Source organism: Cohnella sp. SGD-V74, assembly GCF_003001675.1.
Classification (GTDB): Bacteria; Bacillota; Bacilli; order Paenibacillales; family Paenibacillaceae; genus Cohnella.
Window position 1 is genome coordinate 1 of sequence record NZ_PVYW01000011.1, and the last position, 115,343, is coordinate 115,343.

The following is a 115,343-nucleotide window of genomic DNA, read 5'->3' on the forward strand; positions in this document are numbered from 1 at the left end:
CTCTGGCCATAAAATATCCTCCCCCGAATTGATTCTGAGGAGGATTATCTCATGGTTGCTGCAAAGAACGAAGGTGGGTAGGGTTTGACGCTTACCAAAATAAAAAGGAGATGCTGGACGATGTGCAATTCCAAGCAGGAGCAAGCAAAAGCAAGCGCGGCCATGCTGTTGGCACAAGCGGTGCAAGGAAAGTTCGAGGGAGTCAAGCTGGGAGTCGGGGCTGTGTCGGAGCAGGGGTTCTACTACGATTTCGAAGTGCCGGGCGCGTTCGCGGAATCGGATCTGGCCGGCGTCGAGGAGGAGATGCGGAAGCTGGCGGCTGATAGGATTCCGGCGAAGCTGGAATGGATGCCGAGGGCGGAGGCGGCGGAGCTGTTCGAAGCGAAGGGGGAAAGCTGGAAGGCGGAATGGCTGCGGGAGGAAGCGGAACTAGATCCGGTGCCGGTATTCTGGAGGGGGGAGTTTGCCGATGTATACCCGGACGGCTGCGCGCGGGAAGCCGGGATGGACGCGCCGGTGTTCAAGCTGCTTAGCGTGGCGGGAGCTTACTGGAGGGGAGACAGCGGCAATCCGATGCTGCAGCGCGTCTACGGGGCGGCGTTCGCGAGCGAGTCGGAGCTGAAGCAGTATCTCGTCTGGCAGGAGGAGGCTTCGCGGCGCGACCATCGCAAGCTGGGCAAGCAGCTCGAGCTCATTCATTTCTCGGAGGAGGCTCCGGGCATGCCGTTTTACTTGCCGAAGGGGGCGGTCGTGCGGCAGGAACTGGAGAACCTGTCGAGGGAGTTTTTGCGAAAATACGAATACGAGGAAGTCCGTACGCCGCTTATCATGAACAGGCAAATGTGGGAGCAGTCGGGGCATTGGGAGCATTATCGGGACAATATGTATTTCTCGGAGCTGGACGGTCATCAATTCGCCGTTAAGCCGATGAATTGTCCAGGGCACATGCTGATTTACAAGAGCAGGCTGCGTTCGTACCGGGATCTGCCGATTCGGCTGGCCGAATTCGGACAGGTGCATCGGCACGAATACAGCGGAGCGTTGAACGGCTTGTTCCGGGTTCGTACGTTCTGCCAGGATGACGCGCACATTTTCGTCCGTCCGGATCAGATCGAGGCGGAGATCGGGCGGGCGATCGCGATGATTCAGGAGATGTACGGCCTGTTCGGCTTTGAGTACAGCCTGGAACTGTCGACGCGGCCGGACGATTCCATGGGCAGCGACGAGCAGTGGGCTGAAGCCGAAGCGGCGCTGGCCAAGGTGCTGGAGAACAGCGGCCTGCCCTACCGGATCAACCCGGGAGACGGCGCGTTCTACGGTCCGAAAATCGATTTTCACATTAAGGACGCTCTGAATCGCAGCCATCAATGCGCGACGGTTCAACTGGATTTTCAGATGCCGGAGAAATTCGGTCTAGCTTACGTGGATGAGAGGAACGAGAAGCAGGCGCCGATCGTTATTCACCGCGCCGTGTACGGGTCGATCGACCGGTTTATGGGAATTCTGATCGAGCACTATGCTGGCACGTTTCCGGCATGGCTGGCTCCCGTGCAAGCAGTGGTCATTCCGGTGGCGGACAGTCACGGGGCGTATGCGGAGGAAGCGTGCCGCGTGCTGAAGGACGCGGGAATAAGGGCGGAGACGGACTGCCGGAACGAGAAGCTCGGTTATCGCGTCCGCGAGGCGCAGCTCATGAAAATCCCCTATGTCGCGGTCGTCGGAGACGCGGAATGGGCTGCCGGCACGGTTCAGGTCCGCATGTACGGCCGGCAGGGGCAGCAGCAATTCGGTTTGGCGGACTTGGCGGCGGACATGCGCGGCAAAGTCGAGAGAAGGGGAATCTGACGGCGGCTCCCTTCAGGCGCCGGGAGCCGGGCCGGACATGTTCGACGTATCCTTGCCTTCGGTAAGCTTGAGCAGCAGCCGGTACAGATGGCCGCGCTCTTCGTCCGACAAGCTAGCGAGCATGCGATTAGCCGCTTGGGATTGATAGGCAAGCGCATCGTTCAGATGCTCGCGGGCAAGCTCGGTAAGCCGGATCAGCGTCGCTCTGCCGTCGGTCGGATCGGGCGCTCTGAGCAGAAGCCCGTCGCGTTCCAGCGCGTCAACGAAGTCGGTTACCGTTCGCGCTTTAATGTTCAGCCGTTCCGCCAGCTCCTTCATGCGGATGCTTCCCGTTTCGGCTACAGCCTCCATAACCCGCAGCCGCGGGGCCGAGATCGGGTAAGGGATCGAGAGGGAGGCAAGCTCTCCTTCCATTTCTCGCTGCATCGCGTGGGTAGCCCTGACCAGAAGATGAAGGGAGTCTATCGGAGAAGGGACAGCGGGATGCGCGTCGGTACGAGCGTCGGATTGAGTGGACATAGAACCTCCTGCAGCTTCCTTAAGAAGCGTTCATGCCTACAGTATAACCTTAGCCTGCCGCTGCCTACAATTGGCGGCTTGACTCCCGATGAATTACTGTGTATCCTCACTAACTAGAGATATAGTGAGGATACTCACTAATTAACGGGCAGTCAGGGGAGGAAGATGGGAATGAAATCAGACGTTGCGGAAAAAGGAATGTTAACGGAAGAAGCAAGGGCCGAGAAGTTAATGGGGGTACTCGTGGTCGCACTTGTTTTCTCGGTGATGAATGGAACGATGTTTAATGTGGCGCTGCCGGTCATCGCCGAGCGGTTCTCGCTTGTCCCGTCGCAAGTCAGCTGGGTGATGACCTCCTATATGGTCGTCTATGCCGTCGGATCGGTCGTCTACGGCAAGCTGGCGGACAATTATTCGTTGAAGAGCTTGCTGACGTTCGGAATGCTTGTTTTTGCACTTGGGTCGATTGTCGGAATGGCGGCCGATACGTACGCGACAGTCGTTGCCGCGCGCATCCTGCAGGCCGCCGGAGCTGCCGTAATGCCGGCCGCGTCGATGATCGTTCCGGTTCGGTATTTTCCCGTGGAGAAGCGGGGGAGGGCGCTGGGCACGACGGCGGTCGGCTTGGCGCTTGGCAGCGCGCTCGGCCCGGTCGTCGCCGGAGCGATCGCCGGTCTGGGCAGCTGGAGATGGCTGTTCCTGTTCTCGCTCGTGTCGCTGGCGACGCTGCCGCTGTTCCGCAAGTATTTGGGAGACGACAAAGGACGGCCGGGACGGATCGACTGGCTCGGGGGCGGCTTGCTGGGCGCGGCGACGGCTGCGTACTTGCTGGCCATTACGCAAGGCAAGTGGCAGATGATCGTTGCGGGAAGCGTATTGCTGCTATTGTTCATCGTGCGAATCCGCAAAACGGCCGTTCCTTTCGTTCCTCCGGCGCTGTTCGCCAACGGCCGATTCTCGGCTGGCTTGTTCATCGCTTTCCTGGCTGCGGCTCTGAACTTTTCCGTTACGTTTATGGCTCCGCAATTTTTAACGTCATTAAACAACTTGTCTCCGGGCGGCGTGGGAGCGGTATTGTTTCCGGCCGCCATCGCTTCGGCCTTGATGGGGCGGATAGGAGGAAAGCTGGCCGATCGGCGGGGCAACGGGGTTCTGGTCGGGCTTGCGTCGGGACTTCTGCTGCTCGGTTACGGATTGCTCGCGGGCTTCGTAGGCGAAGCGGCGCATTGGATCGCGCTGTTCCTGATCGCCAGCCAGATCGGTCAAACGTTCTTGCAGATCGCGATGTCGGGTACGGTTTCCCGCACGCTCGCCAAGGAGCAGGCGGGGGTTGGCATGGGAATGCTGGCGATGCTGAATTTCATAGCGGGAGCCCTGTCGATGAGCGTAATCGGCAAGGTGCTGGATCGGACGGCGGCGGAAGCGGGAGGAGCGAGTACGTACAGCCACATTTTGATCGCCATGTGCTTGACCGTGATCTTCATCGCCGGGATGTACCGACTGCGGTTCCGTAAAGGATGAAAATGCTCCTTTTGTCGCAACCTGTTAATTAAACGAACATTAACGAAGGAGCGGGGAGCATGAAGGACGCGATCGGCAAAGCGATGTCGCTGGGATTGGGATTGGCCGTAGCAGGCAAGGAGCAGGTGGAAAGGACGATCGAAGAGCTGGTGAAAAAAGGGGAGCTAAGCCGGGCCGAGTCGGGCTCGCTGACGGAGGAGCTCGTGCGCAAGGGGGAAGAGGCGAAGGCGCGAGTGGAGGATCTCGTGCGAACCCGCATTCATGCGCTGCTGGGGGACGGCACACTGGCGACGAAGGAGGACGTCGAACGCCTCGAACGGCGCTTAAGCGAACTGGAAGGACGCCTGAACGAGTTGGAGCGGCGGACGAGCGCGGATTAATGGAAGGCGGGGGCGGCGGATGAATCTGAGACAACGGATTCGAAGGCTGCGGCGCTACCGTTCGATCGCTTCGGCGCTTGCCCGGAACGGGCTGGGCTACGTGGCGCACGACATGGGGCTGACCGATAAGCTGCTGTTTTTCCGCAGCGAGGAGCGAAGGGGCGTCAAGGGCAAAAGCCTCGGCGAGCGCATTCGCTTGCTGCTGGAAGAGCTGGGTCCGACATTCGTGAAGCTCGGTCAGATTGCCAGCTCGCGGCCCGATCTGCTTCCCGCGGACATCGTGCGGGAGCTGGAACGGCTCCAGGATCAGGTGACGGCGTTCCCGTACGAGCAAGCGTCGGCCATTATCGAGCAGGAGCTTGGGGACTCCGTGGACCGACTGTTCTCAAGCTTGTACGAGACGCCGATCGCGGCCGCTTCCATCGGGCAGGTATACCATGCCCGGCTGAAAGACGGCCGGGACGTCGTCGTCAAAGTGCAGCGCCCGAATATTCTGCGGTTGATCGAAACGGATCTTGGCATATTGGCGGATTGGGCCAGGCTTGCGGAGAGCCGGTTGGAGTGGGCGAGGAACTACCGGCTGACCGATGTGGTGGAGGAGTTGGGACGCGCGCTGCGGGACGAGCTGGATTTCGACAAGGAAGCGAGGCATGCCGAGCGGTTCGCGCAGGCGAACCAAGGGGCGAAGAAGATGCGGGTGCCGGCCGTGCATCGGGAATTCAGCTCAAGCCGCGTGCTGACGATGGATTACGTCGAAGGGATCAAGCTGTCCGAGCTTGGCCGCTTGGATCGCGCCGGACTTAACAGGAAGGAGCTGGCGGAGCGTTATGCGCGGATGATTTTCCAGCAGGCGCTGGTCGAAGGCTTTTTTCATGGGGACCCGCATCCGGGCAACGTGCTGGCGCTGCCGGACGGCACGCTGGCCTGGCTCGACTTCGGGATGATGGGCCGCTTGTCGCCGGAGACGAAGAGAAGCTTCGCTTCCTTCGTCATCGCGCTGCGCAACCAGAGCTCCAAAGGCGTGCTGCGCGCCATTTCCCGCATGGGCGCCGTGCCCGACGAGGCGGATCGGGAGCGGCTGCTGTCCGATATCGAAGAGCTGAGGGAGAAGTACTACCAGGTTCCGTTCCATCGGCTTCACCTCGGAGAAGCGGTTCACGATCTGTTTTCCGTGGCGCTGCGGCATCGCATTTCGATTCCCAAGGAGCTGACGCTGCTCGGCAAAACGTTCCTGACGATGGAGGGCGTCGTTACGACGCTTGACCCTTCGTTCAGCATTTTCGACGTCGCCGAGCCGTTCGGGAAAAAGCTGTTCCTGGAGCGGCTGAACCCGCGGAACTGGCTGAGCGGCTGGGCCGAGGACATACCCGACTATCTCGATCTGCTCGGCGAGCTGCCGTCCAATCTGAAGCACGCGTCGCGTCTGCTCCGCCAAGGAAAGCTGCGGATCGAGGTCGCGACGCCGCAGATCGAAGCCATTATGGCCAAGATGGACCGCATCGGGAATCGACTGTCGTTCAGCATCGTGCTGCTGTCGCTTAGCATCGTCATGCTCGGCTTGATCGTCGGCGCGGCGCTGAGCCATTCCAAAACGCTGCTGTGGCGCATTCCGGTCATCGAAATCGGGTTGGGCATCGCGTTTTTTATGCTCATCTGGCTGATTTCCTCAATTTTCCGATCGGGACGCTTTTAATAGTTGATCAGGGACGCGAGTGTGTTAAAATGAGTTCATCCTTGACCTTCAGCGGAGGTAGAAAGATGCAACTCATTGATCCATCGATCGTACAGACGAGGCTTGACCGTCTTAGAGACCAGGAGCTCTACATCCACCTGGAGATGACGAGCGGCGCCTATGCGGCGCATTACGACAGTTCCAAGCATCCGGCGGCGACATTTATTACGAATGCATCCGTCAAATACAGCCAAGGCTCGATATCCGGGGAAGGCCCGTACCGCGTCGGTCTGAAGACGGCCCAAGGTTGGGTATATTCGGAAGGGCTGACCCATTACGAAGAGTCGGAACAGGAACGGCTCATTCTGGCCGGCCATGACAGCCAGGGCAAGCTGGTTGTCGCGCTGCAGCTCGGTCGGGAGCCTTTTTAATTGGACATGGAGAGGAATGAAGCAGATGAATCGCCGTATATTGGTCATATTGCCGCATCCCGACGATGAGGCGTTCGGGTTGTCGGGCGCGCTTGCCAAGCATGTAGATGAAGGAGCGCAGATCACGTACGCCTGTCTGACGCTCGGAGAGATGGGACGGAATATGGGCATTCCGCCGTTCGCCAACCGCGTCACGCTGCCGGCCGTCCGGAAGAAGGAGCTGGAGAAGTCCTGCGAGGCGATCGGCATTCAGGATTTGCGCCTGCTGGGCTTCCATGACAAGACGATCGAATTCGAGGACCAGGAGCAACTGGACGGGAAAATTCAAGCGCTTCTGGACGAGCTCCAGCCGGAGCTGGTTTATACATTCTATCCGGGCTACAGCGTGCATCCCGATCACGACGCTACCGGAGCTGCGGTCGTTCGCACAATCGGGAGGCTTCCCGAGGCGCGCAGGCCGGCCGTTCGCTGTATCGCGTTCGCCAACAATCACGAGCAAGCGATCGGCAAGCCGGACATCGTCGTTGACATAACGCGGTTTCTCGAATCGAAGCTGGCGTCCATTCAGGCTCACCGCTCGCAATTCCAAGCGGCCGAATTGCTGGGCAAGAACCAGCTGAGCGACGAGGAAATCCGGCAGCGGTTCGGTACGGAACGGTTCTGGACTTATCGGTTTGCTTAATTTTAATATGAAGAGTCGGTTAAAAAAGAGGTTGTCCCATAAGCAGAGTTGCTTGAGATGATCGATAGACAAAGAAGGGGTATGTACCTCCTGGAGAATGCCTCATACGCTCCTGAAACCACCTTATCACGGGTTTACCCATTCAGGTTTCAGGAGTGTATAGCATCGGAAGGAGGTACATACCCCTTGCACCTTTATCGTCGATCATTTTTTAGAGCAACTTAAAGTGCTTACGGGACAACCTTTTTTTGGCATAATCGGCGCCGAGAGCGCCCGACAGGCTTCGACTTGCCTGGCGGCAACTTATTTTGACGCGGAAAGCTTAATTGTTCTCCCTCTACTCTTGGGTTCGACTGCAACACTGTTTCTCTAGACCCACACGAAGTTCGTTCGGTATGCTTAATGCGTTGGAGTCAGGAGGGGACCGCGCATGGAAGCTTATCAGGACATTAAGCAGGGAGAGAAAGGCGCTTGGGTAAGCATCTGCGCCTACATCGTTCTATCGGCGTTAAAACTCGCCGTCGGCCACGCATCGGGCTCGGAAGCGCTGCTGGCGGACGGTTTCAATAACGCAACGGATATCGTCGCTTCGATCGCGGTGCTTGTCGGGTTGAAAATATCGCGCAAGCCGCCGGACCGCAACCATCGGTACGGGCATTTCCGGGCGGAGACGGTGGCGGCGCTCGTCGCTTCGTTCATTATGATGGCGGTGGGCGTTCAGGTGTTCGTCCAGGCGATCTCCAAAGTTTCGGCGCCGAATCTGGAATCGCCGGATATGATCTCGGGATGGACGGCGCTGCTGTGCGCGGCGGCCATGTTCTTCGTCTACCGGTACAACGCCAGACTGGCCAAGCGCATTAACAGCCAGGCGCTGATGGCGGCGGCGCAGGACAATCGGTCCGACGCCCTCGTCAGCATAGGCGCGTTCGCCGGAATCGTCGGCTCGCAGTTCGGAATCGCTTGGCTGGACCCGGTGACGGCGCTCATCGTCGCGGCTATCATCTGCCGGACCGCTTGGCACATTTTCAGAGACGCCACACACGCGCTGACCGACGGCTTCGACGAGACCGAGCTGAACAAGCTTCGCAAGACGATCTACGACAGTCCCGGAGTAAAAGGAGTCAAAGATATTAAAGCGCGGGTTCACGGCAACAACGTGCTCGTCGACGTCACCATTAATGTGAACAAATACTTAAACGTGATAGAGAGCCATGCGATAACGGAGAAAATCGAGGAGAGAATGAAGGCCGATCACAATATTTCGCATATTCACATTCATATCGAGCCTTACGAGGCAAGCTAGAGGCTCCCGGCCGGGACAAGGGGATGGCGCGGAACCGGCGGCCCCGATTGCCGATTCCGTCATCTTTCTGTCATTCGGTTGTGACTGTTCGTCTATTGAAGAGAGGATGCGGATTCAATAGGATAACACTGAAAGACTCGACGCGATCCGCTATATCATTTTCGCGGCGATATCGGACAGCGTCAGGATGTAGCCTTTGCCGCGGATGTTCTCGATCGAGAGCGCGGCGTTCGTCTTCCGGCGAATCCGATACAGCAGGGAGTTGAGCTCCTCGGGGCTGGCCGGCGGAAGCTGGTCGTCCTCCGAGCGTTCCGGCCATACATACCGGATGATGTCTTCCTTGGGAACGAACTGGCGCTCTTTGGCCAGCAGCAATTCCAGACATTTGTATTCCTTATCGGAGAAAGCGTAGCTCAGATCGCGAAGATGAAGCTGCCGTCTGACCGGGTCCAGCTCGTAACCGGCGGCCGAGGGAGACAGCTGGGACGCCGGACCGAAATCCAGCGTTTCCTCCCACATGCTCGTAGAGAAGGTCAGAATAACCATCCCTTTGGCGAAGGAGATCGTATCCGACGATTGCAGCGGATGCGGCGAGAACGGAGCAAGCCTGACGCCGTTCACTTCCGTTCCGTGCTTGCTCTCGAAATCGGTAATGGAGTAGCTGCCGCTCTCCCAGCGTATCGCGGCTTGCTTGCGGGATACGTAGGCGTTCTCGAAGCCGATGTCCGGCTCCCAGCCGACGTCCTTGCGGCCGATGATCACGTTCGGCTGAGCGATCTGAAGCGTCGAGCCTTCATCATAGGGGAATCCTCGTATGACTACGAGGCAAGAGTTGGGCTTCATTATCGTTAACCTCATTCCTAATTAAGATAAGTCCGAAGAAGGTTATACCGCGTATAACGAAAAATTATGGGGCAAGCTTCCCCAAATTGCAACAAGCGAGGAGAACAGCATGAAACAAATCGTCGTTAATCCCGGCTCGCCGTTCGGCGGAGCCGTGTCCGTTCCGGGGTCCAAGAACAGCTCGCTCGCCCTGATGGCCGCCGCTTGCTTGTCGGACGAGCCGGTTCTATTAAGAGGAATACCGAAAATTACCGATCTCGACGTCTTCTCCCGGATCGGGGAGGACATCGGATTGATCATTTACCGCGACGAGGACAACGCGGTGCTGATCGACCCGCGCGGCATTCGCAGCACGGTCGTCGATCCGGCGCGCGCCTCCGCGTTCCGCACCGCTTATTATTTCATCGGAGCGCTGCTGGCCAAGCACGGCAAAGTCAGCATGGGCTATCCGGGAGGCGACGACTTCGTCAGCCGTCCGATCGACCAGCACATTAAAGCGCTGATGGCGATGGGGGCCAAGTTCGTCTTCCATACCGACTATTACGAGGTGGAATGCGCCAACCTGCGGGGAGCGGACATCTACTTCGACACGATCTCTTCCGGAGCGACGATCAATGCGATGCTGGCCGCGGCGAGAGCGACGGGCCGAACGACGCTGCGTCAGGCGGCCAGAGATCCGGAAGTCGTCGATACCGCGCAATTGCTGATCAAGATGGGCGCCAAGATCAGGGGAGCGGGCAGCGACACGATTACGATCGAAGGCGTCGGCCACTTGCGCGGCTGCACGTACACGGCCATTCCCGACCGCCTGATCGCGGGCGCGTTCCTCATTGCCGCGGGCGCGACGAACGGCATCGTGACGGTGAACGACGTCATTCCCGAGCATCTCGGCTCCTGTATCGCGAAGCTGCGGGAAATCGGCATGGAAGTGGAGGAGGGGGACCAATCCGTTACGGCCTATGCCGCCGGCAGGCTCAGGCCGACGCGGGTAAGAACGGCCATGTACCCCGGGTTTCCGACCGATCTGCAGCAGCCGCTTACCGCTCTGCTGACGCGGATTCCCGGCACGAGCCTGGTGGCGGACCGGATCTATCCGAAGAGGTACCAGCATGTGCCTCAGCTGAACCGGATGGGAGCGCGCATCGACGTCCGGTCCGGAGTGGCGAGAATCAAGGGAGGGACGCCGCTGCGCGGCACGCTTGTGCACGCTTCCGACGTTCGCGCGGGCATCTGCCTGCTTGTCGCCGCGCTGACGGCGGAGGGAACGACTTCGATCGCGGGCGTTCGCCATATCGAGCGCGGGTACGAGAATATCGCCGCTTCGTTCCGGGCGCTCGGAGCGGACGTGACGATGCGGGACACTGCGGAAGATGCGGACGCTTTCGGTTTGTATACGAGCCTGGGGTCGTAAACGAACTTGTACTTGAGCGTGGACTCCAAGAACGGACTGACTTAAGTCCGGGAAATTTCCCGTCCTTCAGTTGAGGGACGCGCGCCGCCAAGAGGATTATACTGAAAATGCGTAAATCCTTTGGACGGAGGCGGCATAGGTGCGGAAACGGAGCAGAGTTCGGCTTAAAGTCGCGGCGGTCGCGGTTGCGGTCGCATTGGCGGGAGCGGCGGTCTACATGGCGGGCGGGAAGACGGAGACGGTACTCAAGGAAGTGCCGGAGCTTGCGCCCGGCGAGGAGGCGGACTACCGGGCATCGGTGACGTGGCCGTTGTCCGAAGCGGATCAGTCGGGAGCGGGGGCGGCTTCCGGCGTTGCCGTCGATTCGCAGGGGTATCTCTATTATTTGCACCGGGCGGGCTATGCTTTCAATAACGACGAGATTATCCCCGAGCCGACCATCGTCAAGCTGGACCCGGCGTCCGGAGAAGTGCTGGCCGAGTTCGGAGCGGGCGTGTTCCAATCGCCGCACGGCCTGACGGTCGCCGCGGACGGCAGCGTCTGGGTGACGGACGTTCAGCTTAACGAAGTGATCAAGCTGAGCGCGGAGGGGGAAGTGCTGCGGAGGTATGGGAAGCAGTACCCATTCTATATGGAGACGATGCTGCGCCTGCGCAACGTCTTGCCGCGGCTGCCGGTTCCGCAGCCGGAGGCGATGTTCGCTCGTCCGACGGACGTCGTCGTGACGGAGCAGGGAGAGTTTATCGTGGCGGACGGCTATCGGAACAAGCGGGTGGCCAAGTTCACGGCGGACGGAGAGCTGGTCTGGCAGCTTAACGCGGACGGAAGCGGAGACGGGCAGTTCAACTTGCCGCACGGGCTGAGCGCGGATCGGCAAGGCCGGCTGTACGTGGCCGACCGCAAAAACGCGCGCATCCAGGTGCTGTCCCCGGACGGCGAGTGGCTCGCTTCGTGGGACGGACCGGAGCTTGGACGTCCGTACGGCGTAGAGGTCGGAGCTGACGGATACGTGTACGCCGTCGACGGCGGGGACGCGCTGGACGGAGGCAGCGACCGGGAGCGAAGCCGAATCGTCAAGCTGGATGCCGAAGGACGCGTCGTCGCCCGCTGGGGAAGCTGGGGCGAAGGCGTCGGACAGATGCGCACTCCGCACGACATCGCAGTGGATGCTTCAGGCAACGTATACGTGGCCGATCTGGACAACAATCGCGTGCAGCGATACTCGCTGGAGCGCTAACGGGCGGACGGCGGGCCGGTCGTAGTTCCTTCGACAAGGAACGGCTCCAGCACGACTTGACGATATTCGCCGGGGCCTTCGTTCAGAGCGTCGAGCAAAATACGCGTAGCCTGCTTGCCGATTTCTTCTTCGGACTGAGCGACATGCGTGAAGCGCGCCCGGTTGTCCAGCCCTGGAGACGGATCGTCGAAGGTGACGATGGAGAGGTCTCCGGGCACGCTCATGTTCAGCTTGGCCGCGATGGCCGCGATATGCGACCCAAGCGTGGAATTGAGCGTAATATAAGCCGTCGCCAGACGGCTGCCGATGTAGCGGTGCAGCATATGGCCGCCCTGCTCCACGTCATGGGCGCCGATCGAAAATTCGGTCAGCATCAGGGCGGGGTTGATCAGGGCGCCTTTTTGCTTCAGGGCGTCCATATAGCCTGCGATCCGGTCCTGCACCGTAATTGTCTGCAGGGGCGAATCCGAGCAGACGGCGATGTCGCGATGCCCGAGCTCCCACAAGCGGGAGACGGCGAGCTCCGCGCCTTTGCGGCTGTCGGAGCAGACGAAGTGGGTTTCCACTCCAGGCAAGTAACGATCGATGAGCACGAACGGAAACCGATTCACCTTCAGCGCCAAAATTTCCTCATTATAGGCTTCGGCGTCAACCGGAAAAATGATCAGGCCGACCGCTCCCATCCGGATCAGCTCGGCGATCGCTTCTCTCTCCCGCTCCTTGGACTCGTTCGTCAGCACGATATTCAAGAAGTAGGGCGTGCCGCGAAGCACGTCGTTTATTCCCCGAATGAGGCGCAGCGCGAAAAAGTCGTTCACCGACGGCACGATAAACCCGATCGTTTTCCCGGACGATGCGGCAGCTTCGGCTCCCCGCGCCGGGGAATAGCCGGGTTTTTCGGCGTTGTCCGCCTCCTTGCCCCGATCCGTTTCCTGCGCGATGCCGAGGCTGGAGACGTCTTTGCCGACAAAGCTGCCTTTCCCCGGAACCCGATAGATCCAGCCTTCCTTGGCCAACTGCGCCAGCGCGTTCGCCACCGTAATGCGGCTGACGCTGAAAGCCGCCATCAGCTCGCGCTCGGTCGGAATTTGGTCGCCGGCCTGCAGCTGCCCCGAGTTTATCCGACGTTTGAAATAATTCTGGATTTGCATATATAGAGGCTGCCGCTCGTTGTTCATGTATCCGGCTCCTGTAAATTGAATTATATAGCCATTATATCAAAGAAGAGTGCGGGTGGAATAGATTTTATTGGGCCTTTCGGTGTAAATGACATATATGATATAAAATTTAATGTTTATGTTGAATATATCATTTCGTGATGGTATATTCGTTGCAAAAGCCATGCGGCGATAAGGAGAGAGACCGATGCCCTACGAGACAGCGCCGATCATGACCGGTCGGGCCAAGCATACGCTGGAGAAAATCCGGGAGCACATCTATACGAAGGTGGCTTCCCTTGAAGTTAACGCCTGGAGAACCCGGGAGCCGGTTCCATACGAGCGGAGAACGTCCGGAGAGCCCGTGGCCCTTCGGCCGGGAGACAAATGGGGCGAGCTGTGGGACTGCGCCTGGTTTCGGTTTGTCGGCTCCGTGCCCGCGAGCGCCGCGGGCTGCAAGGTCGTGCTGCTGATCGACGTGAACGGAGAGCTGTGCCTTGTCGACGAGGACGGCGCGCCGATCCAGGGGTTGACCAACATCAATTCGGAGTTCGACTTGTCGCTTGGACTGCCGGGCAAAAGAGTGGTCGACGTGACCGAACGCGCTCAAGGCGGCGAAGCCGTCGACCTGTGGGCGGACGCGGGCTGCAACGACTTGTTCGGCCGCTACCGCAGCGGCACGCTGAAGGAAGCGGATATCGCGATCTGCCATGAGGAGACGCGCCGTCTCTACTATGACTACGAAGTTCTGCTGGAGCTGGCCGAACATCTTCCGGAGCAAGGAGCTCGCCGGACGCGGCTGCTGCACAAGCTGTACGAAGCATCGTACCTGCTGGAGACGATAGACGAAGGCACGGTTCGAGCGGCGCGCGAGCTGCTGCGGCCCGAGCTGGACAAGAAGGGCGGAGATCCCGACATTACGGTCAGCGCCGTCGGGCACGCGCATATCGACCTTGCTTGGCTGTGGCCGATTCGGGAGACGATTCGCAAAGGGGCCAGGACTTTTTCCACCGTGTTGAAAAATATGGAGAAATACCCCGACTACGCGTTCGGAGCGAGCCAGCCGCAATTGTACCAATGGATGAAGGAGCACTACCCGAAGCTGTACGGGCGCATCAAGGACAGAATCGCCGAAGGCCGCTGGGAGGTCCAGGGAGCGATGTGGGTCGAGCCCGATTCCAACGTATCGGGCGGAGAGGCGCTCGTTCGGCAAATTTTGTACGGGAAACGGTTCTTCAAGCAGGAATTCGGCGAGGACGTGCGCGTGCTGTGGGTGCCGGACATTTTCGGCTACAGCGCCAGTCTGCCCCAGTTGCTTAAGAAAGCCGGAGTCGATTACGTCATGACGCAGAAGCTGAGCTGGAGCGTCTACAACGATCACCCGCATCACAGTTTCCTGTGGGAGGGCATCGACGGCTCGAAGGTGCTGACCCATCTTCCTCCCGAGGATACGTACAACAGCCCGGCCGCTCCGCGGTCGCTGGCGAAAATCGAGAGAGAGTATATGGACAGCGGCGTCTCGGACCATGCGCTTCTGCTGTTCGGCATCGGCGACGGCGGAGGCGGGCCGGGCGAGGAGCATCTGGAGCGGCTGGGCCGCTTGCAGAACCTGCAGGGTCTTATCCCGGTCGTTCAGGAGCCTTCCATTGCCTTCTTCAGCAAGCTGGAGCGGGAACAGGAGCGGTTCGAGACGTGGCGCGGCGAGCTGTATCTGGAGAAGCATCAGGGAACGCTGACGTCGCAAGGCCGCAACAAATGGTATAACCGCAAGCTGGAGAAGGCGCTCCGGGAGGTCGAATTCGCGGCTTCGCTTGCGATCTCCCTCGGCGCTCCGGCGTCTATCTATCCGCAGGCCGAGCTGGAGACGATCTGGAAGGAAGTGCTGCTCTATCAGTTCCATGACATTTTGCCGGGCTCGTCGATCGGCAGGGTGTACGACGAATCGCTGGAGCGCTATGCGGCTCTCTACGAGCGGGTGCTGCAGCTGGCCGAAGAGGCGTACGCATCGGCTGGAGCTTTTGCGGGACTGAAGCCGGGAGAGGCGTTCGTGGCCAATTCGCTGCCGTGGGAACGGCGGGAATGGGTGAGCTGGAACGGCAAGCCGCACCTTGTGACGGTGCCTCCGATGAGCGTTGCTCCGCTGGAGCAGGCGGCGAGCGAGGCGAGCGCGGAAGCGCCTGCCGCGGATGAGAACGGTCTGGAAAACGAGTTTTTGAGCGTCAAGCTCGGCTCCGACGGCAGCATCGTCTCTCTCTACGACAAGCAGGCCGAGCGGGAGACGGTAGCGTCCGGCGAGCGGGCCAATTTGCTGACCGTCTATCACGATCGCGGGGACGCGTGGGATTTCGACCGCAACTACCGTCAGGCCGTCGCCGGCCGGATGGAGCGGGAGTCGGTCGCCGCGTACGCGGACGGGGCCAAAGCGGTCGTGGAGCAGCGGTTCCGCTTCGGCGAGTCGACGTTGACGCAGAAAATCGTTCTCCATGCGGGCGAGCGGATCGTTCGCTTCGAGACGGAGGCGGATTGGCGGGAGTCGGGCAAAATGCTGCGAGCTTCGTTCCCCGTCGATGTGCGCGCGGACCAGGTCAACTGCGAAATTCAGTTCGGCAGCCTGCAGCGCCAGACGCACCGCAATACGAGGCACGATTTCGCCAAGGACGAAATCTGCGCGCACCAGTATATCGATCTGTCGCAGCCGGATTACGGCGTCTCGCTGCTGAACGACTCCAAGTACGGCTTCAGCGCGCTCGGAAACGTGCTGGACATCCATCTGCTGCGCAGCCCGTCCTATCCCGATCCGCAAGCCGACCGGGCGGTTCACCGGTTCGTCTACGCGCTGTACCCGCATGAAGGGGACTACATCTCGGCGCACACTTACCGGAAGGGCTACGAGCTGAATTCTCCGCTGACCGCATTCGCGGCGGGAAGCGCAGATCGGCAGGAGCTGTCGACCGTTCGGGGCTCGCTCGTGCGAATCGATTCGCCGCACGTCATGCTCGAAGCGGTCAAGAAGGCCGAGGATTCCGACGATCTGATCGTGCGTCTGTACGAAACGTCGGGAACGCGGGCGGAAGCGAACTTCAAGTTCGGCACGACATACGCGGCGATCGACGAAGTCGACCTGATGGAAAATCAAGTCGCGAGATTGGGAGAAAATACGGATGCGGCGAAGCTGCCGTTCGGTCCGTTCGAAATTCGCACGCTGCGTCTGACGCTGCGTCAGTAGAAAGCTGGCCGGTCCCTGTGCGGGGGCCGGCCTTTTCGCGAGCAAACGCCATCATAAACGGAAGTCCAATCGCGTAAAAATAGACTAAAGGTCCGGAGACAACATCCATTGTCCCAATCTGTCGCGGAAACCCGCGGCTTTTTTTGTTTTCGGAGCCGGACCGGAGAGGGGGCGAAGCCTACGAAGCTCATCAAGCTGCTAGCGTTGGTCGCCGCAGTCTCGATCTTGAACGTCGTTGTGCTGTCGCCCGGGTTGGTCGGCGTCGGATTCGGCGAGAGCGCGCTGGAGACGGCGATCGGGGTGACGCTGCCGCTCGCCAGCGTCGTCGCGCTGTTGCTGGGAAGCTACGCAATCCTTCACAAGCCGCAGGAGCCGACGCCGCCCCTTCGTCAGCTCCAATCGCGCGAGGACTTCGCGGCGGCTCTGTCCCGCTACAAGCGGGTCAGATTGCTGGAGGAGGACATCGAACACGCCGTCGAACAGCTCGACCGTATCCGCAAGAAGAAAGAAACGCTGCTTCAGGTGCTGTCGCAAAGGTTTCAACCGGAAGAGTTGAGTTACTCGAAGTTCGCTTCCGCCATCGCGGGGGCGGAGTCCTTATTTTACCGCAACGTCAGAAGCGTCCTGAACCGGCTGCAGGCGTTCGACGAGTCCGAGTTCGAGAGCCTCGGCTCCCGCAGAGCCGCGCGCATGCCCAGAGAGCTGCTGCAGATGCGGGCGGAGATGCTGAACGAGTTTCTCGGCTTCGTGAAGTATTCGATCGGGATGAACGAAGAAATTTTGCTCAAGCTGGATCGGCTGCTGCTGGAAATCACGCGCCTGGACGCCTTCGAGCCCGGCGATATCGAGGAGATGCCTTGCATGAAGGAGATCGACGCGCTGATCAGACAGACGAAGCATTACAGATGAAGAGAGGTGGGGGAGTTGGCTAAGCCGCGCAAATTTGCTTTGGTATCCGTATTCCTGCTGATTATCGTGTTCGCATTGGTGTATTGGGGAGTCAGTCTGACGTCCGATCTGGGAAAATCGAAGGCGGAGATGACCGCGGAGAACGCGGAGAAACGGCTGAACAAGCTGATCTCGGACATTTCCGTGTCGACCGCCGAGCCGGTGAAGGGTCAGATCGATCTCGATCCGGCGGACGTCGCGGAGGCGCTGCCGGACATCTCCAAGTTTCCGGTGACGGTGGACAATACGACGGGCTTCTACGTTGAAATCTTCTCTTCTACGGAGAAGTCCGGCTCCGGCGTCGACGGCTGGCTGACCGAAGTCGCCTCCGAGTTCAACCGGTCGGGAATCGAAGTGAACGGCCAAGCCGCATCGGTCAAGGTGAGAAATATCGCATCGGGGACGGCGACGGACTATATCGTGTCCGGCAAGTACATACCCGACGCGTTCACTCCTTCCAACGAGCTGTGGGGAGAGATGGCGAAGGCGAGCGGCGTCAAGACGGAGCTGATCGCGAAGCGGCTCGCCGGGAACGTGCCGGGCATCGTCATCGCCAAGGCGAAGTACGACGCGCTGGTCGGAAAATACGGAGCGGTGAACGTGAAGACGGTGACGGAGGCGATCGCGGGCAATGAGTTTTCGATGGGCTATACCGACCCGTTCGCCAGCTCCACGGGCCTGAACTTCCTGCTCACGGCGCTCGATTCGTTCGACAGCTCGAACCTGCTGGGGGAGAAAGCGGTCGCCGGCTTCGAGAAGTTCCAGGCCAACGTGCCGTTCATCGCTTCGACGACGATCCAGATGCGCGACGCGGCCAAGTCCGGGATGCTGGACGGCTTCGTGCTGGAGTACCAGACTTACGTCAACGCGGCCGACTTGAAGGGCGGCTACGTGTTTACGCCGTTCGGCGTTCGGCACGACAGCCCGCTGTACGCGCTGGGCGATCTGCCGCCGGAGAAGGTCGAGCTCGTTCGGCGATTCGCGGAATTCGTGCAGCAGGAGCAGTACCAGCAGGCGGCGGAGAAGCTGGGTTTTAACGGGCTGGAGGAGTATACGCCGGAGCTGGCCGTTCCGGACGGCGCTCTGCTCGCCTCGGCGCAGAAGCTGTGGAAGGAGAAGAAAAACGCCGGCAAGCCGATCGCGGCCGTATTCGTGACCGACGTGTCCGGCAGCATGGACGGGGAGCCGCTGAATCGGCTTAAAGAATCGCTGCTGAAAGGGCAGAAGTATCTCGGCCGGGACAACAGCATCGGCCTGGTGGCCTATTCAAGCGACGTCACCATCCACTTGCCGATCGCGAAGTACGACGCGAATCAGCAGTCGATGTTCGTCGGAGCGGTGAACAGCCTGCAGTCCGGCGGGGGGACGGCGACGTTCGACGGCATCGTCGTCGCGCTCAAGATGCTGCAAGACGAGCTGCGCGTTAATCCGAACAGCAAGCCGGTCATCTTCGTCCTGAGCGACGGGGAGACGAACGAAGGGTACTCGCTTAATGACATTAAAGAACTCGTTGAAGCGTACAAAGTTCCGATCTACACGATCGGCTACAATGCCAATATCCAGGCTTTGCAGAGCATTTCCGGCATCAACGAGGCGGCCAGCATCAACGCGGATACGGACGACGTCGTCTACAAGATCGGCAACCTGTTCAACGTGCAGATGTAACGATTCGCGGGATGCGTGAACGCAGCTTGAAATCGAAGGGGGATTCGGATGTCATTTTCGATGGAGATCGCCAGCCCGGACCAGATCAAGGCGGTTATTGAGCAGGAGGTAAAGCCCGTTCCCGAGGAGGTCGCCAAGCTGAAGCAGCTTGCGGAGGCGAACGTGGCGGCGATCATGGCGCTCGACGTCGAGTCGCTGGATAAGCGCAAGGAAATCGTGCAGTCGATCGAAGGCTTCGGCCTCGGCACGATGAAGTCGTCCGCGGACAAAAACAAGCTGCTGGAAGTATCGGTCGGCAATCTGGCGCGAACGGGGGATGAAGGCGGCCAGGTTGCCAAAGGGCTGGCCGAGCTGCATACGCAGCTTAAGGACTTGGACCCGAGCGCCGTCGACTTCGCCAAGCGCGGCGTGCTGGGCAAGCTGTTCAACCCGCTGCGGGCCTATTTCTTGAAGTATCAGAAGGCTGACGGCGTCATCGCCGACATCGTCGTCTCGCTGGACAAAGGCAAGGCGACGCTCAAGAACGACAACACGACGCTGGAGCTGGAGCAGCAGTCGCTGCGCGAGCTGACCAAGAGGCTGCAGAAGGAGATCCAGCTCGGCACGCTGATGGACGAATCCATCGAGGCGCAGATCGAAGCGGCGCGGCAGCGGGGCGAAGATCCCGACAAAATCCGCTTCATTACCGAGGAGGTGCTGTTTCCGCTCCGCCAGCGGGTAATGGACCTGCAGCAGATGCTCGTCGTGAACCAGCAGGGAATTATGGCGATCGAGGTCGTCATCCGCAACAACAAGGAGCTCATTCGCGGCGTGGACCGGGCGAAGAACGTGACGGTGTCGGCGCTGCGCATATCGGTGACGGTCGCCAGCGCCCTGTTCAATCAGCGGATCGTGCTGAAGAAGATCGAACTGCTGAATCAGACGACGAACGAGCTGATCGCCGGCACCTCGCGTATGCTGAAGGAGCAAGGAGCGGTCATTCACAGGCAGGCGCTCGAGACGAGCGTGTCGGTGGAGACGCTTAAGCAGGCGTTCACCGACGTGCTGGCCGCGCTCGATTCGATCAGCGCCTACAAGCAGGAAGCGCTGCCCCGCATGCGGGACACGATCAGCCAATTCCGCGAGCTTGCCGACCAGGGCGAGCAGCAGATCCAACGTTTGGAGAAGGGACAGAAGCTGGGGATTTAGGTTGGCGGGGAGTGGTCGAGTGGGCATGCGGGTGCAGGCTGAGTAGAAGTTTGGGATTCAGATAGGCGAAGGAGAGGGCTGTCCGGACTATCGGCGGCCTTCTTTTTATGTCAGGGGATAGCGGGTTGGGCGGTGTACGGAGAAATCGAGCATTGACTTGGTCGAGGTGGCGGTGGCGGTCATTTGGAACGATACTCGAAAAAATCGAACAACGGGGAGTTTGAAAACGCTTTAATAGCTGGAGTTAATCGAAAATTTCGAGTAATGGCAGAAAGATAACGCTTTCATTCGGGGCGATGTTCTAAAAATTCGTACATCGGCAATCTCCGTCCAGCTAAGGGCAACAGATCTCGAGGGAATTGCGGGTCCGAGGTAACCAATGGCGGTGGCGCGGCATTCGTTCCCGGATCATGACTTTCGCCACGATCAATGATAGAATTTCGATATTACGGAACATGGGGGAATCGGTCTTGACCCTGCAGCAATTGAAGTATGTCATTGAAGTGGCTAACCGCGGCTCTATTAACGAAGCGGCCAAGCGGCTGTTTATTTCGCAGCCGAGCCTGTCCAACGCGATCAAGGATTTGGAGGAGGAGCTGCAGATTGCCATCTTCGAGCGATCGAACAAAGGCATCTCGCTCTCCAAAGAGGGAGTGGAGTTTCTGAGCTACGCCCGCCAGGTCGTCGAGCAGGCCGAGCTGCTGGAGGGCCGGTATCTCAACGCGAAGCCGTCTCCTCAGCATTTCTCGGTCTCGACCCAGCACTACGCGTTCGCGGTTAACGCCTTCGTCAGCCTCGTCAAGGAGTACGGACAGGAAGAATACGAGCTGACCTTGCGCGAGACGAAAACGCACGAGATCATCGAGGATGTCAGCACGCTGCGCAGCGAGATCGGCATTTTGTACGTGAACGAATTCAACGGCAAGGTCATCCACAAGCTGCTTAGAAGCGCCAACCTGCAGTTTACGAGCCTGTTTACGGCCAAGCCGCACATTTTCATCAGCATCCACAATCCTCTGGCCCAGCACGATATCGTCACCATCGACCAGTTGCAGGACTATCCGTATCTGTCTTTCGATCAGGGGGAGTACAATTCTTTTCATTTTGCCGAAGAGATATTAAGTACGTTGTCCCGTAAAAAGAGCATTCGCGTCAGCGACCGGGCGACGCTGTTCAACCTGCTGATCGGATTAAACGGCTATACGATTTCGACGGGGGTGCTGAGCAAGGACCTGAACGGCAACGAGATCATCCCTGTTCCGCTCGACTGCAACGAGACGATTAACGTCGGATGGATCGCTCACCGTAACGTGGCGCTCTCCAAGCTCGGTACGGCATACATTGAGGCGTTGGAGAAGGCGATCGGCCGCTGAGCCGAGACTCTGAGTCGAAACGGACAGCGAGAATCCGAATGAAAACGTATGGCTGGCAGCAGGAATTCCGGAGAGAAACGCAGTGTGGGAGCGGAGCATTCGAATAGAAACGCACAGGCGGGAAGAGGACAGCGGCCTGGTGCGGTCAATGATATAGCCAGAGGCTATAACCAGATATAGGATAAGTGAGTTACGCTATACCCGGAATTCCATGGTATCTTCTACGTAACAACTTGTATAGGAGTGTTACGAGATGGCGCAAAGCAGTATTTTGGGATACCCGCGAATCGGCGCGGATCGGGAATGGAAGAAAGCGCTGGAGGCGTTCTGGGCCGGCAAGCTGGAGGAAGCGGAATTTCAAGCCAAGCTGCAGGAAATTCGTTTGACCCATCTCAAGAAGCAGAAGGACAAAGGAATCGACCTGATTCCGGTCAACGACTTCAGCTATTACGATCACGTACTGGATACCGCGGCGATGTTCGGCATCGTTCCGAAGCGGTTCGCATACGAAGGCGGGGAAGTTCCGCTGTCGGTCTACTACGGCATCGCCCGGGGCACGAAGGAAGCGGCGGCCAGCGAGATGACGAAATGGTTCAACACGAACTACCACTACATCGTTCCGGAGCTGGACGGAGCCAAGCCGTCTGTCACCGAAAACAAACCGTTGAAAGCTTATCGCGAAGCGAAGCAGAAGCTCGGCATCGAAGGCAAGCCGGTACTGGTCGGACCGCTGACTTTCCTGAAGCTGTCCAAGGGCTACGACAAATCCGAGACCGACGCCTGGCTGGATCGTTTGATCCCGCTGTACGTGCAAGTGCTGCGCGAGCTGGCGCTTGAAGGCGTGCGCTGGGTGCAAATCGACGAGCCGATCGTCGTGACGAAAATCGGGGACGACGACGTTCGCCGCCTGAAGGCGATCTACGAGACGTTCGCAGCCGCCGTGCCGCAACTGAACATCCTGCTTCAGACTTACTTCGAAGCTGCCGAGCGTTATTCGGATATCGTGTCGCTCCCAGTCAAAGGAATCGGTCTGGATTTCGTTCACGGACTGGAGGGCAATCTGGCCGCAGTTCGCGAGCACGGCTTCCCTGCGGACAAGGTGCTGGGCGCAGGCGTCATCGACGGCCGCGGCATCTGGAAAGCGTCGCTGGGCGAGAAGCTCGGCGTGCTGGAGCAATTGACCGGGGTTGTCGGCTCCGACCGGCTGATTGTGCAGTCGTCGTGCAGCTTGCTCCACGTCCCGGTCACGGTAGCCGGCGAGACGAAGCTGGCGCCTGAGCTGAAGGGAGCGCTTGCGTTCGCCGACGAGAAGCTGGAGGAGATCGCACTGCTGACCAAGGCCGCGACCGAGGGCAGAGCGGCAATCGCGGCAGAGCTGGCGAACAGCGAGAGCGCGGTGCAGGCGCTCAGACAATCCGCGGAGCGCAATCGCGCAGACGTGCAGCAAGCGGTCGCCAAGCTGAGCGCGCAGGAACCTGTACGCAGCCGGCCGTTCTCCGATCGCCGGGTCGCGCAGCAGAACAAATGGCAGCTGCCGATTTTCCCGACGACGACGATCGGAAGCTTCCCGCAGTCGGCGGAAGTGCGCAAAGCCCGTCAACTGTGGCGCAAAGGCGAATGGGACGGAGAGCGTTACGCCGCCTTTATCCGCGAGCAGATCGACCTGTGGATCAAGCTGCAGGAAGAGATCGGACTGGACGTGCTCGTGCACGGCGAGTTTGAGCGTACGGACATGGTCGAGTTTTTCGGCGAGAAGCTGGCCGGATTCGTCTTTACGCAGAACGGATGGGTGCAATCGTACGGTTCCCGCTGCGTGAAGCCTCCGGTCATCTACGGAGACGTCGCGTTCGAGCAGGCGATGACCGTCGAGGAGACGAAATACGCGCAATCGCAAACGGGGCGTCCCGTCAAAGGCATGCTGACCGGACCGATCACGATCATGAACTGGTCGTTCGTCCGCGACGACATTCCGCGCGAGCAGATCGCTTATCAGCTGGCCTACGCGCTCAGACAGGAAGTCGAGGCGTTGGAGCAGGCGGGCATCGGCATGATTCAAGTCGACGAGCCGGCCGTGCGCGAAGGGCTGCCGCTGAAGGAGCAAGATCAGGCGGAGTACTTGGCCTGGGCTGTCAAAGCGTTCCGGATGACGACTTGCACGGTGAACGACGAGACGCAAATTCATACGCATATGTGCTATTGCGAATTCCATGACATGATCGACTCGATCGAGTCGATGGACGCGGACGTGATCTCGATCGAGACGTCGCGCAGCCACGGCGAGCTCATTCACAGCTTCGAGGAGAACACCTACAAGCTCGGCATCGGCCTGGGCGTCTATGACATCCACAGCCCTCGCGTGCCGGGAGTGGAAGAGATGAGCGGCATGATCGACCGCGCGCTGCGCGTGCTCGACCCTCAGCTGTTCTGGATCAACCCGGACTGCGGCTTGAAGACGCGCGGCCAGGAAGAGACCGTCGCCTCGCTGCGCAACATGGTCGAAGCGACGCGAATCGCCCGCGCGAAACACGCATAACTGGCTGCTATTAAACTTACCGGATTTCATGACCTGCCCGTGCCGATTGGCGCGGGTTTTCTCTTGCGGAGATTCGGCGGCGGGGGGGTGTGGCTCTCTGCCTCTTTTGCCGGTATCCCGTTTAGTCAGCTTGTCTGAGCCTCATTATGAATAGGTGCGCAGTGTCTTTTCCTTTCTTTTGCCGGTATCCCGTTCAGTCAGGTTGGTCCTACGTCTCCTTCGAGATCGGCCATGACCGATACTCCATTTGTCTGTATCCCGACAGCTCAGAAATCCGGTTATTAGCTTGTCAATGAGAATGGTTATCATCTATGATGGGAATACGGAACAGCAGGTTTGTTTCGAACGGAAGGGTTAGTTTCGGGGGCGAGCGAGTTCATGAAGTTGGACAACCATATCCGGTTGTGGAATCAAGTGTACGTCGAATTGGTCGATATTCGCTCCAATCGGATGGAGAGGGCGGAGGAGCTTCGGGGTTACCGGCTTCCGGCCAGCGCTTTTCTCTATATTAAGCGGGGGATGGGCCGCGTCTGGCTGGACGGGGCCGAACATAGAATCAGGCCGGATTATCTGATCCACGGCGGCAAAGGAACGAGCTTGACGATCGCGGCGAACGAGGAGCTGACGTACTATTTGATTCTGTACAGGGCGTCTCCGCCGGTTCCCGTTCAGCGGGATTTCGCCCGGCTCATGGAGGATGGGAATCCGTTTCAGTTCAGATATGTGTTCGCTCCGCGTTATCCGCTGCCGCTCGGCGACAAAGTCGAGCAGATGCTCAGAGGATGGCAGGAAGCGACCGACCTGAGCAAAGTCCAAGTGAAATCCCTCTTCTACCAGTTCATCTACGAATTGCTCTGGCAGCTGCACCAGCAGCAGATCAAACCCGCGAAGCCCGACATGGTGACGCTGGCGGTCCGTTACATCGAGGAAAACTATCATCAGCCGTTAACGCTGGACGCGATCGCGAAGGCGCTCGATTACAGCTCGGGTCATCTGTCGCGTTTGTTCAAGACGGAGCTGCATACGAGCCCCATTCATTTTCTGGCGCAGGTGAGAGTGCTTCGAACGATGCGACTGCTCGCCGAGACCGAGGCGACGCTGCAGGAAATCGCCGAGTCCGTCGGCTTTCCGGACGCCCACTCTTTAAGCAGAAGCTTCAAAAAGCATACCGGAGTTTCTCCGACCTATTACAGACAGAACAAGGACAAGCTGGCCGAAGATCAGGATTTGCCCAGCGCGATGCAAGGAATTGCCGTTTCACGGAAGACTTCGCCCTTTTATACTGTTAATGAGAATGATTATCAACAGATAACGGGGAGAGAGCTTGACATGCAGAAGAAAAGTAAAATCGCGGCAATGACTACGGTACTGAGTTTATCTTTGCTTATGGGGGCATGCTCGAATTCGGCCAATCCGGCTTCGGAATCGTCGGCGCAGCCGTCCGCAAGCGCCAAGGCGAGCGAACCGGCGGCAACGGCCAGCGCCTCGGCAAGCACGCAGCAGGAGACGGAGCCGACGACGAGAACGGTATCGACGCCGAAGGGCGACGTCGTCGTTCCGGCCGACCCGAAGCGGGTCGCCGCCGATCAATATATGGGGCATCTGCTCAAGCTGGGCATCGTTCCGGTCGGCGTCCGGACGTTCATGATGGACGAAGGCTGGATGGCCGAGGCGGGCATTGGGCAAGAGACGCTGGCGAATGTCGAGGATCTGGGCGGTTTTCCGATGAACCTGGAGAAGCTGACCGCCCTGGAGCCGGATTTGATTATCGGATCGGTGGAAGACAGCATCGAACAGTACGAGAAAATCGGCACGACCGTATTTCTGCCGTATTGGACGGAATTGTCCACCGCGGGCCCGTTGGAGAAGTTCCGCAGCGTAAGCGATATTTTCGGCAAGCGGGAAGAAGCGGAGCAATGGATCGCCGAGTACGAGAAGAAGGCGGCCGAGGCCCGCGAGAAAATCAAAGGCGTCGTTAAAGACGGAGAGACGGTGTCCATTGTTCAAATCGCGGACAAGGTCGTCTATGTATTTGCCGCCGAGGGAGGCAACTACGGCTCCTCCACAATCTACGAAATGCTGCAGCTGCCGCCTACCGACATCGCCAAAAGTATGAAGGAAGGGTTCGAGTCGATCTCGGTGGAGAAGCTGCCGGAATATATGGGCGATCATATCTTCGTATATTACGGCGCGAAGGAAGCGACGGACGAAATGATGAACAGCAAGCTGTGGAAAGGGCTGTCCGCCGTTCAAAACAATCAAGTATACGTATACGGCAATGAGTATTATGACGAATTCGTCATGGAAGATCCTTTTTCTCTCGAGCAGCAGTTGGATACGATCGTCGGGTTGTTGCTGGGCAATCCGTCCTGATCCGCGAACGCGACAAGGCTATCGGCTCATCTCCGCACAGGAGAGGGCCGATATTTGTTTATATAAGGAAAGGGAACGATCGGGGACGGAGTATTGTCTAATAGGTTGGAGGTGAGGCGATGGACTCGCAGGCGGAGCTGCAGTATTTGACGCGCAAGGAAGCGATGGATAAGACCGAGCTGTACGATCTCATGACCGCGTACGGCGACGACGTCAGGCGATATGCATACGCGATAACGAAAAATCGGGAGCAGGCGAAGGACATCGCGCAGGAAACATTCCTTAAGGCGTATCGCGGCTTCGGATCGTTCAAGGGCCGTTCCTCTCTTAAAACGTGGCTGTTCTCGATTGCGAGAAACGCGGCAATCAACGAGATGAGGTCGAGCTATATGCGCCGCATCGTGCTGTTCGAGTGGGTGAAGCCGCGCGGAGTGGGCGAATCGGCCGAGACGGCGTATCTGGAGGAGCAGTCCGTTCGCGAAATCAGGGAAGCGCTGATGAGCTTGTCGATGAAGCTGCGGGAGGTGCTGCTGCTCTCGCTGGAGCACGGGCTGACGATGCCCGAGATCGCCGAATTGCTGAACGTGTCGGAAGGAACGGTCAAGTCCAGAATGCATCGGGCGCGCCAGGCGATGGAGCGCAAACGGAAGGAGATGGAACGATGAGCGAGTCTGCATCTGTCTGGGAGGAGCGAGTTAAGCAGGGCTTGTTTCGGGAGGAAAAATTTACGGACGAGATGAAGAAGACCGTGCTGCAGTCCGCGGATCGCCGTCCGCGATGGCGGCTGGCCAAGGGGATCGGCATCGTCGGGGCGCTGGCGATCTGCGCGGCGGCGTTCCTGCTGCTGGTCAATCTAACCGGAGGAGACGCCGATTCCTACCGAACGGCCGGAGAGACGGGGAAGCGGATTCCGCTGGCGTACAAGCCGCTCGAGGCACGGATTCTGCAGAAGGGGGAGACGATTTACGGGGGGGATCGCGGCATTTTGCCCGGACTGTCCAACACCCACAGCCCTCTCGTTAACACGGGCTATGCGGAGCGGATTTCCTTGTCCGACGTCGATCTGATCGAGCAGAAGGAGGTTCCGGGCTTCGGAACGGCGTTCCTCTATACGCTGAAAGAAGGCACGGTGCTGAAAGATTCGATCGCGACGAAGCACGAGTCTTTCGGAATGGCGATCGATGGAGTTTCTCCCGCGGGCACGCTTTACCATTACGGTACGGGGCATATGTACGAGCTTCAGACGAGCATGACGCGCCTGTTCGGACAGGAAGTGCTCAAGTTCAACCAGCCCCTCTGCCGAACCGACGGCGAAGGATGCGCCTGGTATGTGAAGAAGGACGCCAACGGGCTGTCCACCTATGCGACCTTCAGCTCGCTGACCTATGAGAGAGATCTGGACGGAGACGGCTCGGAGGAAGCGATCGTCGTTACGCATAAGCAGAATCAAATCTATATTTTCAAAGAGGATCGGGGAGCTCTGCAATGGGTCAGCGTAAGGGAGGCGCTGGGAGCGGTTGCCGAAGACGCGGTCGCGTACGACGAACTGCTTGGAACGTTCGAGCTGCACGGCAGCGAGGCGGACGGAAGCGGCTTCACCCGCACGTATCGTTACGGAGAGGACAACAAGCTCGTCGAAGTGGTAAAATAAGACGAACAGGGGGCTGTTTCCCGCCAAGGGAAGCAGCCTTCGCGAGTTCGGCGTTGCTGAGCGGTCCGTCGACTGACCGCTGTCGTGCAACGCGCGCTGACTCCTTGACGAGGAAGGGGCATCATCGTGGTTTTGTCTATTGCGATTTTCGTGCTGGCCGGCCTGGCCGAGATCGGCGGAGGTTATCTGGTGTGGCTGTGGCTGCGGGAATCGAAGCCCTACTGGTACGGCATAGCGGGCGGCATTATTCTGGTGCTGTACGGAATCATTCCGACGCTGCAGAACTTCCCGTCCTTCGGCCGCGTGTATGCGGCTTATGGGGGCGTGTTTATCGTATTGGCCGTGCTGTGGGGCTGGCTCGTCGACAAGAAGACGCCCGATCTGTACGATTGGCTCGGAGCCGCGATCTGCATCGTCGGCGTATCGATCATGCTGTGGGCGCCGAGAAGTTGACAGGGAAAGACATCAGGACGAGCGGAGACGACATGCACATGGAACACTTGACGACAGATCGATGGGATGAAACGTTGTGGGCGGAGGCGGACGTTATTTATCGGGAGGCGTTCCCCGAGCATGGGCGCAAGAGCGAAGCGATCGTCAGGCGCATGTTCGAGCGCGGCCTGTGCACGCTGCACGTGTGGCGCATGGACGGCGAAGCCGCGGCGATGGCGCTGACAGCGTTCGATGACCGCTCCGGCTTGCTGGTTATCGACTACATAGCCGTAAGGCGGTCGCGGCAAGGGCAGGGAATCGGCCGGCGCTGCGTCTTGCAGCTGCGGGATTGGATCGCGGGCGCGAAGCCGGGCTGCCGCGGCATCGTCATCGAAGTGGAAGCGGAGGAGACGGAGGAGAACGCGGGACGCATCCGGTTCTGGGAGAGCGCGGGTTTCCGGCTGACCGAGTACGTGCACGTCTACATCTGGGTTCCGGAGACGTACCGGGCGATGTCGCTCGGCTTCGATGCGTCTTCGCCGCTTACGGATGACGGAAAGGAACTGTTCAAAGCCATTACGCGGTACCATGAGCGCGCTTATCGGAGAACGAAAGGCAGCGGCAGCGGCGATGGCGGTAAAGTTTGATTATAGCCGTTTATTCACTTTTGTCCGGATGCGTTCGGTCGTACAATAAAGGTGTCGGGCCCGACGAATTTTGCGCGAAAGGAGCTGATCGAGTTGATCTACCATCCTGAGGTGGTCTCCGTTTAGACGGGGACGCCGATTAGGGAAGGAGGCCGCAAGGCCTCCTTTTTTCATACATTGTGGGATAGAGCGGATTTCAATATACTGGAAATACGAACTTTGCGTTCGTGCTGTTTGTTTTTCGGCAATTATCAATCGAAAAAAAGGAGGAGAAATGAAAACATGGCTAAGGCATATGCGAAGAAAATCTTATCCATTATCGGTGCGCTAGAATTAAAGGAGGACCAACTTGATCTACAAAAACGGGAGAGATGTGCTTCCCCCTAGTTTGCTGCGGGAGCTGCAGAACTATGCGGGCGGCGAGCTGATCTACGTCCCCAAGCCGAACGAGCGTCGCGCGCGTTGGGGAGAGGTCAGCGGAACGAGGAAACTGCTTGCGGAGCGCAACAAGGAAATTTGCCGGCTGCACTCGGACGGGATGACGGTATCCGAGCTTGTAGCCAGATTTCATCTGTCCGGGGACAGCATTCGCAAAATCATCGTCAAATCGTAATAGAGTAACCTTATGCCCGCGTCGATCGCGGGCTTTCGTCTGCTCCGACACATTTCTTTCGATTGTTGAGCATTTGTTCATATGATATCCTGAGGATGCAGGGAAGAGGATGTCAATTGGAAAAGAGTGAGGATAATGAGACGATTCAACTGGATACTGCTTGTCATGCTTGTCGCAATGCTGCTGGCGCCGGCTTCGGTCTGGGCGCATACGGGGCTGAAATCCTCTACTCCGGAAAACAAGCAAACGGTGGACACGGAAGTGCAAGAGATCGTCATGACGTTTAATACGGGGATCGAGAAGGCGAGCAGCTTTACGGTGAAGGACGCGCAGGGAACCGAGTATCCGCTCGCGGACAAGTCCGTCGCTTCTTCCAAGCTGACGGGCAAGCTGGAGCAGGCGCTTCCGAACGGCGAGTACACGGTCGAATGGCGCATTATCGGAGAGGACGGACACCCGATCAAAGGGACTTTCGGATTTACCGTCGCGCTTCCTCCCGAGGAAACTCCAAGCCCGTCTCCGGCGGAGTCCGCGGCGGAAAGCGCCGAGCCGGATACCGTACAGACGGAGGAGGAGACGCCTTCGCGTCTTCCGGAAGCCTCGAGCAGCCCAAGTCTTCCCGCCTCTCCGGAAGCGGACGACGATGCGGGGGCGAGCGCGTCGCTGGAGACGAGGTCGACCGCTTCCAACTTGCTGCTGATCACGGCTGGCGTGCTTGTCGTGGCGTTCGTCGTTCTGGCTTTGCGGAAGAAAAAATAGCTTTACCTCGAATGCGATATTTGATAATATAATCGCAATAACAAATGCGATGAAGAGACGAGTAGGTAAAGCCATTCTTTCGCAGAGAGCTCCGGCGGCTGGGAAGGAGCAAAGAATGCTTTATTGAAAAAAGACTCCGAGCAGCGCGCCGGAACCTCGTATGGCGAGGGGGTGGCGCGACAGGCGCTCCTGTTACAGGGCTATAGTATAAGCATTGCTCGGCAATGCCGTACTTGAAGAGGCGGATATGGCGACATATCAGCGAATCCGGGGTGGTACCGCGAGCACACAATCTCGTCCCTAAGGCTAAAGTCTTGGGGGTGGGATTTTTTTGTTGAAGCGCGAAGCCGGCGCGCCGTCGGCACACCATTTCGTTCGTTTTGAATAGGTAGTAGGTATAAGGTTCCGTAAAATACGCGATAGGGAAAGGACTGGAATAAGCGATGTCAAATAAATTGAAGGTCGGTATTGTCGGTGGAACGGGGATGGTCGGACAGAGGTTCGTTCAGCTGCTGGATGGGCACCCGTGGTTCGAGGTGACGACGATCGCGGCGAGCGCGAGCTCGGCGGGCAAGACATACGAGCAATCGGTGCAAAATAGATGGAAGCTGTCCACTCCGATTCCGGATGCGGTGAAAAATATTGTCGTTCTGGACGCTTCCAAAGTGGAAGAGGTCGCTTCGCAGGTCGATTTCATTTTCTGCGCCGTCGACATGAAGAAGAACGAAATCCAGGCGCTGGAGGAAGCGTACGCCAAGACGGGGACGCCGGTCGTCTCCAACAACTCCGCGCACCGCTGGACGCCGGACGTTCCGATGGTCATTCCGGAGATCAATCCGGGACATCTGGACGTCATCGCCGCGCAGCGCAAACGGCTCGGCACCGAGACCGGCTTCATCGCCGTGAAGCCGAACTGCTCGATTCAGAGCTACGTGCCGATGCTGCACGCCTTGCAGCAATTCAAGCCGACGCAAGTCGTCGCATCGACGTATCAGGCGATCTCCGGCGCGGGCAAAAACTTCACGGATTGGCCGGAAATGCTCGACAACGTCATTCCATACATCGGCGGAGAGGAAGAGAAGAGCGAGCAGGAGCCGCTGCGCATCTGGGGCAGCGTCGAAGACGGCCAGATCGTGAAGGCGAGCGCGCCGCTCATCACGACGCAGTGCATTCGCGTTCCGGTCACGGACGGCCACTTGGCGACCGTATTCGTCTCGTTCGAGAACAAGCCGGCCAAGGAAGAGATTTTGCGGATCTGGCGCGAGTTCGAAGGACGTCCTCAGCAGCTTGGCCTGCCGAGCGCTCCCAAGCAGTTCATTACGTACTTCGAGGAAGAGAACAGGCCGCAGACGAACCTGGACCGCGACATCGAGGGCGGCATGGGCGTATCCGCGGGACGCCTGCGTGAGGATTCCCTGTACGACTACAAATTCGTCGGCCTGTCGCACAACACGCTGCGCGGCGCAGCTGGCGGCGCGGTGCTGATCGCCGAGCTGCTTAAGGCGGAAGGCTATATTCAAGCAAAGTAAGGAATGCGATAAACAAGGGGCAGTTCCCGAGGTCCGGTCGTTCGGACCCATGGGAGCTGCCCCTTGTTACTCGTTACAAGAATAAGAGAAATAAGATGCCTGCAGCGAAGCAGTAGTAAGAGAAATACTTCAAGTTGCCTCTGGCCATGATGCCCATGAACCATCTCATCGAGAAGTACGTGACGACCATCGTAGTCAGGAAGGCGATCAGATAAGGAATCGCCAGCTGTGAGCGGTTCGGATCGCCGGCGATGTCGGACGCGCCGAGCACGATGCCGCCTACGCTGATCGGGATGTAGAGCATAAAGGAAAATTTCAGCGCTGTCTCCTGCTTCATTCCGACGGCGATGGACGTAATGACGGTCGCCCCCGAGCGGCTGATGCCGGGGATCAGCGCGACGGCTTGGGCCAGCCCGACGAGAAGCGCGTCCTTGACCGACAGGTCGCCGTCCTGCTTGCGGCCGCGAAGATTGCGAATGAGCCACAGCGCGAGACCCGTCAAGAGCAGTCCGACTGATACGGTATGTACGGAAGAGAAAATCTCCTCGATCCGATCCTTGAACAGCGCCGCGACGACGGCGGCCGGCACCGTGCCGATCACGATGTACACGCAGAACAGAAAGTCCGCCTTGTATTCCGCTTGGCGAGTGAGCAGATAGCGGAAGAATCCCGAGATCAGCTTGCCGATCTCTTGGCGAAAAATAAAGCAGATCGCGATCAAAGACGCCGTGTTCGTCAAAATTTCAAAGCTCAGGCCGTTTTGCTTCAGCCCCAGCAGCTTCTGCGCAATGATCAGGTGGCCGCTCGACGAGACCGGAATCGGCTCCGTCGCGCCCTGGACGACGCCCAGAAACAAGTATTTCACCCATAGTACGAATTGTTCCATTTTGCCTCCGGATTCCCTCCTGTTTTTTATTTCTTCATCGTACCTCAGAAGGTCGCGAATTGACAACCTGTCGCCTCATAAGTTCGCGCTATCGAACCATCTCCATAAATCGGGTAGCGGCGCTTGACAGCGGCATGTTGCGCTTCGTCATGATTCCGACGTGGGAAGGCGGGATCGTAATGTCCAGCTCGACCTCGAAGAGGGAGCCTTCCTCCAGCTCCTTGGATACGAACTCGCGCGTCACGAAGGAGATGCCGAGCCCTCTGCGCGCGAACTCGATGAGCAGGTCGACGCTGCCGACTTCGATCTCCGGCTTGATCGTGTATCCGTAGCTTTGGAAAATTTCCGTGATCGTCATCCGGGCCCGGCTGTTGCGCGAGAACAGGATGATCGGATGCTCCAGCAGCGAGTCCAGCGACAGCTTCTTGCCCCTAAGCTCTTCATACCGCGCTCCCGCGACGAAGCAATCCTGCAGATGGAAGCTCTCCCGCACTTCGAGCTGCGGATCGACGATCGGCATGCGCACGACGCCCAGATCGATTCGCCCTTCCTTCAGGAACGAGATGACCTCCGGCGTCGTGCCGTGATTCAGATGCAGCCGGATGCCCGGATACCGCTCGTGGAATTCCTCCAAATAAGGCAGCAAATAGTGCTTGAACAACGAATCGCTTCCCCCGATTCTCAGCTCGCCGCTCTCCAGGTTTTTGAGGGCGGCCATTTTTTCCTCGGCAAGGGAGATGAAAATGTGCGACTGCTCGATGTAGGAGTACAAAATAGCGCCTTCCTGAGTCAGCTCGACTCCTTTGGCCGTTCGGTAAAACAACGTGATGCCAAAGCTGTCCTCCAGCTGCTTGATCGCATGGCTGACGCTCGGCTGGGTGAGGTACAGCGCTTTGGCCGCCTGGGTCAAGCTGCCCGTCTTCGCGGCCCAATAAAACACCTTATACAGCTCGTAGTTGTTGGTCATAGACACGGTCTATAGCTCCTGTTAAATATATTAATTACTTGTATGACCCCTATTCGTATTATAGTGAAACTACGAAAGAGATACCAGTCTTGCGCGCCATAGCGCATTCGGAAGGAGCAGGAGGAAGATGGAGGCCACGACATTCGTACTGTTCGGAGCAACAGGGGATTTAGCGAAGAGAAAAATATACCCTGCTTTGTATAATCTGTTCATCGACGGCAAGCTGCCCGAATCGTTCTCGTTGTTCGGTCTCGGAAGAAGAGAATGGACCGACGAGTCTTTTCAGGCTAACGTCGAGCAATCCGTTCGGCAGTTTTCCCGGCGCGAAGCGAAAAACGACGGCTCGCTGGAGCGATTCGTGCGCGCGTTCCGGTACAACGTGCTGGACATCGGGCGCAAGGAGGATTACGCGAGGCTGCTGGAGCGGATCGAGCAGCGGGAGGAGGCGCTTGGCGCCCCGCCTAACCGGCTGTTCTATCTGTCGGTCGGTCCGGAGTTTTTCGAGACGATCGCGGCGAACATTCTCGAGAGCGGACTTGGCTCCGAGAAGGGCTGGAAACGGCTCGTCATCGAGAAGCCGTTCGGCCACGACCTGCCGTCGGCCCGCGAGCTGAACCGGAAGCTGAGCCAGACGTTCGCGGAGGAGGAAATTTTCCGCATCGACCATTATCTCGGCAAGCCGATGGTGCAGAAGATGGGCGCGCTGCAGCAAGCGAACCCGGTCATTCAGGCGCTCTGGACGAACCGCTACATCGCCAACGTGCAGATTACGGCGAGCGAGACGGTCGGCGTCGAGGAACGCGCCGGCTACTACGACCACGTAGGCGCCGTGCGGGATATGTTCCAGAACCATATGCTCCAACTGCTCATGATGGCGGCGATTCATCTTCCGCACGAGAGCAGCTCCGAGCAGGTGCGCTTCAAGAAGAAGAGGATCATGCAGGCCGTCGTGCCGCTGCAGAAGCAGGACGTCTCGGCCAGCGTCATTCGCGGTCAATATGCGGAAGGCGCCATCGGCGGCAAGCCGGTCGCCGGCTACTTGGCCGAACCGGGCATCGCCGAAGGCTCGACGAACGATACGTTCATCGCCGCCAAGCTGGAGATCGACGACATCTACTGGCGCGGAGTGCCGTTCTACATTCGCACCGGCAAGAGAATGAAGGAGAAGAGCACGCGCATCGTCGTCGAATTCAAGGAGCCGCTGCAGCAGCCTTCGCAGGGCCGCGGCACGCCTAACCTGCTCGTCTTCGAGATCGGTCCGAAGGAAGGCATTACGCTGCAGCTCAACACGAAGGAAGACGGCGAATTCAAGCCGCTGCACGTCGAGCTGCACGGCAGCCAGGACGACGTTCCCGAGGCGTACGAGAACCTGATCCACGACGCGCTGCGCGGAGACGGCACGTTCTTCGCCCACTGGGACGAAGTCGAGCTGAGCTGGCAGTGGGTGCAGCCGATCCTCGACGCCTTCGCCGAAAATCTCGTGCCTTTGCAGCCTTACGCCGCCGGCTCCTACGGGCCTGCGGAATCCGACGCGCTGCTCGCGCGGGACGGCTTCCGCTGGTGGTTCGACGGTGAGGCTGAAACTATAAACATTGAGGGAGAACAGTATGCCTACAACACAAACCATTGAGCAACTCGCTATCGACACGATCCGCACGCTTTCCATCGACGCCATCAACGCCGCCAACTCCGGTCACCCGGGGCTGCCGATGGGCGCCGCGCCGATGACTTACTCCCTTTGGGCAGGTCATCTGAACCACAATCCGGGCAACGCCAAATGGTTTAACCGCGATCGCTTCGTGCTGTCGGCAGGTCACGGATCGGCTCTGCTGTACAGCCTGCTGCATCTGTCCGGCTATCGCGTATCGATCGACGACCTGAAGCAGTTCCGCAAGCTGAACAGCAAGACGCCGGGTCACCCGGAATACGGCCATACGGACGGCGTGGACGCCACGACCGGACCGCTCGGCCAAGGCGTGGCCATGGCGGTCGGCATGGCGATGGCCGAAGCTCACCTGGCCGCGAAATTCAACCAGGAAGGCTTCCCGGTCGTCGATCATCACACTTATGCGCTCGTTGGCGACGGCTGCCTCATGGAGGGAATCTCCTATGAAGCGATGTCGATGGCCGGCCATATGAAGCTGGGCAAGCTGATCGTGCTGTACGATTCCAACGACATCTCCCTCGACGGGGATCTGAACCTGTCCTTCGGGGAAAATATCCAAAAGAGAGCGGAGTCTGCGAACTGGCAGTATTTGCGCGTCGAAGACGGCAACGATATCGCCAAGATCAATCAGGCGATCGCCGCCGCGAAGGAGAACGACTCCCAGCCTACGCTGATCGAGGTTCGCACGATTATCGGCTACGGCAGCAAAGCGGCCGGAACGCACAAGGTTCACGGCAATCCGCTCGGCAAGGACGAGGCCAAGGCGACGAAGCAGGTGTACGGCTGGCCTTATGAGGAAGAGTTCACCGTCCCGGCCGAGGTTAAAGCGCATTTCGAGCAACTGAAGCAAAACGGAGCGGCCAAGGAAGAAGAATGGAACAAGTTGCTGACCGCCTACAAGACGCAGCATCCATCGTTGGGCCAAGAGCTGTCCCAGGCGATCGACGGCACGGCGGCGATCGACACTTCCGACATCTTGACGTTCGATACGTCCAAGTCGGTGTCGACTCGCGTCGCGAGCGGGGAAGCGATCAACCACTTCGTGAAAACCATTCCGGCCATCTTCGGAGGCAGCGCCGACTTGTCGCACTCGACGATGACGGACATTAAGGGCGAGCAGAAGTTCGCCGTCGAATCCTACGCGGGACGCAACGTCTACTTCGGCGTTCGCGAGCACGCGATGGGCGCGGCCGGCAACGGCATGGCGCTGCACGGCGGCGTGAAGCCTTTCGTCAGCACGTTCTTCGTCTTCTGCGACTACTTGCGCCCGTCGATTCGTCTCGCCGCGCTGCAGAAGCTGCCGGTCGTCTACGTGTTCACGCACGACTCGATCGCCGTCGGAGAGGACGGACCGACGCATGAGCCGGTCGAGCACTTGGCCGCGCTGCGCACGATTCCGGGACTGACCGTTCTTCGTCCGAGCGACGCGAACGAGACGGCGAGCGCTTGGGCGTACGCGCTGGAGCAGAAGGAAGGACCGGTCGCTCTCGTGCTGAGCCGGCAAAACTTGCCGATCTACGAAGAGACGAAGGCGAATAAGGAAAAGCTCGCCAAGGGAGGCTACGTCCTGACGGAAACGAACGACAAGCCGGATTTGATCCTGATCGCCACCGGCTCCGAAGTTTCCTTGGCCGTGAACGCCAAGGCGGAGCTTGAGCGGGATAACCTGTCCGTACGAGTCGTAGCGATGCCGGGCCGCGAGCTGTTCGAGCGTCAATCCGGCGAGTACAAGGAAAGTGTGCTGCCTCGTTCGGTCGCGAAACGGATCGCCATCGAAGCCGGCATCTCTCTTGGGTGGGACCGCTACACCGGACCGGAAGGCAAAGTGCTGTCGATCGATACGTTCGGCGCATCGGGACCTGGAGGCGAAGTGCTGGAGTATTTCGGTTTCTCCGTCGGGCATGTCGTTCGTTTGGCCAAAGATTTGTCGAAATAAATTAACGATATTAAATAATGGAGGTCATCCACATGAAATTTTTCATCGATACGGCTAACCTGCAGGACATTAAGAAGGCGTACAAAATCGGCGTTCTGTCCGGCGTAACGACCAACCCGTCGCTCGTCGCCAAAGAAGGCGTCAAGTTCGAAGACCGCATCGCCGAAATTTTGCGCGAAGTTCCGGAAGTGGAGTCGGTATCCGCCGAAGTCACGCCGGACGCGCTCACCGCAGAAGAAATGATCGCCCAAGCGGACGAACTGATCAAGATCAACGATTACGACAAGAACATCACGATCAAGCTGCCGATGACGCTGGCCGGCCTCGAAGCCTGCCGCTACCTGAGCAAAAAAGGCGTCAAAACGAACGTCACGCTCATCTTCACGGTAAACCAGGCGCTGCTCGCCGCCCGTGCCGGCGCGACTTACGTATCTCCGTTCCTCGGACGTCTGGACGACATTTCGGAAGACGGCGTTCTGCTGGTCTCCAAAGTCGCCGAGCTGTTCCGCACGCATAACCTGGATACGCAAATCATCGCCGCTTCCGTTCGCCATCCGGATCACGTAACCCGCGTAGCAATGGCCGGCGCGCATATCGCGACGATTCCGTTCTCCGTCATCGAGCAGATTTCCAAGCACCCGCTGACGGATCAAGGAATGGAGAAGTTCGCGGCAGACTGGAAAAAAGCCGTCCAATAAGGACGGTTTTCCGCGGAGCCAGGCAATTCATTAATGAGATTAAATAATAGAGATAAGTTGGGGAGGAACCGTCAATGAGCAAGCAGCAGATCGGCGTCGTCGGCTTGGCCGTCATGGGCAAAAATCTCGCTCTGAACATCGAAAGCAAAGGGTTTTCCGTCGCTTTGTTCAACCGTTCTCCGGAGAAGACGAAGGAGCTGCTGGAAGAGGCGAAGGGCAAAAATTTCGTCGGCACGTACAGCGTCGAAGAGTTCGTGGCATCCCTGGAGACGCCGCGTAAAATACTGATCATGGTCAAAGCCGGACAGGCGACGGACGACACGATCAATCAGCTCGTGCCTCATCTGAGTCCCGGGGACATTCTGATCGACGGCGGCAACGCCTACTTCCCGGACACGCAGAGAAGAAACAAGGAGCTGCAGGAGCAAGGCTTCCGCTTCATCGGCGCCGGCGTATCCGGCGGCGAAGAGGGCGCGCTTAACGGTCCTGCGATCATGCCGGGCGGTCAGAAGAGCGCGTATGAGCTGGTCGAGCCGATTCTGACGGCCATCTCGGCCAAGGTCGACGGCGATCCTTGCTGTACTTACATTGGCGAAGAGGGCGCGGGCCACTACGTTAAAATGGTGCACAACGGCATCGAATACGGCGACATGCAGCTGATCGGCGAAGCGTACCACCTGCTGAAGGACGTTCTTGGCGTCGGCACGAACGAGCTGCACGAGATTTTCACGGAATGGAACAACGGCGAACTGGACAGCTATCTGATCGAGATTACGGCCGACATCTTCTCCAAGAACGATCCGGAGACGGGCAAGCCGATGGTTGACGTCATTCTCGATTCCGCCGGACAGAAGGGCACGGGCAAGTGGACGAGCCAAAGCTCGCTCGACCTCGGCGTGCCGCTGTCGATCATTACGGAGTCGGTGTTCGCGCGCTTCATCTCCGCGATGAAGGAGGAGCGCGTCGCCGCCAGCAAGAAGCTGGACGGTCCGGCCGTCTCCGCGTACGACGGCGATCGCCGCGAGTTCATCGAAGCGGTTCGCCAGGCGCTGTACGCGAGCAAGATCGCGTCTTACGCGCAAGGCTTCGCGCAGATGAAAGCCGCTTCCGAAGCGTATGACTGGAACCTGAACTACGGCGGCATCGCCATGATCTTCCGCGGAGGCTGCATCATCCGCGCCAGATTCCTGCAAAACATCAAGGACGCGTACGACCGTAATCCGGAGCTGACGAATCTGCTGCTGGACGATTACTTCGGCGGCGTCGTCAAAAACTATCAGGCAGCATGGCGCAAAGTGGTCGCCGTTGCCGTCGAGAGAGGCATTCCGGTTCCGGCGTTCGCTTCCGCGCTGGCGTACTACGACAGCTATCGCACGGAGCGTCTGCCGGCCAACCTGCTGCAAGCGCAGCGCGACTACTTCGGCGCGCACACGTTCCAGCGCGTGGATCGCGAAGGCAGCTTCCACTTCCAGTGGATCTAACGGTTTAACACAGCCCCTGCAAGGATTGTTCACGATCCTTGCAGGTTTTTTTATATATTGTGAAAACCTCTCTCCGTTTACGAGCGAAACTATCGTCCCTTTCCGTTCGTCCAATACAGAAGAAGGATGTGGAGACGCAAGGAGACGAAGGAGAGAAACCTAATGAAACGATTCGCCATACATAACCGGGGCAAATGGATGCTGACGCTGTTGATCGCCCTGTCGCTGGTTCTGCAATCGGCCGTTTCCGCGCTGGCGGCAGAAGGAGGCGCCGACGGCACGACGGCCGAAAGCTCTCTCGGACCGCCGGTGTTCACGAAGGAGATGGGGCAGGCGCTGGAAGACGCGGAGCGGCTGCTGTATATGCAGGAACCGCTGTCGGACTGGGCGGCGGTCGGGCTGGCGTTGAACGGGAAGGAAGTTCCCGACAGCTACTTGCGGGCCAAAGCCGACGAACTGCTCGCCAACCGCGGCAAATACGACAAGGTCAGCGAGTTGGCCCGCTCGATGGCCGGTTACGCCGCGGCCGGGGGCAGCGTCAATTTTATCGCCGGACTAGACTTATACCCGATCTTGATGAATCACCGCGGTATGGAAGCGGAGGGAGCGCCGGGGCTCGCTCTGGCCCACTTGGTCGGCAACCGCTCGGTGTCGGGCACTCTGGCGCGCACGGAGTGGTATTCGGACCGGATCTACTACAAACTCCTGGAGCTGCAGTCCGAGGACGGCAGCTGGGCTTTGCCGGGCGATGCTTCCGCAGAGGGCAGCGTGGCCGCGACGTCGACCGCGTTGATGGCGCTCGCACCAGCGTCGGATTCGGAGCCGGCGAGCAAGGCGCTGCGATGGTTGAGGACGCAGCAGTCAGCCGACGGCGGCTTCGGCGGCGCTTCGGATACGGCTTTGGCCGTCATTGCGCTGTCGGCGCTCGGCATCGACGCCGCAGCCTGGACGTTGCCGGACGGAAGCCAGCCTCTGCAGGCGCTGCTGAAGCGGCAGCTTGAGGGAGGAGGCTTCTCCGAAAGCGAAGGCGCAAGCGCGGACATGACCGCGACGGTTCAAGTCTACATGGCGCTGGCCGTCTACAAGCGTTTCGCCGGCGGCGAGTCCGCGCTGAACGTCATCTGGAAGCAGCCGGTCGTCGCGGACAGCGTGAAGGTATCCGTCGAAGGGCCGGAAGGCACGATTGCGGAAGGACGCGGGCAGAGCGGCGAGGCGCTGGCGTCCGCGGTCGCTTTTCTGAAGAAGGCAGGCATTCCCTATAAGCTGAAGAGCGACCCGGAAGGGGGGCAGATGATCGGCGCGATCTCCGGCGTTGCGGAAGGGCGCTACGGCGGTCAAGATAGCTGGAAGCTGGCCGTTCGCACGAAGCTCGGCAGTTGGTTGTTCCCCGAGAACTTCCCCGACGGACTGCGACTTTCGGAAGGAGACGAGCTGCTCGTCTATTACGGCTCGGACAACACCGCGGTACTTGATACGATCGGCATTGAATGGGACTTCGAAGGGCAGACGGTTCTAGGTTCTCCCATTCCCGCGGGCAAACCGGTTCAGCTATACGTCAAAAAAGCGAATCGCCGGCTCGGATACTTGATCGCTCCAGGAGTAACCGTTCGGTTAGCAGGAAAAACGGCGGTAAGCGACGCAGAAGGAAAGGTGTCGTTCGGAGCGCTCAAGCCGGGAGTATACCGCATCGAGGTGACTGGCTATAGGAAAACCGCCGTGCCGACGATAGCCAGAGGCGATTTCACGCTGCGAGTGTTCTCGCCCGAGCTGTCCGCCTATGCGGATGAGGCGCAGGTGTCTTCGTGGGCGCGTGATGAAATGGGGTTTATTTTGGCGCAAGGATATATGCAGGGCATTGACGTCAAGGGCAAGCTGCTTGCTCCGAAGCAAGCGCTGACCCGTGCGGAGTATGCCGCGCTGCTGCTCCGGCTGCTGGGGGAGGAAGCGTCTCCCAAGACGGGGAAGACGTTCTCTGACGTGCCGGCAGACGCATGGTACAGCGGAACGTTGGCCAAGGCGGCAGAGCTCGGCATTACGGATCGAACCTCCGGGCGATTCGAGCCGAGTCGCGCGATTACGCGCGAGGAAGCGGCCGTGATGGCGGCCAAGGCCGGACGACTCTCCACCTACGGGAGCGCGGAGCGGATGGCGTTCTCCGACATTGACGGCCTGTCCGCCGCAAGCCGACACGCGATCCAGGCCGTGTTCGAGCATCAGGTCATGACCGGCAGCGACGGGAAATTCGAGCCGGGGCGGACGCTCGTCCGCGAGCAGGCGGCGGCCATCCTGGCGAGGCTGCATGTCGTTCTGTACGCGGACAGCCTTATTTACTAGTAGAGCGCTCCCGAAGTAACGCAACCAAGATGTTGCAGCTGCTGCATATAGGCAGGCAGAGTTGCTGTAACCGCGCTGAGTCGGGTTGGAGCAGCGGATGAGCGGTCAGAGTCGCTGTAACCGTGCTCAGTCGGGTTGGAGCCGGATATGAGCAAGCAGAGTCGCTGTAACGGTGTTGAGTCGGGTTGGAGCAGCGGATAAGCAGGCGGAGTCGCTGTAACAGCGCTGAGTCGGGTTGGAGCAGCGGATGAGCGGTCAGAGTCGCTGTAACCGTGCTCAGTCGGGTTGGAGCCGGATATGAGCCGTCAGAATCGCTGTAACCGCGCTGAGTCGGGTTGGAGCAGCGGATGAGCCGTCAGAGTCGCTGTAACCGCGCTGAGTCGGGTTGGAGCGGTGTATGAGCAGGCAGAGTGGCTGTAACCGCGCTGAGTCGGGTTAGAGTAGCGTATGAGCAGGAAGAGTCACTGTAACCGCGCTGAGTCGGGTTGGAGCAGTGTATGAGCAGGCAGAGTCGCTGTAACGGTGCTGAGTCGGGTTGGAGCGGTCTATGAGCAGGCAGAGTCGCTGTAACGGCGCTGAGTCGGGTTAGAGTAGCGTATGAGCAGGAAGAGTCACTGTAACGGCGCTGAGTCGGGTTGGAGCAGCGGATAAGCAGGCGGAGTCGCTGTAACCGCGCCTCCGGGATTTGCTCCCGGTGCTGCCGCTCCATATGCGCCAATATGCGATGGTGGGCGGCAACGGGGCTTTCGCGGCTGCGGAAGGACGGATCGTCGACGCCGTTCGTTTCGATGCGCGGACGGCGGAAGCGATCGTCGGGCTCATTCGGAAATACGATGCGGATTATTTGGTCGACGGAACGTGGGACTACTCCTATTCCAGCAGAGTGGACCATCCGATCCGGCGCAATCTCGACCCAGAGCGAAAAGGCTCCGAAACCGCCGGATGGGCGAATCGGAGCCTTCTTCATTTCTATTCGTCTAAAAGACTGGAGATGTCCTTCAGCACTTCCTCGTTGTCCATGCCGTCGCCCATCTCGTACACCCGCCGAATTTGCTGCTTGGCGTCGATCAATTGCAGAGAAGTGACGTTGTGCACGAATTGGCCTTCTCCCATATTGACGACGTTGACGCCGTACTTGGCGGCAAGCTCCTTCGTTGCCGCTTCTTCTCCGCGCAGCACGTGCCAGCCGCTCATGTCCATGCCCATACGCTCGGCGTATTTTTGCAGCGTCTCCGGCGTGTCGCGTTCGGGATCGAAGGTGACGGCCACAAACTGGACCTTGTCGCCGAATGTGCCTTGCTGCTTGAGCTACTCTTGCAGCTGCACCATTTTGTAAGTCGTTACCGGACAGATGTCGGGGCAGCTGGTGAACATGAATTCCATCAGCACGACTTTGCCCGCATTGTCGCCGGCCTTGATCTGCCGTCCGTCCACGTTCGTCAGCTCGAAATCCGGCGCGGCTTGTACGACGGGAAGCGAGGAGCCGGAACCGAGGGATTGGACGACAAGATAGCCGGCGATTCCCAGAACGAGCGCGGCCAGCAGGCCGGGGAACAGATAGCTTTTCAGTTTCGGATTCAAGGGGTCACTTCCTTGCTTCAATTTGCCGCCCGGCGAGCGAGCAGCAGACAGGCGAAAATCATCGCGAAAGCGGTCAGCGCCAGCATCGGCACGGTGAGAAAGCCGAACGCGTTCAGCACGTCGTTCATGCACGACACGGGGCCGCAGAACGGTCCGTCCGGACCGTGCGGCAGCTCCTGCACCGCGATGTGGTAGACAGAGAAGCCGGCTCCGATCGCGACAAGCGGCAGCGCGTAGGGCACGATTTGCTTCTGGCCGCGCCAGGAAGCGATGCCGAGCAGTATCGTCAAAGGATACATGAAGATGCGCTGGTACCAGCACAGACTGCACGGGACAAAATGCAAATATTCGCTCAGGTACAAGCTGCCGGCCGTCGCGACGACCGCTGCCGCCCACGCGTAGAACAGCCAGGAGGCGGAGCTAGTCCGTCCCCGCATAAGCGGCACCTCCAGAACCCGTCATTCGTGCGAGGCGAGCCAAGTCGTAATCGTCAGCAGCTCGTCTTCCGTCAGCCGTTTCTCGAAGGCCGGCATGCCCCGTTTGCCGTCCTTGATCGTCTTGTAGAGCTGTTCTTTCGTCATGGCCGAGCCGATGTGCGCCAGTTCCGGTCCGGCGCCTCCCTGAAGCTGGTCGCCGTGGCAGGAGATGCACAGCGCCTGGTAAATCTGCTCCGACGCCGCCGCGTCTACGGCGCGTTCCGGCACGACGAACGCAGGGCCTTTGTCGGCCGCTTCTTCTTTCTCGGGCAGCGCCGTCGCCAGCAAGATGACGCCGAACAAGCAGGCAACCGCGATCAGCCCCGACATAATCCATTTACTCATGCGAAGTCCCCCCTCGTTTCGTTTTCACCTCCATCTTAGCAATCGTCTTTTCCGCCCGCTATAGCTCTAAAGGGTCACAACAAGGCCGGGGCAGGCCGCAACCGCCATAATAAGTTCACATTTTCGGCGCTGTTATAGCTCGCAAGAGTCATCTGAAACGGCCGCTTTTTCCGTAGAATAGCGGTAAGGAGACATACGAGGAGGCTCAGCGATGAACGCAGCCGGATTCCGCGTGTTGGTCGTCGACGACAGCAGGCAGGCGAGGGAAGGGATTCGAACGATTCTCGGAGGCGATCCGCAGTTCCAGATTGTGGCCGAAGGGACGAATGGGGAGGAAGCGCTTGCGCTGACGGAGCAGTGGATGCCCGACCTGATTCTGATGGACATTCATATGCCGGACATGGACGGTCTCGAAGCGACGAAGCGGTTGAAGGAAAAGTATCCGTATGTGAAAATCGTCATCGTCACCGTGTCCGACGATATCGCCCATCTGTTCGACGCTTTGAAGAAAGGGGCTCAGGGCTACTTGTTGAAAAACTTGAACCCGAGGGCTTGGCTGGAATATTTGCGCGCAATCGCCGTGGACGAGGTGCCGATGACCCGCGAGCTGGCGTTTCGGATATTGAAGGAGTTTTCCCCTGCGGCGGAGCGGCCGAAGTCGCCCGAGAACCCGCTCACCGCGCGCGAGACGGAAATTCTCGGCCTTGTCGCCAGAGGACTGTCCAACCGCGATATCTCGTCGGAGCTGACGATTTCGGAGCATACGGTCAAAAATCATCTGAAAAACATTTTGCACAAGCTGCATCTGGAAAACCGCGTCCAGCTCGCCAGGTACGCTTACGAGCTCGGTTGGATGGGGAGCAGGCCCGACCGGTAATCGCGCGGCGAGACGCCCGTCCACCGTTTGAATTGGCGGCTGAAATGGGCGATGTCGCGATAGCCCAGCAGGCTGGAAATATGATCGACGGACAGGGAGGTGTCCCGCAGCAGAAGCTGCGCTTCGTCACGGATGATTGTCGACAAGTATTGACGCGGAGAAACGCCGTACACTTTCTTGAACAGCCGGTTGCAGTGGGATTCGCTGATGCCGAGCTTGCGGGCGATCTCCCCGACGAGCGGGCGTTCCCCGTGCGAATGGCCGTGATAGATCGGCTGCTTGGTCGCGGCATGAATAAGGGATTCAATGCGATGGGCCGTCTCCGGGTGAGGCGGCCTTCCGTCGTCGTTCGGGTACGCGCCGCCGGACAGCGCCGAGATCAGCTTGGACAGCAGTTCGTAGAACGCCGCCTGAATGCCGGTTTTGACCGCCAAATCGAACGATTGGTCCGAGACGGCGTAAGCGGCCAGCTTGTCGAGTATGGGGCGGACGGCGGCTCCCTCGGCGGATGTTCCGGCGATCGCGGAACGAGGAAAGGCGTCCAGCAGATGGAGCAGCGGCGGGTCGTCGATCTCGAAGTGCAGGCAGAAATAGACAAATCCGTCGGCCGAGCCGGAGCTGCTGGAATGAATGTCTCCGGGACGAATGAGGACGAAGTCGCCCGACTCGAGCCGGCAGGGCACGCCGCCGACGACCATCGTCTGGCAGCCGCGCAGGACGTAGTTGATCTCGTATTGTTTATGCTCATGGGAAGGATAAATCCAGTCGGCGTTCACTTCCCTGGCGTGCATGAAGGAAATCTGGTGGGCCGATCTCAAGTCCGGAACGAATTGCTCCGAGACGCTGTTTTTTTGACCCGTGCGCAAATTGGCATCCACGAGGCTTCCCCCTTTTGGCGAATGATGGAGCTTCACTATTTTAACAGATTATCGGCCCGATTTGGGTAAATAAAAGGAGAGAAAAGAGCATGGATCGCCGCGCCTCGCGGTGTTACTTTGGGAATAGGCCGCAAAGACCGCAAAGGAGCGAGCATATTCATGAACCTTTTTTACAACGCGCATCATTCGCCTGTAGGCGCATTCGCCAGCTTTACTCTGGGGTTTAAGGGGGCGACGGGAGGACTGGGCCTTGAGCTGGGCAAGCCGGCCGACCACAACGTGTACGTCGGAGTGGAGGCGGACAGCGGCAAGCGGCTGTACCGCGCATTGCCTTTCTTCGCAAGCGCCGTCGACGAGAGCAAGAGATACGACGTGGAGAAGGAAGAAGAGGACGATAGCGCCGGGCCGCGGATTTATCCGTACGAGGATAGCGACATTCGCAGAGAGCTTCGTCTGGGCTCCGATACTTGGCAGGCGGATAATCTTGTTTTCCGCGTCTATTCTCCGGTACGTGCCGTTCCCGATCCCGAGCGCGCTTCCGAGGAAGAGCTGAAGGACGCGCTGCTGCCGGCGGTGTTCGCCGAACTGACCGTCGACAACCGCAAAGGCTCGAAGAGCCGCAGAGCTTTCTTCGGATACCGGGGCAGCGATCCGTATGCGAACATGCGCCGGCTGGACGACACGACGGACGGGGCGATCAAAGGAGTCGGCCAGGGGCTGATCACCGCGGTCGCGACCGACGATCCGTCGGCCCGCTCGGCGATGGGCTTCGGCATGGAACGGATTCTCGGCGCCGAGCTGGAGGAAAATTGGACGTTCGGCCTCGGGATGACGGGAGCGATTCTGGCGGACGTGCCAGCCGGGGAAATCCGCACGGTTCGCTTCGCCATCTGCTTCTACCGCGGAGGCGTCGCGACGGCAGGGATCGAGACGAGCTACTATTATACGAGGCTGTTCCGCAATATCGAGGAGGTGGCCGGCTATGCGCTGGCGAATTTCGATCGGCTGACTGAAGCTTGCGCGTCAGCGGACGAGGAGATTGCGACGTCCGGCTTGAACGAAAACCAGAAGTTCATGCTGCGTCATTCCGTCCACAGCTACTACGGCAACACGCAGCTGCTCGCGGATAGGGACGGCAGGCCGCTGTGGGTCGTGAACGAAGGCGAATACCGGATGATGAACACGTTCGACCTGACGGCGGATCAGTTGTTTTTCGAGATGAAGCTGAATCCGTGGACGGTTCGCAACGTGCTCGACCAATTCGTCGACCGGTACAGCTACGAAGATCAGGCGCGTTTTCCCGGGGAGAGCGAGCTTCATCCCGGCGGGGTCAGCTTTACGCACGACATGGGTGTCGGCAATGTGTTTTCCCGACCGTCGCATTCCTCTTATGAAATGTACGGCATCGACGGCTGCTTCTCGCATATGACGCATGAGCAGCTCGTCAACTGGATTTTGTGCGCCGCCGTATACGATGAGCGCTCCGGGGACCAGGCGTGGCTGCAGGAAAAGGCTGATCTGCTCAAGTCCTGCTTCGAGAGCATGCTCAACCGGGATCATCCCGATCCCGACAAGCGCAACGGCCTGATAGGGCTGGACAGTTCCAGCACGATGGGCGGCGCCGAGATTACGACGTACGACAGCCTGGACGTGTCGCTGGGGCAATCCCGGAACAATCTGTACATGGCCGGCAAGTGCTGGGCGGCCTACGTCGCGATGGAGAAGCTGTTCGCGCGTTACGGCTGGACGGAACTGGCGAAGCAGGCCGGACTTCAAGCGGAGCGTTGCGCATCCACGATCGCCTCGCAGTTAGGAGAGCAGGGCTACATTCCGGCGGTCATCGGCGAGGGCAACGACTCCAAAATCATTCCCGCGATCGAAGGGCTGATCTTCCCTTACATGACGGGGAACGAGGAGGCGCTCGATCCGAACGGACGGTTCGCGCCGTACTTGCAGGCGCTGCGGACTCATCTGGATCACGTGTTCTCGACCGGTGCCTGCCTGTTCCCGGACGGCGGCTGGAAGCTGTCGTCGACGAGCGACAATTCCTGGCTCAGCAAAATATACTTGTGCCAGTTTATCGCTCGCCGCATCATGGGCGTGGACTTCGGCGAAGGCGGCCCTGCGGCCGACGCGGCGCATGTCGGCTGGCTGACGCATCCCGAGCTGTCTTACTGGAGCTGGAGCGACCAGATCCTCGCCGGGGAAATCATCGGCAGCAAGTATTACCCGCGCGGCGTGACCAGCGTACTGTGGCTGGAAGAATAGCTCGATAAGGGGCGGTGGCGACGAGGGGAGAGGGAGCGCGGAGAGTGCTCCGGGGCCAAGAAAGTGCCTTCGAGGCACGGCGGTCGGCCCGCCCGTGAGCGCGAAGGCCAAGAAAGTGCCTAGAGCGCATTCGGCGGTCGTGCGCCAGGGCCATAAAAGTGCCTTCGAGGCACGGGACCGGGCTCAGCCGTGAGCGCGAAGGCCAAGAAAGTGCCTCGAGCGGCAAGTATGCGACAGCGGCGAGCGACTCCTAGATCGAATAGGAGCTCGCCTCTCCGCGTTCCTCCACACCTCATTAACTTTTCTAAGTATTTACTAAAGTTTTCATGGTAGGCAAGCAAAGGTTTCTTGGCTACAATGAAAGTGGCTTACGTACATCGAGCAGGGGCGGAACGATTTTTCCAATCATGTGTAAGCGTTTCCATATAAGGAGTCGGAGGGATGCGAAGTGAAAAAGGCGATTCTGGTCGACGACGAAGTGTTCGCTCGCAAAGGGCTGATCGGGCTGATCCCTTGGGAGAAGCTCGGATTCGAGGTGGCCGGCGAAGCGGAGGACGGGGAAGACGCCTGCGCGCTGATCGAAGCGGTTCGTCCGGACGTCGTCATCACCGATATTCGCATGCCCGTATTGGACGGTCTGGAGCTGATCCGCAAAGTGCGGGAGAGCGGCAACGACAAGACGAAGTTTATTATTATCAGCGGATACGGGGATTTCAAATATGCGCAGCAAGCCGTTCGTTACGGAGTAGCGGATTATTTGCTCAAGCCGATCGACGAGAACGAGCTGTCGGCAACGCTGGAGCGGATCGCGGCGGCTCCGGACGTCGAGCCGGCCCGGGCCGAGGCCGAGTACCGCCTCATTCAAGCGTCGGCGTTCGATCGCCTGCTGACGGGTCAGCCGGACGAAGCGTTCCTGGCCGAGGCGTCCCGCATTTTGGACCTTCCGCTGAACCGCCCCCTGCGCTGCGTGTCCGTGGAGATCAACGATGCGTCGTTCGACCCGAACGATGCGCGAGCAACGGAGCAAATGGAGCGGGTTAAGCAGGCGATTAGGGAAGAGGCCGCGGCGCATTCGAACGGGAAAGCTCCGTGCTTGCTTGCAAGAAGCCTGACGGAGATTAACTTTCTGCTGTTCGAAGAGCTCGGCGAGCAGGAAGTCCGCAGCTTGGGAGAACGGCTGATCCGCGCGGCCGGCGCGCACGTCGACGGAATTCCGCGGGTGTACGCGGGCGCGATCGCGCCGTCGCTGGAGCGGGCCCGGGAGTCGTACGCGTCGGCGTCCGCGCTGACGAGCTACAAATTCGCCCTGGACAGGAGCGTGCTCCTTCACGAAGAGGCGGCGGGGCAATGCGTCGCGTACAAGGAGCTGGACGCCGTCCTGTTGACCGAGCTGCTCGAACGGTTGGAGGAACGGGACGAGGAAGGGACGGAGCGGGCAGCCGGGCGGATTTTCGACACGTTCCGCGAGCATCGTTATTCTCCGGAGTCGGTTTACGCCTCGATCTCCAGATGCGTGCACGGGATTAGCGCCGTCATTCAAAACATGCAAGGCGACGAGAGCGCCGTGATCTCGCTGCCCCGGCTGCTGCGAACGCAGCAGGAGCCGAGAACGCTTAACGGTCTGAAGGGGCTGTTCCTGGAATTTCTGCGGGAAAGCGCCGGCTACATGTCCAGACTGCGCAGCGCGTTGACGAAAGGCGACATCGGGAAAATCAAGGCGTACATCGACGGCCATTTCGGCGAAAACATCAACTTGAAGACCATCTCCAAACGCTTCTATATGAACCCGGTCTATCTGGGGCAGCTGTTCAAAAAAACGTACGGCGTCTATTTTAACGAGTATTTGCTGCAAATCCGCATCGCCGAAGCGAAAAGACAGCTCAGGCAGACGGATCGCAAAGTGTACGAGATCGCCGCCAGCGTCGGCTTCGGCAACGCGGACTACTTCGTCTGCCAATTCGAGAAAGTCGAGGGGAGAACCCCGACGGAATACAAGAACGCGATTTTGGCGAAGGCATAAATTGCCGCGTTCAAAAATGCCGTCAAAAGTTGTTTGAACATCCTCTAAAGCGGCAACGGGGGGCTTCCGGTTTATGAAATTAGGCGTCGCCTTGAACAACGTCCGGCTGCGGAACAAAATGCTGATCGTCTACTTTTTGTCCGTGTTCCTGCCGGTTCTCTTGACCAACGTACTGTTCTATACGATTACGAGCAACAACGTCAAGAAGCAGAAGATGCAGGATTTGTCGCTGGCGATCGAGCAGATCCGCAACGACTTTCTGTATCAGATCGAGGCTGTCGTCGGCATTTCGTCCGTGCTGTACAACGACTCCACCCTGAACGATTACCTCGACAAGAAATACGACAATCAATCCGATTACGTCATCAACTACCATTCCTATACGATGGGCATGCTCGAGAAGTACAATCCCGTCTACAGGGCGATTCAGAAAATAACGCTGTATACGAACAACGACACGATTATATATGGAGGTTACGTTTTTCCGCTGTCCGAGACGACGACGCAGGAACGCTGGTATCGTATGCTGAACGAAGGCTACACCCCGATCATCGTCAAGGACGAGGGAGCCGGAGCGGAGCCTTCGTTCAGCATCGTTCGCCGAATGATGGGCACAGCCGGCCGGGAGAACTACGACAAGGTGCTGAAGATCGATCTGCATCCCGAGATGATCAAGCAAGTATTCAACAACGTGACGCTGGCCGGCAACGTCTATTTGCTCGCGGACGGCAAGGCGCAGTACGTGACGAATCACGGCGAAGGCGGGAGCGAGCTCTCCGACGTTTTCGAACCGGGGGGAAGCGGCACCATCGTCCTGGAAGAAACGTTTCAGGAGATCAGCTACTTGCAGAACTGGTCGATCGTCGGAAAATTTCAGGAAAGCGAAGTGCTGGAAGACGTGCGCAAATCGCGCGAATTCGTCGTGTACATGGCGCTTCCGAACATTCTCGTGCCTACGTTCATCATCGTCCTGTTCACCCGCTCGCTCAACGAACGGCTGATCCGCATTCTCAAGCAGATGAAGCGGGTGAAAAACCACAGCTTCGAGACGATCGACCGGGAGGAGACGAAGGACGAGATCGGCCAGCTCACGATGGAGTTCAACCGGATGACGCTGCAGATCAGAAGTCTGATCCACGACGTGTACATGGCGGACATCCAGCGGAAGGAGCTGCAGCTCAAGCGCAACGAAACCCAGCTTCACGCCTTGCAGAGCCAGATCAATCCGCATTTTCTGTTCAATTCGCTGGAGACGATCCGCATGAGAAGCATCATGAAGTCGGAGGAGGAGACGGCGAAAATCATTCATCATATGGCGAAAATTTTCCGCAAGTCGCTCTCCTGGGGCAAGGATATGGTCACGGTCAAGGACGAGCTGGACCTCGTCGACAGCTTCCTGCAAATCCAGAAATACCGGTTCGGGGACAAGCTGGATTACGTCATCGAAGCCGATCCGGAGTGCGCGGGCGCCTTGATTCCGAAGATGACGCTGCAGCCGCTTGTGGAGAACGCCAGCATTCACGGCATCGAAGCGCTGAAGCACTCGGGCATGATCCGGGTGAGCGTGCGCAAAACCCCGGACGGCATCGTTTTCGCGGTCAGCGACAACGGGGTAGGGATTGAAGAGGAGAAGCTCGGCCAACTGCTCGAGGATTTGCGGAACAACGAGGAAATCGGGGATCGCATCGGCGTTCGCAACGTGTTTATGCGCTTGAAGCTATTTTACGGAGAACGCGCGCGATTCGACATGAAGAGCGAACGCGGCAAGGGGACGTCGGTCGAGATCGCGATTTCGGGCCTTTAATTTACAAAGAGAGATATATAGTTTATCGGGTAAACAAAGACCGCTCTCGCCGGTATACTGAAAGTGCTTACTAAAAGCGCTTACAAATTTCGAAATGGAGAGGGGTACTTCAGTGAAAACGAGCAGGAAATGGATACTTGCCTTGCTTTCTACGATTGTGGTAACGGCCGCGGTCGGCTGCTCCAGCGGGAACAACAACGAGGCCGGCAGCGGGAGCGCGTCTCCCAGCCCAAGCGGATCGGAGTCTGCGCCAAGCTCGCAAGCCGCGAGCGAGGAGCCTAAGCCGGACCCGGTTACGTTCACCTACTTCAACGCCAGAGCAGACAAGGATGTCGAGACGAAACAGACGGACATCGGCAAAATTCTGGAGGAGCAGACGGGCGTCAACTTCAAAATCGAACATCTCGTCGGCGATATCAATACGAAGATCGGCACGATGATCGCGAGCGACTCGTACCCGGACATTTTGCAGCCGGATACGGCCATCGACAAAATCATGGAAGCCGGAGCGTTCATTCCGCTCAACGACCTGATCGAGCAGTACGGTCCGAACATCAAACGGGTTTACGAGCCGTACTTCAATCTGATGAAGGCGGAAGACGGCAACATCTACTTCCTGCCGTTTAGCGCGGTCGTCGGAGAGTACAAACCGAACCCGGTCATCGATCAAGGCGCGTTCTGGATTCAGAACCGGGTGCTGGAGGAGGCGGGTTATCCGAAGGTCAAGACGTTCGACGAATACTTCAAGCTGATCGAAGATTACGCGGGCAAGCATAAGGACGAGAAGCTGACCGGCTTCATGTCGCTGACTCACGACTGGCGCTTCTTCGCGACGACGAACCCGCCGAACCATCTGGAAGGCTATCCGAACGACGGCGAAGTTCAAGTCGACTTGAACACGATGGATGCGAAAATTTACGCGACGAACGACGGCACGAAGCGCTGGCTGCAGAAGCTTAACGAGCTGAACGCCAACGGCCTGTACGACAAGTCCTCGTTCGTGGACAACTACGACCAATACTTGGCGAAGATCACCTCCGGCAAAGTGCTCGGCTACTTCGATTACGGCTGGCAGGTGCAGCAAGCGAACCAGACGATCAAAGCGGAGACGGTCAAAAACGGCGGAGACGATTCGCTCGAATATTTCCCGCTGCCGATCGTGTACGAGAACAATATCAAAGACCAGTACATCGACCCGTCGTCCTTCATCAACAACCGCGGCATCGGCATTACGAAGAGCGCGAAGGACCCGGTCCGGATCATCCAATTCTTCGACAACCTGCTGACGGACGAAAACCAGCGTCTGACGCAATGGGGCATTCAAGGCGTGACGTACGAAGTGGACGACAAAGGCCGCCTGTACAGAACGCAGGAGCAGATCGACAAGCTGAAGGATATCGAATACAAGCGCCAAGTCGGTCTGGACTACTTCGAATATTATTGGCCGATGTACGGCCAAGGCTCGACGTTCCCGGACGGCAACTCGGTCAGCGCCGGCAGACAGCCGGAAGTGGCCAGCGCTTCGTTCACGGAAGCGGAGAAGGCGCGTCTTGCCAAGTACGGCGTGCAGACTTACGCCGAACTGTTCGCGGTGCCCGACGATCGTCCGTGGTATCCGGCCTGGAGCATCGCGCTGGAGCAAGGCTCGGACGCGCAAATCTATACGGCGAAGAAAGTCGACGTACAGCGCAAATACTTCGCGAAGATCGTTCTCGATCCGCCCAGCAAATTCGATGCGAACTGGCAGGAGTACCTGAACGAATACAGCAAGCTGCCCGTAGCGGAATACGAAGCGACGATGACGGATGAAGTCAAGAAGAAAGTCGCTAAGATCAGAGGCAACTAAGAAGCGGGGGAGGGGCTGTCCCATAAGCCAACCAAGTTGCTCTGAAAGATAATCGATGATCAAGGCGCAAAGGGTATGTACCTCCTTACGATGCTATACACTCCTGAAATCTGAATAGGTAAACCCGTTAATCGGTGATTTCAGGAGCGTAGGAGGCAGTCTCCAGGAGGTACATCCCCTTTCTTTATCTATCGATCCTCTCTGGCAACTCTGCTTAGGGGCAGCCCCTTCCGGGTTTGCGCGCATACGTCGGGTACGGAAGGAGCGACCGCCTTGTTAAAAAACGTTGAAGTGGAATCGTCCGTCGGCAGGGTGCCTCCCGCCAGGAAAGCCGGTCTCTCTCTCTTTCTGAGCAGGCTGGTCAAGCAAAGAACGCTAGTATTCATGTCCGTGCCTTTTATCCTCTGGTTGTTCCTGTTCAAATACGTCCCGCTCTGGGGCTGGACGATCGCGTTCCAAAATTTCAAGCCGGCCAAGTCGTTCGGGGAGCAGCAGTGGGTTGGCTGGAAGCAGTTCGAATTCATGTTTTCCGACGACCGGTTCCTGCAAGTGATGAGAAACACGCTGGCGATGAGCCTGATCAACTTCGTGCTCGGATTCGCCACGGCGATTACGCTGGCGATCCTGCTCAACGAGCTGAGGGCCGTCGCGTTCAAGCGGGTCGTGCAGACGATCAGCTATTTGCCTCACTTTATTTCATGGGTCGTGGCCGCCACGATCATCCAGACGGCGCTGTCCACGGACGGCGGCATCGTCAACGAAGTGCTGCTGGCGCTCGGGCTCATCCAGGAGCCGGTGCTGTGGCTTGGCGTGGGGAAATACTTCTGGGGCATTATGGGCGTATCCGAAGTGTGGAAAAACGTAGGCTGGAACACGATCATCTATTTGGCCGCCTTGACGACGATCGATCCTTCGCAGTACGAAGCGGCCGAGATCGACGGGGCCGGAAGGTTTCAGAAGATCTGGCACATTACGCTGCCCGGCATTCGACCGGTCATCGTCATTCTGATGATCATTAACCTGGGACAAATCTTGGAAACCGGGTTCGAGCCGCAATACTTGCTCGGCAACGGTCCCAATCTCGATTATTCGGAAAACCTGGAAATTTTCATTTTGAAATACGGAATGAACTTGGGCAATTACTCGCTTTCCGTCGCCGCGGGCATCTTCAAGACGGTCGTCAGCATCGTGCTGTTGTTCGGGGCGAACCATCTCGCGAAGCGAATGGGACAGGACCGATTGTTCTAAGGGGGAGAGCGCAGTGGCGAAGACGAATCAACCAAACTACAAAATCAAGCTATCCGTCGGAGACCGGGCATTCGACATCGCGAACTATACGTTCATGGTGCTGCTCATGATCGTGACCGTCTATCCGTTCGTGAACATGCTCGCCGTCTCCTTGAACGACGGGATGGATTCCGTCAAGGGCGGCATTCATATTTGGCCCCGGGTACTCACCTGGGATAACTACGAGTACGTATTCAAGCAAGCGACGATTCTGCATGCGACGTTCATCTCCATATCCCGGACGGTGCTCGGCACGCTGATCTCGACGTTCTGCTCGGCGATGGTCGCCTACACGATCAGCCGGCCGGACTTCGTGCTGCGCAAGTTCGTGACGCTCGCGTTCGTGCTTACGATGTATTTTAACGGAGGGCTGATCCCCAACTTCCTGCTCATGAGAGAGCTGGACTTGCTGGGCAGCTTCTGGGTGTACATCGTTCCGGGCATCGTCGGCGTCTTCAACATCATCGTTATCCGCTCGTTTATCGAGCAGCTTCCGGACGGCATTCTGGAGTCGGCGCGGATCGACGGGGCGGGAGAGTTTACGACGTTCATGCGCGTGGTGCTGCCGCTTACGATGCCGGTGCTGGCGACGACGTCGCTGTTCACGGCGGTGTATCATTGGAACTCGTGGTTCGACGTCTTCCTGTACAATTCGTCGCATATCGAACTGAGCACGCTTCAATACGAGTTGATGAAAATGCTGCAAAACTCCAACGCCACCGGAACGAGCGGCAGCATGGACGGCATGGGAGGAACGGCCAGCTTCGTGACGCCGACGTCGGTGCGGGCGACGATGACGATCGTGGCGAGCCTTCCGATCATTATGGTGTATCCGTTCCTGCAGCGCTACTTCGTCAAGGGCATGACGCTGGGAGGGGTTAAAGGCTAATGGGAAAAATCGCAAGCGCAGGAGCTTGCTATACCGGAACCTACCGCAATTTGCTGGCGGAATACGGCTATGACGAGCAAGAGATCGCGGCCCGGCTGGAATCGTCCTGGGAGCTGCTCTTCGGGGATCATGAGGAGACCCGGATTTATTATCCGGCGGGCGAAGACATGGGCTACATGCTGGATACCGGCAACCTGGACGTGCGGACGGAAGGGATGTCCTACGGCATGATGATGGCCGTGCAGCTCGATCGGCGCGACGTGTTCGACCGACTGTGGAGGTGGACTTACAAGCATATGTATATGAGCGAGGGAGAAAACGCGGGGTATTTCGCCTGGTCGTGCAATCCCGACGGAACGAAGCGGTCGCACGGTCCGGCGCCCGACGGCGAGGAATATTTCGCGCTCGCGCTGATCTTCGCCTCGCACAGATGGGGAGACGGCGCGCCGCCGCTTGATTACGGGGCCAAGGCGCGGGAGCTGCTGAGCGTGTGCGTGCACAAGGGAGAGGACGGCGTCGGACATCCGATGTGGAACCGGCACAACAAGCTGATCAAGTTTGTGCCGAATTGCGAGTATAGCGATCCGTCCTATCATCTTCCGCATTTCTACGAGCTGTTCGCGCTGTGGGCGAACGAGGAGGATCGGGCGTTCTGGAAGGAGGCGGCCGAGGCGAGCCGGGCATATTTGAAGCTTGCCTGCCACCCGGAGACGGGCCTTGCGCCGGAATACGCCTTCTACGACGGCACGCCGAACGATGAGAGGGGTTATGGCCACTTCTTCAGCGATTCGTATCGTGTAGCCGCCAACGTCGGTCTCGATGCGGAGTGGTTCGGCGCGACGGCATGGCAGCGCGAGGAAGCCCGGCGGATTCAGAAGTTTTTCTCCGATAAGAAGCCTGAAGACTACCGCCGATATACGATCGCCGGAGAGCCGTTCGAGGAGAAGTCGCTGCACCCCGTCGGACTGATCGCGACCAACGCGATGGCGTCGCTGGCCGATCCGGAGGGCGAACACGCGAGAGCCAGCGTCGAGCTGTTCTGGAACACGCCCGTTCGCACGCGGGACAGACGCTATTACGATAATTGCTTGTACCTGTTCGCGCTGCTGGCGTTAAGCGGATCTTTCCGGATATGGCACCCGCGGTCCGGCGCATAGAAGACAATCGAAGAGTCTCCCGACGCAGGGGGACTCTTCCGTTACGGAAGGGGGCTGTTCATGGAATTGGAACGATCGCCATTCGTGCGGCAAGTCCGCTCGCCGCGCAAGGAAATCGCCCTGACGTTCGACGACGGGCCTGATCCGGTCTATACCCGGGAGGTTTTGTCGCTGCTGCGGCAAGCTTCCGGCAGAGCGACGTTTTTTATGATCGGGCAGCAGATGGAGAGCTATCCGGATGTGGTCGCGGAGGTCGCTGCTGAGGGGCATGAAATCGGCAATCACACATACAGCCATCCTTATTTGACGCGCATCGGTGCGGCCGAATGCAGGGAAGAGATCCGCAAGACGCAGCGGCTCATTCGCAAGCTGACGGGCAAGGGGGCGCGGCTGCTTCGCCCTCCGTATTTGGACGTTGGCGAAGAGGTCGTCCGCATCGCGCAGGAGGAAGGCTGTACGCTGGCGGGGGCCATGAACTTGGAAGCCCGGGACTGGGAGCAGCCTGGCGCAAGCCACATTTATGAGCGGTCGCTCGAATGCGCCGTCCCGGGCAGCATCCTGCTGTTTCACGATGGATACGGGGACCGCAGGCAGACGGTCGCGGCCGTCGCCATGCTGATCGAGAAGCTGACCGGGAGCGGCTATAAACTTGTTACGGCGAGCGAGCTGATCGCTTCCGCAACGATAGAAGAAGGGAAGATGGCATAAATGAAAACGATCGGGAACGGCTACGGCTGTTGGTTGAATTACGAATACGTCGCCGACGCTCGGTTGCGCGAAGCCTATGAGCGGCGATGCTCCCGTCTGACCGTCATCGGCGATTCGCCGACGCTGCGAACGGTCAGGGGAGAGCTGGAGAGGGCGCTTTACGTGATGTTGGGAAAGGGGCCGAAGAGCGGGGGCGACGTTAATGGGGATCGGGGGTCCGGCATTACGGCGGGCGTGATCGGTTCGCATGCGGCTGCCGGCATCGTCTTCGGATCGGATGAGCCGGGCTTGCTCGGGGAGGAGGGCTATGCGATCCGCGCCGTCGAAGGCGACGGGATCGTTCTGGCGGCGGAGACGGACAGGGGCGTGCTGTACGCGGCGTTCCATCTGCTCCGATTGATGCAGGCGGGCAAGAGCCTGGACGGACTGGACGTGCGGGAAGCTCCCGCCAACGCGCTAAGAATGCTCGATCATTGGGACAATCTGGACGGCTCGATCGAGCGCGGTTATGCCGGGAAAAGCCTGTTTTTCAAGGATGGAGCCGTCACGGGCGATCTGGGTCGGATTCGCGATTATGCGAGGCTGCTCGCTTCGGTCGGAATCAACGCGGTCGCGATCAACAACGTCAACGTTCATCGGCAGGAGTCCTTGCTCATTACCGGCGCTTATTTGCCTTCGGTAGCGCAGCTTGCGGACATATTCCGGGCTTACGGCATTCGCTTGTTTCTGAGCGTTAACTTCGCCGGTCCGATCGAAATCGGCGGACTGGACACGGCCGACCCGCTGGACGGGAGCGTTGCGGCTTGGTGGAGAGAGGCGGCAGAGCGGGTATACCGCCACATCCCCGATTTCGGCGGCTTCCTCGTGAAGGCCGACTCGGAATTCCGACCCGGACCGTTCACGTACGAACGGAATCACGCCGACGGAGCGAACATGCTGGCCGGCGCTCTCGATCCTTACGGCGGCATCGTCATCTGGCGGTGCTTCGTCTACGACTGCCAGCAGGACTGGCGCGACCGTTCGACGGATCGGGCTCGCGCGGCTTACGACCATTTTATGCCGCTGGACGGGAAGTTCAAGGACAATGTGCTTCTGCAGATCAAGAACGGTCCGATGGATTTTCAGGCGCGCGAACCGGTCTCGCCGCTGCTCGGCGGCATGACGAGAACGAATCAGCTGCTGGAGCTGCAGATTACGCAGGAGTACACCGGTCAGCAGCGGCATCTGTGCTACTTGGTGCCTCAATGGAAGGAGATTTTGGATTTCGATACTTGTGCGATCGGCGAAAATTCGACGGTCGCTCGAGTCGCTGCCGGCACGCTGTTCGGAAGAAAGCTGGGAGGAATGGCGGCGGTGGCGAACGTCGGGGACGACGACAACTGGACCGGCCATCTGCTGGCCCAGGCCAACCTGTACGGATACGCGCGACTGGCGTGGGATACCGGTCTGGGCGCGGAGCGGATCGCGGAGGAATGGATCGACTTGACGTTCGGAGCAACTCTGGGCTCGGGCATCAAAGGCGAAGTGCTGCGGATGCTGCTCGAATCTTACGACATCTATGAATCCTATACGGCTCCGCTGGGCGTAGGCTGGATGGTCAATCCCAACCATCACTACGGGCCGAATATCGACGGGTACGAGTACTCCAAGTGGGGGACGTACCATTTTGCCGATCGGGATGGCATTGGGGTAGACCGGACGTTAGGCTCCGGCACGGGTTATGCCGGACAGTATCACTCTCCAAATCGCGAAATTTACGAATCTGTGGAACGCTGTCCGGACGAGTTGCTGCTCTTCTTCCACCATGTGCCTTATTCGCATGTGCTCAAGTCTGGCAAGACGGTCATTCAGCATATTTACGACTCCCATTTCGAGGGAGCGGACAGAGCGGAAGGGCTGCTGCGAACGTGGGACTCGCTGAGAGGAGAGTTGGACCCCCAGGCGCACCGGGAAGTGCGCGAGCGCCTTGTGCACCAGGCGGAGCACGCGCGGGAATGGCGGGACGTCGTCAACACTTACTTTTATCGCAAATCGGGCGTTTCCGACGCAAAGGGCCGCACGATCTACTAACGGGGACGGTGAAAGGGGGAACAGCGGTGGCGCAGTTGAAAGTTCAGGAGGTTATCGACGCGAAGAGCCGCATGATCAACTAACGGGGACGGCGAAGGGGGGAACAGGGATGGCGAAGTTGAAAGTTCAGGAGGTCATCGACGTGTTGTCGACGTTGGGCGGCGCTCCGGTCGGCGTAGCGGACCGGCTGCTCACGGGGAATCCTTCGTCGCTGGTACGAGGAATCGTCGTGGCGTTCACGGCGACGCTCGGCGTAATTGAAGCGACGGCTGATTCGGGCGCGGATTTGCTCATCGTTCACGAGGGGGCATTCTACTCCCACGACAACGATCCTGATGCGAGGCTTGCGGGCTGCGCGGTTTACGAGGAGAAGCAGCGCCGGATCGCGGGAAGCGGGCTGGCCGTCTATCGCTGCCATGACGCGGTGCATCGCAGCCGTCCCGACATCGTCGCCGAAGGGCTGATTCGCGAACTCGGGTGGCAGCGCTGCATGACTAGGCATTTGCCGGCTGCTTCGATCGTCGATCTTCCTGAGGCGATGACAGGAAAGGACGTCGTCCGGCATGTCAAGGAAAGGCTGGCATTGGATCAGGTTCGAGTCGGCGGGCAACTGCCGGAGAGCTGCAAGCGGATCGGCGTTCTCGTCGGCTACCGTGGCGGGGCAAAGCTTGCGGTTCCGCTTCTGGAGCGGTACGGTGCGGATATCGTGCTGTACGGAGAAGGACCGGAGTGGGAAACGCCGGAGTACGCGCGGGATGCGGCCGAGCTGGGAGAACGAGTCGCAGTCGTCGCCCTGGGCCATCTCGAGAGCGAGCAGCCGGGTATGAAGCTGTTGGCCGAGCGCCTGCGCGCTTGCTTTCCGGGCGTGCCGGTCTGCTTCTGCCCGGTGGAGCCGGCTTTGCGCATCATGTAGGTGCAGTTGTTGGGCGGGGCAGGGCAGGGCAGCTAAGTAGGGTTGACGTTAATCGAAAGTTTAGAACAACGTTAGAGTGTAAGCGCTGTATCGTGAGGAGTTAGTCGAAAGTTTAGAACAACGTCGGGGCGTAGGTGCTGTATTGTGGGGAGTTAGTCGAAAGTTTAGAACAACGTTGGAATGTAAGCGCTGTATCGTGAGGAGTTAGTCGAAAGTTTAGAACAACGTCGGGGTGTAAGTGCTGTATTGTGAGGGGTTAGTCGAAAGTTTAGAATAACGTCGGGGCGTAGGTGCTGTATTGTGAGGAGTTAGTCGAAAGTTTAGAACAACGTTGGAATGTAAGCGCTGTATCGTGAGGAGTTAGTCGAAAGTTTAGGGTATCGCTAAGTGGAATCTACCTCAAAAGAACCTGCCGATTCCTTTGGGACGGCAGGTTCTTTTGGTTATGCGCTTGCTTATTTGGCGAGACGGAGCTGTCCGCCCTGTTCAATCAATGGAAGGAAGACGGGCCGTTCCAGCGGCGTCTTGTTGGGCGTATGAAGCGCCAACATCAGCTCGCCGCCGAAAGTGCGGAAGATCATGCCGTGGCCGCCGTCGCTTTCGTAGATCGGCTCGGGAAGATGTTCCCACGGTCCGTCGACTTCGCCGCTTGTGGAGCGCGCGATTGCCTGGGCGTACCGGCCGCCGCGGAAGCTCGACCAGAGTAGGAGCAGCGTGCCGTCGGCGCAGCGGTGGACAAACGGTCCGTCGGTAACGTAGCCGAGTCCGTTCTTGACCGGCTCGATCCAGGCGGCGTCGCGGGCGGCGAACAGCTCGACCGGCTCCCCGATCGCCCGGTCCAGCTTCGGCGACAAGCGGATCGCGCAGACGGTTCCATTCGTAATCTGTACCCATTCATGGCAGAAAATCATCCAAGGCTCGCCTTCACCGTCCACGTATAATGTGCCGTCGAGGCATTCCCAATCCCGGGGCGTCACCGGTCCGTCGCTGTGCGGCACGAAGGGACCGAGCGGATGGTCGGCGATCAGCACCTGAGTGCCGCGGCAAACTCCGTCTGCCTTGAACGTAGCAAACATATAATACTTGCCTTGATAGGCATGGACTTCGGGAGCCCAGTAGTTCTTGTCCGACCAGAAATCCGCATCCGGGCGGAAGGCCGGGAACGGGCCTTCCCAATGTTCCAGGTCGCTGCTGCGATAGACGTCGAAGCCGATTCCTTTGCTCTTCCAAATATCCGGATCGGTAGATCCGTACAAATAATAGCAGTTCTCCGCTTCGTGCCGCAGCACGAACGGATCTCTCATCTGAATTTGTTCTTTCTTAAGCGTCTGCATCGTTCAGTCGCCTCTCCTCTCGTGGATGGGGGAGTCAAACCCCGTATGTTGTCTGGTGAAGAGTTCTATAGTACCGACAGCGTGATACTGGTGCGAGATGGTGCGAAGCCAAGGCCAAGAAAGTGCCTGGACGGAGGCGGGGCAGAGAGGCCAGGGCCAAAAAAGTGCCTCGGAGACTCGTGCCTGGACCTGAGCCGATGCCTCCAAGGCCAAGAAAGTGCCTCGGCGGAAACAGGGCAGAGAGGCCAGGGCCAAAAAAGTGCCTCGGAGACTCGAGCCTGGACCCGAGCCGATGCCTCCAAGGCCAAGAAAGTGCCTCGGCGGAAACGGGGCAGAGAGGCCAGGGCCAAAAAAGTGCCTCGGAGACTCGAGCCTGGACCCGAGCCGATGCCTCCAAGGCCAAGAAAGTGCCTCGGCGGAAACGGGGCAGAGAGGCCAGGGCCAAAAAAGTGCCTCGGCGGAACCGAGGCGGGGGAGAGAGTCAAGCAAGGCCAAAAAAGTACCTCGGAAGACCGTCACCCGTCACCCTCCACCGTCCTCCGCCACCCGTCACCCGTCACCCTCCACCGTCCTCCGCCACCCATCACCCGTCACCCTCCACCCGTCCTCCGTCACCCATCATCCGTCACCCGCCAAGAAGAATCCGGCGAGCCGTTACTCGTACGCCGGAAGAACGACGCCCGGATTCGATTCCGTTACGAATCCGGCCTCGCCGCCGAGGAAGCGCAGTCGCTCGTTGCCTTCGACGCGGAACGGGTACGCTCGCCCTTCCCACAGCAGCCGGCCGCGGACCGGGCGCAGCGTCATGCCGACGATCGCCTGAAGGCGGCCGGCGCGATCGGTGACGATCCGGACGCCGTAAGGGAAGCGGGCAAGCTCGCGTCCGTCCGCGAGGATTGTGCACTCTTCGGGCGAGTTGAGCAGCTCGTAAGAAGTGCCGTCGATCGTGCGGGCGTACGCCGTGCGTTCCGCCAGCGAGATTCCGTGATCGAGCGGAGAGGGCAGCAGTCCGGTGAACCAGACTTCTCCGTCGGCAGCGGGCAAAATGCCGCAAAGCCGTTCGACGTAATCGAGCATGCAGAGAAGGGCGGGGGAGTAGCTCTCCGTATAGCCTTCTTCTCCCGTCCACGGGCTGAGCACTTGGCCGAATCTCGTCATGCGCGACAGGGCCGATAGAATCGGCTGCATCGCCCAGACCAACTCGACGTGTCTGCCGTGATGCTCGAAGGCGTGCGGCGCGCGGATCAGGCTGAGAAAATTCGTCGCGCCCGCCCAGCTGTTGTAGGCCGAGTGCGGGTCGAAGCGCGGATCGTCCATGGCGATCGAGGTGAACGGATATTTGGCGAAAAACTTGCGCGTATTCAGCAGGTACCGGCTCAAGCTGGACGCGCACAGGTCGGAATCGCCGACTTCGCAGGCGAGCACTCTCAGCAGCACGTCGGACTGAAGACGCACGAAGCGGTCGTGCTTGTCCCGGTCGTAGAAGAAGCCGTCGTTGCCGTCGTAGCAGTGCCGGAACAGCGCGCGCAGCGACTGCTCGGCCCGTTCCTCCCACGGGGCATCCTTCCCAAGCTCCCGCGCCATCCGCGCAAGATACTTGCGCGAACAATAGACGCTGGCCGTCAAGTCCGGCGCCAGGAAAGGAACGAGCGGCGAATCCGGATCGACCTGTGCCGGATCGCCCCGGTGGGGCGTATCCGCCACGTGCCAGAACCGCGGCGACAGGTCGTGGCCGGTGTCGAAGGCGCAGAACGCCTCGACGCAGCCGGTGCCGCGCGTGTTGCGATACTTCTCCAGCCACTCGTCGTACCGGCTCAGCGCTGCATACATTTTCTCCAGAAATCCCCGGTCTTTGCCGTTTAGCAAATAGTAGTTCCAGACGCTTCTCGCTGGAGGCGTGACAAGCTGGATTTGCCGGAAGACGGGGCCGCCTTCTGCGATCTTGTAAGGGATTAGTCCGTCCTCGCGCTGATGGTCGGCGAACTGCTCGTAGGTCGAACGGGATACGGAAGGGACGAACCGCGCCAGCAGCTCGGCGTTGATCGTTCCCGTGCTTTCGAGCCAGCAGCCCTTGTACACGCCGCCTTCCTGCAGCGTCAAGGAGCCGTCCGGCTCGCACGACACACAGTCGGGCAGCTTGTAGACGGCGGAGTAATACGCGTTCTCAAGCGTTCCTCCGGATGCGGCGAACTTGACGCCGGACCGGGCGAATTCCGTCAGGAAGGCGCGGCCGGATTCGTTGGCGAGCCCGTCGGCCTGGCGGAGCAGATCGATGGAACGAAGCCGTTCCAGTAATGTATCCATTGCGATAGGCACCTCATTTGCGGAAACCGGATCAGCGCTTGTATTCCGAAGGGCTGATCCCGGTGATGGATTTGAACACTTGGCTGAAATAGGTCGAGTTCTGGAAGCCGACCATCTCGCTGATCTCGTAAACCATATATTGACCTGTCGACAGCAGCTCCTTGGCTTTCTCGATGCGATACTTGTTGAAGTAGGTGACGAACGGCTCGCCGGTGATTTTCTTGAACAATTGGCTCAAATAGTTGCGGTTGACGTGGATTTTGGCGGCGATTTCTTCCAGCGTGATGTTCTGGTGGTAGCACTTCTCGATGAAGTCGCCGATGACTCGGTCGATCAGCGCATGGCTCTTCTTCCCCTGCAAGTTTTCCTTGATCTGCGCGATGGCGCGGGACATCTGCTCGTCCATCCAGTCGATCAGCCCTTTGGCCGTCGCGTTGCGGTTCAGGGAGACGAGCAGCTCCTCCAGACCGGTCTCGTCGTCGGAAGCCTGCGCGGCCGAGGACCAGGCGGAAGTTCGCCAGGCGCTGATCAATCCGGCGCAGACGCCTTTAAGCCCGGGAAGGGAAGAGGAGACGAACGCGCGGTTCGACTTCAGCTCCTGCCACAGATCGGCCGCCTCCTGAAGCTGCTTCTGGAAGATGGCGTCGTTCAGCTTGCGGATCAGGTCCAGCGGCATGAGCCGCTCCTCCTCGGGCTCCGCCTTTTCGGTGAACGGGTAGATCCGGTTCCAGTCGTTCATCTCCGCCGTCTCGATCGCGGACTGGCTCTCCAGGAACGAGTCCAGAATGTGCTCGTAACCATTCCAAGGCGTTCCCAATCCGCCCAGCATCGAGATTTTCATATATTGCAGCACGTTGTCCACGATCGCCGTCGACGCTTCCATGATGGTCGCGCCGACGGTTTCATCCATCGACGCGCCGCCGAGGAAGAGAATGACGAAATCTTTGTCCGAATAGGCGATAACCTCCGCGGCAAGATCCGAATAGGCCTCCAGCCGCTTGTCCAGCACTTCGCGGATAATGTTGCCGGTGCCGAAGCGGAGCAGCTGCCAATCTCGCTCCTCCGTGCGGGTGCGGCCTTCCGTGCGGATGAGGCTGAGCGTCAGCGCCTGCACGGTCGTCTCCTGCGGAAGCTCCATGAATTCGATGCGCTGCCAGGGGAGCTCCTCGCGCCGATAGCGGGTGGACAGCAAGTCGCGGAAAAACAGCTCTCTCATCGAGCGCTGCACGATGTCCTGCTGTCTGACGTAGCTGGACAGCAGTTCGTCCCGTTCCTTCGATTCGTTCAGCTGCTGCACGACCTCGCGCACGACGAACTCGATCTCGGAAATGCTGGGAGGCTTCAGCAGAAAATGCTGAATGCCTTTGGTGACCGCTTTTCTGGCGTTGGCGTAATCGTCGAAGCCGCTCAGGATGATGACCGGAAATTCGGGATCGATCTCGTGAATCGCCTCCGTCAGCTGGAAGCCGTCCATCTTGGGCATGTAAATATCGGTGATGACGATGTCAGGCTTGCTTTCCCGAAACTGCTCCAGCGCCTGTTCGCCGTCTCCGGCCGTTCCGACGATGCGAATGCCCATGTCTTCCCAAGGCACGTGCTTCAGCAGGCCGTCGATGACGTATTGGTCGTCATCCACCAAGAGAATCGTATTCATCCGCAAGACTCCTCGTTAGTTGATTAAGCTCCTCTTCGTCGCGAATGAGCGGCAGGCGCAGCGATACCCGGGTCTGGCCCGAGTCGAGACGGTCGATCTCCACGCCGTAGGACGGTCCGCAATACAGATGAATCCGGTCGATGACGTTGCGGATGCCGATGCCCTTGGCGTTCTCGATGACGAAATCCGGCGGAAACCCGACGCCGTTGTCGACAACGGAGAGGCGCAGGGAAGGGAGGACGTCACCCGACTCGGCTTCGACCTTGACTTCGATGACGGCTTGATCGGCGCGGCTTCCGAAGCCGTGGATGACGGCGTTCTCCAGAAACGGCTGAAGGACGATTTTCGGAATCAGGCAGGAGAACAGGTCCGGTTCGGCTTGCTCCGAGTAGACGATATCGAAGTTCTGCCGGAATTTCTGAATCGCGATGTAGCAGCGGGCGTGGTCCAGCTCGTCCTTGACGGTGACGTACCACTTGTCGTTGCTCAGTCCGATGCGGAACAGCCGGGACAGCTGGTGCACCATCTGACTGATCTCGTGCGCTTTGTAATCCATCGCCCGCCAGTGAATCATGTCCAGCGTGTTGTACAGAAAGTGCGGCTTGATCTGGGCGTGCAGCAGCCTCAGCTCCGCTTCCCGCCGGTCGCGGTGCTCCTTGTTCAGCCGGCCGATCAACTGCTTCAGCCGCAGCACCATGCGATTGAAATGCGTCGTCAAAACCATGTATTCCTGGATGCTCGATGCGCCCAGACGCACGTTGAAATCGCCTTTCTCCAGCGTGCGCATGCCGTCCACGATCCGGTGGATGGGCGAGGTCAGCCTCTTCGAAATCCAGAAGGCGATCGGAACGGAGAGACCGATGAGCGCGGCGAGCAGCCAGAACGTGAGCTGCCGGATCTCCCTCCCGCTTTCCAGGAAGACATCGCGCGGAATGAGCTGCATCAGGCGCCAATACTCCGTATTTTTATCCGAAGAAATCAGATTGTACTTGCGTCCCTCGATCTCGCCGTCCATCGGCAGCGACGCGTCTCCGAGCAGTCTGGCGAAATCCTCCTTGCGCTCGATGCCTTGTCCGAATCGAATCGACAGGTCGGGGGACAGCGTGGAGGAGATGTAGTGGCCGGTAGAATCCATAATGACGTAATAGTCTTCATTGCTCGGAGAGAGCAGGCGCTTGGACAGCGTATTGAACAGCATCCGGTCCGGAATGTTGATCTTGACGATGCCGAGCGATTGTCCGCGGTTGCTGATGATGCGCTGTACGTAGCTGACCATTTCCGCTGAGCCGCTCGTCTGGTCGTAAGGATGGGAGGGGATCCAGAATCCGTCCGCCTTGTCCATGCGCGCCAGCCAGCCCTGCGTTTCCGCGTCCTCGTACCGGTAGAGGAAACGATCCTGCACCGGAAGGTAGCTGCCGTGCCAATCGGTGTACAGCTCGATGGAATGAATGCCGATCTTGACGGACAGCAGCTTCTGAAACTCCTCGTAGATGTTTTTACTCTTAGAGTAAAAGTCGTAGAAGCTGACCGGGGAATCGGCCAGATGGCCGCGAATCAGCTCGTTCGTCACCAGGAAACGCGCGGTATCCTGAATGCCGGACACGTAATTCGACAGCTTCTGAGACGTTTCCTCGAGCAGCTCCTTTTTCGTTTCACGGATTTCCCGATAGGCGAGATCCGAATAGGTCGAGTAGAAGAGGCCGGCTGACAGCAGCAGAAGAACGACGTTGAATCCGATAAAACAGAGCACCATGAGCGTAAACAGTCTGGTCGGATATTTGAAAAGCGTGCGCATAGGCTCCATCCTTTTCTCGGGTTGTCGTTCTTATTCTACCCTTTCAGGCCGGACGTTGCGATTCCTTGCGTGAAGTATCTCTGGCCGGCGAAGAAGATCAGCAAGCTCGGAACGATGGACAGCACCGACATCGCGAATACCGCTCCCCAGTTGGAGTTGCCGCTGGAATCGAGGAACAGGCGCAGACCGAGAGGCACCGTGAATTTCTTGATGTCGCTGAGATAGATCAATTGACCGAAGAAGTCGTCCCACGTGCCGAGGAACGTAAAGATCGCAGCCGTCACCAGAGCCGGCGTGCAGAGCGGCAGAATAATGCGGAAGAACAGCATGAACCAGCCGGCGCCATCGATCTTCGCGCTCTCGTCGAGCTCTTTGGGGATACCCCGGATAAACTGGACGATCAGGAACACGTAGAACGCCTCGGCGAAAAATTTCGGAACGGTAAGAGGCAGGAACGTATCCACCCAATCGAGTTCATGAAAAATGATATATTGCGGAATCAGCGTCACGTGGCCCGGCAGCATGATCGTGCCGAGCATGAGCGCGAACCACAGCTTTTTCAAAGGGAAATCGATTCGCGCGAAGGCGAAAGCGGCCATGGACGAGCTCAGCACGACTCCGAAAACGGCGATCACGCACAGCATGATGGAGTTGACGAAGAAGTTGCCGAATTGAATATTTCGCAGACCGGACCAGCCGCTCTTGTAATGCTCGAGCGTAAAGGAGCTCGGCCACAAGTTTTTGTCGGTAAAAATCATGGTCGTCGGTTTGAAGGAGCTGCTGATCAGCCAAAGAACGGGATACAGCATCAACGCTCCGAGAGCCAGAATCAACAAGTGCAAGAGACCGTTTTTGACATTCTTGGGTATCGTCATCGTTTATTTCCCCCCATCCGAATAGAAGACCCAGTAACGAGAGGACAGGAACAGCAAGCCCGTAATGATCGCTATAATGAAGAGCAATACCCAAGCCATAGCGGAAGCGTAGCCCATGTCAAGGAAAGTAAAGCCCTTAATATACAAATAGAGGGAGTAGAGCAGGGTAGAGTTGATCGGTCCGCCGGACCCGCCGCTGATGATGAAAGCTTTGGTGAACGTCTGGAACGACTGGATCAGCGTAATCGTCAGGTTGAAGAAGAGCACCGGCGTGAGCAGCGGCATCGTAATTTTCGCGAATTGGCGCACTTTGCCCGCTCCGTCCACGGTTGCGGCTTCGTAGAGCTCCGTCGGAATTTGCTTAAGACCGGCCAGGAAAATGATCATAACCGATCCGAACTGCCAGACGGATAACCCGATCAGCGAATAAATCGCATAAGAAGGACTGGAGATCCAGGCAGGACCTTCGATTCCGACCATGGCTAAGCCTTGGTTGAACACGCCTTCTTTGTCGAATACTTGTTTCCACAGCACGGAGATGGCAACGCTGCCTCCCAGCAGGGAAGGGATGTAGTAGATCGTACGGTACAAATTCAGCAGACGCAGTCCCTGGTTGAGCAGCATCGCGATCGCGAGGGCGAACGAAAGCCGGACCGGGACGGACAGGAACACGTACTTCATCGTGACCCAAATCGAGTCTTTCAGCCGGTAGTCGTCGGTAAACATGCTTACGTAGTTTTTCGTGCCGATCCATTCCGGAGACGTCAGCAGATCGTATTTCGTGAACGATAAATACAGCGAGGCGATAATCGGACCCAGCGTCAAGGCGAAAAATCCGATCAACCACGGCAGCAGAAAGGCATACCCGGCCAAGTAGGTTTTATATTTTCCCATCGAGCATCCTCCTCCATCCTAAAGGGAAAAAAGGGGAGCCGTGGGGGCTCCCGCAAAGAATCCCGTTTCTATTGGTTTGCTCTAGCAAGCATTTTTTGCATCTCTGTCATGAATTCTTCCGAAGCGGAATCGATAGAGGCTGCGCCGAAGGCGATTTTCTCGCTCGTCAATTTCAGAAGCTTGATGAATTCATTGTCATAAGGGAAGTGCTCGTATCCGTTGCCCGTCGAAATCTTCGTCGCGAGCGAGATGTAGTCGTACAGAATTTTGTCGACCGGAGTCGATTCCGCGGACAGCGCGTCGCGGATTTTCGCCGAAGGCGGAACGCCGCGGGTGCTGCCCAGGATGACGGCCGCTTCGGGATCGTTGACCATGAAGTCCATGAACTTGGCGACTTCCTCCGGATATTTCGTTCCTTCATAGGAAGTAATGAATTGTCCGGACACCGGAGGGCTCATTCCGTTGCCGGCAGGACCGGCAGGGTTCGGCAGCAGGCCGAGCTGGTCTTCCGTCAAAGCTTGGTAACCGAAAATTTGCGAAGCGGACGCGCCCTGGATGGCGACTTGCCCTTTCACGATCAACGATTTGTCGACGGCATCCGGCGGATTGGCGACTTGAACTTCCGCAGGAACGATCGCTCCGGCTTGGCGAAGCTCGTCCCACATCGAGAACCAGTTGACCACGTCCTGCTTGTCGAACTTGAGCTCGCCGCTGCGATAAAGCTCTTTGCCGTGGGCGGCCAGGTAAGTCGTGAAGGACGCGTTGTCGCTGGACAGATCGTAAGAGCCATAGAAGCCTTTGCCCAGCTTCTCGCTGATTTGCAGCGCGCTGTTCTTGAAGTCGTCGAACGTCCAGCTTTCGCCGTTCGGGACCGGAACGCCGGCTTTGTTGAACATCGTCGCGTTGAACAGCAAGGCTGTCTGGCTGACGCCCAGCGTAACGCCGTACAATTTGCCGTCCGCGGTCGCTTCGTTGATCAAGCTTTGATCGAAGTCTTCCAGGCGGATGGCATTGCCGACATACGGCTGCAAGTCGAGCAGCGCGTTGCGTCCGACGTACTCCATGATGTTGCCGCCCATCTGGATCAGATCCGGAGCGTTGCCCGCGGCGATCTGCGTGTTCAGCTTGTCGAAGTAGCCGTCCATGCCGGAATATTCGGCCGTGATTTTGATGTTCGGATTCTGTTTCTCGAACAGCTCGATGGCGGCAAGCGTTTTATCGTGTCTCTCTTGCGACCCCCACCATGCCATTCTGAGTTCAACGTTGCTCGGTTTCTCCGAAGCTTTGGCCGAAGCGCTGGGACTGGCTGCGCCAGAGCCCGATTTGGAGTCGTTCGCGTTGCCGCAAGCGGACAGCAGAAGCGCGCATGTCGCTAGCGCGGCGAACAAAGGTTTTTTGCGTAACATGGAATCGGACCTCCTTTTTTTAACCTGCATGTTCATCATAAGAACTATTCGGTCCCGCGAACATAAAGAAAAGTAAGGGGAACGTATAAAAATGTTAGGTGTTGCCGAAGACACAGAAAGAAAAGGCGTCCCTTGGTCCGTTTCGGACGACGGAAGGGACGCCTCTGTTACTCCAATGTACTTTCTTATAGTGCGTGTTCAAAAAGTCGGCTTTTCAGGACCGAGAAGGTTGGATGAAGCTTAGGGATTGAGGAGCGGAGCGTAGGAAAACCTACGTGAGCACCGGAAAGCCCGGCTGAATTCAAGATTCGATGTCGAATCCCCTTCCTGCTCTACTTCGTCATCAAAAGCTGACTTTTTGAACATCCTCTTATAGATAAGAATGCTTGGCGTAGGTCCGCTTGTAGCGCTGCTCAAGTCCGTTGGAGACGAGCTGGAAGCCCATGATCAGCAGGACGTAGGATGCCAGGGGAATGAACAGAATCCATTGATTCACGTACAGGAAGCCCCGGGCTTGTCCGATCAAACCGGCCCATTCGTTGGTGCGGCTATGATACTCGGGAGGGTCCATGTACATCGTCGTGCCGCCTACGAACAGGTTAAAGATCGCCAGCTGCCCGAACAGCGTCAGCACGAGCACGATTTCCTGCACGAGCAAAATGAGGAAGCTTTCCTTCAGGAACGGGAACAGATGAGAACGAACGATCGTCCAATGCCCGGCCCCGAGCGATTCGCTGGCAAGCACGTAAGGCCGGTCGCGCAGGACGAGCGTCTTATCCTTGATCGTCGACAGGACGGAAGGGACCCCGACCGCCGTCAGCACGATTCCGAGCAGCACGGAAAGCTGCAGCGGAGACAGGGAGGAATTGATCGAGATGCCGATCAGCAGCAGCCACGTGATCAGGAAGATCGGAATGCCGTTGAGCGCCTTCCAGGAGTCCCCCGCGGACCGCTTGTCCGCTTTGTTCCCTCCGAAATAGCCGAGCAGCATGCCGAGCAGACCGCCTGCGAATACGCGCGCCAAGGCGATGCCGAAGGACAGGAACAGCGTATATTTCGCGCCGTCCAGCAGCTTGGCCAGCAGGTCGTAGCCGTATTTGTCCGTGCCGAGCGGATATTCGCTGCCCGGAGCGGCAGGAGGAGCGACCACTGTTCCCTTGCCTTGATCGTCCACGATATATTCGACTTTTAATTGGTCTTGCAGATCGTGGGGCGACAAATATCCGCCGAACAGGGCGCCGAGCGTAATCAGGACGGTAATCGCCAGTCCGGCCAGCAAGCTCTTGTTCATCGGGCGATCACCTTCTCCCATCCCCATAGATACAGTCTGATCAGCGCGTATACGACGGCGTACAGAACAATTAATGTCATTAATCCATTAACGACCAGCGCGTATTGATACCCGCCGAAGCCGAAAGCGTCGGAGAACAGGAACATTGTCACTCCATTGAGGTTGTACAAATATTCCACGACGAAAATGTTGCCCATGAGAATGCCGAGCAGCTTGTGCAGATCTGCCTTGAAGAAGGGAAGCACGTTGGGCAGGGCATGATGGAAGACGATGCGCATTCTGCTTAATCCGCGCGCTTTGGCGAAGCCGATGTAATCCTCGCTCAGCGTAAGCTTCATCTGCATCGCCACGTTCCGGATCATGTAGTTGGCCGGAATGATCGTGGCGGAGAGCAGCGGCAGCGCGATCGCGGGATCGTCCGTGGACAAGCTGGCGACCTGGAACACGACGGCTCCGGTTTTCGACGCGATGAAGACGACGGCGAATTGCAGCAGCATAATCATTACGAAGTCAGGCAGCGCGCCCAGCAGCTCGACGATCCGTTTCAGCCATTCGGCCTTGGAGAGGGCGAAGTAAACGCCGATTATCAGGCCAAGCGTCATGCCGAGCAGGCTTCCGGCGGAAATATAGAAGAACGACACTTTGAAGGAAGCGCCGATCCGCTCCCAGAAGGAGTATTCGTTTTTGCCGGAGACGAAGCGGAAGGAATCCCCCGATCCGAGTCCGCCTAAGTAGTCGCTTAAGGCGGCAAAGCTTTGCGACCAGTGCAGCCGAAGCGAGCCGCCGTCCCCGTCCAGCTGAAGCAGCAGCGGAAGAAGGGAGACGGAGAGTATGAACGCCAGCGCGATTGGAACGATCATCGAGGCTTTGACGAGCCTGAGCATGCTGAATTTCGCTTCCTTTCCATCATTCTGATCCATCTAGTATAGCTTCGGACAGAATAGATGAGAAGCGGATTCCGCAAAATCCAGGCGCCGTTAACATGATACAAACGAGGCATTTCTTACATTAATCAACGGACTATTCCTCGATGCGCTGAATTTTCCGCACACTTGTAATAAAATGGCATCATTGCGCAGCTAAAACCGGGGGTGGATACCGTTGAGTAAGAGGCACGTGATGCTGATCGCCGCAACCGCTCTAGCGCTAATAGCCGGGGGATGCGCTTCGAAGCCGGACGGCGGAGGGGAATGGAAAACGTTCGAGCAGGACGAACAGGCGTCGTTAAAGGTGATGTACTGGGACGAGCAGTCGTTCCATGAGGATTACGGGAATCTGTTTAAAAGTTATTACCCGAACGTCGAATTCGAAGTGATCGGGCTTCCGGTCGGCTCGGATCCGTCGCTTACGGTTACCGAATTATACAACCGGCATATCGAAGAGAACCGCCCGGATATTCTATTTGTCGACAAGCACCGGTGGCTTGCGGAGGAAGGCAAGCTGTTGGAGCTGGACCCGATCATCAAGCGGCAGGAGTACGACTTGAGCGGCTACATGCCGGCCGTTCTCGCCAAGCTCCGGGAGGAAGGGGACGGCAAGCTGTACGGTCTGTCTCCGAATTTCAGAAGCTTCGGTCTCTATTACAACGCCGCCTTGTTCGAGAAATACGGGATAGAGCGGCCTCGCGATTCGATGACGTGGGAAGAAGTGTTCGAGCTGGCGAAGCGGTTCCCGGCTGACGGAGAAGGGAACGACAGGGTGTACGGGTTTGCGTTGGACGGATTTTCGTCGCCGCTGACGGACATTGTGTACAGCCTGATGGCGCAAAACAGAAAAATTCTCAATGCGGACGGGACGGCGGTCGGGCTGGAAGGCGATTCCTGGAGGGGGATTTTCGAATCGATCGTCAGCGTCGTGCGATCCGGGTCCTTCTACTTGCCGACGCCGGAAGAGACCGCCAAGCGGACGAGATTCATGGAGGACGACCGATTCCTGATGGGGAGGTCGGCCATGACGTATCGGGATCATCTCTATCTTCGCCAACTGGGGAATGCCTCCGTCGACTGGGCGGTCGTCAGCGCTCCCGTCGAAGCGCTTAATCGCACGCAGAGCAGCGCCTACGATCCGGGTCCGGCATTCGTCATCAGCAGGCAGTCTGCGAACCCCCGCGCCGCGTGGGAATTCGTCAAGTACGCCAATTCCGGGGAGTTCGCCCAGATCAAGTCGAAATCGAGCTCCGACTTCCTGTTCAGCAGAACCGAATACATCCGTCCTCCGTCGGAGCGCGACGTGACGGGACTGTATACACTGGATCCTGTCGCGAATGCGAGCGACGAGTTCGTGGCGCTCGAACCGAGGCTTAAAGTCGACTTGGTGCAGTTGATCGCAAGCGAATTGACGGCCGCGGCGGAAGGCATCAAGACGCTGGACGCGGCAATTGAAGCAATGCGCGAGGACGGTAATGTTTTGCTGGCGCAGATGAAGGCGGCGAGACCGTGAATGCTCGCGAGAAAAAACGGTCAAGGGGCTGTTCGACATGAACCATATAGGCCGGATAAAATCGGCGATTCTCGCATTTGCGCTAGTCGTCGCAGGCTGCGACGGCGGAAGCGCGCCAAGCGGTGAGTGGGCGCCGCTCGGCTCGGAGGAAGAAGCGGCGATAAGAATCGGCTATTGGAGCGAGAAGCAATTCAACGACGACTACGGATTGATGTTTCGGAGCAAGTATCCGAACGTGAGCTTCGAAGTAATCGGCTTGGACGACCTGTATTCCGACCCGACCCTGACTGCCGCTCAGGCGTATGCCAAGTATATCGAACGTCATCAGCCGGACGTCTTGTATCTCGGCAATACTTACCGAACGTTGGCCCAGGAAGGAATGCTGCTTGAACTGGACCCTTGGATCGAGAAGCACAAATTCGATCTGGACAGCTATTCGCCTGTGTCCCTCGCGCTTCTTCGCCAGGAAGGGGACGGCAAGCTGTACGGGCTAAGCCCGAATTTTTCTTCCTACGGAATTTTCTACAATGCAAAATTGTTCGAGAAGCACGGCGTCATGCTTCCTCATAACGCGATGACTTGGGAAGAGCTGTTCGAGCTGGCGAAGCGGTTTCCGACGGCCGGGGACGACGACAGCCGGCTCTACGGATTCACGATCGACGGCTACTCGTCTCCGCTGTTCGACATTCTGTACAGCCTTGCCGGCCAAAATAGAAAGCTGGTGGACGCCTCGAAGTCAAGGTTGACGGTTGACGGCGAGCAGTGGAGAAAGCCGTTCGAAGCAATCGTCGACGTATTCCGCTCCGGTTCGTTCCGCCATCCTTCGCCCGAAGAGCTGACCAGAACGATGAGGACGGCCGGGGACAATCGGTTTCTTGCCGGCCAGTCGGCGATGACTTACAGCCAGTCGTATTTGATTCGGGCGTTAAGCTCTTCGGCCCTCGATTGGGGCGTCGTCTCCGCGCCGGTAGACGGGCTCGACCGGTCGAAGAGCGGCTCGTATAGTCTGGACGGCGTGTTCGCCATCAGCAAGACGACCCGCAACGCGCGGGCGGCATGGGAATTCGTCCAATACGTCAATTCGGCCGATTTCGCCCAGGTGACGTCCAGAGCGGGCAGGGAAGTGCTGTACAGCCGTTCCGAATTCATACGGCCTCAGGAGGGCCGGGACATCTCCGGCTTGTACAGTCTTGAGCCTCTGCTCCACGCAGATGAATCGTTCGCTTCACTTCCGAATCCGGTTCAAGCGAAGCTTACGCTTGCGATCGTTAATGAGCTCATCGCGGTCATCGATCATTCCAAAACGCTGGACGAAGCGATCGAAGCGATGCTGGCGGAAGGGGAGGAGATACTGCTTCAAACGAATGCGGAGGAGAAGTCCGGTTGAAATGACTCTTTGATCGTGTTAGGATATACGTATTCTAATGTTGGGAGTGAATGGATCGAATGTGATTATTCTTGCGAACGGTAAAACAATATCGCTTCAAGCGATCGTCTGTTTTATTTTGTCGTGCAAGAAAATTGCATTCCTCTTTCGCTCAGACCGTATATCCTGATTCTGCCCGCTTGCGGGTCGGGTTAGCCGTATATCTATTTGAGTCGCGAGAATGTAATTTTCTTGCGGCTTATTTATTTGTGCGGAGGGATGTATTTTATGTCATTAATTAATGTGCAAAACCTTACGTTCGCCTATGACGGCAGCTACGATAACATTTTCGAAAACGCGAGCTTTCAGATCGATACCGATTGGAAGCTCGGATTCACGGGGAGGAACGGCAGAGGGAAGACGACGTTCCTCAACCTGCTGCTGGGCAAATACGAATATGAGGGAACGATTCACGCGAGCGTGGATTTCGAGTATTTTCCGTTCCCCGTGCGGAACAAAGAAAGCAATACGCTGGACGTCGTCGACGAAATATTGCCGGACTACGAGTATTGGCAATTGTCGCGCGAGCTGTCGCTGCTCAAGCTGTCGGACGACGTGCTGTACCGTCCGTTCGAATCGCTGTCCAACGGGGAACAGACGAAGGTGCTGCTGGCCGCGCTGTTTCTGAAGGAAAACAGCTTCCTGCTGATCGACGAACCGACGAACCATCTGGACTTGAACGCCAGACGAATCGTGAGCGACTACTTGAAGGCCAAGAAAGGCTTTATTCTCGTCTCGCACGACCGTGCCTTCCTCGACAACTGCGTGGATCACGTTCTGTCCATCAACAAGACGAATATCGAGATTCAGCGCGGCAATTTCTCCGACTGGTGGGACAATAAGCAGCGCCAGGACAACTTCGAGCAGGCCGAGAACGAGAAGCTGAAGAAGGACATCAAGCGTCTGAACGAAGCGGCCAAGCGGACGAGCAAGTGGTCGGACGAGGTGGAGAAGTCGAAAACCGGCATCCGGAACGCCGACTTCTTCGTGGACAGAGGCTATATCGGCCATAAGGCCGCGAAAATGATGAAGCGTTCCAAATCGATGGAGCGCAGGCAGCAAGAGGCGATCGACGAGAAGTCGAAGCTGCTTAAAAACGTCGAAAATGCGGAACAGCTGAAGCTTGCGCAGCTTGCTTACCATAAAAGCCGGCTTGTCGAGCTCGACCGGGTATCGATCCGCTACGGGGAGAGAACGGCGTGCGAAGACGTCGCCTTCACGGTCGAGCAAGGGGACAGAATCGCGCTAATGGGACCGAACGGTTCCGGCAAATCGAGCATTCTCAAGCTGATCTGCGGGGAAAAGCTTGAGTACGACGGTACGCTCAGGGTGGGAAGCCAGCTCAAAATTTCCTACGTCTCGCAGGACACGTCGTTTTTGCGCGGCAGCTTGACGGATTACGCGAGGAGCAGCGGCATAGACGAAAGCTTGTTCAAGTCCATTTTGCGCAAGCTCGACTTTGCCCGGGTTCAGTTCGAGAAAGACATGTCCGCCTACAGCGGCGGGCAGAAGAAGAAGGTGCTGATCGCGCGCAGCCTAAGCGAGCAGGCGCACCTGCACGTATGGGACGAACCGCTCAACTTCGTGGACGTCATCTCCCGCATGCAGATCGAAGAGCTGCTGCTGGAGCATTCGCCGACGCTTCTGTTCGTGGAGCACGACAGCGAGTTCTGCGACAATATCGCGACTAAGGTCGTGCGGCTGTAATCGGGGGATTGGCGGGGCTGCAACCGGATGGGATCGGGTTAGAGCGAGCTGCGGCGTGTGTTTAGGGCTGCAGCCGGGTTGGGTCGGGTTAGAGCGAGCTGCGGCGTGTGTTTAGGGCTGCAACCGGATGGGATCGGGTTAGAGCGAGCCGCGGCGTGTGTTTTGGGCTGCAGCCGGACTGGGTCGGGTTAGAGCGAACTGCGGCGTGTTTTTAGGGCTGCATCCGGACTGGGGCGGGTTAGACGAGCGTCAGCGTGTTTTTAGGGCTGCAACCGGGTGGGGTCGGGTTAGAGCGAGCTGCGGCGTGTGTTTAGGGCTGCAACCGGATGGGGGCGGGTTAGAGCGAGCTGCGGCGTGTGTTTAGGGCTGCAACCGGATGGGATCGGGTTAGAGCGAGGCGCGGCGCATTTTTAGAGCTGTAGCCGGACTGGGTCGGGTTAGAGTGAGTCGAGGCGTGTTTTTAGGGCTGCAGCCGGACTGGGTCGGGTTAGAGCGAGCCGCGGCGTGTGTTTAGGGCTGCAACCGGATTGGGGCGGGTTAGAGCGAGGCGCGGCACATTTTTAGGGCTGCAACCGGATGGGATCGGGTTAGAGCGAGCTGCGGCGTGTGTTTAGGGCTGCAACCGGATGGGATCGGGTTAGAGCGAGCCACGGCGCATTTTTAGGGCTGCAACCGGATGGGGTCGGGTTAGAGCGAGCCGCACCGCATTTTTAGGGTTGTAGCCGGATGGGGTCGGGTTAGAGAAAGAGAATAGAGGTTGGTGAAGCTTGTAGCCCGACTGCGTCGGGCTATTCTTTCTGTCCATCATTTTTGTCGGACTGACTCATGGGGATAGCCCCTTCATCATGCAGCAGAGTTGATATTGCAATTAAAATGAGATAAAATGATATCAAATGATAGATAATACTATCATATACAGTGAAAAGGAGGAGGAAGAAGCTATGAGCAGCGGCAGAACGGCAGCCAAGGAGGCGAAGCTTCGCGCCATTCTCGACGCGGCGACGGAACTGCTCGTCGAGAAGCCGACCGCTTCGTTAAACGATATCGCAGAATACGCCGGCATCGGCATCGCCACGCTGCACCGCTATATCGAAAGCAGGGAGCAGCTTATGCTGCAGCTCGGCTTGCGGGCGGTCGAGGTTGTGGAGGAGACGTTAAGCCGGATTCGGTCCGTCGGGGAGATCGGCGACGATTACATTCGGGAGCTGATCGAAGCGCTTATTCCGCTTGGCGACAAGATCAACTTCCTCGCGAACGAAACTTCGCTTCACTACAGCGAAGAGATGAGCGCTGCCGAAGCAAGGGTGAAGGAGCCGATCCGGGAAGCGATCCGATCGCTCCAGAGCGGGGGCGCATTCCGCGAGGATATGAGCGCGGACTGGATTTTGGAAGTGCTGTATTCGCTGCTGTTCGTTACCTGGCAGCAGGTTCACGAGGGGCGAATCGCCAGCAAATCGGCGGCGAAGCTGGTTATCGACACGTTGTATCACGGTGTGGCGGCAGGCGCGGATCGCGGCTGACGATATCCAATCGGAGAGGATGTGGAGCGCGATGAAGACCGGTTATGTTCCCGAACCGAAATCCTACGGCTTGCTTGGCCATCTGTCTTTGATCGATAAAGAAAAGCCGACCCTGTCCATGTGCAAGCTGGCGGAAGAACTCGGCCCGATCTACCGGCTGCGGGGCCCCGGATTTTCCATGCTTGTCGTGTCGGGACACAAGCTAGCGGCGGAAGTGTGCGACGTATCCCGGTTCGACAAGAACGTCTACGGCGAATTGCAGAACGTGCGCGCCTTCAGCGGCGACGGGCTGTTCACGAGCTGGACGCACGAGCCGAACTGGCGCAAGGCGCACAACATTTTGCTGCCGACGTTCAGCCAGCAGGCGATGAAGGGTTACCACGACATGATGACGGATATCGCTCTGCAGCTCGTGCAGAAATGGGCGCGGCTGAATTCCGACGAGAGCATCGACGTGGCTGACGACATGACTCGGCTTACGCTCGATACGATTGGCTTATGCGGTTTTAACTATCGATTCAACAGCTTCTACAAGGAGAGCCACAGCCCGTTTATCGTCAGCATGGTGCGCGCGCTGAACGAGGCGATGAATAGGAGCGGACGGCTCGGCATCCAGAATTTCTTCATGGTCAAGACGAAGCGGCAGTTCCAGGAAGATATCGCGACGATGTTCGAACTGGTGGACAAAATTATCGCCGAGCGAAAGGCCAAGGGGAGCCAAGGCGACCTCGATCTGCTGGCCCGCATGCTGAGCGGCAAAGACCCGCAGACGGGGGAGACGCTGGACGATGAGAACATCCGCTACCAGATCATCACCTTCCTCATTGCCGGACACGAGACGACGAGCGGCCTGCTGTCGTTTGCGCTCTATTTTCTGCTGAAAAATCCGTCCGCGCTCAAGAACGCCTGCGAGGAAGTCGACCGCGTGCTGACCGGATCGATCCCGACGCACAAGCAGGTTACCCAACTGAAGTACATCCGCATGATTCTGAACGAGTCGCTGCGCCTGTGGCCGACCGCTCCGGGGTTCGACTTGTACGCCAAGGAGGACACGGTGATCGGCGGGCAGTATCCGATGAAAAAAGGAGACACCGTCAGCGTGCTGCTGCCGCAGCTTCATCGCGATAAGGAGGCATGGGGAGAGGATGCCGACTCGTTCCGCCCGGAGCGGTTCGAGGATCCGTCCAAGGTGCCGAATCATGCCTACAAGCCGTTCGGCAACGGAGAGCGCGCCTGCATCGGCATGCAGTTCGCGCTGTATGAGGCGACGCTTGTGCTCGGCATGATTGTCAGGCATTTCGAGCTGATCGATCACCGCGACTATCAGCTGGATGTAAAGCAGACGCTGACGATTAAGCCCGGCGACTTCACGATGCGCGTCCGTCTTCGTCCTGGACGGCAAGTATCGGCGGCAAGCGCGGCTCCGGCAGCGGCTGAAGAGATCGCCGGGCAGCAGGAGGAGCGCCAGCCGCTTGCTCCGACCGCCATGCCGGGGGCGGAGAAGACGTCCTTGCTCGTGCTGTACGGCTCCAACCTCGGAACGGCGGAAGGCATTGCCCGGGCGGCGGCCGATTCGGCCCGCGCATTCGGCATGAAGGGCGAGGTCGCGCCGCTTAACGATTGGGCCGGCAAGCTGCCGACGGACGGAGCGGTGCTGATCGTGACCGCGTCCTATAACGGCAAGCCTCCGCAGAATGCGGCCGGCTTCGTGAAATGGCTGGAGCAGGCCAAGCCCGGGGAACTGGAAGGCGTGCGCTACGCAGTGCTCGGCTGCGGCGACCGCAACTGGTCGAACACGTACCAGAGCGTACCGCGATATATCGATGAGCTGCTTGAGCGAAAGGGAGGCCGCAGAATTTCCGCCCGGGCGGAAGCCGATGCCGGCGGCGATATGGAAAAGCAGCTCGGGCAGTGGAGGCGGGCGCTGTGGGCGGATATCGGCAAAACGTTCGAGCTGAACGTCGGCGGAGACGAGGGGCGGGAAGGGCCGGCGCTGGGCGTTCGGTTCGTCAACGCGCCGCCGGACGTTCCCTTCGCGCGAACCTACGGCGCCGCGTACGCCGACGTGCGCGACAACTGCGAGCTTCAGTCGGAGGGCAGCGGGCGGAGCACGCGCCATCTCGAAATCGCCGTACCGGCAGGAACGGCGTACAGGGAGGGCGATCATCTCGGCGTGCTGCCGGTTAACGGCAAGGATAACGTCGACCGCGTCATTCGCCGCTTCCGCCTTAACGCGAGCAGCCAATTGATCTTGACGGCGGAGGGGAGCGGCGCTGCGCATCTGCCGCTGAACCGTCCCGTGAACGCAGCCGATCTGCTCAGCCATTGCGTGGAGCTGCAGGAGCCGGCTACCCGCGCGCAATTGCGGGAGATGGCCGCGTATACGGTCTGCCCGCCGCATAAGCGCGAGTTGGAGAGCTGCCTGGAAGAGGCCGCTTACGAGGAGCGCATTCTGAACCCGCGTGTATCGATGCTGGATTTGCTCGACAAATACGAAGCGTGCGAGCTGCCCTTCGAGAAATTTCTGGAGCTGCTCCCGCCGCTTAAGCCGCGCTACTATTCGATCTCCAGCTCGCCGCGCGTCCAGCCGGAACGGCTCAGCGTGACGGTCGCCGTCGTCCGGGAGCCGGCCCGAAGCGGGTTGGGCGAATATCGCGGCGTCGCTTCCACTTACTTGGCCGGGCGTCAAGCGGGCGACGACGTGCTCGTATTCGTCCGCTCGCCCGAATCGGGCTTCCGTCTGCCGGAAGATCCGGCTGCGCCGATCGTTATGGTCGGGCCGGGAACGGGCGTGGCCCCGTTCCGGGGTTTCCTTCAGGCGCGGGCGGAACTGAAGAAGCAAGGAGCCGGGCTTGGCGAGGCTCATCTGTTCTTCGGCTGCCGGAGCGAGGCGGATCATCTGTACCGGGAAGAGCTGGAGCAGTACGAGAAGGAGCGCATCGTTACGCTTCATACCGCCTATTCGCGGATGGAAGGAAAGTCCAAGACGTATGTGCAGCATTTGCTGTCCCGCAACGCCTCCGAAATCATTCGTTTGTTATCCGGGCAAGGCCATCTTTACCTTTGCGGAGACGGCGTCAGGATGGCGCCAGACGTCGAAGCCGCGCTGATGCAGGCATATCGCGACGAGCGGGGAGCGACGCCGCAGGAGGCGGCGGATTGGCTGCTCGCCCTGGAGCATGAAGGCCGGTACGCAAAAGACGTGTGGGTCGGAAAATAGCAAAGAAGGTCTCGGGCCGTCAAGAAGCGAATGTAATCTTGACGGCTTTTTCGGCTGTGTTGCGATCGCAGGCAACGACGGCTTCGGCCAGCCAATTCGACTCGTCCGTCAGGAGGGCTTGCATGACTTCTCAACCGCCTCTCGCCGGCAGAGCTTCCGCCGGAGCCGGCGCGGTCGCGGCGCGGCTGCTGAAGCGCACCGGCATTGCCTCGGCGCTGTTAGTCGCGCTGTTCGCCGGACTGCTGCAGGTTCGCGCTCCGCAGCCTGCCGGTCCGGACGCTCCGGCCGACGCATTCTCCGCCGCACGCGCGATGGAGAAGGTCGGCGTCATCGCCGCCGAGCCGCGTCCTGCCGGATCGCCCGCCCATGACAGGGTGAGGGATTTTTTGCTGGCGGAGCTTACAGGGCTCGGACTTCAGCCGGAGGTGCAGACGGCGGAAGCCGATTCGATATGGGAACCCGGGCGTCGCGTCCCCATCGAAAATATCATCGCACGTTTTCCCGGCACGGCCGGCGGCAGCGGCAAAGCCGTCTTGCTCATGGCGCATTACGATTCCGTCCCGGGTACTCCGGGAGCGGGAGATAACGCGGCGGCCATCGCCGCCATGCTCGAAACGGCGCGGGCGCTTAGAGCGGGCGAACCGCTCAAGAACGACGTGCTGCTGCTTATGACGGACGGGGAAGAAATGGGGCTGCACGGAGCCAAAGCGTTTGCGTACGAGCACCCGTTGGCAAGGAGCGTCGGGCTGGCGCTTAATTTCGACGCGCGGGGCAATCGCGGGCCTTCCTTTATGTTCGAGACGAGCGAGGACAACGGCGGCCTGATCCGGGAATTCGTTCGGGGGGCTCCGCAGCCGGTAGCGTATTCCCTGCTGCATTATGCGTATAACCTGCTGTCCAACGAAACCGATCTGACCCCGCTTATGGACAGCGGGCTGCCCGGCATGAACTTCGTGTTCGCCATGGGGCTGAACGCTTACCACAAGGAGAGCGATACGCCGGACAATCTGGACGCCGCAAGCCTGCAGCACCACGGCAGCTATATGCTGGGCCTTGCGAGGCATTTCGGCGGATTGGACCTGGAGAATATCCGGCGGGAGGATAGAGTGTATTTCAACGTTTTCGGCGGAACGATGGTCAGCTATACGCACACTTGGGCGGTCGGTCTGACACTGCCGTGCGCGCTGCTGCTCCTCGCCACGCTATGGCACGGATTCAAACGGCGGCGCTTGACCGTCGGAGGACTGGGAGGCGGCCTGCTGCTGGCGCTGCTCGGCATAGGCCTGACATACGGAATCGGAGCGCTGGCATGGTCGATCGTTCGGGCCGAGGCGTCGCCTCCTCAATATGCGGAGATCGTGGAAGACCCGATCGTCTCCGCGTTCTATTTTGTCGGCGTGCTGGCATTGGCGCTGGCGATCGCGTTCGTGCCGGTTCGGCTCGTCTCCCGATTGATTCGGGCGGACGATCTGTGGGGCGGCGCGCTGCTGCTGTGGATGCTGTTATGCGCAGGAACGGCGCTGTGGCTGCCGGGCGGGAGCTACCTGCTGCTGTGGCCGCTCCTGTTCAGCTTGATCGGCTTGAACGTCAGCTTCGCCGTGCAACGGAATGCGGCCGGGCTGCTCTCCGCTCTATCGGCGATGCCGGGCATCGCGCTGTTCGCGCCGGTCGCGTATTTGACGTTCGTTATGCTCACGTCGGAAATGACGGCAGAGCTCGTCGCGTTCTCGACGCTTCCGTGCACGCTCATCTATCCGCTGTTGAAGGGCGTGGGACGCAATGGGAACGGGAAGGGCGCCAGTAGAGGAAAAGAGGGAATGGAGGAGCAATTGACTTGATTCGAGAATTAACGCCGGATGAGCTTGATCAAATTTTAAGTACGATAGACAGGGAACGTCATTTTCTATACTACTCGTATCTCACGATCCGCAGGCCCAACACGATTCATTTCGGACAGTATTCGGAGCGGGGGGAACTGCTCGGCGTATTGGCTTTTTTAAGAGGGCTGCCGTTTCACGCCTTCTCCGTGTATCCTCTGGCCCGTTCGTTCCAAATAGGTCCGTTGCTGTCGTTCGCGCGAACGCGGCTGAGTCTGCCGGACGGCGCCGCAGGCAGCTTTATCGTCAACGGGAAGGATCTGGCCGATCTGGAGGCGCAGCTGAGATGGACGGGACCTCCAAGGGAACTGCTGCTGATGAAGCACGTTCGCGAAGAGGCTTTGCCTTTGCCGTCTGAAGGACCGCAGGTTCAACTGCTCGACGCTTCGTATTTCGAGCGGATCGAGGCCAAGCAGCGGGAGTGGAACGCGATGGCTTTTTCCCGGGAAGAACTGAACTATCCGTTCTACGGGGTGACGGAGCAGGGGGAGCTGGTGGCGGCGGGCGGCTACCACGTCTTTACCGACGAATACGCGGAGCTGGGGAACATAGGAACGGACGTTGCGCGAAGAAGGAGGGGGCTCGGAACAAAAGTGTGCGCGGAGCTGACCCGCCATGGAAGGGCGGCTTGCGCCGAAGTGTACTTGAACGTGCTGACGGAAAACGAAGGCGCGGTTCGACTGTACGAATCGCTGGGCTACGAGATCGTGTGCAAGCAGTATATTGCCGAATTCGCCGTCGAGGGCTGAAGAATGCACGCGGCTGGACGAAAAGGAAAGAGGGGCTGGGACAGCCCCCAACCCCTTAAATACGAGGGATGTTGTCAGGTTAATCTAAATTCGCGAGGTTGTAGGAGCAAATGTTCGCAATCGAACGACACGGAATCGCATAGGACGATGGGATAACGTTATGGGTTTCGGACGTTGACGGTTGAATGAAGGTTAGCGTTATGGCGTAACGTTATTTCATGGGTTCAGGACGAGATCGGGGGACAAATGGGGAAATAACGTTATGCCGTCGCTCTATTGGCCGCTAGCCTGGCCCGCGTCGGGCATTTAACGTTACGCCGTAACGTTATGCGATTACCGCCATCACCACGACCACCATCGTCACGATCACCATCGCGACCATCACCAACGACCACCATCGTCACGATCACGGCGTCTACCCAAAGGCAGTTGTTCCCCGCGAGCCAGGTTCCCGCCCACCCAACCTTGTGCAATGGGATGGCGGTGTCGCGAAGCGTTGTTCCTGGCTGTATGCGTTGCTCCCTCTCTGGGGCTTAATCTGACCACATTGGGACAGCCCCCTCATCTTAACGGACGTAGATGCCTCTTGCGTACTGCACAGGCGGTTCGGCTTTTCTGGCGACGGTCATAATCGCGTGAAGCGCCCAATAAGGATCGTTCAGCATACCCCGCCCGACGGCGACCAGTTCGGCGTCTCCGTTGCCCAAAGCGGCCTCGGCCAAGTGCGGCTGGTCCAAATTGCCGACGGCGATGATCGGCACGTTCAGCGCTTCCTTGAAGGCGCGCGTGAACGGAAGCTGATAGCCGGGATGATTGGCGGGCTTGCGGCTGCCCGGAGGCGCTTCGCCTCCGCTGGATACGTCGAACATATCGACGCCGGCGTCCTTGTAGCGCTTCGCGATCCGCAGCGCATGCGCGAGGTCGTAGCCGCCGTCCATGTATTCGACCGCGGACATGCGCATGATGAGCGGCATGTCCGCCGGCATGACGCTGCGCGCGGCCTGCACGATTTCCTCGCCGAAGCGAGCCGGATCGCGTCCGTATTCGTCGGAGCGATTGTTGATGCCCGGGGAATGGAACTGGTGGATCAAGTAGCCGTGCGCGCCGTGCAGCTCGATCGTGTCGAAGCCGGCCTCGACGGCGCGGCGGACGGCGTCCCGGAACTTGCCGACCATCGTCCGGACTTCCTCGGCGCCCAGCGCCCGCGGACGCCGGGAGACCGGGTCTCCGTTCGCGCCCGGAACCGGGATATCCGACGCTCCGACGGGCGTCGGCGCATCCTCGGCTTTGCGTCCCGCGTGCGCGATCTGGATGCCGATTTTCGCCCCGTATTTATGTACCTCATCGACGATTCTCGCGAAGGCGGGAATCTGCTCGTCCGACCAGAGCCCCAAGTCGCGGTCGGTTATTCTTCCGTCCGGCTCCACGTCGGTCATCTCCACAATGATCAGTCCCGCGCCGCCTATCGCCCGGGAGACGTAATGAACGAAATGCCAATCGTTCGGCTTGCCGTCGTTCGTCTCGACGGAGTATTGGCACATGGGCGGCATGACGATGCGGTTTTTCAAGGCGAGCCCTTTCAGGGAAAAGGGGGAGTCTAGATGGGTCATCGCTGATCTCTCCTCAGTCTATATGGATTGAACCAATGAAACGGGAAGCCCATTGCATTCCGAAAGGGATGGCTTTGCCGGCTTCAGACAGGTTGTTTTGAGTTGCTCTGATTGATAAGATCTTCATAGGTATGCAACTCAAAGCCAAAAGGCGCGGGCAAAACCATTCCCTTTCTCCATTTCATTGGGGCCGTTCTTCGATGCATCTTTGGTTCAACCTATATAGTTAATGGTGTTAAATTTCTTTCGTATTGGCGTTCTCCGGACTTGTTGTCTTGGACGCGCCCCGGTCCAGCGTCTTGCGGATCGCGGTTTCAATCCAGCGCCAGGGCAGAAAACGGACGGCGGTCACCAGCGAACGGGCGCCTCGCCCGATCGGATGTCTCAGCTTGCGCGTGCGGCCGGAGGCTGCCAGCCGGGCGACCAGCCCGGCGACTTCCCGCGGATGCGGGGCGGATTCGGCCGATTTGCGGGCGAAGCCGAGCACGGAGTTAAGCATTTTCCCGTAAGGGGAGTCGGGCTTGGCGTGGATCGCAGCGAAACCTTTGTCCCAGATCGGCGTACGATAGGCTCCGGGCTCCACGAGGTACACCCGGATGCCGTAGGGCGCAACCTCGAGCCGCAGACTCTCGCTGAAGCCTTCGACCGCGAACTTGGAGGCGGCGTATGCTCCGTAGCCGGGCAAGCCGATCCGCCCGCTGACGCTGCCGATCTGGATGACCGTTCCTTCGCGCTGCCGGCGCATGATGGGCAGAACGGCCTGCGTTGCAGCGACGACGCCGATGAAGTTCGTCTCCATCTGCGCTCTCCACGCTTCCAGCGGCACTTCTTCGGAGAACCCGCCGACGGCGTAGCCGGCGTTATTCACGAGCGCGTCGATCCGGCCGTAGCGTTCCATAATATGCGCGACAGCCGCTTCAATCGACGCGGAGTCGGTAACGTCGAGCCGGACGACCTCGAGCCTGTCGCCGACGCCGAGCCTGTCCGCTTCCTGCATGAGCGGTTCCCGGCGATCCGGATCGCGCATCGTGGCCACGACCCGGTACCCGCCGCGGGCCAAGGCGGTGGAGATCAAAAGGCCGAAGCCGCTGGAGGCTCCGGTTACGAGGGCGATTCGCTCAACGGTCGACATGGGTCAACCTCCTTCTGCTGCTCGAATGATATGGAACTGCTGTTCGTTTGTACCGTCTCTCCCAGTGTACCACGTTTTGCTCCTTGGGGCTTGCCGCCCGGGGAGGGGAGAGAAGCAAGGCAAATTCTGCGCTACAGCTTGTGCTTTCTCAGCAGCGGTACGCCGATGCGATTCAGCAGCTTGCCGAGCGTCGCCCAAGGCATGCGGCGCTTCAGCGGCAGATGCCGCACGTAAACCGCAGAAAATTCAATCTCCGCCTCGGCGCCCCGATTGCGCTTGAACTGGGCCGCGCCGGAGCTTTCGTGCAGCAGAAATCCGCGCTCGCCTGCCAATTCGATGAGCCGGGCGGACAGCATCCGGTACAAGCCGAGCTCCTGCGGCAGCGAAGTGTCGTAGCCGAACAAAGGCGTCGTCATCACGCCGTCCCTGGCGTAGAAGCCGAGCGCCGCGTCAAGCCTTCCGTTGCGGCGAAATCCGTGCAGCTCCAATATGCGGTTATCGAGCGCCTCCTCCAGAAAACGTTCCGTGAACTGCGGATTGTGCCAGGAGTACTTATCGAGATACAGCAGACGATACAACTCCGCGATGCGGGGGAGATCCTGCCGGGTTACGTCGCCGGGGCCGACGGTCTCGTAGCCTTCCTTGGCAGCCAGCGCGCCGTCCCGTTTCAGCAGCCAGCGGGATTTGGCGTTGCCGAAGCCGGCATCGCCGGTTCTCAGCAAGTAAATTTGTCTGCTCGGGACGAGCAGGCAGCCCTTGGAACGAAGGAGGTCCAGCATGGGCGCATTGAGAGACGGATTAAGCGAGCGAAAAGCGATCGCATGCCCGGGGAAGCGGGCGACCAGCTTGTCCAGCACGGCGTCCCATTGCGCGGCGTTCAGCTCCGGGTACAGATTGGTCGACAGCAGCCAGTTGTTGACGTGCACGACCCGGTTAAAGCCGCTGAGCTTCAGCAGGCGGCCGATTCCGGACAGAAGCGCGTCCAGTCCGGCAATCAGCGCGCGGTTGCCCAGCAAGATAAGCTCCTGTTTCGCGTAGCTGACATAGTGGGTGTACGGGGAGCAGACGTAGCTGTTGTCGTACTCCTCTTCATTCACGGTGATCGGAAGCGGAATCCCGTCTGCCGTCAGCACGAGGATCCGGGTACGGACGTTCCGTACGAACCGCTCTGAACCTTCCTGCAGAAGAGGCAGCAAATACCGCTTGGCATAGCGGCCGTATTCGTTGTCGGGCCACTCGAGTTCGCTCGCGTCGGCCGCTTCGTACAGCTCGATTCGGGACTTCAAAGCTTGTATCTCCTTTCGACGCGCCTCAGCTTCGCGATGCCGGCTTCATGCGAGTAGGCGGAGAAGACGATTCGCGGCGTACGGCAGCGAAGGCGGCCGCACAACGCTGCGATTGCCGCGCGAACCCGCTCTTCGGCCATGTCCCGCTCCGCCTCCGGCAGCTCAAGCTCGACCGTCCATTCGTCCAGTCCCGTCTGGATCGCCCGGTATTGCGCGATAGCGGGAGAAGCGCCGATAATCGCGCGCGTGACGAAGTCCGGGTAGATCGTGACCAGCGCTTCGTCTTCGTCGACTCCGCCGCCCGTCGCATAGAAAATATCGTCGCAGCGGCCTTCGATCCGCTCGATGGCCGTAAACGGGGAGCCGCACGGGCAGGGCTGCTCGCTCTCGGTCAGCAGATCGTTGAGCCGGTAGCGGACGATCGGCTGAGTCGTGCGGGAGAAGTCGGTCACGATCGGCACGAACGTGCGGTCTTTGCCGGGTACGTACTCTTTTTCGATATAGACGAGATCCTCATTCAGATGCAGCGTGCCATAGGGGCAGGTGCAGCCGAGAAACCCTTCCGTGCATTGATAGATTTGGTGGACGGTCTGGCCGAACGCCTCCCCGATGTATTCCCGGTCAAGCGGGTCCAGCGCCTCGGCGACGGAGATGATCCGCTTGGGCTTCGTTAGCAGGTTGCCGGAGCGGGCGGCTTCGGCAAGGCGGCGCAGCACGGAGGGAGGGGCGGCAATGACGTCGGGCCGCTGGCGTTCAAGCCGCTTAAGCTGATCGGGCAGCGGATCGAGCAGGTCGTAAAATGCGAACGACAGCCGCCTGCCGCGCACCGATTCGTACAGATTGCTGTTCGCCCTCAGGAAGAAGGCGATCGAACAACGGGAGAGGAGGGGGCCGGGCAGCATTTTGCCAAGCACCGCGCCGGCCCAGCCGGCCCGCTCCCGTCCGTCGACGAGAAACAGTCCGCGATTGCCAGACGTGCCGGAAGACAGGCCGATCGTCACGTTCCCGATGGCGGGCTTGAAGTCGCGCGACGCTTCGGCCGCCTCGGCCACCGCGAAGGCTTGCGCTTTCGCGATGCCTGCCGTATTGAGGCTGTCGAAGTGCGCCATCATCACCGACTTGTCGATCGTCGGGAAGGAGCGCCACTGCTCCGACGGGATAGAGCCCCACCATTCCCGGTAAAAGGCGGAACGCTCGCGGACCTGCGAGACGTGCCGGACGACGAGCCGTTCCAGTTTCTTTTCGAACGCTTGGCGATTCGTAGTTCCGCCTCGTTTTCTTCCGCTTCTGTAGTGCTTGATAAAAGCAAGAGCGTCCCGAATCATAAGCGTTTTACCTCCCGGCTGTCGATATCGTAGAACTCCCTGCAATGGCTCGGCACGACGATCAGATCAGGATCGGACGCTTGCCAGCTTCGCAGCCTGCGGAACGAGTCGCGGTACGCCGCGCGGTCGTGCATGACCAGCCCTGCCGCCGGATGGGGCGGTCGGTTGTCGCGAAGCGCCCGGCTCGACCACGAGGCGTCGGCGCAGAGCAGCACGCGCGAGCGGGATGTGGACAGCAGCAGGCCGATCTGGCCAGCCGCGTGTCCCGGCATGGCGATCGCGATCAGGCTGCCGTCGCCGAGCAGATCGTAGCCTCCGTCGAACGGAATGCTGTCCGGCAGGGAGACTCGCTTGGCCAGCGTTTCGATCGGCTGCGCGGTTTCGGCGAAGCGATCGGGCAGCAGTCCGGCGACGAAGCCCGCACGGGTGGCCCGGAAAGGGCCGAGGCGTCGAACGGCGTCGTAGGCTGCCTGCGGGTACAGGAAGCGCGAGGACGGGAAGTCCCGCGCGCCTCCGATATGGTCGGCGTGGAAGTGCGAGAGAATGACACTGCGGACGTCCTCCGCGGCAATGCCGAGCCGGGCGAGCTGCCGGACGGCGGTGTTATCCTCATGCAAAATGACGGGCGTGAGTCGGCGGTACAGCGAATAGGGAAAAGAACCGGTCAGCTCGCGAAATCGCGGAGAGTAGCCGGTATCGAACAAAATCCAGCCCTGCGAAGGGTGGCGAATGCAGGCGAAGCCGGCCGGATAGGCGGCCGAACGCAGCGAGCCGCCCCGCAGCGTCACGAATTCGGGATGCAGGCAATAACCGGCGGACAGGAGCAGAAGCTCGACCTGGACGGGATGCTCTTGGTTCATGACGGGTTGCTCCTCCACCAGTCCGCGAATCGGCGCAAGCCCTCGTCGAGCGGGATTCGCGGTTCGTAGTTCAGCGCTTGGCGCGCTTGGGCCAGATCGAGCGTCTGGCTGTAGGCCAGCAGGCCGACCGTATACCGAGTAAAAGGCGGCTCCGTGCCAATCGCCGGGAACGCTCTGTACAGCCACTCCATTGCGCGTCCCGCGGCAAGCGCGGCAGGCCGGGAGACGCTCCGGGTGCGCAGCGGCAGCTCCAGCAGAGCGAATAGCCGCCGCAGCAGGTCGATCAGCTTGACGGGCTCACCGTTCGACAGATTGTAGATCGCGCCCGCGGCGCTTTCCGGCGCATTGCATGCCTGAACGAGCCCGTCGACCGCGTTGTCGACATAGGTCAGATCGAGCAGCGCCTCGCCTCCGCCGATAAGCGGAATGCCGCGCGAATCGTTCACCCGCAGCAGCCGAGGGAACAACGACGTATCTCCAGGGCCGAATACGGCTCTTGGCCGCACGATGATCGAAGACAATCCGTTGCCGGCCGCATCCGCGACGACCCGTTCCGCCATCAGTTTGGTGGCGGCGTAGGAGTTCACAGGCTTGCGAGGCAGCTCCTCTTGCTCGGAAACGAGCAGCCGATCTCTGTAATTGAAGTAAACGCTTGGCGTGGACACATGGACCAGTCTGCGCGCTCCGTGACGAACGCAGCCGGAGACGACATGCTCCGTGCCGCCGACGTTGGTCTCATAGAAGTCTCGGTAGGCTCCCCACGGAGAAGACAGCGCCGCGCAGTGAATGACGTAGTCGCGTCCGGCGCAGGCGTCTTCAATCTGCTGCCGGTTGCGCAAATCCGCCTGAAGGAAGGGGATACCCTGAGCGGCCAGCTGGCGGCCGATTTTTTCGTCGCGTCCGAGCCCCGTCACGTCCCATCCCAGATCGCGGAAGCGAACGGCCGTGGCCCGGCCCAGAAATCCCGTTGCTCCCGTTACCAATACTTTTGTCATCGTTCACCATTCCATTCGATATCCGAGGTAGACGCTTCTTGAAGCGTCAGGCGTTGCCGGGCGGCCGTTCGGCGCGTCCAGGCGAGCAGCCGAAACTGTTCCGCGAAAGGCTTCGGGTCTTCCCGGCGATACACGACGTCACGGCTGCCTCGCCAAGCGCGCAGCCATTCGCCGAGCGTTCGTTCGCGGACGGCCTGGACGAGCCCGTAGCTCAGCATCGCGGCCGAGAGCATCGCGCCTTGTCTTGATTGTGCGGCAGGAGAGGCGATTCGCCCGGCCGCCAGAAGAGCGGCAGGACACAGCAGCGCCTCCGCCAGCCGGCCGCCCGATCCGAACAGATGCACTCCGCTCGTCGCCCTCGGATTGCATTCCATCGGCAGGACGGCGCCTTCCGGCGAGATCATGAAATCGAAGGCGATCTGCCCGGTAAAGCCGATTCCCGCGACGAAGCGCCGGACCCAATCGAACAGCTGCGGCTGGCTGGCCGGCTCGTAATGGATGCTGGCGCCCCGGCCGGCGCGAAAACGGCTGCGGTATGCGGCGTGAGCCGCGATCCGGCCCTCGTGCGCTACGCTGTAGGTGCACCATTCTTCGCCGCGCAGCAGCTCCTGGACGATCCAGGGACGACGGTCAGACACGCCGGCCTCGGCCAGCTTGCGCGCGATTTCCTTACAGCGGGAGTCCGGCAAGGGAGTGCGGCGCAAATCGAGCAGCAGCGTGCGCGAAGCGAATCGCGAATAGGCCGGCTTGAGCGCGATGCCTTCGGCGAAGCGGGGGCTGTCCAGCAGCAGCTGCCAGCCGTCCGGCGTGTCCAGCGTCACCGTGTCCGGGACGGGAAGTCCGAGGCGCGCCGCGGTTTCTATAAATTTTCCTTTGTGGTGGAGAGAGTCCAGTTCCGCCAGAGGCGCCGCCAGCACTCGGCAAACGCCCTCGAATCGGTCGAGCTCCTTGGAAATGTGGAAAATCTCCTCGCAAGTTGGAATCAGCGCGTCGATGCGGTGTTGTTCGGCAATCGCGCACAGTGCCGCGGCGTATTTCTCGGAATTTTCGGAGGGCGGGGGGACATGGAAGCTTCGTTCGACGGAACGGGACACCCGGCACAGGTGATAGGGCGCGGATTCGGCCGCGTAAACCCGATGGCCGGCGGCGCGGAACAGGCGGGCCAGCTCCAACGCCGCCGGAGAGCGGCCTCCTGTAAGGAGAACGCGCTGCGGCTCCGTTTCCGGCTCAATAGTCAAGGATCAGCCCTCCCAGCGTCAGTCCCGCCGCCGTTCCGATCAGCAGCACGCGGTCCCCCCGCTCGATCCGTCCCGTCCGGATCGCTTCATGAAGGCCCATCGGGAGGGAGGCGGCGATCGTATTGCCGTGGTTCGGCGTAATATAGACAAGCTGGCGCTCGGCTATGCCCAGCTTCTTGCGCATGAGGCGAACGGCCATCGCGCTGCCTTGGTGGGGGATGACCGCTTTCAAGTCCGCCATGCTCGTTCCCGCCGATTGCAGCAGCTCCTTGGTGAAGTCGGGCAGCAGGCGAGAAGCCATCTTGTAGATGGCCGGACCGTCCATCGAGAACAGATAGTCGTCCGCGGCGGCGGGACGATAGCCGTTCGGGTGACGCCTGGTGCCGCCCGCGCGAATTTCGGAGAAGGCGGCTCCGGCGCTGTAGGTGCGCATGGAGGCGCCGACGATGGCGGACGGCTCGCCGTCCTCCGCCGGACCGAGGACAACGGCGGCTGCTCCGTCCCCGAACAGCGCGGCGCTTTCCTTGTGCCGCCAATCGAGGCCGACGGAAGCGATCTCGGACGTGACGATCAGCACGTAGCGGTATCTTCCGGCCGCGATCATGCAGGACATGGCGTCAAGCGCCGCCAGGAAGCTGAGACAGGTGGAATCGATATCGAAGGCGGGGACGCCGGACTGCTCCATCCCCAACTCGCGTTGAATGAATACGGCGGAGCAGGGGAGAGCTTGCTCCTTGGTGCCGCTTGCGCCGACGAGGCAATCCATGTCGGTGAACTTCAGGTTGGCGGCTTGAAGGGCGGCTTGGGCGGCTTTCGCGCCCATGGCGGATGCGGTGTCGTCTTCTCCGGCGTAGTGCCGGGAGACGATGTCCGTCACCCTGCGCGTCCAGCCCCGGGAAACGCCGAGGCGATCGTCCATCTCCAGATCGGAGATCGGGCGGCCGGGCAAGTATTTGCCCGTTCCGTATATTTTGACTTTGCGAATGTTCATAGAGAGATCTCCTTCCCGCGCATCGTTCCCGCAAGTTCATTGTGCCGGAAAGAGGACGGACCGAATAGTACCAATTTCGCCTGGTACCTCCGTTATTCGACTGCAAACATACATGTTCGACAGAAGTCGCGCAGGTTCCTGTCGCCGGATCGGGACACGCCAAATAACCCGAACCGATTGCGGTCCGGGCTAGGCATGCCCTAATGGATGCGACCTTATTGCTCCGCCTTGACGATGCTTTTGCCGAACAGATACAGAACGCCGACCCCTCCGAACATAAGAGCAAGCAGGAAATAGAAGTAAAACACGCGCGCCACCTCCCGGAATTGGATTAGGATATCGAACACCCCAACTGTAAGCCAGACTGGAGGAGCTGTGACCACCCAATTGAGAGAAAATGGGGCCAGCCAAACCGCTTGTTAACGACTGGGCGTTGAGGATAGGGAAAAAGACAGAGGCAGGGCTGCGTAATGACAGGGGCACAGGCGAGCCTTGTGCGACGGGTCAGGCGGTCGGATGATAAGCTCGCGTGGCGGTACTGTTGAGGGCGGCGGGTCAGGCGGTCGGACGATAAGCTCGCGTGGCGGTACTGTTGGGGGCGGCGGGTCAGACGGGCGGATGATAAGCTCGCGTGGCGGTACTGTTGGGGGCGGCGGGACAGGCGGTCGGACGAGCACGCGAGGCGGTACTGTTGAGGGCGACGGGACAGGCGGTCGGATGATAAGCTCGCGTGGCGATACTGTTGGGGGCGGCGGTTTGTGTTGTGCAGGATGCTCCGTGTGGAGCATCCTGCAGTGGAGTTGGGGCCATTAGTTGAGTGTCGGGAACGATCCGACGTTGCCGTCCAATGGGTTTCGGGGAGCGAATCAGCCGCGGACGAACCGCTCGAAGAGGGAGCCGGCGGCCAGCACTAGTTCGTCGTCGCCGCGACGCCCTGTGAGCTGCAGGCCGATCGGCAGTCCTTCCGAGGTGAGGCCGACGGGCAGCGACAGAGCCGGGAGACCCCACAGGTTGGCAAACGGAGTGAATTCGCCGTTGGACGGTCCGCCCGGCTTGCCCGCCGGGATCGGCCCGGCGGTGACCGGACAGGTGGGGGAGACGAGCACGTCGATCTCTTCGAACAACCTGTCAACCAACGAGCGATGGGAATCCCTCCAGCTCAGGCAGGCCTCATAGTCGCTATCCGTAATGACGCGGCCCGCCTCCAGGCTGTTCCGCATCCGTTCGCTGTAACCTTCCGACCAGTCGGCCAGCTTGTCTCTGTGTGTTCGGAAAGCTTCATAGTGCAAAATCGTCCACGTTTTATCCTTCACTTGGGAGATTGGAAGCTTCGTGTTCAGTCGCTTGACGCGGAAGCCGGCCTCCTCCATCGCTCGGACTACGCCGAGGACCGCATCGCGAATTTCGGGTTCGGCCGTCGCGTCCAAATAGTCGGTCGCTACGCCGATCGTCAGAGGCTTCTCAGTCGCACGAGCCCGGATGTCGGGTTGTTCCACTTTCACGTTCAGTCGCATCCGATTCTCCGCAGATTCCTCCATAAGACGCATTCCTTTTTCATCCGAGCGTTCTACAAGAGCGTTAAACAGCAGGGAGACGTCCTCGCAAGTGCGTGCCAACACGCCGGCATGATCCAGCGACGGAGCCAGCGGAGTAATGCCGTCCAGGCTAAGGTGTCCTGCGGACGGCTTGAATCCGGCGACACCGCAGAAGCTGGCCGGCACCCGGACGGAGCCGGCTGAGTCGGTGCCGATCGAGCCGAGGGCGAAACCGGCGGCGATCCCCGCGGCGGAGCCGGAGCTGGAGCCGCCGGGCAGTCGGCCGGGCCGCAGCGGATTAAGCGTCCAGCCGAAGGCCGGGTGAGGCCGGCCGTAAGCGAACTCGTACAAATGCGCCTTGCCGATGATGACTGAGCCGGCCTCCAACAGCTTGGCGACGACGCGTGCATGCGCTTCTGGAACCGGCACGGGAGATCGGCCCGAGCCGTTCGTCAGCGGCACTCCCGCATAAGCGATCATATCTTTGACGGATACCGGGATGCCGTGCAGCGGTCCGCGGTCGCGGCCGTCCCGCAGCTCGCGCTCGGCCTGCGCGGCCTGTGCCCGAGCTTCGTCCTCCATCAGATGAAGGAAGGAGCGATACCGGTCGTCTTCGTTTCGTATTCGCTGCAGAAGCGATTCCAGCAGTTGGACGGGAGAGAGCTCTCCGCTGCGGAAGGCCCGTCCTGCCGCCGCGATCGTCCATTGGTCGTTTCGGGGCATGTCTCATTCCTCCATGTGTTAAGCATATACGAAATCAGAGTTGCGAGGTTGGGATAAAATTGGAGCAGATTGCGAAAACGGCGTGTGCATTGGCGACGACTGACCGGAAGGGATGACGGCGCACGGCATTGACAGCGGCCGACATACGGAAGGGCGACAGACCACGGTGTTCGAGGCGGCGGACGTAAGCAACTGCCGGCGATTGCGGTGAAAAAGATAACGGCTTGCGAAGGTATATAACGAGATTGCGACGAACGTTTATCCGACTTTACAACTTGGATAACTCATACTATGATAGCGTCAAGCGCCGGTTAGGTGCAAGGTTATCGCGTCTTCGCGCTTAGTCTTGAACAAGAGGAGCGAGACTTCAGAATCCCGATATAACAAAATGAAGCGCAATTCAATACAAATCCCGATTCGGAGGCGGTCATATGGCGGCACACGGAACTGCAAACGAATTTATCGCCCGGCTGTACGAAGCGAAGCTGGCCCGGGCTGCGAAGCTCCCCGACCCGGCGGCGGATGGGGAGGAGCTGCTGCGCAGAAGGGAGCGGTTGGCCAGTCTGCTTCGCATCCCCCTTGCACAGGAAAATGCCGTCCCGCCGGATGCTGAGCTGCTGGAACGTACGGACCAAGGGGCTTACATTCGCGAACGGGTGGAGATCGGCACGAGGGACGGCCTGCGCATGCCGATGTACGTGCTGCTCCCCAAGACGGCGTCCGCCAGCAGCCCCGCACCTGCCGTACTGGCGCTGCACGGCCACGGCTACGGCAGCCGCGAGCTGGTCGGACTGACGCCGGACGGACGCGACGAGCCGGAGGGAACGGGCATTCACAAGCATTTCGCGCTGTCTCTCGTCAAGCGCGGTCTGGCCGTCATTGTACCCGAACTGCTCGGCTTCGGCGAGCGCCGGCTGGAGGAGGATAGCCGGCTGGACGAAAATCCGGCGGATATGCGCAACTCCTCCTGCTACAAACTGTCCTCCTTTTTGACTCATCTGGGAGAGACGCTGGCGGGCATTCGCGCGCAGGAGGTGCGAATCGCCGCGGACTACGCGCTGTCCCGTCCCGAGATCGTGAAGGCGGGAGTCGGCGCGATGGGACTGTCTGGCGGAGCGTTCGTCGCGTATTTGGCGGCAGCGCTGGATGAACGCTTCCGTGCCGTCGTATTAAGCGGGTATACGAATACTTATGAGGACAGTTACTTTTTCTCCCGGCAGCACTGTCTGTGCGACTATATTCCCGGAATCGTCGAGTTGGGCGACATGCCCGATCTCGTCGGATTGATCGCTCCCCGTTCCCTGTACTTGGAGGTCGGGAAGAGCGACCATCTGTTTCCTGTGGAAGGGGCGGTCAGAGCAGCTGAGCGGATCGGAATGTATTACGAGCGCTTGGGCGCGGCGGACCGGCTTGTGTTGGATATTTTTGACGGGGGACACGAAATCGGGGGAATCGGCTCGTTCGATTGGTTGAGGAAGGAGCTGGATGCGCTATGAGCCGAACGATCAATCCGGTTCCGCAGCTGGTCGAGCGCAGCTTCCTGTTCTTCCACCGCCTCGAAACCCGGGAAGGCCATCTGGAAATCGTCAACGCCCACCAAGGCATCGAAATCGTGCTCGTGAGGGAAGGACGCGGTCAGCTGATTCTCGACCGGACGGTGCACCCGATCGGGCCGGGAACGTTTGTCGTAATCCAGCCGTACCAGCTGCATCATTTTAAGATGGAGCCTCCTTACGTGCGCACGCCGCTCGTATTCGATCCTTATTTGTTCGACCGCTATGCCGCGTTGTTTCCGGCGCTGCAAGCCTTTTTTCATCGGCTGTGGAAAGGAAAGCACGGAGGGCGGCTGTTCGCGCTCAGCGAGGAGGAGTTGGAGCGGTTGGACGGGTTGGCCGGACAGTTCGAGCGCAGGCTCGGCGAGGTGCCGGAATACGGGAGACAGGAGGAATTGTTGCTGTTTCTGCTCGACTGGATGCGGGAGCTGCGCGTAATCTGCGAGCGGGACGACCGGCGCGAGCCGGATGCGGCCGGCAAGCGGGAAGGCAGACATATCGAGCAGATGATGAGCTGGATCGAGGAGCATTACCACGAAAGCTTCTCATTGGAAAAGCTGGCCGAAGCGCTTCATCTGTCGCCGTTCTACGCCTCGCATCTGTTCAGCGAAGAGACCGGCTGCACGCTCAGTCAGTACATTATAGCCCGCAGATTGCGCGAGTCGTGTCTGCTGCTGACGATGACCGACCGGCCCGTAGCGCAGATCGGCAAGCAGATCGGTTTTAACAGCAGCGCCTACTTCTGCAAGACGTTCAAGAAAAAGATGGGCTTATCGCCGCAAGCTTTCCGCAAACGCTCCGGACAGGCGTAACGACGGGAGAAGGCGAACCAGCCGGAGCGCAGGAGGAGAACCGCCCCGCGCCGGTTGATTCGTCATGCCCGAAAACGGCCGTACGTCGCGTCCTGGAGGGGCGCTGTGCCATCCGGCAAACGGATCAGACGCCGGGCTATCGGTCAGACGGAATGAACGACAGGAGGCTGCGCGATCCGGAGGAAAAGTCCGAAACGGCGGCAAGTCAGGCCTCATACCCGCTCTACAAGGAGGAATAAGTCAGATGAAATACGCGTTCAATACGGCATCGGCCCCGACGCTGACGCTGCCGGAGCTGCTGGAAGCGGCTCGTCGCTACGGCTACGGTGGTCTGGAAGTACGAGCCGGAGTCGGACATCGTCACGGCATCGAAATCGACGCCGGCACGGAAGCGCGCCAAAGCTTGAGACGGCTGGCGGAGAAGGCAAAAGTCGCCCTGACGGCGCTCGGCGTATCCAGCCGGTTCTCGGCGGCGGAGGAGGAGGGCGAGGCGCAGATAGACGCTGCCGAGAAAGCCATTGAGTTGGCGGCGGATATGGGGATTCCGTATGTTCGGCTGTTTTGCGGCCGGATTGCGGCGGGAGACAGCCGGGACAAAGCGCGGGAACGCATCGTGGAGGCGCTGCGCCGACTCGCGCCAAGCGGGACGGAGCATGGAGTCGTTCTGCTGCTGGAGACGCACGACGACTGGTCTGCCCCTGGCGAGCTGGCAGAGGTGCTGCGGCGGGTTGGTCATCCAAGCGTTGCGGCTCTCTGGGACGTGCTTCATACGCAGCACGAAGGAGAGGCATCGCCCGCGGAAACCGTCGCCGCGCTGGGGCCGTGGATCCGCCACGTCCATGTGCACGACGGCGTCCGCAAACCGCCCGGGAGCACCGGGCATCCGCATTACCGCGCCATCGGCAGCGGCGATGTCGATCATGCCGAGGTCATCCGGGCGCTGAACGGCATCGGCTATACGGGCTGGCTGAGCGGGGAGTGGTACGAATGGGAGCCGCGCGAGACGCATCTGCCGCGCGAGCTGGAGGCGCTGCGGCGGGCCGAGCAAGCGGCCGGGAAAGGAGCGTCCGAAGATGGCCTTTAAAATATGCGTGATCGGATGCGGCGGCATCGCCTGGAGAGGGCATGGTCCGGCGTACCGGCGTTACCGGGAGGAACGGCCGGATACGGAGCTGGCTGCCTGCGTGGACGCCGATCCGGACAGGGCGGCCAAATTCGCCGAGGAGTTCGGCTTTCGCCGGGCGTACACGAGGGTGGAGGAAGCGCTGGAGACGGAGCGTCCAGACGCCGTCTGCCTGCTCGTGCCCGCTCCGTACATCGCGGAGCTGGCCGCATCGATTCTAGGCCAAGGCTACCCGCTGCTGCTGGAGAAACCTCCCGGCACGACGCGGGAAGAAGCGCTGCGCATCGCAGCAGCCGCGATTCGGCCGAACGGCGGCGAGATTCCGACACAGGTGGCGTTCAACCGCCGATATATGCCGCTGATCGGGCAGGCGGTCGACGCGCTGAAGGAGTGGCGTGAAGCCGGACGGCTGCATCATATCGCTTACGACATCAGCCGGGTTGGCCGAACCGACGACGAGGACGCGTCCGTCACGGCGATTCACGGCATCGACGCGCTAAGAACGCTGGCAGGTTCGGATTACCGCGACATTCGCCTGAGCTATCGCCCGCTCCCGCATCTGGGTTCGCGCGTGACGAATGTCTCGCTGGAAGGCGAGTTTCAGTCCGGGGCGACGTTCCGGCTGAATTATTTTCCGGCGGCGGGGGCGGTATACGAGAGGGCGGCGATCAACTGCGAAGACGCCACGCTGCTGCTTCGGCTTCCGTTCTGGACGTCGAACGATTCGCCCGGAGGCGTTCTGCTGCAAGGCAACCGCGAGCTGAAGCATTGGGCGTCGGAAGCCGAGCCGTTCGTAACCAACGGCTTCTACGAGGAGAATGCCGGCTTCTTCGACGCCGTCCGCGCGGGCATGCAGCCGACTGGAGGAATCCGCACGGCGATTCAGTCGGTAGAGGTGGCGGAGGCGGTGCTGCGGAGAGAGACGCGTTATGCGTCGGACAACAGATAAGGAGGAGAACGATGAACAGCAAATCAGCGAGCTACGACGTCGTGGTCGCCGGAGGCGGACTGGCCGGCTTCAGCGCGGCGGTGGCAGCGGCCAGGGAAGGCGCGCGCACCGCGCTCGTGCAGGATCGACCCGTGCTGGGCGGCAACAGCTCGTCGGAAATTCGCGTGACGCCGCACGGCGCCGGACGGTTTCATGCCTACGCCAGAGAGACGGGAATCATTACCGAGGTGACGTGCGAGGATCGGGCGAACAACCATGAGCAGTTTCACAACAACGGCTGGACGAACAGCGTGTGGGATATGACGTTGTACGATCTGGCGATGAGAACGCCGAACTTGACGGTGTACCTGAACACCTCCGTGCAGCAGGTCGAAAAGGATGGAGACCGGCGCATCGCCGCTGTTACCGCGAGAATCGCGGGGGCGGAGACGGAGCTGCGGCTGGAAGGCCGCGTCTTCATCGATTGCACCGGGGACGGCACGGTCGCGGCGCTGGCGGGCAACGAGTGGCGGATGGGCAGCGAGAGCCGCGACGAATTCGGCGAGCCCCACGCTCCGGAGCGCGCAAGCGGCGACACGATGGGCAGCTCGATCCATTTCCGCGCCCGCGATACGGGGCGGCCGGCTCCGTTTCGCGCCCCCGAATGGGCCGTCGCGTATGACGATCCCGCCTTCTTCTACGCGCACAATCGCAGACCGTACGACATTCGCGCCGGTTACTGGTGGTTCGAGCTGGGTTCGCCTTGGGATACGATACACGACGCGGAGACGATCCGTCATGAGCTGACGCGCCATGTGCTGGGCGTATGGGACTGGATCAAGAACAAGGACCCGCTGACCCGGGACAAGGCGGTGAATTACGCGCTCGACTGGATCGGCCAGGTGCCGGGCAAAAGGGAAAGTCGGCGCATAATGGGCCGTTATCTGCTGACCGAGCATGACGTGCTGGAAGGCAGAAAGTTTGCCGACGAGGTCGCCTATGGCGGGTGGTATTTGGACCTGCACGTCCCCGGAGGGCTGCTCGCGCCGACAAGCGAGCTGCCGGGAGCGGCCGAGCTGGTCAGCCCCTACGGCATTCCGCTGCGCATTCTGATCGCCAAGGATATCGACAACCTGCTGATGGCGGGGCGCAACGTCAGCGTCACGCACGCGGCGCTCGGCACCGTCCGCGTCATGTCGACGACTGCCATTATGGGCCAGGCGGCAGGAACCGCCGCTGCCGTCGCGCTTAGGCGCGGCATTCCCGTCCCGGACGTGCCGGGGACGGACGCCATTGCGGAGGTGCAGCAGACGCTGCTGCGGGCCGGCTGTTTCCTGCCGGGCGCAGCGAACGTCGATCCGCTCGACCTCGCCCGGCAGGCGGAGGTGACGGCCAGCAGCGAGGCGGAGCTTGCCGAGACGGAGCCGGGAGACGAGGGAGAGGCGCTGGACATCCGTCGCAGCCAGTGGGTGGCCGTCGCGGCGGGCGAACTGGAGCATCTGGACGTCTGGGTGGCGAATCGCGGCGACCATCCGCTCTCGTTCGAAGCCGAATTGCATCGCACCGAGCATATTTGGGATTACGACGTGCGGCAGCAAAACCGGCTGGCCGCAGCCATACTGGAAGTTCCGCCGGCCTGCGAAGGCTGGATTCGATGGCTGCCGCGGCTGGACGCGCGAAGCGGCCTTCCGGAAGAAGGCTATGTCCGGCTCGATCTGCTGAACGGCCGCGGGCTGATCTGGCGCCGCGCCAATGCCGTGCACCCCGGGCTTCCGTCGGCCAGCGAACTGGAGCCCGGCCGCCTGCGCAGCCACGACGACGGACGGACGATGAGCTTCCGCGTCAGTCCGCCCCAGCCGATCTATTCGGCCGCGCAGACGGTCAGCGGCGTCACCCGGCCGCATCGGACCGTCAACCTGTGGCGTTCGGCGCCAGGCCTGCCGCTTCCGCAGACGCTGGAGCTGCGATGGCGCGAGACGCGGGAGATCGGGACGATTGAGCTGACTTTTCCGGGACATCTGCTTCAGGATCACAACCGTTATCCCGCCTACTATCGCGAACCCGACTGTCCGCGCGACTACAGAATTGAGGCTTGGACCGCCGGGGGCTGGGAGAGCGTCCACGAGACGTTCGGCAATTATCAGCGCCGCGTGTCTCATCGACTCTCCCGACCGGTACGGACGGAGCGCATCCGCATCGTCTTCCTGGCATCCAACGGAGGCGCGGAAGCGGCGGTCTACGAGATTCGCTGCTACGGGATATAACGGGATTGCCTTTTCATAACACAAGCTTGGCATTCTCCAATAACCTACTTTACACCTCGGAAAACACTGTATTATGATGAGGCCATGCGAGAGGCCGCGCACAACGCAAGTCGAATCCATATTCAAGGAGACAATGACCGATGAACGCTAAAACAAAAACGTTATTCGCCGTATTGACGCTGGTTGCGGCACTGATCGCCGCAGGCTGCTCGAACGATAAAGGAAACGGCTCCGCACAGTCGGCCGCCGCGCAAACTTCGCTGGATAAGCTGAAGCAGAAAGGCGAGTTCGTCATCGCGACGACCGGCACGTACCCGCCGTACGCCTTCCACGAGGAGACCGGCGACCGACCGCTGACCGGCTTCGATATCGAGCTGCTGACCGAGGTGTTCGCGCGCATCGACGGCGTGAAGCTGTCGTTCAAGGAAGCGGAATGGGACGGCATGCTTGCAGGCCTGGATGCGGGACGGTTCGACTCGATCCACCAGATCGGGGTCACGGAGGAGCGCAAGGAGAAATACGATTTCGCCGACCCGTACCTGATCTCGTACCCGACGCTGATCGTGCTGGACGAGACGAAGGATATCAACAGCTTCGAGGATTTGAAGGGCAAGAAAGTGTACGGCTCCAATACGAGCATTTACGGCAAGCTGGCCGAGTCCTACGGCGCGGTGCTCGTGCCGGAGGGCGAAAGCCTGGAGTTGCTGAAGAACAAACGGGTGGACGCGATCATTTTCAACAATCTGTACTTCCTGGAGCTGAAGAAAAACCGTCCCGACCTGAACCTGAGAGCGGCCGATCAGGCCGATACGCAGGAGTTGGTGGCGCTGCCTCTCGTGAAGGGCGGAGACGGTACGGCGATCGCGGCGTTTAACGAGGCGCTGAAGAGCGTGAAGGAAGACGGCATATACGAGAAGCTGTCGCTCAAATGGTTCGGCGAAAACTTGCTGAAGTAAGGCGGAGAAAGGAGGGCTCGGCATGAGCCAGGAGCGCGCGGAAAGACTGTGGGACATAGCCCTCCACTCGTTGTGGCCGCTGCTGCAGGGGATGCTGAAATACACGATTCCTCTGTCGCTCGTCTCGTTCGCGCTGGCGCTGATCTTCGCTCTGCTGATCGCGCTGGCCGGCCTGTCTCCCAGGCCGTACCTGCGGTTGCCCTCGCGGTTCTACGTCTGGATCGTCCGGGGCACGCCCATTCTCGTTCAACTGTTCATCATTTTCTATGGACTTCCGAATGTCGGCATCGTGCTTCCCGCGTTCCCGACGGTCGTCATCGCGCTGACGGTGGCGGAAGCGGCGTACTGCTCGGAAATCATGCGCTCGACGATCAAATCTCTGCCGCAGGGGCAGTGGAAGGCGGGATATTCCCTCGGAATGTCCCCTTTCCAGGTGCTCAGACGCGTCATCTTGCCGCAGGCGGCGCGGATCAGCATTCCGCCGCTCGGCAACCAGTTCATCGGCCTGTTCAAGACGTCGTCGCTGGCCGCTCTCGTCACCCTGCCGGACCTGTTCGGCGTGGCCAAGCAGATCGCCGCCTCGACGTTCGAGCCAATGCTGCTCTATATTATCGCGGCCGGCTACTATTTGCTGATCTGCTCCGCGCTGACGGTCGGCCAGCACCGGCTGGAGAAGAAGTTCGGCAACTATTCGCTGTAGCGGGAAAGGAGGGGATCGCCATGTTGAACGTTACGCAGCTTCGCAAAAGCTTCGGCCGCACCGAGGTGCTTCGAGGCATCGACCTGCGCGTGGCCAAGGGGGAGACGACGATTGTGATCGGTCCTTCAGGTTCAGGCAAGTCGACGCTGCTGAGCTGCCTGAACCTGCTGGAAATTCCCGATTCCGGGGAGCTTGAGCTGGACGGCCATCGGATGAAGTTCGGGGACGGCGGCAAAAAGCGGACTCGCGAGCTGATCGGCTATCGGCAGAAAACGGGCATGGTGTTCCAAAGCCATCAGTTGTTCCCGCACCGGACGGCGCTGGAGAACGTAATCGAAGGGCTGATCGTCGTCAAGCGCTGGAATCGCAGCGACGCGCGCCGACGGGGCGAGGAGCTGCTCGCCAAAGTCGGTCTGCGCGAATTCGCCGACCGCTACCCGGCACAGCTGTCCGGCGGGCAGCAGCAGCGGGTCGGCATCGCCCGGGCGCTTGCGATGGACCCGGCGGTGCTGCTGTTCGACGAGCCGACGTCAGCGCTCGATCCGGAGCTGGTCGGCGAAGTGCTGCGGGTGATGAAGGAACTGGCGCGCGAAGGGATGACGCTGATCGTGGCGACGCATGAAATGAACTTCGCCCGGGAGGTGGCCGACCGCGTCATCTTCATGGAAAAGGGCTTGATCGCGGACGAAGGCACGGCGGCCCATATTTTCGGCGCGAGCCGTAACGAGCGGGTGCGTCAGTTTCTCAGCCGGTTCGACGCGGCGGCGGAATTGCCGTCCGTTCCGGTTCGGGTTCAGGTTCAGGCAACTTTATAATAGAAGAAAGGCGGGTGGCAGCCGATGACGGCAAACCGCAAACAATTGAAACTGGGCTTTATGGTGCACGGCGTCGGGTCGAGCGCAAGCGCATGGCGGCATCCGGCGGTCGAGTCGGACGCGAGCGTAGCGTTCGACTTTTACCGGCGGCAGGCGCAGATCGCGGAGGCAGGCAAGCTCGATCTCGTCTTTATCGCGGATGTGCTTTACATCAACGAACGATCGACACCGCATTTCGTCAACCATCTGGAGCCGCTGACGCTTCTGGCCGCGCTGGGCGCCGTTACTTCGCGGATTGGCCTCGTCGGCACGCTGTCGACGACGTACAGCGAACCCTACGCCGGAGCGCGCCAGCTCGCTTCGATCGACCGGATCAGCGGAGGACGGGCGGGCTGGAACGTCGTGACGACCGGCATGCGGGGTGCGGCGCTCAACTTCGGCAAAGCGGAGGACGCGCACCCGGATCACGATACGCGCTACCGGATCGCGGGCGAATATTTGGAGGCGGCGCGCGGACTGTGGGATTCGTGGGAGGACGACGCGTTCGTAAGGGACAAGGAGAGCGGCGTCTTTTACGATCCGGACAAGCTGCATACGCTCGACTACCGGGGCGAGTTCTTCTCGGTTCGCGGTCCGCTGAACATCGCGCGCTCCAAGCAGGGGCATCCGGTCATCTTCCAGGCGGGCTCCTCGGAGGACGGTCAGAACTTCGCCGCCCGCCATGCCGACGCGGTCATGACCGGCATTACCGAGCCGGAGGAGGCGCGGCGTTATTATCGGGAGCTGAAGCGCAAAGCCGCTGCAGCGGGACGAAATCCGGACGATCTGCTCGTTATGCCGAGCGCCGCCGTCGTCGTAGGCCGAACGAGGGAAGAGGCGGAGGAGAAGTACGAGGCGACCGCTTCGCTCCTGTCGATCGAGGAGGCGATGCGGTATTTCGCGCAGTTTTTCGACTTTCACGATTTTACGCAGTATCCGCTCGACGGTCCGTTTCCCGAGCTGGGCGACTTGGGGCGCAGCAGCTATCAGAGCTTTACGGACAGGGTCAAGCGCGAGGCGCGGGACAAGGGTCTGACGCTGCGCCAGACGATTCGCAGGTTCGCCGCGCCGAAGCCGCGTTTTCTCGGTTCGGCAGCCGAAGTGGCGGACGGCTTGCAGGAATGGTTCGAGACGGGGTCGGCCGACGGATTTATATTGCACAGCGACGTGCCGGGCACGTTGTCCGACTTCGCGGAGCTTGTCGTGCCGGTGCTGCAAGAGCGTGGTTTGTTCCGCCGCGAGTACGAGGCCGATACGCTGCGGGGCATGCTCGGCTTGCCCGTGCCGCGCAATCGCTATGAAGCCGCGCGGGCCGCACGCTTCAAGGACGGCGGGTGAACAGCCAGAACAGCAGGGCGGCGGCGCTGACAGCCGCGCCGAGCAGACAGACGCCGGTCCAGCCTGCGGCATGGTACGTCATCGTGGAGGCGATCGAACCGGCCGCGCTGCCGAACGAGTAGAACATCATGTAGCCGGCGGTCAGCCTGCTCCGGGCTTCCGGCCGCACGGCCAAGATCAGGCTCTGGTTGGTCACATGCACCGCTTGCACGGCCGCGTCGAGCAGGACGATGCCGGCGAGCAGCGCGAACAGCGAATGCGGAGTCATTCCGATCGGCAGCCAGGAGACGAGCAGCAGAAGCAGCGCCGCTCCGGTCGTTCGCTGTCCGAGGCCGCGATCGGCCCATCTGCCGGCGCGCGCGGCCGCCATCGCTCCGGCGGCTCCCGCCAGTCCGAATGCGCCGATCGCCGTATGCGACAGCGAGAACGGCGGAGCGCTGAGAGGCAGCGCCAGCGAAGTCCACAAAATGCTGAATGCGGCGAAAATCAGCATGGCAAGGACGGCGCGAACACGCAATATCCGCTCCTGCACGAACAGTGCAAGCATCGATCGAAGCAGTCCGAGGTAGGCGACGGATTCGCTCGCAGGCTCGCGAAGAGGCAGCGTCCGAAGCAGGGCGACGGCCATAACGGACGTCAGCGCCGCCGATGCGAAGTACACGGCCCGCCAGCCGCCCATATCGGCCAACAAGCCCGCGAACGACCGGGCGAGTAAAATGCCGGTGACGATGCCGCTTGTCACCAAGCCCACGATGCGTCCCCTCTCGGCAGGGGAAGCCAAAGCGGCCGCGTACGCGACCAGCGTCTGCGTCACGACGGCGAGTCCTCCGACCGCAGCCATGCCGACGAACAGCGTCGCGCTCGAAGATGAGAAGCCGACCGCCAGCAGCGCGGCGACGGACAGCAGCATCTGCGCCCCGATCAGCTTGCGGCGGTTGAGCAGATCGCCCAGCGGCACGAGCAGCAGCAGCCCGAGCGCATAGCAGATTTGCGTTACTGTAACGACGATGCCGATCGTGGAGCGGGCGATGCCGAATTCTCCCGCGATCGAATCCAACAGCGGCTGAGCATAGTACACATTGGCGACTGCCAGCCCCGCGGCAGCGGCAAACAAATAGGCCGCACGCTGCGAAAGATAGGCCGGCTGCGCGGCTCCTGCTTCAAGATGACCGACTTCCGCCGTACTCCCCGAATGCGAAACGCTATTTTTCATATCTCCATTCCTCCTGTTTCTTCTGCATTTCTATTCTGTACCGAACAGTAAATAATAGAGCGTCACAAATATAGCTTTAAAGAATCGAATCTGTCAACTCCTGCGGTATCCTTTGACAATCAACTTTCCAAGGCGTATATTTTAATATACCGTTCGATACGAAATGAGGGAGAAATATGGCGCGTACGAGGGAGTTCGACGAGGAGCAGGCGCTCGATGCGGCGATGCGGCTGTTTTGGGAGAAGGGGTTCGAGGGGACGTCTTTAAGCGATCTGACGGCTGGCATGGGCATACAGCGCCCGAGCCTGTACGCGGCTTTCGGCGACAAGAAGGAGCTGTTCGAAGCCGCGCTCCGCAAGTATACGGGCGACCATGCCGCATACGTCCGCGCCTCTCTGCAAAATCGCCCTTCTATTATAGAAGCTTTCCGCAGCCTGTTTCGGAGCACGACGGCAACGGTGGACGAAGAGGGGCCGAGCCGGGGATGCTTCTGCATCAACTCGATGGTAGAGCTGGCGCCGCATGACGAGAAATTCGCGGTTTTGACCAGGGAGCATCAGATGTATATCGCCGTTCTCTTCCAGGAAGCAATCGAGCGTGGGATTCGTTCCGGCGAGCTGGCCCCCGGCATTCATGCCAAAGGTTTGGCCCAAGCGCTGGCCGTCTCGTGGATCGGACTGACGGTGCTGGCGAAGTCCCGTCCGCCCCGGTCGTTTCTCGATCAGTCGGTGGAGGAAACGGTCGCGCTGCTGCGGCGGGGCGAATCGGATCGTCCATCATTCGGAAATTGTGACGGGGCTGACATAAATTTATGACAAAATGATGGTGTCTCCGCGAAAGCCGCGAATGATCGCGCAAGTTATGTTAGCATAGGGGGGAGGATAATCTGGAAGGAGCGGATAAGCCGTGCAGCGAGTTCAAAACAGTCGTCTGAGTCTTGAAATGCCCACGAAATCGTTTATCCATGTCTTATTCGATACGATAAAGATCGGAATTATCAAATCCAACTTGATCGCGATGTTCGCCGGCCTGTGCATGGCTCTGTACGTAGAGGGAATCCCGTTCTTCGACAAGATCGGCACGATCGTCCTGGCCGGGATCGGATCTTTCCTCGTCATCGGTTCGGCGGGCGCGTTCAACAATTTGTACGACCGGGACATCGACGCCATTATGGACAGAACGAAGAAGCGGCCGACCGTGACCGGATACGTCGGCACGAGGAGCGGCCTGTTCATCGCCATCTGGACCGCCGTATTCGGCCTGTTCGCCTTGTACGTTGCGTCTCCGTTGGCGGCGCTGTTCGGTTTTCTCGGCCTGTTCCTGTACGTCGTTCCTTATACGATGTGGACCAAGCGGACGACGATCTACAATACGGAAGTCGGAAGCCTCTCCGGCGCGATGCCTCCCCTGATCGGATGGGCGGCCATTTCTTCGGATCTGACGCATTCCGGAGCGCTGGCGATCTTCGCGATGATGCTGGTTTGGCAGATGCCCCACTTCTACGCGATCGCGATCCGCCGGATGGACGAGTACCGCGCGGCGGGCATTCCGATGCTTCCCGTCGTCAAAGGCATTCGCAGAACGTACGTCCAGATGAACGTGTATTTGGTCGCACTGCTGCTGTCCAGCGCGCTGTTCTGGCTGTTCAGCCCGATCATCGCCGTCTCGAACGCCGCGTTAAGCGTCTGGTGGCTGGCGCTCAGCGTATCGGGATACCGCCGCAAGCCCGAGAAGAAGTGGGCCAACGCCATGTTCATTTTCTCGTTGTTCCATATTACGGTGCTCATGCTGGGCATTATCGGCTTCTCGTTCATCAGGCCGCTGTTCTAGAAATAGGGTCGGGATGAATACGTTCCGGGCGAGAGTGGAATAATAAAACGGTGCGGTTTAATAGATGTGCGTTCACAAAATAGACAAATTCTCTTCATCTATTCTTCATGTGAAGATAGGCGAATGATGATATTATTTGTAATAAGCAGTAGATAAGAATAATTATAGACTGCTAACGATTCTCAATTAGTTTTCACAAACATTACCCTATAGGAGGAATTGCAATGTCTCTGATTGGAACAGAAGTCAAACCTTTTAAGGCGTCCGCCTACCACAACGGCAAGTTTATCGAAGTATCCGAAGAAAGCTTCAAAGGAAAGTGGAGCGTCGTATGCTTCTATCCGGCGGACTTCACGTTCGTATGCCCGACCGAGCTGGGCGATCTGCAAGATCAATATGAAACTTTGAAATCTCTCGGCGTAGAAGTTTACTCCGTATCGACGGATACGCACTTCACCCATAAAGCATGGCACGACAGCTCCGAGACGATCGGCAAAATCACGTACATCATGATCGGCGATCCGTCCCACACGATTTCCCGCAACTTCGACGTGCTGATCGAAGCGGACGGCCTGGCTGACCGCGGCACGTTCATCATCGATCCGGACGGCGTGATCCAGACGGTCGAAATCAATGCAGGCGGCATCGGCCGCGATGCAAGCACGCTGGTCAACAAGATCAAAGCGGCGCAATACGTACGCAGCAATCCGGGCGAAGTGTGCCCTGCGAAATGGCAAGAAGGATCGCAAACTTTGAAACCAAGCCTTGATCTCGTAGGCAAAATCTAAAGGGGGCCACTCCGGTGTTGGATGCGGATATCAAACAACAACTCAGCCAATACCTTCAGCTCCTGGAAGGCGATGTGCTAATCAAGGTTAGCGCATCGTCCGACGATGCCGTATCCAACGACATGCTGGCTTTCTTGGAAGAGCTGGCCGGCATGTCTCCCCGGATTACGACCGAGAAAGCTCAGTTGGCAAGAACGCCGAGTTTCAGCGTGAACCGGGTCGGAGAGGATACGGGCATCGTCTTTGCCGGCATCCCGCTCGGACACGAGTTTACCTCGCTCGTGCTGGCGTTGCTGCAGGTGAGCGGACGGGCTCCGAAGGTAGAACAAAGCGTTATCGATCAAATCAAAAGCATCAAGGGCAATTATGCGTTCGAATCTTACGTCAGCTTAAGCTGCCATAACTGTCCGGACGTCGTGCAGGCGCTCAACGTGATGAGCGTTCTGAATCCGGGCATTTCCCATACGATGATCGACGGAGCCGCCTTCAAGGACGAAGTCGAGAGCAAGGACATTCTGGCCGTGCCGTCCGTCTTCCTGAACGGGGAGTTTTTCGGCAGCGGACGCATGTCGCTCGAAGAAATCATCGCCAAAATCTCTGACGCCCCGGACGCTTCGGAATTCGAAGGCAAAGAGCCGTTCGACGTGCTCGTTATCGGCGGCGGACCGGCGGGAGCAAGCTCGGCGATCTACGCGGCGCGCAAAGGCATCCGCACGGGCATCGTCGCGGAACGCTTCGGCGGTCAAGTGATGGACACCGTCGGGATCGAAAACTTCATTAGCGTGAAGTATACCGAAGGCGCCAAGCTGGCCGCGAGCCTGGAGGAGCATGTCAAGGAATACAACGTCGACGTCATGAAGCTGCAGCGGGCCAAACGTCTGGAGAAGAAAGACTTCATCGAAGTCGAGCTCGAGAACGGGGCCGTGCTGAAGAGCAAGACGGTTATTCTGTCCACCGGCGCGCGCTGGCGCAACGTCGGCGTTCCGGGCGAAGCGGAGTTTAAGAATAAAGGCGTCGCCTACTGTCCGCACTGCGACGGTCCGCTGTTCGCGGGCAAACACGTCGCGGTCATCGGCGGAGGCAACTCCGGCATCGAAGCGGCGATCGACCTTGCGGGCATCGTCAGCCATGTCACGGTGCTGGAATTCATGCCCGAGCTGAAGGCGGATTCCGTGCTTCAGGATCGTCTGTACAGCCTTCCTAACGTCACGGTGCACAAGAACGTGCAGACGAAGGAAATTACCGGAACGGACAAGGTGAACGGCATCTCCTTCATCGACCGGGCTACGGGAGAAGAGAAGCATGTCGAGCTGCAAGGCGTATTCGTGCAGATCGGTCTCGTTCCGAATACCGATTGGCTCGGAGATACGCTGGAGCGCACTCGCATGGGCGAGATCGTCGTCGACCGCCATGGCGCGACGAGCTTGCCGGGCGTATTCGCCGCGGGCGATTGCACGAACAGCCCGTACAAGCAGATCATCATTTCGATGGGATCGGGCGCGACCGCCGCGCTCGGCGCATTCGATTACCTGATCCGGAATTAAGGCCGTGCCGAAGAAAACGTAACAACAAGCCGCAAGAAATGAGTGTCGATGGAAGTGGCGAACAGCTCGCTTCCACCGCTTCATTTCTTGCGGCTGTTCGTTGTATGATAGGGAAGAGAACAGAGGACGAACAGGGGAGGAACGGACAATGAGCCAGGAACAGCGTAAAATCGGATGGGGGATTCTGGGGGCCGGCGGTATCTCATCCGCCTTCGCCAAAGACTTGAAGCTGGTTGAGGGCGCAGAACTGACAGCGGTTGCGGCCAGGTCTGCCGACAAGGCGGAAGCGTTCGCCGCGCAATACGGGGCGGCGAGATCATACGGCAGCTATGAGGAGCTTCTGCGGGACCCCGACGTGGACGTCGTCTATATCGGCACGCTTCATCCGTGGCATGAGAAGCAAGCGATAGCCTGCCTGGAGGCGGGCAAGGCCGTTCTGTGCGAGAAGCCGTTCACGATGAACGCGGCGGAAGCGAGAAACGTCGTCCGCGTGGCCCGGGAGAAGAAGCTGTTCGCCATGGAAGCGATGTGGACGCGGTTTCTGCCGCCGATCGTGCAGGTCAGGGAGTGGCTGAAGCAGAATCTCATCGGAGAGGTGCAGCTGGTCAAAGCCGACTTCGGTTTCGACGTGGGCTGGCAGCCGGAGGGGCGTCTGCTCAACAAAGAGCTGGGCGGCGGAGCGCTGCTGGACGCCGGCATCTATCCGGTCTCGTTCGCGTCGATGATCTTCGGCGAGCAGCCGATCAAGGTGATGAGCAGCGCCGCGATCGGAGAGACGGGCGTGGACGAGAGATTTTCGCTGCTGCTCGAATATGCGGGAGGCCGGACAGCGGCCCTGAACGGGGCGGTCCGGCTGAACCTGCAGAAGGATGCGTACATCTATGGGACGAAAGGGTATATCCACGTTCCCGATTTCCTGTTCGGGAGAGAGGCCCACTTGCATGTGAACGGCGCCGAAGCGCAGCATGTCGCCGACGATCGGACTTATGCCGGCTACAGGGACGAGGCGCAAGAGGTGACGGACTGCCTGCGTTCGGGGCGGCTGGAAAGCGAGATTATGCCGCTCGACGAGACGGTGCGCATTATGGAAACGCTGGATCGGGCCCGCGCGCCGTGGGGCCTTGTGTACCCGACCGAATAAGCGCCGGAGCGATCAGATCGAGAAACGCATTTACTGGTTTCCGATCTTTTTTTCTTTTATCATCCGTCAATACGACCACGATGCGCAGATCGGGGATGACGTAGACAAATTGTCCTCCGTAGCCTCGGGCATAAAAATAGTCGAAAGAGGAAGAGAGGGGCGCGCTCGCATTGTCGCCGGCGGCTTGCTCCGCGAACGTATCCGTCCACCAATGCCAGCCGTAATAGCCGACATTCGGCGGGCTGGCGGGAACGGCCGGCTGCACGGAACGGAGCGCGCGCTCCTCGGAAACCAACCGGCGTTCCCCCAAGCGGCCACGATCCAAATAGAGGCGTCCGAACTCGAGCAGATGCGCGGGGCGCAGTCGCAAGCCGTATCCCCCGGTATGGAGGCCTTGCGGATCGGTCTCCCATTCGTATGATTCGATGCCGAGCGGACCGAACAGCTCCAGCTCGGCAAAGCGGGCGATCGGCATCCCGCATGACCGAGCGAGAATCGCGGACAGCAGCTGGGACGCGCCGGAGCTGTACTCCATTTTGCGTCCGGGCGCTTCCGCCAGAGGCTGGGACAGCACGAAATCGACCCAATCGTCGGACCGGGTCATGCGCGGGAACGACTGGATTCCGCCGAACTCGGTCCACTTAAACCCCGGGGTCATCGTCATCAGATGCTCGATCGTAATGTCCTTTTTCCGGGAATCGGGGTCCGCCAGCAGCTTCGGGAAAAACTCGGCGATCGGCGTATGCGGCTCCGGCAGCATTCCCCGGTCCATCGCGATGCACAGGAGAGCCGACAGAACGCTCTTCGTGCACGAATTGACTTTGGCCAGCTCGTCCGGAATGCGCGAATGGCGGTAATGCTCGAACAGCAGCCGTCCGTCCCGGCTGATCAGGCAGCTTCTCAGGTCTAGCGTGGAAATGGCGGTTGTCAGATGGGATAGGTTCATACGATGATGTTATCGTCTTGGGCGGGGGAATGCAAATTCGGAGTTCCGGGGCCATCGTCATACGAAAAAAGTAAAAGGAACAGATTCCAGGCGCAATCATGCGTCAACAGAATCTGTTCCTTTTGTTTCAAGAGCGCCGTCA

Annotated in this window: 89 protein-coding genes, 1 pseudogene and 1 other annotated feature (1 of these 91 running past the window's edge); of the genes and pseudogenes, 60 read left to right on the forward strand and 30 right to left on the reverse strand. The window is 59.5% G+C overall.

Going from position 1 to position 115,343, the window contains the following annotated elements; all coding sequences use genetic code 11:
• Window positions 1-120 precede the first annotated feature (120 nt).
• Entirely contained in the window at window positions 121-1,845 is a 1,725-nt protein-coding gene (gene thrS, locus B0G52_RS17125; protein WP_094046502.1) for a threonine--tRNA ligase, read from the forward strand.
• Window positions 1,846-1,857: 12 nt separating this feature from the next.
• Here thrS and B0G52_RS17130 read toward each other — a convergent pair whose 3' ends face one another.
• Window positions 1,858-2,364, reverse strand: a complete 507-nt coding sequence (locus B0G52_RS17130; protein WP_094046504.1) for a MarR family winged helix-turn-helix transcriptional regulator — start codon at window positions 2,362-2,364, stop codon at window positions 1,858-1,860.
• A 171-nt stretch (window positions 2,365-2,535) separates the two neighbouring features.
• Here B0G52_RS17130 and B0G52_RS17135 point away from each other — a divergent pair, with 171 nt between their 5' ends.
• From B0G52_RS17135 to B0G52_RS17160, 6 genes are all read left to right on the forward strand, one after another.
• On the forward strand, window positions 2,536-3,885 hold the full coding sequence (locus tag B0G52_RS17135; protein WP_369827077.1) for an MFS transporter: 1,350 nt from the start codon (window positions 2,536-2,538) through the stop codon (window positions 3,883-3,885).
• A gap of 59 nt (window positions 3,886-3,944) precedes the next feature.
• Window positions 3,945-4,265: a phasin family protein gene (locus tag B0G52_RS17140; RefSeq protein WP_094046506.1), complete on the forward strand. Its 321-nt coding sequence runs from the start codon at window positions 3,945-3,947 to the stop codon at window positions 4,263-4,265.
• Between the two features lie 19 nt (window positions 4,266-4,284).
• Window positions 4,285-5,958: an ABC1 kinase family protein gene (locus B0G52_RS17145; protein WP_094046508.1), complete on the forward strand. Its 1,674-nt coding sequence runs from the start codon at window positions 4,285-4,287 to the stop codon at window positions 5,956-5,958.
• A gap of 65 nt (window positions 5,959-6,023) precedes the next feature.
• Complete coding sequence (locus B0G52_RS17150; RefSeq protein ID WP_094046510.1) at window positions 6,024-6,368, forward strand: YojF family protein; 345 nt, start codon at window positions 6,024-6,026, stop codon at window positions 6,366-6,368.
• A 25-nt stretch (window positions 6,369-6,393) separates the two neighbouring features.
• Window positions 6,394-7,050, forward strand: coding sequence for a bacillithiol biosynthesis deacetylase BshB2 (bshB2, locus tag B0G52_RS17155; RefSeq protein ID WP_094046822.1), 657 nt, complete (start codon window positions 6,394-6,396; stop codon window positions 7,048-7,050).
• Between the two features lie 430 nt (window positions 7,051-7,480).
• A complete protein-coding gene (locus tag B0G52_RS17160; protein WP_094046512.1) occupies window positions 7,481-8,353 on the forward strand; it encodes a cation diffusion facilitator family transporter in 873 nt (290 codons plus the stop codon).
• Between the two features lie 150 nt (window positions 8,354-8,503).
• Here the strand turns inward: B0G52_RS17160 and B0G52_RS17165 are convergent, their stop codons facing one another.
• A complete protein-coding gene (locus B0G52_RS17165; protein WP_158223748.1) occupies window positions 8,504-9,196 on the reverse strand; it encodes an FHA domain-containing protein in 693 nt (230 codons plus the stop codon).
• A 109-nt stretch (window positions 9,197-9,305) separates the two neighbouring features.
• Here B0G52_RS17165 and murA point away from each other — a divergent pair, with 109 nt between their 5' ends.
• Window positions 9,306-10,607, forward strand: a complete 1,302-nt coding sequence (murA, locus tag B0G52_RS17170; RefSeq protein WP_094046516.1) for a UDP-N-acetylglucosamine 1-carboxyvinyltransferase — start codon at window positions 9,306-9,308, stop codon at window positions 10,605-10,607.
• A gap of 139 nt (window positions 10,608-10,746) precedes the next feature.
• A complete protein-coding gene (locus B0G52_RS17175) occupies window positions 10,747-11,844 on the forward strand; it encodes a peptidyl-alpha-hydroxyglycine alpha-amidating lyase family protein (RefSeq protein ID WP_094046518.1) in 1,098 nt (365 codons plus the stop codon).
• Here B0G52_RS17175 and B0G52_RS17180 read toward each other — a convergent pair.
• Window positions 11,841-13,022 carry a GntR family transcriptional regulator gene (locus B0G52_RS17180; RefSeq protein WP_094046520.1) on the reverse strand — a complete coding sequence of 394 codons (1,182 nt, stop codon included), beginning with the start codon at window positions 13,020-13,022 and terminating at the stop codon, window positions 11,841-11,843. The two genes, B0G52_RS17175 and B0G52_RS17180, sit on opposite strands and share 4 nt — an antisense overlap.
• A 187-nt stretch (window positions 13,023-13,209) precedes the next feature.
• On the opposite strand from B0G52_RS17180, the gene B0G52_RS17185 reads away from it, so the two are divergent.
• The 14 genes from B0G52_RS17185 (at window position 13,210) to asd (ending at window position 31,938) form a co-directional block, all read left to right on the forward strand.
• Entirely contained in the window at window positions 13,210-16,227 is a 3,018-nt protein-coding gene (locus tag B0G52_RS17185) for an alpha-mannosidase (RefSeq protein WP_094046522.1), read from the forward strand.
• Window positions 16,228-16,335: 108 nt separating this feature from the next.
• Complete coding sequence (locus B0G52_RS17190; protein ID WP_233162756.1) at window positions 16,336-17,136, forward strand: hypothetical protein; 801 nt, start codon at window positions 16,336-16,338, stop codon at window positions 17,134-17,136.
• Window positions 17,137-17,151: 15 nt separating this feature from the next.
• The gene (locus tag B0G52_RS17195; RefSeq protein ID WP_198960672.1) at window positions 17,152-18,840 is read left to right on the forward strand and encodes a vWA domain-containing protein; all 1,689 of its coding nucleotides are present in this window, start codon (window positions 17,152-17,154) and stop codon (window positions 18,838-18,840) included.
• Window positions 18,841-18,888: 48 nt separating this feature from the next.
• Window positions 18,889-20,028 (forward strand): toxic anion resistance protein, encoded by a 1,140-nt coding sequence (locus B0G52_RS17200; protein WP_094046524.1) that lies wholly within the window; start codon window positions 18,889-18,891, stop codon window positions 20,026-20,028.
• Window positions 20,029-20,498: 470 nt separating this feature from the next.
• Entirely contained in the window at window positions 20,499-21,401 is a 903-nt protein-coding gene (locus B0G52_RS17205) for a LysR family transcriptional regulator (RefSeq protein WP_094046526.1), read from the forward strand.
• Between the two features lie 253 nt (window positions 21,402-21,654).
• Window positions 21,655-23,934: a 5-methyltetrahydropteroyltriglutamate--homocysteine S-methyltransferase gene (gene metE, locus B0G52_RS17210; protein WP_094046528.1), complete on the forward strand. Its 2,280-nt coding sequence runs from the start codon at window positions 21,655-21,657 to the stop codon at window positions 23,932-23,934.
• Window positions 23,935-24,312: 378 nt separating this feature from the next.
• On the forward strand, window positions 24,313-26,307 hold the full coding sequence (locus B0G52_RS17215; RefSeq protein ID WP_094046530.1) for an AraC family transcriptional regulator: 1,995 nt from the start codon (window positions 24,313-24,315) through the stop codon (window positions 26,305-26,307).
• Window positions 26,308-26,426: 119 nt separating this feature from the next.
• Entirely contained in the window at window positions 26,427-26,972 is a 546-nt protein-coding gene (locus tag B0G52_RS17220; RefSeq protein ID WP_094046532.1) for an RNA polymerase sigma factor, read from the forward strand.
• Window positions 26,969-27,958, forward strand: a complete 990-nt coding sequence (locus tag B0G52_RS17225) for a hypothetical protein (protein ID WP_094046534.1) — start codon at window positions 26,969-26,971, stop codon at window positions 27,956-27,958. Before B0G52_RS17220 ends, B0G52_RS17225 begins: the two co-directional genes overlap by 4 nt.
• Before the next feature lie 126 nt (window positions 27,959-28,084).
• A complete protein-coding gene (locus B0G52_RS17230) occupies window positions 28,085-28,411 on the forward strand; it encodes a YnfA family protein (protein ID WP_094046536.1) in 327 nt (108 codons plus the stop codon).
• A 38-nt stretch (window positions 28,412-28,449) separates the two neighbouring features.
• Window positions 28,450-29,037 carry a GNAT family N-acetyltransferase gene (locus B0G52_RS17235; RefSeq protein WP_158223749.1) on the forward strand — a complete coding sequence of 196 codons (588 nt, stop codon included), beginning with the start codon at window positions 28,450-28,452 and terminating at the stop codon, window positions 29,035-29,037.
• Between the two features lie 349 nt (window positions 29,038-29,386).
• Entirely contained in the window at window positions 29,387-29,650 is a 264-nt protein-coding gene (locus B0G52_RS17240) for a CD3324 family protein (protein ID WP_094046540.1), read from the forward strand.
• Between the two features lie 135 nt (window positions 29,651-29,785).
• Window positions 29,786-30,409: a copper resistance CopC family protein gene (locus tag B0G52_RS17245; protein ID WP_094046542.1), complete on the forward strand. Its 624-nt coding sequence runs from the start codon at window positions 29,786-29,788 to the stop codon at window positions 30,407-30,409.
• Between the two features lie 40 nt (window positions 30,410-30,449).
• Window positions 30,450-30,714, forward strand: a binding site (T-box leader).
• Window positions 30,715-30,852: 138 nt separating this feature from the next.
• On the forward strand, window positions 30,853-31,938 hold the full coding sequence (gene asd, locus B0G52_RS17250; protein WP_094046544.1) for an aspartate-semialdehyde dehydrogenase: 1,086 nt from the start codon (window positions 30,853-30,855) through the stop codon (window positions 31,936-31,938).
• A 73-nt stretch (window positions 31,939-32,011) separates the two neighbouring features.
• Here asd and B0G52_RS17255 read toward each other — a convergent pair whose 3' ends face one another.
• Complete coding sequence (locus tag B0G52_RS17255; RefSeq protein WP_094046546.1) at window positions 32,012-32,824, reverse strand: undecaprenyl-diphosphate phosphatase; 813 nt, start codon at window positions 32,822-32,824, stop codon at window positions 32,012-32,014.
• A gap of 88 nt (window positions 32,825-32,912) precedes the next feature.
• The gene (locus B0G52_RS17260) at window positions 32,913-33,791 is read right to left on the reverse strand and encodes a LysR family transcriptional regulator (protein ID WP_094046548.1); all 879 of its coding nucleotides are present in this window, start codon (window positions 33,789-33,791) and stop codon (window positions 32,913-32,915) included.
• A gap of 127 nt (window positions 33,792-33,918) precedes the next feature.
• On the opposite strand from B0G52_RS17260, the gene zwf reads away from it, so the two are divergent.
• From zwf to B0G52_RS17285, 5 genes are all read left to right on the forward strand, one after another.
• Window positions 33,919-35,421 carry a glucose-6-phosphate dehydrogenase gene (gene zwf / locus B0G52_RS17265; protein WP_094046550.1) on the forward strand — a complete coding sequence of 501 codons (1,503 nt, stop codon included), beginning with the start codon at window positions 33,919-33,921 and terminating at the stop codon, window positions 35,419-35,421.
• Window positions 35,399-37,393 (forward strand): transketolase, encoded by a 1,995-nt coding sequence (gene tkt / locus B0G52_RS17270; RefSeq protein ID WP_094046552.1) that lies wholly within the window; start codon window positions 35,399-35,401, stop codon window positions 37,391-37,393. The genes zwf and tkt overlap by 23 nt, the downstream gene beginning before the upstream one ends.
• 32 nt (window positions 37,394-37,425) lie before the next feature.
• Entirely contained in the window at window positions 37,426-38,091 is a 666-nt protein-coding gene (fsa, locus tag B0G52_RS17275) for a fructose-6-phosphate aldolase (RefSeq protein ID WP_094046554.1), read from the forward strand.
• Window positions 38,092-38,165: 74 nt separating this feature from the next.
• Window positions 38,166-39,572: an NADP-dependent phosphogluconate dehydrogenase gene (gene gndA, locus B0G52_RS17280; protein ID WP_094046556.1), complete on the forward strand. Its 1,407-nt coding sequence runs from the start codon at window positions 38,166-38,168 to the stop codon at window positions 39,570-39,572.
• Between the two features lie 162 nt (window positions 39,573-39,734).
• Window positions 39,735-41,906: an S-layer homology domain-containing protein gene (locus B0G52_RS17285; protein ID WP_158223750.1), complete on the forward strand. Its 2,172-nt coding sequence runs from the start codon at window positions 39,735-39,737 to the stop codon at window positions 41,904-41,906.
• 969 nt (window positions 41,907-42,875) lie between these two features.
• On the opposite strand, the pseudogene B0G52_RS36450 reads toward B0G52_RS17285, so the two are convergent.
• The 3 genes and pseudogenes from B0G52_RS36450 to B0G52_RS17300 all read right to left on the reverse strand — a co-directional run bounded on the left by B0G52_RS36450 (window position 42,876) and on the right by B0G52_RS17300 (window position 44,308).
• Window positions 42,876-43,619 (reverse strand): annotated as a pseudogene (locus B0G52_RS36450) (SCO family protein).
• Complete coding sequence (locus tag B0G52_RS17295) at window positions 43,505-43,924, reverse strand: disulfide oxidoreductase (RefSeq protein WP_094046560.1); 420 nt, start codon at window positions 43,922-43,924, stop codon at window positions 43,505-43,507. The pseudogene B0G52_RS36450 and the gene B0G52_RS17295 overlap by 115 nt, the downstream one beginning before the upstream one ends.
• Window positions 43,925-43,945: 21 nt before the next feature.
• A complete protein-coding gene (locus B0G52_RS17300) occupies window positions 43,946-44,308 on the reverse strand; it encodes a c-type cytochrome (RefSeq protein WP_094046562.1) in 363 nt (120 codons plus the stop codon).
• A 211-nt stretch (window positions 44,309-44,519) separates the two neighbouring features.
• On the opposite strand from B0G52_RS17300, the gene B0G52_RS17305 reads away from it, so the two are divergent.
• A complete protein-coding gene (locus B0G52_RS17305; RefSeq protein WP_094046564.1) occupies window positions 44,520-45,185 on the forward strand; it encodes a response regulator in 666 nt (221 codons plus the stop codon).
• Here the strand turns inward: B0G52_RS17305 and B0G52_RS17310 are convergent.
• Complete coding sequence (locus B0G52_RS17310) at window positions 45,146-46,063, reverse strand: AraC family transcriptional regulator (RefSeq protein WP_094046566.1); 918 nt, start codon at window positions 46,061-46,063, stop codon at window positions 45,146-45,148. The two genes, B0G52_RS17305 and B0G52_RS17310, sit on opposite strands and share 40 nt — an antisense overlap.
• 159 nt (window positions 46,064-46,222) lie before the next feature.
• Here B0G52_RS17310 and B0G52_RS17315 point away from each other — a divergent pair, with 159 nt between their 5' ends.
• The 10 genes from B0G52_RS17315 to B0G52_RS17360 all read left to right on the forward strand — a co-directional run bounded on the left by B0G52_RS17315 (window position 46,223) and on the right by B0G52_RS17360 (window position 61,025).
• Window positions 46,223-48,331, forward strand: a complete 2,109-nt coding sequence (locus tag B0G52_RS17315) for a glycoside hydrolase family 52 protein (RefSeq protein ID WP_094046568.1) — start codon at window positions 46,223-46,225, stop codon at window positions 48,329-48,331.
• A gap of 448 nt (window positions 48,332-48,779) precedes the next feature.
• Entirely contained in the window at window positions 48,780-50,351 is a 1,572-nt protein-coding gene (locus tag B0G52_RS17320) for a response regulator transcription factor (RefSeq protein ID WP_094046570.1), read from the forward strand.
• Between the two features lie 73 nt (window positions 50,352-50,424).
• A complete protein-coding gene (locus tag B0G52_RS17325) occupies window positions 50,425-52,155 on the forward strand; it encodes a sensor histidine kinase (RefSeq protein WP_094046572.1) in 1,731 nt (576 codons plus the stop codon).
• A gap of 94 nt (window positions 52,156-52,249) precedes the next feature.
• The gene (locus tag B0G52_RS17330) at window positions 52,250-54,001 is read left to right on the forward strand and encodes an ABC transporter substrate-binding protein (protein ID WP_094046574.1); all 1,752 of its coding nucleotides are present in this window, start codon (window positions 52,250-52,252) and stop codon (window positions 53,999-54,001) included.
• A 384-nt stretch (window positions 54,002-54,385) separates the two neighbouring features.
• Complete coding sequence (locus B0G52_RS17335) at window positions 54,386-55,249, forward strand: ABC transporter permease (protein WP_094046825.1); 864 nt, start codon at window positions 54,386-54,388, stop codon at window positions 55,247-55,249.
• A gap of 13 nt (window positions 55,250-55,262) precedes the next feature.
• Window positions 55,263-56,177, forward strand: coding sequence for a carbohydrate ABC transporter permease (locus tag B0G52_RS17340; protein WP_233162758.1), 915 nt, complete (start codon window positions 55,263-55,265; stop codon window positions 56,175-56,177).
• Window positions 56,177-57,334, forward strand: a complete 1,158-nt coding sequence (locus B0G52_RS17345) for a family 8 glycosyl hydrolase (protein ID WP_094046576.1) — start codon at window positions 56,177-56,179, stop codon at window positions 57,332-57,334. Before B0G52_RS17340 ends, B0G52_RS17345 begins: the two co-directional genes overlap by 1 nt.
• A gap of 60 nt (window positions 57,335-57,394) precedes the next feature.
• Window positions 57,395-58,042 carry a polysaccharide deacetylase family protein gene (locus B0G52_RS17350; RefSeq protein WP_094046578.1) on the forward strand — a complete coding sequence of 216 codons (648 nt, stop codon included), beginning with the start codon at window positions 57,395-57,397 and terminating at the stop codon, window positions 58,040-58,042.
• A complete protein-coding gene (locus B0G52_RS17355) occupies window positions 58,043-60,112 on the forward strand; it encodes an alpha-glucuronidase family glycosyl hydrolase (protein ID WP_094046580.1) in 2,070 nt (689 codons plus the stop codon).
• 109 nt (window positions 60,113-60,221) lie between these two features.
• Complete coding sequence (locus B0G52_RS17360) at window positions 60,222-61,025, forward strand: Nif3-like dinuclear metal center hexameric protein (protein ID WP_094046582.1); 804 nt, start codon at window positions 60,222-60,224, stop codon at window positions 61,023-61,025.
• 455 nt (window positions 61,026-61,480) lie between these two features.
• On the opposite strand, the gene B0G52_RS17365 is transcribed toward B0G52_RS17360, so the two are convergent.
• The 9 genes from B0G52_RS17365 to B0G52_RS17405 all read right to left on the reverse strand — a co-directional run bounded on the left by B0G52_RS17365 (window position 61,481) and on the right by B0G52_RS17405 (window position 73,498).
• Window positions 61,481-62,359, reverse strand: coding sequence for a glycoside hydrolase family 43 protein (locus B0G52_RS17365; protein ID WP_094046584.1), 879 nt, complete (start codon window positions 62,357-62,359; stop codon window positions 61,481-61,483).
• A 654-nt stretch (window positions 62,360-63,013) separates the two neighbouring features.
• Window positions 63,014-64,663: an MGH1-like glycoside hydrolase domain-containing protein gene (locus B0G52_RS17370; protein WP_198960673.1), complete on the reverse strand. Its 1,650-nt coding sequence runs from the start codon at window positions 64,661-64,663 to the stop codon at window positions 63,014-63,016.
• 31 nt (window positions 64,664-64,694) lie between these two features.
• Entirely contained in the window at window positions 64,695-66,317 is a 1,623-nt protein-coding gene (locus tag B0G52_RS17375) for a response regulator transcription factor (protein WP_094046586.1), read from the reverse strand.
• A complete protein-coding gene (locus B0G52_RS17380; RefSeq protein ID WP_158223751.1) occupies window positions 66,292-68,112 on the reverse strand; it encodes a cache domain-containing sensor histidine kinase in 1,821 nt (606 codons plus the stop codon). Before B0G52_RS17380 ends, B0G52_RS17375 begins: the two co-directional genes overlap by 26 nt.
• A 35-nt stretch (window positions 68,113-68,147) precedes the next feature.
• On the reverse strand, window positions 68,148-68,987 hold the full coding sequence (locus B0G52_RS17385; protein ID WP_094046590.1) for a carbohydrate ABC transporter permease: 840 nt from the start codon (window positions 68,985-68,987) through the stop codon (window positions 68,148-68,150).
• Window positions 68,988-68,990: 3 nt separating this feature from the next.
• Window positions 68,991-69,881: a carbohydrate ABC transporter permease gene (locus tag B0G52_RS17390; protein WP_094046592.1), complete on the reverse strand. Its 891-nt coding sequence runs from the start codon at window positions 69,879-69,881 to the stop codon at window positions 68,991-68,993.
• Between the two features lie 68 nt (window positions 69,882-69,949).
• Complete coding sequence (locus B0G52_RS17395; RefSeq protein ID WP_158223752.1) at window positions 69,950-71,287, reverse strand: ABC transporter substrate-binding protein; 1,338 nt, start codon at window positions 71,285-71,287, stop codon at window positions 69,950-69,952.
• 370 nt (window positions 71,288-71,657) lie between these two features.
• Window positions 71,658-72,578: an ABC transporter permease gene (locus B0G52_RS17400; RefSeq protein ID WP_158223753.1), complete on the reverse strand. Its 921-nt coding sequence runs from the start codon at window positions 72,576-72,578 to the stop codon at window positions 71,658-71,660.
• A complete protein-coding gene (locus tag B0G52_RS17405; protein WP_094046598.1) occupies window positions 72,575-73,498 on the reverse strand; it encodes an ABC transporter permease subunit in 924 nt (307 codons plus the stop codon). Before B0G52_RS17405 ends, B0G52_RS17400 begins: the two co-directional genes overlap by 4 nt.
• Before the next feature lie 181 nt (window positions 73,499-73,679).
• On the opposite strand from B0G52_RS17405, the gene B0G52_RS17410 reads away from it, so the two are divergent.
• From B0G52_RS17410 to B0G52_RS17440, 7 genes are all read left to right on the forward strand, one after another.
• Window positions 73,680-75,017 carry an ABC transporter substrate-binding protein gene (locus B0G52_RS17410; RefSeq protein ID WP_143762582.1) on the forward strand — a complete coding sequence of 446 codons (1,338 nt, stop codon included), beginning with the start codon at window positions 73,680-73,682 and terminating at the stop codon, window positions 75,015-75,017.
• A gap of 37 nt (window positions 75,018-75,054) precedes the next feature.
• A complete protein-coding gene (locus B0G52_RS17415) occupies window positions 75,055-76,404 on the forward strand; it encodes an ABC transporter substrate-binding protein (protein ID WP_094046602.1) in 1,350 nt (449 codons plus the stop codon).
• Window positions 76,405-76,671: 267 nt separating this feature from the next.
• Window positions 76,672-78,150 carry an Lsa family ABC-F type ribosomal protection protein gene (locus B0G52_RS17420; RefSeq protein WP_094046604.1) on the forward strand — a complete coding sequence of 493 codons (1,479 nt, stop codon included), beginning with the start codon at window positions 76,672-76,674 and terminating at the stop codon, window positions 78,148-78,150.
• Window positions 78,151-79,091: 941 nt separating this feature from the next.
• On the forward strand, window positions 79,092-79,670 hold the full coding sequence (locus tag B0G52_RS17425; protein ID WP_094046606.1) for a TetR/AcrR family transcriptional regulator: 579 nt from the start codon (window positions 79,092-79,094) through the stop codon (window positions 79,668-79,670).
• 31 nt (window positions 79,671-79,701) lie between these two features.
• Complete coding sequence (locus B0G52_RS17430; protein WP_094046608.1) at window positions 79,702-82,890, forward strand: bifunctional cytochrome P450/NADPH--P450 reductase; 3,189 nt, start codon at window positions 79,702-79,704, stop codon at window positions 82,888-82,890.
• Between the two features lie 122 nt (window positions 82,891-83,012).
• On the forward strand, window positions 83,013-84,728 hold the full coding sequence (locus B0G52_RS17435; protein WP_094046610.1) for a M28 family peptidase: 1,716 nt from the start codon (window positions 83,013-83,015) through the stop codon (window positions 84,726-84,728).
• Window positions 84,725-85,516, forward strand: coding sequence for a GNAT family N-acetyltransferase (locus B0G52_RS17440; RefSeq protein WP_094046612.1), 792 nt, complete (start codon window positions 84,725-84,727; stop codon window positions 85,514-85,516). The genes B0G52_RS17435 and B0G52_RS17440 overlap by 4 nt, the downstream gene beginning before the upstream one ends.
• A gap of 566 nt (window positions 85,517-86,082) precedes the next feature.
• On the opposite strand, the gene B0G52_RS17445 is transcribed toward B0G52_RS17440, so the two are convergent.
• From B0G52_RS17445 to B0G52_RS17485, 9 genes are all read right to left on the reverse strand, one after another.
• A complete protein-coding gene (locus B0G52_RS17445; protein WP_094046614.1) occupies window positions 86,083-87,126 on the reverse strand; it encodes an NADH:flavin oxidoreductase/NADH oxidase in 1,044 nt (347 codons plus the stop codon).
• Between the two features lie 235 nt (window positions 87,127-87,361).
• Window positions 87,362-88,258, reverse strand: a complete 897-nt coding sequence (locus B0G52_RS17450) for an SDR family oxidoreductase (RefSeq protein WP_094046616.1) — start codon at window positions 88,256-88,258, stop codon at window positions 87,362-87,364.
• Window positions 88,259-88,389: 131 nt separating this feature from the next.
• Complete coding sequence (locus tag B0G52_RS17455; RefSeq protein WP_094046618.1) at window positions 88,390-89,544, reverse strand: GNAT family N-acetyltransferase; 1,155 nt, start codon at window positions 89,542-89,544, stop codon at window positions 88,390-88,392.
• Complete coding sequence (locus tag B0G52_RS17460; protein ID WP_094046620.1) at window positions 89,541-90,869, reverse strand: F390 synthetase-related protein; 1,329 nt, start codon at window positions 90,867-90,869, stop codon at window positions 89,541-89,543. The genes B0G52_RS17455 and B0G52_RS17460 overlap by 4 nt, the downstream gene beginning before the upstream one ends.
• Window positions 90,866-91,729: an MBL fold metallo-hydrolase gene (locus B0G52_RS17465; protein ID WP_094046622.1), complete on the reverse strand. Its 864-nt coding sequence runs from the start codon at window positions 91,727-91,729 to the stop codon at window positions 90,866-90,868. Before B0G52_RS17465 ends, B0G52_RS17460 begins: the two co-directional genes overlap by 4 nt.
• Window positions 91,726-92,724, reverse strand: a complete 999-nt coding sequence (locus B0G52_RS17470; protein WP_094046624.1) for an NAD-dependent epimerase/dehydratase family protein — start codon at window positions 92,722-92,724, stop codon at window positions 91,726-91,728. The genes B0G52_RS17465 and B0G52_RS17470 overlap by 4 nt, the downstream gene beginning before the upstream one ends.
• Complete coding sequence (locus B0G52_RS17475; protein WP_094046626.1) at window positions 92,721-93,962, reverse strand: ATP-grasp domain-containing protein; 1,242 nt, start codon at window positions 93,960-93,962, stop codon at window positions 92,721-92,723. Before B0G52_RS17475 ends, B0G52_RS17470 begins: the two co-directional genes overlap by 4 nt.
• Entirely contained in the window at window positions 93,952-94,953 is a 1,002-nt protein-coding gene (locus B0G52_RS17480) for a beta-ketoacyl-ACP synthase III (protein ID WP_094046628.1), read from the reverse strand. Before B0G52_RS17480 ends, B0G52_RS17475 begins: the two co-directional genes overlap by 11 nt.
• A gap of 866 nt (window positions 94,954-95,819) precedes the next feature.
• Window positions 95,820-97,211: an amidase gene (locus B0G52_RS17485; RefSeq protein ID WP_094046630.1), complete on the reverse strand. Its 1,392-nt coding sequence runs from the start codon at window positions 97,209-97,211 to the stop codon at window positions 95,820-95,822.
• 431 nt (window positions 97,212-97,642) lie between these two features.
• Between B0G52_RS17485 and B0G52_RS17490 the strand changes: the two genes are divergently transcribed.
• The 9 genes from B0G52_RS17490 to B0G52_RS17530 all read left to right on the forward strand — a co-directional run bounded on the left by B0G52_RS17490 (window position 97,643) and on the right by B0G52_RS17530 (window position 107,739).
• On the forward strand, window positions 97,643-98,707 hold the full coding sequence (locus tag B0G52_RS17490; protein ID WP_094046632.1) for a dienelactone hydrolase family protein: 1,065 nt from the start codon (window positions 97,643-97,645) through the stop codon (window positions 98,705-98,707).
• A complete protein-coding gene (locus tag B0G52_RS17495; RefSeq protein WP_094046634.1) occupies window positions 98,704-99,576 on the forward strand; it encodes an AraC family transcriptional regulator in 873 nt (290 codons plus the stop codon). Before B0G52_RS17490 ends, B0G52_RS17495 begins: the two co-directional genes overlap by 4 nt.
• A 244-nt stretch (window positions 99,577-99,820) precedes the next feature.
• Entirely contained in the window at window positions 99,821-100,660 is an 840-nt protein-coding gene (locus tag B0G52_RS17500; protein WP_158223754.1) for a sugar phosphate isomerase/epimerase family protein, read from the forward strand.
• Window positions 100,650-101,648 (forward strand): Gfo/Idh/MocA family protein, encoded by a 999-nt coding sequence (locus B0G52_RS17505; protein ID WP_094046638.1) that lies wholly within the window; start codon window positions 100,650-100,652, stop codon window positions 101,646-101,648. Before B0G52_RS17500 ends, B0G52_RS17505 begins: the two co-directional genes overlap by 11 nt.
• An 11-nt stretch (window positions 101,649-101,659) precedes the next feature.
• Complete coding sequence (locus B0G52_RS17510) at window positions 101,660-103,891, forward strand: FAD-dependent oxidoreductase (protein WP_094046640.1); 2,232 nt, start codon at window positions 101,660-101,662, stop codon at window positions 103,889-103,891.
• A gap of 140 nt (window positions 103,892-104,031) precedes the next feature.
• The gene (locus B0G52_RS17515; protein WP_094046642.1) at window positions 104,032-104,847 is read left to right on the forward strand and encodes a transporter substrate-binding domain-containing protein; all 816 of its coding nucleotides are present in this window, start codon (window positions 104,032-104,034) and stop codon (window positions 104,845-104,847) included.
• A gap of 22 nt (window positions 104,848-104,869) precedes the next feature.
• Entirely contained in the window at window positions 104,870-105,547 is a 678-nt protein-coding gene (locus B0G52_RS17520; RefSeq protein ID WP_094046644.1) for an amino acid ABC transporter permease, read from the forward strand.
• Between the two features lie 20 nt (window positions 105,548-105,567).
• Complete coding sequence (locus B0G52_RS17525; RefSeq protein WP_094046646.1) at window positions 105,568-106,362, forward strand: amino acid ABC transporter ATP-binding protein; 795 nt, start codon at window positions 105,568-105,570, stop codon at window positions 106,360-106,362.
• Between the two features lie 24 nt (window positions 106,363-106,386).
• Window positions 106,387-107,739 (forward strand): LLM class flavin-dependent oxidoreductase, encoded by a 1,353-nt coding sequence (locus B0G52_RS17530; protein WP_094046648.1) that lies wholly within the window; start codon window positions 106,387-106,389, stop codon window positions 107,737-107,739.
• Here the strand turns inward: B0G52_RS17530 and B0G52_RS17535 are convergent.
• Window positions 107,723-108,952, reverse strand: a complete 1,230-nt coding sequence (locus tag B0G52_RS17535; RefSeq protein ID WP_094046650.1) for an MFS transporter — start codon at window positions 108,950-108,952, stop codon at window positions 107,723-107,725. The two genes, B0G52_RS17530 and B0G52_RS17535, sit on opposite strands and share 17 nt — an antisense overlap.
• A 176-nt stretch (window positions 108,953-109,128) precedes the next feature.
• Between B0G52_RS17535 and B0G52_RS17540 the strand changes: the two genes are divergently transcribed.
• From B0G52_RS17540 to B0G52_RS17560, 5 genes are all read left to right on the forward strand, one after another.
• Window positions 109,129-109,767 carry a TetR/AcrR family transcriptional regulator gene (locus B0G52_RS17540; protein WP_094046652.1) on the forward strand — a complete coding sequence of 213 codons (639 nt, stop codon included), beginning with the start codon at window positions 109,129-109,131 and terminating at the stop codon, window positions 109,765-109,767.
• A gap of 127 nt (window positions 109,768-109,894) precedes the next feature.
• Window positions 109,895-110,782, forward strand: a complete 888-nt coding sequence (cyoE, locus tag B0G52_RS17545) for a heme o synthase (protein WP_233162783.1) — start codon at window positions 109,895-109,897, stop codon at window positions 110,780-110,782.
• 224 nt (window positions 110,783-111,006) lie between these two features.
• The gene (gene ahpC, locus B0G52_RS17550) at window positions 111,007-111,570 is read left to right on the forward strand and encodes an alkyl hydroperoxide reductase subunit C (protein ID WP_094046656.1); all 564 of its coding nucleotides are present in this window, start codon (window positions 111,007-111,009) and stop codon (window positions 111,568-111,570) included.
• 14 nt (window positions 111,571-111,584) lie between these two features.
• Window positions 111,585-113,114 carry an alkyl hydroperoxide reductase subunit F gene (gene ahpF, locus B0G52_RS17555; RefSeq protein ID WP_094046658.1) on the forward strand — a complete coding sequence of 510 codons (1,530 nt, stop codon included), beginning with the start codon at window positions 111,585-111,587 and terminating at the stop codon, window positions 113,112-113,114.
• 148 nt (window positions 113,115-113,262) lie between these two features.
• Window positions 113,263-114,255, forward strand: a complete 993-nt coding sequence (locus B0G52_RS17560) for a Gfo/Idh/MocA family protein (protein WP_094046660.1) — start codon at window positions 113,263-113,265, stop codon at window positions 114,253-114,255.
• On the opposite strand, the gene B0G52_RS17565 is transcribed toward B0G52_RS17560, so the two are convergent.
• On the reverse strand, window positions 114,197-115,201 hold the full coding sequence (locus B0G52_RS17565) for a serine hydrolase domain-containing protein (protein ID WP_094046662.1): 1,005 nt from the start codon (window positions 115,199-115,201) through the stop codon (window positions 114,197-114,199). The genes B0G52_RS17560 and B0G52_RS17565 overlap by 59 nt on opposite strands.
• A 139-nt stretch (window positions 115,202-115,340) precedes the next feature.
• Window positions 115,341-115,343, reverse strand: the 3' end of a protein-coding gene (locus B0G52_RS17570; protein ID WP_143762583.1) for a hypothetical protein. 498 nt of this gene lie beyond the right edge of the window; only the last 3 of its 501 coding nucleotides appear in the window; its start codon lies off the right edge, out of view; it ends in the stop codon at window positions 115,341-115,343.

Excerpts from the sequence above, each read along its gene's own strand:
- B0G52_RS17145 (WP_094046508.1), top strand. The coding sequence starts at position 4,285 with ATGAATCTGAGACAACGGATTCGAAGGCTGCGGCGCTACCGTTCGATC.
- bshB2 (WP_094046822.1), top strand. The coding sequence starts at position 6,394 with ATGAATCGCCGTATATTGGTCATATTGCCGCATCCCGACGATGAGGCG.
- B0G52_RS17220 (WP_094046532.1), top strand. The coding sequence starts at position 26,427 with ATGGACTCGCAGGCGGAGCTGCAGTATTTGACGCGCAAGGAAGCGATG.
- B0G52_RS17360 (WP_094046582.1), top strand. The coding sequence starts at position 60,222 with ATGGCGAAGTTGAAAGTTCAGGAGGTCATCGACGTGTTGTCGACGTTG.
- B0G52_RS17515 (WP_094046642.1), top strand. The coding sequence starts at position 104,032 with ATGAACGCTAAAACAAAAACGTTATTCGCCGTATTGACGCTGGTTGCG.
- B0G52_RS17335 (WP_094046825.1), top strand. The coding sequence starts at position 54,386 with ATGTCCGTGCCTTTTATCCTCTGGTTGTTCCTGTTCAAATACGTCCCG.
- B0G52_RS17130 (WP_094046504.1), bottom strand. The coding sequence starts at position 2,364 with ATGTCCACTCAATCCGACGCTCGTACCGACGCGCATCCCGCTGTCCCT.
- B0G52_RS17520 (WP_094046644.1), top strand. The coding sequence starts at position 104,870 with ATGAGCCAGGAGCGCGCGGAAAGACTGTGGGACATAGCCCTCCACTCG.
- gndA (WP_094046556.1), top strand. The coding sequence starts at position 38,166 with ATGAGCAAGCAGCAGATCGGCGTCGTCGGCTTGGCCGTCATGGGCAAA.
- B0G52_RS17485 (WP_094046630.1), bottom strand. The coding sequence starts at position 97,211 with ATGCCCCGAAACGACCAATGGACGATCGCGGCGGCAGGACGGGCCTTC.
- B0G52_RS17460 (WP_094046620.1), bottom strand. The coding sequence starts at position 90,869 with ATGATTCGGGACGCTCTTGCTTTTATCAAGCACTACAGAAGCGGAAGA.
- B0G52_RS17375 (WP_094046586.1), bottom strand. The coding sequence starts at position 66,317 with ATGAATACGATTCTCTTGGTGGATGACGACCAATACGTCATCGACGGC.
- ahpC (WP_094046656.1), top strand. The coding sequence starts at position 111,007 with ATGTCTCTGATTGGAACAGAAGTCAAACCTTTTAAGGCGTCCGCCTAC.
- B0G52_RS17180 (WP_094046520.1), bottom strand. The coding sequence starts at position 13,022 with ATGAACAACGAGCGGCAGCCTCTATATATGCAAATCCAGAATTATTTC.
- B0G52_RS17185 (WP_094046522.1), top strand. The coding sequence starts at position 13,210 with ATGCCCTACGAGACAGCGCCGATCATGACCGGTCGGGCCAAGCATACG.
- B0G52_RS17505 (WP_094046638.1), top strand. The coding sequence starts at position 100,650 with ATGGCCTTTAAAATATGCGTGATCGGATGCGGCGGCATCGCCTGGAGA.
- B0G52_RS17370 (WP_198960673.1), bottom strand. The coding sequence starts at position 64,663 with ATGGATACATTACTGGAACGGCTTCGTTCCATCGATCTGCTCCGCCAG.
- B0G52_RS17255 (WP_094046546.1), bottom strand. The coding sequence starts at position 32,824 with ATGGAACAATTCGTACTATGGGTGAAATACTTGTTTCTGGGCGTCGTC.
- B0G52_RS17535 (WP_094046650.1), bottom strand. The coding sequence starts at position 108,952 with ATGAAAAATAGCGTTTCGCATTCGGGGAGTACGGCGGAAGTCGGTCAT.
- B0G52_RS17345 (WP_094046576.1), top strand. The coding sequence starts at position 56,177 with ATGGGAAAAATCGCAAGCGCAGGAGCTTGCTATACCGGAACCTACCGC.
- B0G52_RS17565 (WP_094046662.1), bottom strand. The coding sequence starts at position 115,201 with ATGAACCTATCCCATCTGACAACCGCCATTTCCACGCTAGACCTGAGA.
- B0G52_RS17405 (WP_094046598.1), bottom strand. The coding sequence starts at position 73,498 with ATGGATCAGAATGATGGAAAGGAAGCGAAATTCAGCATGCTCAGGCTC.
- B0G52_RS17285 (WP_158223750.1), top strand. The coding sequence starts at position 39,735 with ATGAAACGATTCGCCATACATAACCGGGGCAAATGGATGCTGACGCTG.
- B0G52_RS17540 (WP_094046652.1), top strand. The coding sequence starts at position 109,129 with ATGGCGCGTACGAGGGAGTTCGACGAGGAGCAGGCGCTCGATGCGGCG.
- B0G52_RS17300 (WP_094046562.1), bottom strand. The coding sequence starts at position 44,308 with ATGAGTAAATGGATTATGTCGGGGCTGATCGCGGTTGCCTGCTTGTTC.
- B0G52_RS17225 (WP_094046534.1), top strand. The coding sequence starts at position 26,969 with ATGAGCGAGTCTGCATCTGTCTGGGAGGAGCGAGTTAAGCAGGGCTTG.
- B0G52_RS17385 (WP_094046590.1), bottom strand. The coding sequence starts at position 68,987 with ATGACGATACCCAAGAATGTCAAAAACGGTCTCTTGCACTTGTTGATT.
- zwf (WP_094046550.1), top strand. The coding sequence starts at position 33,919 with ATGGAGGCCACGACATTCGTACTGTTCGGAGCAACAGGGGATTTAGCG.
- B0G52_RS17330 (WP_094046574.1), top strand. The coding sequence starts at position 52,250 with ATGGAGAGGGGTACTTCAGTGAAAACGAGCAGGAAATGGATACTTGCC.
- B0G52_RS17425 (WP_094046606.1), top strand. The coding sequence starts at position 79,092 with ATGAGCAGCGGCAGAACGGCAGCCAAGGAGGCGAAGCTTCGCGCCATT.
- B0G52_RS17510 (WP_094046640.1), top strand. The coding sequence starts at position 101,660 with ATGAACAGCAAATCAGCGAGCTACGACGTCGTGGTCGCCGGAGGCGGA.
- B0G52_RS17235 (WP_158223749.1), top strand. The coding sequence starts at position 28,450 with ATGGAACACTTGACGACAGATCGATGGGATGAAACGTTGTGGGCGGAG.
- B0G52_RS17435 (WP_094046610.1), top strand. The coding sequence starts at position 83,013 with ATGACTTCTCAACCGCCTCTCGCCGGCAGAGCTTCCGCCGGAGCCGGC.
- B0G52_RS17465 (WP_094046622.1), bottom strand. The coding sequence starts at position 91,729 with ATGAACCAAGAGCATCCCGTCCAGGTCGAGCTTCTGCTCCTGTCCGCC.
- B0G52_RS17165 (WP_158223748.1), bottom strand. The coding sequence starts at position 9,196 with ATGAAGCCCAACTCTTGCCTCGTAGTCATACGAGGATTCCCCTATGAT.
- B0G52_RS17495 (WP_094046634.1), top strand. The coding sequence starts at position 98,704 with ATGAGCCGAACGATCAATCCGGTTCCGCAGCTGGTCGAGCGCAGCTTC.
- B0G52_RS17260 (WP_094046548.1), bottom strand. The coding sequence starts at position 33,791 with ATGACCAACAACTACGAGCTGTATAAGGTGTTTTATTGGGCCGCGAAG.
- B0G52_RS17295 (WP_094046560.1), bottom strand. The coding sequence starts at position 43,924 with ATGCGGGGACGGACTAGCTCCGCCTCCTGGCTGTTCTACGCGTGGGCG.
- B0G52_RS17315 (WP_094046568.1), top strand. The coding sequence starts at position 46,223 with ATGAACCTTTTTTACAACGCGCATCATTCGCCTGTAGGCGCATTCGCC.
- B0G52_RS17445 (WP_094046614.1), bottom strand. The coding sequence starts at position 87,126 with ATGACCCATCTAGACTCCCCCTTTTCCCTGAAAGGGCTCGCCTTGAAA.
- B0G52_RS17350 (WP_094046578.1), top strand. The coding sequence starts at position 57,395 with ATGGAATTGGAACGATCGCCATTCGTGCGGCAAGTCCGCTCGCCGCGC.
- thrS (WP_094046502.1), top strand. The coding sequence starts at position 121 with ATGTGCAATTCCAAGCAGGAGCAAGCAAAAGCAAGCGCGGCCATGCTG.
- B0G52_RS17420 (WP_094046604.1), top strand. The coding sequence starts at position 76,672 with ATGTCATTAATTAATGTGCAAAACCTTACGTTCGCCTATGACGGCAGC.
- cyoE (WP_233162783.1), top strand. The coding sequence starts at position 109,895 with ATGCCCACGAAATCGTTTATCCATGTCTTATTCGATACGATAAAGATC.
- fsa (WP_094046554.1), top strand. The coding sequence starts at position 37,426 with ATGAAATTTTTCATCGATACGGCTAACCTGCAGGACATTAAGAAGGCG.
- B0G52_RS17305 (WP_094046564.1), top strand. The coding sequence starts at position 44,520 with ATGAACGCAGCCGGATTCCGCGTGTTGGTCGTCGACGACAGCAGGCAG.
- murA (WP_094046516.1), top strand. The coding sequence starts at position 9,306 with ATGAAACAAATCGTCGTTAATCCCGGCTCGCCGTTCGGCGGAGCCGTG.
- B0G52_RS17415 (WP_094046602.1), top strand. The coding sequence starts at position 75,055 with ATGAACCATATAGGCCGGATAAAATCGGCGATTCTCGCATTTGCGCTA.
- metE (WP_094046528.1), top strand. The coding sequence starts at position 21,655 with ATGGCGCAAAGCAGTATTTTGGGATACCCGCGAATCGGCGCGGATCGG.
- B0G52_RS17470 (WP_094046624.1), bottom strand. The coding sequence starts at position 92,724 with ATGACAAAAGTATTGGTAACGGGAGCAACGGGATTTCTGGGCCGGGCC.
- B0G52_RS17200 (WP_094046524.1), top strand. The coding sequence starts at position 18,889 with ATGTCATTTTCGATGGAGATCGCCAGCCCGGACCAGATCAAGGCGGTT.
- B0G52_RS17530 (WP_094046648.1), top strand. The coding sequence starts at position 106,387 with ATGACGGCAAACCGCAAACAATTGAAACTGGGCTTTATGGTGCACGGC.
- B0G52_RS17245 (WP_094046542.1), top strand. The coding sequence starts at position 29,786 with ATGAGACGATTCAACTGGATACTGCTTGTCATGCTTGTCGCAATGCTG.
- B0G52_RS17395 (WP_158223752.1), bottom strand. The coding sequence starts at position 71,287 with ATGTTACGCAAAAAACCTTTGTTCGCCGCGCTAGCGACATGCGCGCTT.
- B0G52_RS17390 (WP_094046592.1), bottom strand. The coding sequence starts at position 69,881 with ATGGGAAAATATAAAACCTACTTGGCCGGGTATGCCTTTCTGCTGCCG.
- B0G52_RS17355 (WP_094046580.1), top strand. The coding sequence starts at position 58,043 with ATGAAAACGATCGGGAACGGCTACGGCTGTTGGTTGAATTACGAATAC.
- B0G52_RS17365 (WP_094046584.1), bottom strand. The coding sequence starts at position 62,359 with ATGCAGACGCTTAAGAAAGAACAAATTCAGATGAGAGATCCGTTCGTG.
- asd (WP_094046544.1), top strand. The coding sequence starts at position 30,853 with ATGTCAAATAAATTGAAGGTCGGTATTGTCGGTGGAACGGGGATGGTC.
- B0G52_RS17215 (WP_094046530.1), top strand. The coding sequence starts at position 24,313 with ATGAAGTTGGACAACCATATCCGGTTGTGGAATCAAGTGTACGTCGAA.
- B0G52_RS17500 (WP_158223754.1), top strand. The coding sequence starts at position 99,821 with ATGAAATACGCGTTCAATACGGCATCGGCCCCGACGCTGACGCTGCCG.
- B0G52_RS17450 (WP_094046616.1), bottom strand. The coding sequence starts at position 88,258 with ATGTCGACCGTTGAGCGAATCGCCCTCGTAACCGGAGCCTCCAGCGGC.
- B0G52_RS17490 (WP_094046632.1), top strand. The coding sequence starts at position 97,643 with ATGGCGGCACACGGAACTGCAAACGAATTTATCGCCCGGCTGTACGAA.
- B0G52_RS17525 (WP_094046646.1), top strand. The coding sequence starts at position 105,568 with ATGTTGAACGTTACGCAGCTTCGCAAAAGCTTCGGCCGCACCGAGGTG.
- tkt (WP_094046552.1), top strand. The coding sequence starts at position 35,399 with ATGCCTACAACACAAACCATTGAGCAACTCGCTATCGACACGATCCGC.
- B0G52_RS17160 (WP_094046512.1), top strand. The coding sequence starts at position 7,481 with ATGGAAGCTTATCAGGACATTAAGCAGGGAGAGAAAGGCGCTTGGGTA.
- B0G52_RS17400 (WP_158223753.1), bottom strand. The coding sequence starts at position 72,578 with ATGAACAAGAGCTTGCTGGCCGGACTGGCGATTACCGTCCTGATTACG.
- B0G52_RS17480 (WP_094046628.1), bottom strand. The coding sequence starts at position 94,953 with ATGAACATTCGCAAAGTCAAAATATACGGAACGGGCAAATACTTGCCC.
- B0G52_RS17325 (WP_094046572.1), top strand. The coding sequence starts at position 50,425 with ATGAAATTAGGCGTCGCCTTGAACAACGTCCGGCTGCGGAACAAAATG.
- B0G52_RS17135 (WP_369827077.1), top strand. The coding sequence starts at position 2,536 with ATGAAATCAGACGTTGCGGAAAAAGGAATGTTAACGGAAGAAGCAAGG.
- B0G52_RS17430 (WP_094046608.1), top strand. The coding sequence starts at position 79,702 with ATGAAGACCGGTTATGTTCCCGAACCGAAATCCTACGGCTTGCTTGGC.
- B0G52_RS17140 (WP_094046506.1), top strand. The coding sequence starts at position 3,945 with ATGAAGGACGCGATCGGCAAAGCGATGTCGCTGGGATTGGGATTGGCC.
- B0G52_RS17380 (WP_158223751.1), bottom strand. The coding sequence starts at position 68,112 with ATGCGCACGCTTTTCAAATATCCGACCAGACTGTTTACGCTCATGGTG.
- B0G52_RS17560 (WP_094046660.1), top strand. The coding sequence starts at position 113,263 with ATGAGCCAGGAACAGCGTAAAATCGGATGGGGGATTCTGGGGGCCGGC.
- B0G52_RS17150 (WP_094046510.1), top strand. The coding sequence starts at position 6,024 with ATGCAACTCATTGATCCATCGATCGTACAGACGAGGCTTGACCGTCTT.